Origin of the sequence: Mycobacterium yunnanensis (genome assembly GCF_025823185.1) — a bacterium.
GTDB lineage: Bacteria > Actinomycetota > Actinomycetes > Mycobacteriales > Mycobacteriaceae > Mycobacterium > Mycobacterium yunnanensis.
This window is the reverse complement of record NZ_JACKVK010000009.1, coordinates 113,667-226,095: the sequence shown is the minus strand read 5'-3', so window position 1 is coordinate 226,095 and position 112,429 is coordinate 113,667. Positions and strand designations below refer to the sequence as shown.

General features: G+C 68.8%; 114 protein-coding genes, 2 tRNA genes and 2 pseudogenes (2 of these 118 only partly in view). 67 read left to right on the top strand and 51 right to left on the bottom strand.

Annotation, left to right across the window (positions count from 1 at the left end; genetic code table 11):
• Positions 1-77, top strand: partial view of an SRPBCC family protein gene (locus H7K45_RS18045; protein WP_263997261.1) — the 3' end only. The gene continues 367 nt to the left of window position 1, outside the view; only the last 77 of its 444 coding nucleotides appear in the window; its start codon lies beyond the left edge, outside the window; it ends in the stop codon at positions 75-77.
• Here the strand turns inward: H7K45_RS18045 and H7K45_RS18040 are convergent.
• On the bottom strand, positions 74-835 hold the full coding sequence (locus tag H7K45_RS18040; RefSeq protein ID WP_263997260.1) for an Rv3717 family N-acetylmuramoyl-L-alanine amidase: 762 nt from the start codon (positions 833-835) through the stop codon (positions 74-76). The two genes, H7K45_RS18045 and H7K45_RS18040, sit on opposite strands and share 4 nt — an antisense overlap.
• 124 nt (positions 836-959) lie before the next feature.
• Between H7K45_RS18040 and H7K45_RS18035 the strand changes: the two genes are divergently transcribed.
• The 4 genes from H7K45_RS18035 (at position 960) to H7K45_RS18020 (ending at position 3,311) form a co-directional block, all read left to right on the top strand.
• Complete coding sequence (locus H7K45_RS18035) at positions 960-1,292, top strand: YbaB/EbfC family nucleoid-associated protein (RefSeq protein WP_263997259.1); 333 nt, start codon at positions 960-962, stop codon at positions 1,290-1,292.
• An 11-nt stretch (positions 1,293-1,303) separates the two neighbouring features.
• Entirely contained in the window at positions 1,304-1,915 is a 612-nt protein-coding gene (gene recR, locus H7K45_RS18030; protein WP_263997258.1) for a recombination mediator RecR, read from the top strand.
• 10 nt (positions 1,916-1,925) lie between these two features.
• Entirely contained in the window at positions 1,926-2,324 is a 399-nt protein-coding gene (locus tag H7K45_RS18025; RefSeq protein WP_263997257.1) for a hypothetical protein, read from the top strand.
• Positions 2,325-2,459: 135 nt separating this feature from the next.
• On the top strand, positions 2,460-3,311 hold the full coding sequence (locus H7K45_RS18020) for a DUF559 domain-containing protein (RefSeq protein WP_263997256.1): 852 nt from the start codon (positions 2,460-2,462) through the stop codon (positions 3,309-3,311).
• A gap of 92 nt (positions 3,312-3,403) precedes the next feature.
• On the opposite strand, the gene H7K45_RS18015 is transcribed toward H7K45_RS18020, so the two are convergent.
• Together H7K45_RS18015 and H7K45_RS18010 are read right to left on the bottom strand one after the other, a co-directional pair.
• Positions 3,404-4,120 carry a type 1 glutamine amidotransferase gene (locus H7K45_RS18015; RefSeq protein WP_263997255.1) on the bottom strand — a complete coding sequence of 239 codons (717 nt, stop codon included), beginning with the start codon at positions 4,118-4,120 and terminating at the stop codon, positions 3,404-3,406.
• On the bottom strand, positions 4,113-5,339 hold the full coding sequence (locus tag H7K45_RS18010; protein ID WP_263997254.1) for a Mur ligase family protein: 1,227 nt from the start codon (positions 5,337-5,339) through the stop codon (positions 4,113-4,115). The genes H7K45_RS18015 and H7K45_RS18010 overlap by 8 nt, the downstream gene beginning before the upstream one ends.
• An 87-nt stretch (positions 5,340-5,426) precedes the next feature.
• On the opposite strand from H7K45_RS18010, the gene H7K45_RS18005 reads away from it, so the two are divergent.
• Positions 5,427-6,416: a DEDDh family exonuclease gene (locus H7K45_RS18005; protein ID WP_263997252.1), complete on the top strand. Its 990-nt coding sequence runs from the start codon at positions 5,427-5,429 to the stop codon at positions 6,414-6,416.
• 9 nt (positions 6,417-6,425) lie between these two features.
• On the opposite strand, the gene leuA is transcribed toward H7K45_RS18005, so the two are convergent.
• Both leuA and H7K45_RS17995 read right to left on the bottom strand, forming a co-directional pair.
• Positions 6,426-8,261, bottom strand: coding sequence for a 2-isopropylmalate synthase (gene leuA / locus H7K45_RS18000; protein WP_372512575.1), 1,836 nt, complete (start codon positions 8,259-8,261; stop codon positions 6,426-6,428).
• A gap of 254 nt (positions 8,262-8,515) precedes the next feature.
• Positions 8,516-9,778: an ammonium transporter gene (locus tag H7K45_RS17995; RefSeq protein ID WP_263997250.1), complete on the bottom strand. Its 1,263-nt coding sequence runs from the start codon at positions 9,776-9,778 to the stop codon at positions 8,516-8,518.
• A 137-nt stretch (positions 9,779-9,915) separates the two neighbouring features.
• Here H7K45_RS17995 and H7K45_RS17990 point away from each other — a divergent pair, with 137 nt between their 5' ends.
• Positions 9,916-10,383, top strand: a complete 468-nt coding sequence (locus H7K45_RS17990; protein ID WP_263997248.1) for a hypothetical protein — start codon at positions 9,916-9,918, stop codon at positions 10,381-10,383.
• On the opposite strand, the gene H7K45_RS17985 is transcribed toward H7K45_RS17990, so the two are convergent.
• A complete protein-coding gene (locus tag H7K45_RS17985) occupies positions 10,352-10,963 on the bottom strand; it encodes a nitroreductase family protein (protein ID WP_263997247.1) in 612 nt (203 codons plus the stop codon). The genes H7K45_RS17990 and H7K45_RS17985 overlap by 32 nt on opposite strands.
• Positions 10,964-11,068: 105 nt before the next feature.
• Here H7K45_RS17985 and H7K45_RS17980 point away from each other — a divergent pair, with 105 nt between their 5' ends.
• The 3 genes from H7K45_RS17980 to H7K45_RS17970 are packed head-to-tail and all read left to right on the top strand — an operon-like array spanning position 11,069 to position 14,483.
• Positions 11,069-12,334 (top strand): aspartate kinase, encoded by a 1,266-nt coding sequence (locus tag H7K45_RS17980; RefSeq protein ID WP_263997246.1) that lies wholly within the window; start codon positions 11,069-11,071, stop codon positions 12,332-12,334.
• A gap of 2 nt (positions 12,335-12,336) precedes the next feature.
• Complete coding sequence (locus H7K45_RS17975; protein ID WP_263997245.1) at positions 12,337-13,371, top strand: aspartate-semialdehyde dehydrogenase; 1,035 nt, start codon at positions 12,337-12,339, stop codon at positions 13,369-13,371.
• A complete protein-coding gene (locus H7K45_RS17970; RefSeq protein ID WP_263997544.1) occupies positions 13,371-14,483 on the top strand; it encodes a DUF4185 domain-containing protein in 1,113 nt (370 codons plus the stop codon). Before H7K45_RS17975 ends, H7K45_RS17970 begins: the two co-directional genes overlap by 1 nt.
• A gap of 5 nt (positions 14,484-14,488) precedes the next feature.
• Here H7K45_RS17970 and H7K45_RS17965 read toward each other — a convergent pair whose 3' ends face one another.
• Positions 14,489-14,644 carry a hypothetical protein gene (locus H7K45_RS17965; RefSeq protein WP_263997244.1) on the bottom strand — a complete coding sequence of 52 codons (156 nt, stop codon included), beginning with the start codon at positions 14,642-14,644 and terminating at the stop codon, positions 14,489-14,491.
• A gap of 113 nt (positions 14,645-14,757) precedes the next feature.
• On the opposite strand from H7K45_RS17965, the gene H7K45_RS17960 reads away from it, so the two are divergent.
• From H7K45_RS17960 to H7K45_RS17880, 17 genes are all read left to right on the top strand, one after another.
• Complete coding sequence (locus tag H7K45_RS17960; protein WP_263997243.1) at positions 14,758-15,228, top strand: hypothetical protein; 471 nt, start codon at positions 14,758-14,760, stop codon at positions 15,226-15,228.
• A gap of 64 nt (positions 15,229-15,292) precedes the next feature.
• Entirely contained in the window at positions 15,293-15,808 is a 516-nt protein-coding gene (locus H7K45_RS17955) for a hypothetical protein (RefSeq protein ID WP_263997242.1), read from the top strand.
• Between the two features lie 117 nt (positions 15,809-15,925).
• On the top strand, positions 15,926-17,374 hold the full coding sequence (locus tag H7K45_RS17950; protein ID WP_263997241.1) for a catalase: 1,449 nt from the start codon (positions 15,926-15,928) through the stop codon (positions 17,372-17,374).
• 182 nt (positions 17,375-17,556) lie between these two features.
• Entirely contained in the window at positions 17,557-18,087 is a 531-nt protein-coding gene (locus tag H7K45_RS17945; RefSeq protein ID WP_263997240.1) for a hypothetical protein, read from the top strand.
• A 42-nt stretch (positions 18,088-18,129) separates the two neighbouring features.
• The gene (locus H7K45_RS17940; protein ID WP_263997239.1) at positions 18,130-18,561 is read left to right on the top strand and encodes an organic hydroperoxide resistance protein; all 432 of its coding nucleotides are present in this window, start codon (positions 18,130-18,132) and stop codon (positions 18,559-18,561) included.
• A gap of 3 nt (positions 18,562-18,564) precedes the next feature.
• Positions 18,565-19,209 carry a sensor domain-containing protein gene (locus H7K45_RS17935; RefSeq protein WP_263997238.1) on the top strand — a complete coding sequence of 215 codons (645 nt, stop codon included), beginning with the start codon at positions 18,565-18,567 and terminating at the stop codon, positions 19,207-19,209.
• Positions 19,210-19,348: 139 nt separating this feature from the next.
• Positions 19,349-20,614 carry an ergothioneine biosynthesis glutamate--cysteine ligase EgtA gene (gene egtA, locus H7K45_RS17930; protein WP_372512574.1) on the top strand — a complete coding sequence of 422 codons (1,266 nt, stop codon included), beginning with the start codon at positions 19,349-19,351 and terminating at the stop codon, positions 20,612-20,614.
• The gene (gene egtB, locus H7K45_RS17925) at positions 20,611-21,918 is read left to right on the top strand and encodes an ergothioneine biosynthesis protein EgtB (RefSeq protein WP_263997237.1); all 1,308 of its coding nucleotides are present in this window, start codon (positions 20,611-20,613) and stop codon (positions 21,916-21,918) included. Before egtA ends, egtB begins: the two co-directional genes overlap by 4 nt.
• A gap of 1 nt (position 21,919) precedes the next feature.
• Positions 21,920-22,606, top strand: a complete 687-nt coding sequence (egtC, locus tag H7K45_RS17920) for an ergothioneine biosynthesis protein EgtC (RefSeq protein ID WP_263997236.1) — start codon at positions 21,920-21,922, stop codon at positions 22,604-22,606.
• Positions 22,607-22,608: 2 nt separating this feature from the next.
• Positions 22,609-23,574 carry an L-histidine N(alpha)-methyltransferase gene (gene egtD, locus H7K45_RS17915; RefSeq protein ID WP_263997235.1) on the top strand — a complete coding sequence of 322 codons (966 nt, stop codon included), beginning with the start codon at positions 22,609-22,611 and terminating at the stop codon, positions 23,572-23,574.
• Positions 23,571-24,653 carry an ergothioneine biosynthesis PLP-dependent enzyme EgtE gene (gene egtE / locus H7K45_RS17910; protein ID WP_263997234.1) on the top strand — a complete coding sequence of 361 codons (1,083 nt, stop codon included), beginning with the start codon at positions 23,571-23,573 and terminating at the stop codon, positions 24,651-24,653. Before egtD ends, egtE begins: the two co-directional genes overlap by 4 nt.
• Positions 24,654-24,816: 163 nt before the next feature.
• Positions 24,817-26,109 (top strand): NDMA-dependent methanol dehydrogenase, encoded by a 1,293-nt coding sequence (gene mdo / locus H7K45_RS17905; RefSeq protein WP_263997233.1) that lies wholly within the window; start codon positions 24,817-24,819, stop codon positions 26,107-26,109.
• Positions 26,109-27,248, top strand: coding sequence for an AAA family ATPase (locus H7K45_RS17900; protein WP_263997232.1), 1,140 nt, complete (start codon positions 26,109-26,111; stop codon positions 27,246-27,248). Before mdo ends, H7K45_RS17900 begins: the two co-directional genes overlap by 1 nt.
• An 8-nt stretch (positions 27,249-27,256) precedes the next feature.
• Positions 27,257-28,780 (top strand): VWA domain-containing protein, encoded by a 1,524-nt coding sequence (locus H7K45_RS17895; protein ID WP_263997231.1) that lies wholly within the window; start codon positions 27,257-27,259, stop codon positions 28,778-28,780.
• A gap of 149 nt (positions 28,781-28,929) precedes the next feature.
• Positions 28,930-30,123, top strand: a complete 1,194-nt coding sequence (locus H7K45_RS17890; RefSeq protein ID WP_263997541.1) for an iron-containing alcohol dehydrogenase — start codon at positions 28,930-28,932, stop codon at positions 30,121-30,123.
• A complete protein-coding gene (locus tag H7K45_RS17885; protein WP_308206417.1) occupies positions 30,120-31,529 on the top strand; it encodes a MadS family sensor histidine kinase in 1,410 nt (469 codons plus the stop codon). Before H7K45_RS17890 ends, H7K45_RS17885 begins: the two co-directional genes overlap by 4 nt.
• The gene (locus H7K45_RS17880) at positions 31,519-32,175 is read left to right on the top strand and encodes a MadR family response regulator transcription factor (RefSeq protein WP_263997230.1); all 657 of its coding nucleotides are present in this window, start codon (positions 31,519-31,521) and stop codon (positions 32,173-32,175) included. The genes H7K45_RS17885 and H7K45_RS17880 overlap by 11 nt, the downstream gene beginning before the upstream one ends.
• Before the next feature lie 4 nt (positions 32,176-32,179).
• Here H7K45_RS17880 and mftM read toward each other — a convergent pair whose 3' ends face one another.
• Positions 32,180-33,001, bottom strand: a complete 822-nt coding sequence (gene mftM / locus H7K45_RS17875; RefSeq protein ID WP_263997229.1) for a mycofactocin oligosaccharide methyltransferase MftM — start codon at positions 32,999-33,001, stop codon at positions 32,180-32,182.
• Positions 33,002-33,202: 201 nt separating this feature from the next.
• Here mftM and mftA point away from each other — a divergent pair, with 201 nt between their 5' ends.
• Genes mftA through mftD form a run of 4 tightly spaced genes read left to right on the top strand, consistent with a single transcriptional unit; the run spans position 33,203 to position 35,930 of the window.
• Positions 33,203-33,307: a mycofactocin precursor MftA gene (mftA, locus tag H7K45_RS17870; RefSeq protein WP_263997539.1), complete on the top strand. Its 105-nt coding sequence runs from the start codon at positions 33,203-33,205 to the stop codon at positions 33,305-33,307.
• 3 nt (positions 33,308-33,310) lie between these two features.
• Complete coding sequence (mftB, locus tag H7K45_RS17865; protein ID WP_263997228.1) at positions 33,311-33,571, top strand: mycofactocin biosynthesis chaperone MftB; 261 nt, start codon at positions 33,311-33,313, stop codon at positions 33,569-33,571.
• The gene (mftC, locus tag H7K45_RS17860) at positions 33,568-34,749 is read left to right on the top strand and encodes a mycofactocin radical SAM maturase (protein ID WP_263997226.1); all 1,182 of its coding nucleotides are present in this window, start codon (positions 33,568-33,570) and stop codon (positions 34,747-34,749) included. Before mftB ends, mftC begins: the two co-directional genes overlap by 4 nt.
• Positions 34,749-35,930: a pre-mycofactocin synthase MftD gene (mftD, locus tag H7K45_RS17855; protein ID WP_263997538.1), complete on the top strand. Its 1,182-nt coding sequence runs from the start codon at positions 34,749-34,751 to the stop codon at positions 35,928-35,930. Before mftC ends, mftD begins: the two co-directional genes overlap by 1 nt.
• A 3-nt stretch (positions 35,931-35,933) precedes the next feature.
• Here the strand turns inward: mftD and H7K45_RS17850 are convergent, their stop codons facing one another.
• The 10 genes from H7K45_RS17850 to H7K45_RS17805 all read right to left on the bottom strand — a co-directional run bounded on the left by H7K45_RS17850 (position 35,934) and on the right by H7K45_RS17805 (position 44,438).
• The gene (locus H7K45_RS17850) at positions 35,934-36,593 is read right to left on the bottom strand and encodes a class I SAM-dependent methyltransferase (protein WP_276070259.1); all 660 of its coding nucleotides are present in this window, start codon (positions 36,591-36,593) and stop codon (positions 35,934-35,936) included.
• Between the two features lie 69 nt (positions 36,594-36,662).
• On the bottom strand, positions 36,663-38,141 hold the full coding sequence (locus tag H7K45_RS17845; protein WP_263997224.1) for a glutamate-cysteine ligase family protein: 1,479 nt from the start codon (positions 38,139-38,141) through the stop codon (positions 36,663-36,665).
• A gap of 69 nt (positions 38,142-38,210) precedes the next feature.
• The gene (locus H7K45_RS31545; RefSeq protein ID WP_263997223.1) at positions 38,211-38,348 is read right to left on the bottom strand and encodes a DUF2256 domain-containing protein; all 138 of its coding nucleotides are present in this window, start codon (positions 38,346-38,348) and stop codon (positions 38,211-38,213) included.
• 10 nt (positions 38,349-38,358) lie between these two features.
• Entirely contained in the window at positions 38,359-39,135 is a 777-nt protein-coding gene (locus H7K45_RS17835) for a class I SAM-dependent methyltransferase (RefSeq protein ID WP_263997222.1), read from the bottom strand.
• Between the two features lie 16 nt (positions 39,136-39,151).
• On the bottom strand, positions 39,152-39,550 hold the full coding sequence (locus H7K45_RS17830; protein WP_263997221.1) for a hypothetical protein: 399 nt from the start codon (positions 39,548-39,550) through the stop codon (positions 39,152-39,154).
• A 56-nt stretch (positions 39,551-39,606) separates the two neighbouring features.
• Positions 39,607-40,461, bottom strand: a complete 855-nt coding sequence (locus H7K45_RS17825) for an oxidoreductase (RefSeq protein WP_263997219.1) — start codon at positions 40,459-40,461, stop codon at positions 39,607-39,609.
• A 64-nt stretch (positions 40,462-40,525) separates the two neighbouring features.
• Positions 40,526-41,266 carry a PadR family transcriptional regulator gene (locus H7K45_RS17820; RefSeq protein ID WP_263997218.1) on the bottom strand — a complete coding sequence of 247 codons (741 nt, stop codon included), beginning with the start codon at positions 41,264-41,266 and terminating at the stop codon, positions 40,526-40,528.
• A gap of 107 nt (positions 41,267-41,373) precedes the next feature.
• Positions 41,374-41,904, bottom strand: a complete 531-nt coding sequence (locus tag H7K45_RS17815; RefSeq protein ID WP_263997217.1) for a PadR family transcriptional regulator — start codon at positions 41,902-41,904, stop codon at positions 41,374-41,376.
• A 127-nt stretch (positions 41,905-42,031) separates the two neighbouring features.
• Positions 42,032-43,603 carry an NCS1 family nucleobase:cation symporter-1 gene (locus H7K45_RS17810; RefSeq protein ID WP_263997216.1) on the bottom strand — a complete coding sequence of 524 codons (1,572 nt, stop codon included), beginning with the start codon at positions 43,601-43,603 and terminating at the stop codon, positions 42,032-42,034.
• Positions 43,604-43,727: 124 nt separating this feature from the next.
• A complete protein-coding gene (locus H7K45_RS17805; protein WP_263997215.1) occupies positions 43,728-44,438 on the bottom strand; it encodes a GntR family transcriptional regulator in 711 nt (236 codons plus the stop codon).
• Between the two features lie 119 nt (positions 44,439-44,557).
• Here H7K45_RS17805 and H7K45_RS17800 point away from each other — a divergent pair, with 119 nt between their 5' ends.
• A complete protein-coding gene (locus tag H7K45_RS17800; protein WP_263997214.1) occupies positions 44,558-45,883 on the top strand; it encodes a carotenoid oxygenase family protein in 1,326 nt (441 codons plus the stop codon).
• Here the strand turns inward: H7K45_RS17800 and H7K45_RS31540 are convergent, their stop codons facing one another.
• Positions 45,884-46,300, bottom strand: coding sequence for an SEC-C metal-binding domain-containing protein (locus tag H7K45_RS31540; protein WP_263997213.1), 417 nt, complete (start codon positions 46,298-46,300; stop codon positions 45,884-45,886).
• 154 nt (positions 46,301-46,454) lie between these two features.
• On the opposite strand from H7K45_RS31540, the gene H7K45_RS17790 reads away from it, so the two are divergent.
• Both H7K45_RS17790 and H7K45_RS17785 read left to right on the top strand, forming a co-directional pair.
• The gene (locus tag H7K45_RS17790) at positions 46,455-46,832 is read left to right on the top strand and encodes a hypothetical protein (protein WP_263997212.1); all 378 of its coding nucleotides are present in this window, start codon (positions 46,455-46,457) and stop codon (positions 46,830-46,832) included.
• 57 nt (positions 46,833-46,889) lie between these two features.
• Positions 46,890-47,993 (top strand): cation:proton antiporter, encoded by a 1,104-nt coding sequence (locus H7K45_RS17785; protein ID WP_263997537.1) that lies wholly within the window; start codon positions 46,890-46,892, stop codon positions 47,991-47,993.
• Here H7K45_RS17785 and H7K45_RS17780 read toward each other — a convergent pair.
• On the bottom strand, positions 47,969-48,904 hold the full coding sequence (locus H7K45_RS17780; protein WP_263997211.1) for an AraC family transcriptional regulator: 936 nt from the start codon (positions 48,902-48,904) through the stop codon (positions 47,969-47,971). The genes H7K45_RS17785 and H7K45_RS17780 overlap by 25 nt on opposite strands.
• A gap of 24 nt (positions 48,905-48,928) precedes the next feature.
• Here H7K45_RS17780 and H7K45_RS17775 point away from each other — a divergent pair.
• Positions 48,929-49,393 (top strand): annotated as a pseudogene (locus H7K45_RS17775) (anthrone oxygenase family protein); the annotation flags it as partial.
• On the opposite strand, the gene lfrA reads toward H7K45_RS17775, so the two are convergent.
• From lfrA to H7K45_RS17760, 3 genes are read right to left on the bottom strand one after another with little or no spacing between them, the layout of a single operon-like run.
• Complete coding sequence (gene lfrA / locus H7K45_RS17770; protein ID WP_263997210.1) at positions 49,305-50,993, bottom strand: efflux MFS transporter LfrA; 1,689 nt, start codon at positions 50,991-50,993, stop codon at positions 49,305-49,307. The pseudogene H7K45_RS17775 and the gene lfrA sit on opposite strands and share 89 nt — an antisense overlap.
• A gap of 51 nt (positions 50,994-51,044) precedes the next feature.
• Positions 51,045-51,617 carry a TetR/AcrR family transcriptional regulator gene (locus H7K45_RS17765; protein WP_263997209.1) on the bottom strand — a complete coding sequence of 191 codons (573 nt, stop codon included), beginning with the start codon at positions 51,615-51,617 and terminating at the stop codon, positions 51,045-51,047.
• A gap of 48 nt (positions 51,618-51,665) precedes the next feature.
• On the bottom strand, positions 51,666-52,514 hold the full coding sequence (locus tag H7K45_RS17760; RefSeq protein ID WP_263997208.1) for an RDD family protein: 849 nt from the start codon (positions 52,512-52,514) through the stop codon (positions 51,666-51,668).
• A 28-nt stretch (positions 52,515-52,542) separates the two neighbouring features.
• Here H7K45_RS17760 and H7K45_RS17755 point away from each other — a divergent pair, with 28 nt between their 5' ends.
• Complete coding sequence (locus tag H7K45_RS17755; protein WP_263997207.1) at positions 52,543-53,535, top strand: stage II sporulation protein M; 993 nt, start codon at positions 52,543-52,545, stop codon at positions 53,533-53,535.
• 83 nt (positions 53,536-53,618) lie between these two features.
• Here H7K45_RS17755 and H7K45_RS17750 read toward each other — a convergent pair whose 3' ends face one another.
• The 5 genes and pseudogenes from H7K45_RS17750 to H7K45_RS17730 form a co-directional block, all read right to left on the bottom strand.
• Positions 53,619-54,941, bottom strand: a complete 1,323-nt coding sequence (locus H7K45_RS17750; protein WP_263997206.1) for a DUF58 domain-containing protein — start codon at positions 54,939-54,941, stop codon at positions 53,619-53,621.
• Positions 54,941-55,915: an AAA family ATPase gene (locus H7K45_RS17745; protein ID WP_263997205.1), complete on the bottom strand. Its 975-nt coding sequence runs from the start codon at positions 55,913-55,915 to the stop codon at positions 54,941-54,943. The genes H7K45_RS17750 and H7K45_RS17745 overlap by 1 nt, the downstream gene beginning before the upstream one ends.
• A complete protein-coding gene (locus H7K45_RS17740) occupies positions 55,912-57,057 on the bottom strand; it encodes a DUF4350 domain-containing protein (protein ID WP_263997204.1) in 1,146 nt (381 codons plus the stop codon). Before H7K45_RS17740 ends, H7K45_RS17745 begins: the two co-directional genes overlap by 4 nt.
• A complete protein-coding gene (locus H7K45_RS17735) occupies positions 57,054-57,707 on the bottom strand; it encodes a DUF4129 domain-containing protein (protein WP_263997203.1) in 654 nt (217 codons plus the stop codon). The genes H7K45_RS17740 and H7K45_RS17735 overlap by 4 nt, the downstream gene beginning before the upstream one ends.
• 1 nt (position 57,708) lies before the next feature.
• A pseudogene (locus tag H7K45_RS17730) lies at positions 57,709-58,956 on the bottom strand (DUF7847 domain-containing protein).
• 70 nt (positions 58,957-59,026) lie between these two features.
• Here H7K45_RS17730 and H7K45_RS17725 point away from each other — a divergent pair.
• From H7K45_RS17725 to H7K45_RS17710, 4 genes are all read left to right on the top strand, one after another.
• A complete protein-coding gene (locus H7K45_RS17725) occupies positions 59,027-59,491 on the top strand; it encodes a GatB/YqeY domain-containing protein (protein ID WP_263997536.1) in 465 nt (154 codons plus the stop codon).
• A gap of 36 nt (positions 59,492-59,527) precedes the next feature.
• Positions 59,528-60,514 (top strand): LLM class F420-dependent oxidoreductase, encoded by a 987-nt coding sequence (locus H7K45_RS17720; protein WP_263997202.1) that lies wholly within the window; start codon positions 59,528-59,530, stop codon positions 60,512-60,514.
• Positions 60,515-60,582: 68 nt separating this feature from the next.
• Entirely contained in the window at positions 60,583-60,828 is a 246-nt protein-coding gene (locus tag H7K45_RS17715; RefSeq protein WP_263997201.1) for a hypothetical protein, read from the top strand.
• Positions 60,829-60,934: 106 nt separating this feature from the next.
• Positions 60,935-61,480, top strand: coding sequence for a CHAP domain-containing protein (locus H7K45_RS17710; RefSeq protein ID WP_263997200.1), 546 nt, complete (start codon positions 60,935-60,937; stop codon positions 61,478-61,480).
• A gap of 67 nt (positions 61,481-61,547) precedes the next feature.
• On the opposite strand, the gene H7K45_RS17705 is transcribed toward H7K45_RS17710, so the two are convergent.
• The 4 genes from H7K45_RS17705 to ponA2 form a co-directional block, all read right to left on the bottom strand.
• Positions 61,548-61,621, bottom strand: a tRNA-Pro gene (locus H7K45_RS17705).
• Positions 61,622-61,905: 284 nt separating this feature from the next.
• Positions 61,906-63,009, bottom strand: coding sequence for an L-cysteine desulfhydrase Cds1 (gene cds1 / locus H7K45_RS17700; protein ID WP_263997199.1), 1,104 nt, complete (start codon positions 63,007-63,009; stop codon positions 61,906-61,908).
• Entirely contained in the window at positions 63,006-63,977 is a 972-nt protein-coding gene (locus tag H7K45_RS17695) for a metallophosphoesterase (protein ID WP_263997198.1), read from the bottom strand. Before H7K45_RS17695 ends, cds1 begins: the two co-directional genes overlap by 4 nt.
• A 70-nt stretch (positions 63,978-64,047) precedes the next feature.
• Positions 64,048-66,516, bottom strand: a complete 2,469-nt coding sequence (gene ponA2 / locus H7K45_RS17690) for a transglycosylase/D,D-transpeptidase PonA2 (protein ID WP_263997197.1) — start codon at positions 66,514-66,516, stop codon at positions 64,048-64,050.
• A gap of 291 nt (positions 66,517-66,807) precedes the next feature.
• On the opposite strand from ponA2, the gene H7K45_RS17685 reads away from it, so the two are divergent.
• A complete protein-coding gene (locus H7K45_RS17685; protein ID WP_263997535.1) occupies positions 66,808-67,167 on the top strand; it encodes a WhiB family transcriptional regulator in 360 nt (119 codons plus the stop codon).
• A gap of 12 nt (positions 67,168-67,179) precedes the next feature.
• Here the strand turns inward: H7K45_RS17685 and bagB are convergent, their stop codons facing one another.
• Both bagB and bagA read right to left on the bottom strand, forming a co-directional pair.
• Entirely contained in the window at positions 67,180-68,301 is a 1,122-nt protein-coding gene (gene bagB, locus H7K45_RS17680) for an ATPase BagB (protein ID WP_263997196.1), read from the bottom strand.
• 118 nt (positions 68,302-68,419) lie between these two features.
• Positions 68,420-69,463, bottom strand: a complete 1,044-nt coding sequence (gene bagA / locus H7K45_RS17675; protein ID WP_263997195.1) for an ATPase BagA — start codon at positions 69,461-69,463, stop codon at positions 68,420-68,422.
• A gap of 48 nt (positions 69,464-69,511) precedes the next feature.
• Here bagA and sp36 point away from each other — a divergent pair, with 48 nt between their 5' ends.
• Genes sp36 through H7K45_RS17660 form a run of 3 tightly spaced genes read left to right on the top strand, consistent with a single transcriptional unit; the run spans position 69,512 to position 70,953 of the window.
• The gene (gene sp36, locus H7K45_RS17670; RefSeq protein ID WP_263997194.1) at positions 69,512-69,673 is read left to right on the top strand and encodes a Sp36 family protein; all 162 of its coding nucleotides are present in this window, start codon (positions 69,512-69,514) and stop codon (positions 69,671-69,673) included.
• Positions 69,670-70,125, top strand: a complete 456-nt coding sequence (locus H7K45_RS17665; RefSeq protein ID WP_263997193.1) for a RidA family protein — start codon at positions 69,670-69,672, stop codon at positions 70,123-70,125. Before sp36 ends, H7K45_RS17665 begins: the two co-directional genes overlap by 4 nt.
• Positions 70,126-70,173: 48 nt before the next feature.
• Positions 70,174-70,953, top strand: a complete 780-nt coding sequence (locus H7K45_RS17660) for an MBL fold metallo-hydrolase (protein ID WP_263997192.1) — start codon at positions 70,174-70,176, stop codon at positions 70,951-70,953.
• Positions 70,954-71,010: 57 nt separating this feature from the next.
• On the opposite strand, the gene crp is transcribed toward H7K45_RS17660, so the two are convergent.
• A complete protein-coding gene (crp, locus tag H7K45_RS17655) occupies positions 71,011-71,685 on the bottom strand; it encodes a cAMP-activated global transcriptional regulator CRP (protein WP_263997190.1) in 675 nt (224 codons plus the stop codon).
• Between the two features lie 99 nt (positions 71,686-71,784).
• Complete coding sequence (locus H7K45_RS17650) at positions 71,785-72,108, bottom strand: hypothetical protein (RefSeq protein WP_263997189.1); 324 nt, start codon at positions 72,106-72,108, stop codon at positions 71,785-71,787.
• A 100-nt stretch (positions 72,109-72,208) separates the two neighbouring features.
• Here H7K45_RS17650 and nth point away from each other — a divergent pair, with 100 nt between their 5' ends.
• Genes nth through marP form a run of 4 tightly spaced genes read left to right on the top strand, consistent with a single transcriptional unit; the run spans position 72,209 to position 75,613 of the window.
• On the top strand, positions 72,209-72,967 hold the full coding sequence (gene nth / locus H7K45_RS17645) for an endonuclease III (protein ID WP_263997534.1): 759 nt from the start codon (positions 72,209-72,211) through the stop codon (positions 72,965-72,967).
• A 14-nt stretch (positions 72,968-72,981) separates the two neighbouring features.
• On the top strand, positions 72,982-73,641 hold the full coding sequence (locus H7K45_RS17640; protein WP_263997188.1) for a TlpA family protein disulfide reductase: 660 nt from the start codon (positions 72,982-72,984) through the stop codon (positions 73,639-73,641).
• Entirely contained in the window at positions 73,641-74,429 is a 789-nt protein-coding gene (locus tag H7K45_RS17635; RefSeq protein ID WP_372512584.1) for an NUDIX hydrolase, read from the top strand. The genes H7K45_RS17640 and H7K45_RS17635 overlap by 1 nt, the downstream gene beginning before the upstream one ends.
• Complete coding sequence (gene marP / locus H7K45_RS17630) at positions 74,426-75,613, top strand: acid resistance serine protease MarP (RefSeq protein WP_263997186.1); 1,188 nt, start codon at positions 74,426-74,428, stop codon at positions 75,611-75,613. Before H7K45_RS17635 ends, marP begins: the two co-directional genes overlap by 4 nt.
• A gap of 2 nt (positions 75,614-75,615) precedes the next feature.
• Here the strand turns inward: marP and H7K45_RS17625 are convergent, their stop codons facing one another.
• Positions 75,616-76,500: an alpha/beta fold hydrolase gene (locus tag H7K45_RS17625; protein ID WP_263997533.1), complete on the bottom strand. Its 885-nt coding sequence runs from the start codon at positions 76,498-76,500 to the stop codon at positions 75,616-75,618.
• A gap of 59 nt (positions 76,501-76,559) precedes the next feature.
• Positions 76,560-77,060: a phage holin family protein gene (locus H7K45_RS17620; RefSeq protein ID WP_263997184.1), complete on the bottom strand. Its 501-nt coding sequence runs from the start codon at positions 77,058-77,060 to the stop codon at positions 76,560-76,562.
• Between the two features lie 205 nt (positions 77,061-77,265).
• On the opposite strand from H7K45_RS17620, the gene H7K45_RS17615 reads away from it, so the two are divergent.
• A complete protein-coding gene (locus H7K45_RS17615) occupies positions 77,266-77,931 on the top strand; it encodes a chymotrypsin family serine protease (protein WP_263997532.1) in 666 nt (221 codons plus the stop codon).
• On the opposite strand, the gene H7K45_RS17610 is transcribed toward H7K45_RS17615, so the two are convergent.
• Entirely contained in the window at positions 77,932-79,767 is a 1,836-nt protein-coding gene (locus tag H7K45_RS17610; protein WP_263997183.1) for an NAD(P)/FAD-dependent oxidoreductase, read from the bottom strand.
• 129 nt (positions 79,768-79,896) lie between these two features.
• On the opposite strand from H7K45_RS17610, the gene H7K45_RS17605 reads away from it, so the two are divergent.
• The 3 genes from H7K45_RS17605 to H7K45_RS17595 are packed head-to-tail and all read left to right on the top strand — an operon-like array spanning position 79,897 to position 83,061.
• Positions 79,897-80,958, top strand: a complete 1,062-nt coding sequence (locus H7K45_RS17605) for a 2,3-butanediol dehydrogenase (protein WP_263997182.1) — start codon at positions 79,897-79,899, stop codon at positions 80,956-80,958.
• Positions 80,955-81,740: an acetoin reductase gene (locus tag H7K45_RS17600; RefSeq protein WP_263997181.1), complete on the top strand. Its 786-nt coding sequence runs from the start codon at positions 80,955-80,957 to the stop codon at positions 81,738-81,740. Before H7K45_RS17605 ends, H7K45_RS17600 begins: the two co-directional genes overlap by 4 nt.
• Positions 81,741-81,777: 37 nt before the next feature.
• Positions 81,778-83,061: a GAF domain-containing protein gene (locus H7K45_RS17595; RefSeq protein WP_263997180.1), complete on the top strand. Its 1,284-nt coding sequence runs from the start codon at positions 81,778-81,780 to the stop codon at positions 83,059-83,061.
• Between the two features lie 55 nt (positions 83,062-83,116).
• On the opposite strand, the gene adh is transcribed toward H7K45_RS17595, so the two are convergent.
• The 3 genes from adh to acs form a co-directional block, all read right to left on the bottom strand.
• Positions 83,117-84,640: an aldehyde dehydrogenase gene (adh, locus tag H7K45_RS17590; protein ID WP_263997179.1), complete on the bottom strand. Its 1,524-nt coding sequence runs from the start codon at positions 84,638-84,640 to the stop codon at positions 83,117-83,119.
• 107 nt (positions 84,641-84,747) lie between these two features.
• Positions 84,748-86,022: a sigma-54-dependent transcriptional regulator family protein gene (locus H7K45_RS17585; protein ID WP_263997178.1), complete on the bottom strand. Its 1,275-nt coding sequence runs from the start codon at positions 86,020-86,022 to the stop codon at positions 84,748-84,750.
• A 78-nt stretch (positions 86,023-86,100) separates the two neighbouring features.
• The gene (acs, locus tag H7K45_RS17580; protein ID WP_263997177.1) at positions 86,101-88,068 is read right to left on the bottom strand and encodes an acetate--CoA ligase; all 1,968 of its coding nucleotides are present in this window, start codon (positions 88,066-88,068) and stop codon (positions 86,101-86,103) included.
• 155 nt (positions 88,069-88,223) lie between these two features.
• On the opposite strand from acs, the gene H7K45_RS17575 reads away from it, so the two are divergent.
• A complete protein-coding gene (locus tag H7K45_RS17575; protein ID WP_263997176.1) occupies positions 88,224-88,970 on the top strand; it encodes an oxidoreductase in 747 nt (248 codons plus the stop codon).
• A 420-nt stretch (positions 88,971-89,390) separates the two neighbouring features.
• Here the strand turns inward: H7K45_RS17575 and H7K45_RS17570 are convergent, their stop codons facing one another.
• On the bottom strand, positions 89,391-90,203 hold the full coding sequence (locus H7K45_RS17570) for an HAD-IB family hydrolase (RefSeq protein ID WP_372512583.1): 813 nt from the start codon (positions 90,201-90,203) through the stop codon (positions 89,391-89,393).
• Between the two features lie 492 nt (positions 90,204-90,695).
• On the opposite strand from H7K45_RS17570, the gene ssd reads away from it, so the two are divergent.
• From ssd to H7K45_RS17525, 9 genes are read left to right on the top strand one after another with little or no spacing between them, the layout of a single operon-like run.
• Positions 90,696-91,772, top strand: a complete 1,077-nt coding sequence (gene ssd, locus H7K45_RS17565) for a septum site-determining protein Ssd (protein WP_276070206.1) — start codon at positions 90,696-90,698, stop codon at positions 91,770-91,772.
• Positions 91,769-92,932, top strand: a complete 1,164-nt coding sequence (locus H7K45_RS17560) for a TadA family conjugal transfer-associated ATPase (RefSeq protein ID WP_263997175.1) — start codon at positions 91,769-91,771, stop codon at positions 92,930-92,932. The genes ssd and H7K45_RS17560 overlap by 4 nt, the downstream gene beginning before the upstream one ends.
• Positions 92,929-93,711: a type II secretion system F family protein gene (locus tag H7K45_RS17555; RefSeq protein ID WP_263997174.1), complete on the top strand. Its 783-nt coding sequence runs from the start codon at positions 92,929-92,931 to the stop codon at positions 93,709-93,711. The genes H7K45_RS17560 and H7K45_RS17555 overlap by 4 nt, the downstream gene beginning before the upstream one ends.
• The gene (locus H7K45_RS17550; protein ID WP_263997173.1) at positions 93,708-94,277 is read left to right on the top strand and encodes a type II secretion system F family protein; all 570 of its coding nucleotides are present in this window, start codon (positions 93,708-93,710) and stop codon (positions 94,275-94,277) included. Before H7K45_RS17555 ends, H7K45_RS17550 begins: the two co-directional genes overlap by 4 nt.
• 45 nt (positions 94,278-94,322) lie before the next feature.
• A complete protein-coding gene (locus H7K45_RS17545) occupies positions 94,323-94,541 on the top strand; it encodes a DUF4244 domain-containing protein (RefSeq protein ID WP_263997172.1) in 219 nt (72 codons plus the stop codon).
• Between the two features lie 53 nt (positions 94,542-94,594).
• A complete protein-coding gene (locus H7K45_RS17540; RefSeq protein ID WP_308206421.1) occupies positions 94,595-94,867 on the top strand; it encodes a TadE family type IV pilus minor pilin in 273 nt (90 codons plus the stop codon).
• Between the two features lie 19 nt (positions 94,868-94,886).
• Entirely contained in the window at positions 94,887-95,198 is a 312-nt protein-coding gene (locus tag H7K45_RS17535) for an Rv3654c family TadE-like protein (RefSeq protein ID WP_372512573.1), read from the top strand.
• 55 nt (positions 95,199-95,253) lie between these two features.
• On the top strand, positions 95,254-95,694 hold the full coding sequence (locus H7K45_RS17530; protein WP_263997169.1) for a MarR family winged helix-turn-helix transcriptional regulator: 441 nt from the start codon (positions 95,254-95,256) through the stop codon (positions 95,692-95,694).
• A 33-nt stretch (positions 95,695-95,727) separates the two neighbouring features.
• Entirely contained in the window at positions 95,728-96,189 is a 462-nt protein-coding gene (locus tag H7K45_RS17525) for a hypothetical protein (RefSeq protein ID WP_263997167.1), read from the top strand.
• A gap of 83 nt (positions 96,190-96,272) precedes the next feature.
• On the opposite strand, the gene H7K45_RS17520 is transcribed toward H7K45_RS17525, so the two are convergent.
• Complete coding sequence (locus H7K45_RS17520; protein WP_263997166.1) at positions 96,273-97,328, bottom strand: PAS domain-containing protein; 1,056 nt, start codon at positions 97,326-97,328, stop codon at positions 96,273-96,275.
• Positions 97,329-97,380: 52 nt separating this feature from the next.
• Positions 97,381-99,708 (bottom strand): DEAD/DEAH box helicase, encoded by a 2,328-nt coding sequence (sftH, locus tag H7K45_RS17515; protein WP_372512582.1) that lies wholly within the window; start codon positions 99,706-99,708, stop codon positions 97,381-97,383.
• Positions 99,709-99,818: 110 nt separating this feature from the next.
• On the opposite strand from sftH, the gene H7K45_RS17510 reads away from it, so the two are divergent.
• On the top strand, positions 99,819-100,412 hold the full coding sequence (locus H7K45_RS17510; protein WP_263997163.1) for a hypothetical protein: 594 nt from the start codon (positions 99,819-99,821) through the stop codon (positions 100,410-100,412).
• 129 nt (positions 100,413-100,541) lie between these two features.
• Complete coding sequence (topA, locus tag H7K45_RS17505; RefSeq protein WP_263997162.1) at positions 100,542-103,358, top strand: type I DNA topoisomerase; 2,817 nt, start codon at positions 100,542-100,544, stop codon at positions 103,356-103,358.
• On the opposite strand, the gene H7K45_RS17500 is transcribed toward topA, so the two are convergent.
• Entirely contained in the window at positions 103,355-104,944 is a 1,590-nt protein-coding gene (locus H7K45_RS17500; protein ID WP_263997161.1) for an adenylate/guanylate cyclase domain-containing protein, read from the bottom strand. The genes topA and H7K45_RS17500 overlap by 4 nt on opposite strands.
• A gap of 93 nt (positions 104,945-105,037) precedes the next feature.
• On the opposite strand from H7K45_RS17500, the gene H7K45_RS17495 reads away from it, so the two are divergent.
• Both H7K45_RS17495 and H7K45_RS17490 read left to right on the top strand, forming a co-directional pair.
• The gene (locus H7K45_RS17495) at positions 105,038-106,258 is read left to right on the top strand and encodes a DNA polymerase III subunit delta' (protein WP_263997160.1); all 1,221 of its coding nucleotides are present in this window, start codon (positions 105,038-105,040) and stop codon (positions 106,256-106,258) included.
• Between the two features lie 68 nt (positions 106,259-106,326).
• Positions 106,327-106,402 (top strand) — tRNA-Thr (locus H7K45_RS17490).
• Positions 106,403-106,416: 14 nt separating this feature from the next.
• On the opposite strand, the gene H7K45_RS17485 is transcribed toward H7K45_RS17490, so the two are convergent.
• Positions 106,417-108,249, bottom strand: a complete 1,833-nt coding sequence (locus H7K45_RS17485) for a hypothetical protein (protein WP_443677451.1) — start codon at positions 108,247-108,249, stop codon at positions 106,417-106,419.
• 23 nt (positions 108,250-108,272) lie between these two features.
• On the opposite strand from H7K45_RS17485, the gene H7K45_RS17480 reads away from it, so the two are divergent.
• Complete coding sequence (locus tag H7K45_RS17480) at positions 108,273-109,214, top strand: NAD-dependent epimerase/dehydratase family protein (protein WP_263997159.1); 942 nt, start codon at positions 108,273-108,275, stop codon at positions 109,212-109,214.
• Here the strand turns inward: H7K45_RS17480 and H7K45_RS17475 are convergent.
• The 4 genes in view from H7K45_RS17475 to H7K45_RS17460 are tightly spaced (at most 21 nt apart) and all read right to left on the bottom strand, a layout consistent with a single transcriptional unit that may run on beyond the window.
• On the bottom strand, positions 109,211-109,552 hold the full coding sequence (locus H7K45_RS17475; protein WP_263997158.1) for a DUF2304 domain-containing protein: 342 nt from the start codon (positions 109,550-109,552) through the stop codon (positions 109,211-109,213). The genes H7K45_RS17480 and H7K45_RS17475 overlap by 4 nt on opposite strands.
• A complete protein-coding gene (gene ppgS, locus H7K45_RS17470) occupies positions 109,549-110,247 on the bottom strand; it encodes a polyprenyl-phospho-N-acetylgalactosaminyl synthase PpgS (protein ID WP_263997157.1) in 699 nt (232 codons plus the stop codon). The genes H7K45_RS17475 and ppgS overlap by 4 nt, the downstream gene beginning before the upstream one ends.
• A 21-nt stretch (positions 110,248-110,268) precedes the next feature.
• Entirely contained in the window at positions 110,269-111,519 is a 1,251-nt protein-coding gene (locus H7K45_RS17465) for a hypothetical protein (RefSeq protein ID WP_263997156.1), read from the bottom strand.
• Positions 111,516-112,429, bottom strand: partial view of a M1 family metallopeptidase gene (locus H7K45_RS17460; RefSeq protein ID WP_263997155.1) — the 3' portion only. The gene runs 418 nt beyond the window's last position; the window shows 914 of its 1,332 coding nt (coding positions 419-1,332); the start codon falls outside the window, past its right edge — the gene reads right to left on this strand; the stop codon is at positions 111,516-111,518. The genes H7K45_RS17465 and H7K45_RS17460 overlap by 4 nt, the downstream gene beginning before the upstream one ends.

Below are 112,429 nucleotides of genomic sequence, written 5' to 3'. Positions count from 1 at the left end.
TCGCGCCGCTGGGCCTGCGCAAGATTCAGGCCGAGGTGCTGGACAACCTCAAGAAGCAGGTCGAGTCGGGCAGCTAGGCCACGGCCCGCGCCGGGCGCGTCCCCAAGAAGCTGACGATGCCGCGCACCACGGCGTCGGCGTACTTCTGCCGCCCGTCGGGGCTCTCGATCAGCGCGCAGTCGGCGGGGTTCTTCATGTTGCCCATCTCCACGAGGATCGACGGGTACTGAGCCAAGTTCAGACCGGTGAGATCGGATCGCCCATAGAGTCCGCCCTGGCCGATGTAGTTGGCGGGCATCAGCCCGGACGCCTGAAGCTGCGCGTTCATCACCTGTGCGAACTGGACCGACGGGCCCGCCTGCACCTGGTTGAGCGGCGGCGACGAGTAGTTGACGTGGTACCCCCGCCCCGTGGGTGGTCCTCCGTCGGCGTGGATCGACACGATGGCGTCCGGCTTGAGGGCATTGGCCATGGCGGCCCGCTCGTCGACGCAGGGTGCGACGCTGGAGTCGTCGCCGCGGGACATCGCGGTCCGCACGCCGAGCTGCGTCAACAGCGCCCGGATGCGCAGCACCGTCTCCCAGTTGAAGGTGTGCTCGGGGTAGCCGTCGTCGGTCGTCGTCCCGCTGGTCTGGCAGTCCTTCGTGCCGCCGCGGCCCGTCGGGACCTGCTTGGTCAGCGACGCGTCGTTGGCACCGTTGTGACCGGGGTCGAGGAAGACGATCATCCCCGCGACGCTGGACGGAGCGGCCGCCGCGGAGGGAGAGGTCAGCGACGCAACGAGGAGGCCGACGACGAGGGCTGCGCCGACACGCAGGCAGACAGGTACGTGCACGTCGGCCAAGGTAGTTCGCGGGACGACTAGTCTTGGGGGACGAATCGCCACCCGAGGACGATGGCAATCAAGTCGAGACCCAACTGCTACCCACTCGATTCCCGACACGAAGGGGTCCCACCGAATGCAACCCGGCCAACCGCCTGACATGTCGGCGCTGCTCGCGCAGGCCCAGCAGATGCAGCAGCAGTTGATGCAGGCTCAGGAGGCCCTCGCCGTCGCCGAGGTGCACGGTCAGGCCGGTGGCGGTCTGGTGCAGGTGACGATGAAGGGCAGCGGTGAGGTGACCGGCGTGGCGATCGACCCGAAGGTCGTCGACCCCGAGGACGTCGAGACGCTGCAGGACCTGGTCGTCGGGGCCATCAGGGATGCTGCCCAGCAGGTGTCGATGATGGCGCAGAGCAAGCTCGGACCGCTCGCCGGTGGACTCGGCGGTCTAGAACTGCCTGGTTTCTGACTTGTATCCCCATGTTTGAGGGCCCGGTCCAGGACCTGATCGACGAGCTGGGCAAGCTGCCCGGCATCGGGCCCAAGAGTGCGCAGCGCATCGCCTTTCACCTGCTGTCGGTCGAGCCCCCCGACATCGACCGGTTGACCGCCGTGCTGGCGAAAGTGCGTGACGGCGTGCAGTTCTGCTCGGTGTGCGGGAACGTCTCCGACGCCGAGCGCTGCCGCATCTGCGCGGATTCGCGGCGGGACGCCTCGCTGGTGTGCGTGGTCGAAGAACCCAAGGACGTCGCGGCCGTCGAACGCACCCGCGAGTTTCGTGGGCGCTACCACGTGCTGGGCGGTGCGCTCGATCCGCTGTCGGGCATTGGCCCGGAGCAATTGCGAATTCGAGAGCTGCTCAACAGGATTGGCGAGCGAGTCGACGGCGTGGACGTCGCCGAGGTGATCATCGCGACCGACCCCAACACCGAGGGCGAGGCCACGGCGACCTACCTGGTGCGCATGCTGCGCGACATCCCCGGGCTCACGGTCACCCGCATCGCCTCCGGGCTGCCGATGGGTGGCGACCTAGAATTCGCCGATGAGCTCACCCTGGGACGCGCTCTGACCGGCCGCCGGGCGATGGCTTAAGTTGACGAGCATGCCTGAGGATGAGTTCAAGGTCGAGGTCGAGCTCGGCGACGAGGCCCACCACCTGTCGTTCTGGGATCGGCTGCGGTCCCTCGACGTGGACGACGTGGCCCGCCAACGGCTGGGCAGCCGGGTGACGGTGACGCGCGACGGCAACCGCATTCAGCTGTACACGCACAGCTTGCAGGACGCCAGGGAGGCCGAACGCACCACCCGCGAACTCGTCCGGGCCGACGACATCACCGCCGAGTACACGGTGACGCGCTGGGACGCCGACACGCAGGAGTGGGTTGACCCGGGTGACGGGCATGCGGTGTCCGACGACGCGCCGGACGTGCCCGTGCCCGACCCGAGCTACGTGATCCTCGAGGCGTACAAGCCGGAGTTCCTGCGCGACTTGGGGTTGTAGGGGTTGTAGGGCTTGTTGGGGCTTCCCGCGGTCGCCTGCCCCGGCGAGACATCATCGTCGGCGACGACACGCCGGTGCAGGCCGCCATGGTTGATGCCTCGCGAAGGTGTCGGTGGGCGCTGCCAAGGTTCGCCAATGACGGCGATCTTCTCGGGAAGTCGGGCGATGGTCAGCGGACAACTGACCCGCCACCAGCTCAGGACCCGATTCGAAGCAGTTCACCCCGACGTCTACGTTGCGGAGTTCGCGGAGCTGACGCTCGCGGATCGGGCGCGGGCCGCGCAGCTGTGGTCGAAGGGCCGCGGCGTGGTGGCGGGCGTGGCGGCATCGGCGCTGCACGGCGCACGCTGGGTCGACGACGACACCCCCGTCGAGCTGATCTGGCGTAACCAGCACGCGCCCCGCGGGGTGATCACCCGAAACGAACGCATCCGTGACGACGAGGTGACGACGGTCGACGGTGTCACCCTCACGACGACGGCTCGCACCGCGTTGGATCTCGGCACGCATCTCGACCGCGACGACGCGGTGACCCGCCTCGACGCCCTCGCCCACGCGACCGGGATTTCGGCGGCCGATGTCGAGCCGCTCCTGGTTCGCCACCGTGGCGCCCGCGGGGTGCGGCGGGCACGCGACGCGATCGCCCTGATGGACGCCGGCGGCACGTCGCCGAAGGAGACCTGGTTGCGGCTCTTGGTGTTGGACGCCGGACTTCCGATTCCACGACCGCAGTTGATGGTCCACAACGGCGACCATTACCCGCTTGCCTACCTCGATCTTGGTTGGGAGAGATATCGGGTGGCCGCGGAGTACGACGGCGACCAGCACCGTAAGGACCGCAAGCAGTATCTGAAGGACATCAGCCGCCTGCGGATGCTCGAACGACTGGGCTGGACGGTGGTCAGAGTGGTCGCCGAAGACCACCCGCTCGACGTCCTCGGACGCATTCGGACGGCGCTAACCGATCGCGGCTACCGCGAGGCATAAGCCGTGGCGGCGACACGCCGGGCCCGGGCGCCGACGTTTATGTCTCGCGCAGAAGGGGTCTTGTCGGGCGAGCTCTCTCGGGTGTGGCGGCCCTAGGCGCGGCGGGGGGCGGCGAGGCGTTCGCGGCGCAGCTGCTCGACCTCGGCGAGGTGAATCGGCGCCAAGTCGCCCACCACCTTCGACAGCAGGTGATCGGCCAGTTGCGGGTTGCGCGCCAGGCACGGCCCATGCAGATAGGTCGCAACGATGCTGCCCTGCGTGACGCCGTCGAACCCGTCGCCGTCCCGATTGCCCGCCCCGCTGATCACCTTGGCCAGCGGTGTGGCATCGCGGCCCAACACCGTTCCGCCGCGGTGGTTCTCGAAGCCCGTCAAGCGTTGGTCCAGTCCGGCCACCAGTGGTTGTGACACCACTTCGCCGATGGTCCTGGCGGGCTGCGGGGACGTGGTCACGTCGAGCACGCCGACACCGTCGACCCGCTCACCGGAGGAGGTCTCGTACCAGTGCCCGAGGACCTGGATCGCCGCGCAGATCGCCAGGACCGGCGCGCCGCGTTCGACCGCCCGCTGCAGCCCGGGGTACTGGATCAGGTGCTTGGTGGCCAGGCGCTGCGCGTAGTCCTCCGCCCCGCCGAGGGTATAGAGGTCGAGGGATTCCGGCACCGGGTCTGCGAGCGTGATCTCGACGACTTCGGCGTCGAACCCCCTGTGCCGCAATCTTTCTCGCAGCACGACGGCATTGCCACCGTCGCCGTAGGTGCCCATCACGTCGGGCAGCACCAGCCCGATCCGAACGGTGGATTCACTCACGAGGCAACCGCCGGTTGAGTTGAAGGAACGCGGTGTAGTTGGCGACCACCTCGACATGCCCGGGTGGGCACGACGCGATGGCCGCCACGGTGTCGTGAACCAGCGTGTGCTCGACGCCCGCGTACCCGAGGCGAACGGCGAGATCGGTGCCGCGCTCACCGGCCGCCACGACCGTGGTCTGATCGAAGTGCTCGAACCGCACGTCCCACAGCCACGACAGGTCCTCGCCGTCGGGGACCTGGCCGTTGACCGCGATGACCACACCGGCCCCGCGGTCGTCGACCATCGACAGCGCTTCCTGCCAGCCCGCCGGGTTCTTCGCGAGCAACACGCGCACCGTGTGTTCGCCCAGCCGAACGGTGCGGTAGCGACCGGCGACCTCGTCGACCGACGACACCGCCGCGACGGCCTTGGCGGGATCGGCGCCGAGGGCGACGGCGGCCGCGATTGCCTGCGTGGCGTTGCCTCGGTTGACCGCGCCGGGCAGCGCCAGCGTCATCGGCAACACCAGGCCGTCCGGCCCGTAGACGTTCTCGTCGTCGTACCACCACTGCGGTGTGGGTCGCGCGAAGTCGCACCCCGTGGAGTACCAGTGCGATTCCTCACGCACGATGACCTCGCCGCTGCGGGGGCAACTCACCGAATCGTTGGCCCACGTTCCGCCCGCGGCCACCCACACCACGTTGGGGCTGTCGTAGGCCGCCGAGGACATCAGCACGTCGTCGCAATTGGCCACGACGACGGCGTCGGGGTGCCGCGCCAGGCCGCCCCGCAGCGTCCGCTCGATGTGGTTGATCTCACCGACGCGGTCGAGCTGGTCGCGCGACAAATTGAGCAGGACCACCACCGCGGCGGGCACCGCGTCCATCACGTGCGGCACGTGCATCTCGTCGACCTCGAGCGCGGCGAGCGTCGCGGTGCGGTCGGCGGCCAGGGCCGCGATCAGTCCGGCGTCCATGTTGGCGCCTTCGGCGTTGGTGGCGACGGGGCCCATCGTGGCGAGGGCGGCGGCGGTCATCCTGGTGGTGGTGGACTTGCCGTTCGTGCCGGTCACGACGACGGCGCTGCGGCCAGCGCCGAGCTGGCCGAGGATCGACTTGTCCAGGGCCATCGACACCAGGCCGCCGATCATGGCCCCGGCGCCACGCCCCGTCACCCGCGACGCCCAGCGGGCGGCCGACCCGGCACCGAGCGCGATACGACCCCGAGTGGTGACCATCCCCGGCAGTCTAAGAGGGCCAAAGTCGGCTGGCGACACGCGGCGTCTCGAGGTGTCCTTGTCGGGGTCGCGTGCCATCCTCGAAACGTGAGCCACCAGTTCGGCCGACCGGCCTGCGAGCCCGGAGCGGGCTGGGCCGTGGTCGACGTCGAGACGACGGGTTTTCATCCGCGTCAGGCGCGCGTCGTCAGCGTGGCCGCGCTGGCGGTCGGGGACGACGGGAACGTCGAGGGCAGTTTCGCGAGCCTGCTCAACCCGGGGGTGGATCCGGGGCCCACGCACGTCCACGGGCTGACCACCGAGATGCTGCAGGGCCAGCCGACCTTCGCCGAGGTCGTCGGCCGGCTCAACGACGTGCTCGAGGGTCGCACGCTCGTGGCGCACAACGTCGGGTTCGACTACTCGTTCCTGGCCAACGAGGCCGAACTCGCCGGCGCCGTGCTGCCGGTCGACACCGTGATGTGCACCGTCGAACTTGCCCGCAGGCTGAAGCTCGGCGTCGACAACCTGCGGCTGGAGACCCTGGCCGCGCACTGGGGCGTCACCCAGATGCGCCCTCACGACGCGCTCGACGACGCCACCGTGCTCGCCCAGATCCTCAAGCCCTCGCTCGCGGGTGCCCGCGACCGCAACGCGTGGCTGCCGATCCGGCCGGTGGCGCGCCGCACCTGGCCGAACGGCCAGACCACCCACGACGAGCTGCTGCCGCTGCGCACCCTGGCCGCGCGTCTGCCTGGCGACTTCCAGAACCCCGGCCGGTTCGTGGCGGGCCGGCCGCTGGTGCAGGGCATGCGGGTGGCGCTGTCGGCCGAGGTAACGCACACCTATGAGGAACTCATCGAGCGCATGCTGCATGTCGGGCTGTCCTACGCCGACATCGTCGACCAGCAGACGTCGCTGGTGGTCTGCGACGACGCCGATCCCGACCAGGGCCGCGGCTATCAGGCCCGGGAGATGGGCGTCCCGCTGGTCGACGACGCCACGTTCAGCGCGCTGCTGGAACGCGTCGTCGGGGGCACCGCCGTCGAGCAGTTCACCGACACCACGTTGCGTGGCGACCAGTTCGCGCTGTTCTGAGTCGACCGCTCAGTCCCGCGAGGCCCGGTTCACCGCCGAGACGACCGCACGCAACGAGGCCGTCGTGATCGACGTGGCAATACCGACCCCCCACACCGTCTTGCCGCCGACTGACGCCTCCACGTACGCCGCAGCCTGGGCTTCCTCTCCGGCCGACAGTGCGTGCTCGGAGTAGTCGAGCACGCTGACGTCGAACCCGACGGCGCAGATCGCGTCGACGAACGCGGCCAGCGGTCCGTTGCCTGCGCCGACGATCTCGCGCTCCTCGCCGTGCACCTTCACCGTCGCGGTGATGGTGTCGGTGCCGCCGTCTTCCTCGGCCGCGTCGACCTTCTGCCGGATGCGCTCCAGCGGCCTGATCGGCGCCAGGTACTCCTCGGCGAAGACGTCCCACATCTCCTTGGGTGACACTTCGCCGCCCTCGCCGTCGGTGATCTTCTGGATCGCCTGGCTGAACTCGATCTGCAGTCGGCGCGGCAGGGCCAGACCGTGGTCGGCCTTCATGATGTAGGCGACGCCGCCCTTGCCGGACTGTGAGTTGACGCGGATGACGGCCTCGTAGGTACGTCCGACGTCCTTGGGGTCGATGGGCAGATACGGCACCTGCCAGAGGATCTCGGAAACATCTGAGTCGACGTCGTCCGCTTGTTTCTTCATCGCGTCCAGGCCCTTGTTGATGGCGTCCTGGTGGCTGCCCGAGAAAGCCGTGTAGACCAGGTCGCCGCCGTAGGGATGCCGCTCGTGCACCGGCAGCTGGTTGCAGTACTCGACGGTGCGGCGGATCTCGTCGATGTTGGAGAAGTCGATCTGCGGGTCGACGCCGCGGCTGAACATGTTCAGCCCGAGGGTTACCAGGCAGACGTTGCCGGTGCGTTCACCGTTGCCGAACAGGCAGCCCTCGATGCGGTCGGCGCCGGCCTGGTAGCCCAATTCGGCTGCGGCGACGGCGGTTCCGCGATCGTTGTGCGGGTGCAGGGACAGGATGATCGAGTCCCGGCGAGCCAGGTTGCGGCTCATCCACTCGATCGAGTCGGCGTAGACGTTCGGGGTCGCCATCTCGACGGTGGCGGGCAGGTTGACGATCAGCGGAGCGTCGGGGGTGGCACCGACGATCTCGGAGACCGCGTCGCAGACGTCCTTGGCGTACTCCAGTTCCGTGCCCGTGTACGACTCGGGGGAGTACTCGAAACGCCATTGTGTACCAGGGTGTTTCGCCGCCTCGGCGACGCACATCTTGGCGCCGTCGGTGGCGATCTTCTTGACGGCCTCGCGGTCGGCGCGGAACACCACGCGGCGCTGCAGGATCGACGTCGAGTTGTAGAAGTGCACGATTGCCCTGGGGGCGCCCGCGCAGGCCTCGAACGTCCGCTCGATCAGTTCGGCCCGGCACTGCGTCAGCACCTGAATGGTGACGTCGTCGGGAATGGCACCGTCGGTGATGATTTCGCGGACGAAGTCGTAGTCGGTCTGGCTGGCCGACGGGAAGCCGACCTCGATCTCCTTGTAGCCCATGCGGACCAGCAGGTCGAACATGCGCCGCTTGCGTTCCGGGCTCATCGGGTCGATCAGGGCCTGGTTGCCGTCACGCAGGTCGACGGCGCACCACATGGGCGCGACGTCGACGACCTTGTCGGGCCACGTGCGGTCGAAGGGAACGCCCACTGTGCCCGGTCCCGGGCTCCCGCCCGGGACCTCATCGGCGAACGGCCGGTACCGGTTCACCGGCATGGACGTGCGGCGCTGGGTGTTCCACGCGGGCTGGCCGGGATTTCGGTCGCCGGCGGGGGTGGTGATCGTGCGCGCAGAGGTGTAGGCGTCGATCGAATGGGGGTTGGGGTTGTTCACGGTTCTCGCTCCGGTTGGTGTCTGGAAAGGATTCAGACCGGCGCATCGAGACGACCCGCGACGGGAAGCCAGTCTGGATCAGACCCCGCCGCGGCGTCCGAGAAGGAGCGACCGCTGCACGTGGGACACCCTACTCCGCGGGTGCCCATCTCCAAAACAGTGGCGTGAACCTGGGAGGCCGGCTCGGCAGCTCGACCAGGTCGAAGTGGGTCCCGACCGGCGCGGGGCGAATCGCGCCGGTCGGGACCGGTCTTCTAGAGGGTTTGCAGCTCGTAGGCCGCGTCGCGGTGCAGCTTCGCGTCGATGCCACTCTCTTCGTCCTCGGGCGAGATGCGGATGCCCATCGTCTTCTTGATCGCGTACGCGATGACGAAGGCGACCACGAAGGAGTAGGCCATGACGGCACCCGCGGCGATGCACTGCTTCCAGAGCTGGCTCAGACCGCCGCCGTAGAAGAGGCCGTTGGTGGCGTTGGGCATGCTGTCGCTGGCGAACAGGCCGATCAGCACGGTGCCGATGACGCCGCCGACGAGGTGCACGCCGACCACGTCGAGCGAGTCGTCGTAGCCGAATCGCTCCTTGAGGCCGACGGCGTACACGCAGACGGCGCCGGCGATCGCACCAACCGCGATGGCGCCGACGGGAGTGACCGCACCGCAGGCGGGGGTGATGGCGACCAGGCCGGTGATGGCGCCGGACGCCGCGCCGACGCCGGTGACGTGCCCGTCCTTGATCTTCTCCACGGCCAGCCACGCCAGGGTGGCGGCGCACGTCGCGACGAACGTGGTGACCATGACGATGGCGGCCGAGTTGCCGGCGGCCAGTGCCGAACCGCCGTTGAACGCATACCAGCCGGCCCACAGCAGGCCCGCGCCGAGCAGCGTCAACGGGACGTTGTGCGGCTTGCGTAGCTGACCGAACATGGCGGACTTGCCGAGCACGATCGCCACCGCGAGCGCGGCGGCGCCGGCGTTGATGTGCACGGCCGTACCGCCGGCGAAGTCGATTGCCTTGAGGCTGTTGGCGATCCAGCCGCCGACGGAGTCCTTGGTGACCACGCCGTCGAAGGCGAACACCCAGTGCGCGACGGGGAAGTACACCAGCACCGCCCAGAACACGGCGAACACCATCCATGCGCCGAACTTCATCCGGTCGGCGACCGCACCGGAGATCAGGGCGACGGTGATGGCGGCGAACAGCGCCTGAAAGAGCGCGAACAAGCTCACCTGCAAACCGGAGATGGTGGTCTGCGACTCCAGTAGGTCCTTCATCCCGGCGAATTCGGTGAAGCTGCCGACGAAGCCGCCGTAGCTGGTGCCGAAGACCATGGAGAACCCGAACAGCACCCAGAGGACACCGACGACGGCCACGGCACCGAAGGTCATCATCATCATGTTTGTCGAGCTCTTCACCGAGACCATGCCGCCGTAGAACAGCGCCAGTCCGGGAATCATCAGCGTCAGGCCGATGATGCAACACAGCATGAATGCCGTGGTGCCGGTGTCAACTACGTCCATCGGTACCGTCTCCATCAGTGCTGGGGCCTCCTCGAGGCCGATCACTGGCAGTGAACGATGTTTCTGTTACGTGGACTTACCTGTGAGGTTTCGCGCACGTTAAACGTCCTCGGCGAAACCTGTGCCAGCATCGAGACGTGAAACGCGTGAGGCCGTTGACCACGGTCGTGGTGCTGGTGGCAATCCTCATCGGTACCGGCGTCTGGTGGGTCTTCTTCCGCGGACCGTCCTCCTCGGACTGCGCGCCGGTGCGAGAGCTGCTGTCGTTCAACAAGACTCAGATCGAGCGCCTCAACGCCAAGACCCACGAGCCTGAGCCGGGGTCCTACGGTTCGGAGACCCTACCCAGCGAGCTGGACTACCGGGATTGGACCGACGGGCTGGCCGACCGCGCGTCGAAGGTGTCCAACCCCGACCTGGCGGCGCCGGCGCGCGACATGGCGCAGACCGCGGATCGACTGGTGCGGGCCCGCCTGGACTACGACGCGCAGGCGGCCCGGACGGCGCCGGGGGCGGCCGCACCCGCCTCGGCAATGGTGGTCAAGGCCTTCAACGACCAATTCGAAGGTCAGGTCAGGGGACTGCTGCAGACGTGCCCGCTGTGAACGCGGTGCCCCACCGGCCGGCGAACGCCACCTCCTCCAGCGGCATCCGCCTTCGGGGTGCGGAGTCTCGCTCGACGATCGCCGGATCGGCCGTCGAGTAGTCGCCGAGGGTTCCCACAGCCAGCACCGCAACCGGTCTGACCTCGTCGGGGACGTCGAAGGCGGCGCGTGCCGCGTCGGCGTCGAACCCGGCCATCGGATGGACGACGAGCCCCCGTGCGACGGCCTCCACGCTGGCGTTGGCGATCGCGGCTCCCGCGTCGACGCCGGCGTACAGCGCGGTGTTCTCGTCGGGACCCTCGTCGGCGCACACCAGCAGGAGCGCGCTGGCGGCAGTCGCGTAGGAGTTGCCGCGCTTCAGCGTCCCCACCAGCGCCTCGAACGTCTCGTCCCCACGCACGCCCACCACGAAGCGGACGGGTTGGCGGCCTCCCCAGGTCGCGGCCCAGCGCGCAGCCTCCAGGATCGCCGTCAGCTGTTCCCCGTCCAGCGTCGCCTCGGGGTCGAACGCCCGGGGACTCCAGCGCGCGGCGATCGGCTGGTGGATCGGGACGCGGGTGTCGGCCAGTCTGTCGGTCACGCGTCCGACGGTACCGCCGGGCGGCAGGAGTTGGTCCAACGGGAAAACCGGGTGCGCAGACCCCTTATCATTCATGGGACTCACGCGTGAACGGAAAGGCGAACAGTGGCGCTCGTCGTACAGAAGTACGGCGGATCCTCGGTGTCGGACGCCGACCGGATTCGTCGCGTGGCCGAGCGCATCGTCGAGACCAAGAAGGCGGGCAACGACGTGGTCGTCGTCGTCTCGGCCATGGGCGACACCACTGATGACCTGCTCGACCTGGCCCGGCAGGTCAACCCGGCGCCACCCCCGCGCGAGATGGACATGCTGCTGACCTCCGGTGAGCGCATCTCCAACGCGCTGGTGGCGATGGCGATCTCCTCACTTGGCGCCGAGGCACGATCCTTCACCGGTTCGCAGGCCGGCGTCATCACCACCGGCACGCACGGCAACGCCAAGATCATCGACGTCACGCCCGGGCGGCTGCGCAGTGCGCTCGACGAGGGCCTCATCGTCCTGGTCGCCGGCTTCCAGGGCGTCAGCCAGGACAGCAAGGACGTGACCACGCTCGGCCGGGGCGGGTCCGACACCACCGCGGTCGCGCTGGCCGCCGCCCTGAACGCCGACGTCTGCGAGATCTACACCGACGTGGACGGCATCTTCACCGCCGACCCGCGCATCGTGCCCAACGCGCGGCACCTCGCGAGCGTCAGCTTCGAGGAAATGCTCGAGATGGCCGCCTGCGGGGCGAAGGTGCTCATGCTGCGGTGCGTGGAATACGCCCGACGCTATGACGTTCCGATACACGTCAGGTCGTCGTACTCAGACAAGGCGGGCACGCTCGTCAAAGGATCGATGGAGGACATCCCGATGGAAGACGCCATCCTCACCGGAGTCGCCCACGACCGCGGCGAGGCCAAGGTGACGGTCGTCGGCCTGCCCGACGTACCCGGCTACGCCGCCAAGGTGTTCCGCGCCGTCGCCGACGCCGACGTCAACATCGACATGGTCTTGCAGAACATCAGCAAGATCGAAGACGGCAAGACCGACATCACCTTCACCTGCGCCAGGGACAACGGTCCGGCGGCGGTGGAGAAGTTGACCTCGCTGCAGGGCGAGATCGGTTTCACCTCCGTGCTGTACGACGACCACATCGGCAAGGTGTCCCTCATCGGTGCCGGCATGCGCAGCCATCCGGGCGTCACCGCGACCTTCTGCGAAGCACTCGCCGCCGTCGGGGTGAACATCGACCTCATCTCGACGTCGGAGATTCGAATCTCGGTGCTGGTCAAGGACACCGAGCTCGACAAGGCCGTGATGGCGTTGCACGAGGCGTTCAACCTCGGTGGCGACGAAGAGGCCGTGGTGTACGCGGGAAGTGGGATTTAGAGATGGTGTCCATCGGTGTGGTAGGCGCGACCGGACAGGTCGGCCAGGTGATGCGAAAGCTGCTGGAGGAGCGCGACTTTCCAGCGAGCTCGGTACGGTTCTTCGCGTCGTCGCGCTCGCAGGGCAAGAAGCTGACCTTCCGAGGTCAGGAGATCGAGGTCGAGGACGCCGAGACCGCCGATCCGACGGGACTCGACATCGCGTTGTTCTCCGCCGGCGCCACCATGTCTCGCGTTCAGGCGCCCAGGTTCGCCGCGGCCGGCGCCGTCGTCGTCGACAACTCCTCGGCGTGGCGCAAGGATCCCGAGGTTCCGCTGGTGGTGAGCGAAGTGAACTTCGACCGCGACGCCAACGATCGTCCCAAGGGCATCATCGCCAACCCGAACTGCACCACCATGGCCGCGATGCCGGTGCTCAAGGTGCTGCACGACGAGGCCGGGCTGGTGCGGATGATCACCTCGACCTATCAGGCCGTCTCCGGTAGTGGACTGGCCGGCGTGGAGGAACTCTTCGGACAGGCGAGCGCCGTGGTCGACGACAGCGAGCAGCTGGTCCACGACGGATCGGCGCTGACGTTCCCCGCTCCGAACAAGTACGTCGCACCCATCGCCTTCAACGTGGTGCCGCTGGCCGGCTCCCTCGTCGACGACGGGTCGGGGGAGACCGACGAGGATCAGAAGCTTCGGTTCGAGAGCCGCAAGATCCTTGGCATCCCGGACCTGTTGGTCAGTGGCACGTGCGTGCGCGTGCCGGTCTACACCGGGCACTCGCTGTCGATCAACGCCGAGTTCGCACGGCCGCTGTCACCGGATCGAGCCAGGGAACTGCTGGCGTCCGCGCCGGGCGTGAAGCTGGTCGACGTGCCGACGCCCCTGGCCGCCGCGGGCGCCGACGACTCCTTGGTCGGGCGTATCCGTCAAGATCCGGGTGCCCCCGACGGGCGTGGCCTTGCGCTGTTCGTCTCCGGAGACAACCTCCGAAAGGGTGCCGCGCTCAACACCATTCAGATCGCCGAGCTCCTCGCCGCCTCGCTGTGATCCGGGCGGTGGCCGCGGCGCTGCTATGCGCCGCGCTGCTGCCGCCCCCGCTGGCCGCTGCCGACCCGCCTGCGCCCGCGCCGCGGCCGGTGCTGCCGCCGCTGGCACCCGGTCAGGTCGTGCGCATTGGTGCGGTGGCCGGAACCGGCACGCCGACAAGGGATTACGGGATAGGCGCCACGGATCTCTGCGAGTTCATGGAGTTTCCCAGCGGAGTGCTGCAGGTGTGCGGGGACAGTTTCGCCGGACAGGGCGTGGCGTTCGGGCGGCACTTCTCGCCAATCGCCCTGCACGTCGACCTCGACTCGGTCGACGATCCGACCGGCGTGCGCTACTACGGCGTCACCGGCACTGACACGCCCCTGCTCGCCGACCCCACCCCGCCGGGGTCCTCACAGCTCCCGGCGGGGGTCGTCACGGTCAACCGGGAGAACTACCTGCTGGTGACCACCACGACGAACCTGGTGCCGTCGTCCTCGCGACTTGTCAAAGCCACGCCCTACCAAGGGAATTGGGCCACGGTGCCGGGCTCCGCGCGCCCGGCGACCTACGCTGGCGGCAGGCAGTCGCAAATCAGTGGTTACTACGACCCGATTCCGACGCCGGACTCACCGAGCGGGTGGGTGTACGTCGTCGCCAACGACTTCGACCGCAGCGAGCCCGTCGAGCTCTACCGGGCGACGCCGCAGTCCTTCCCCAACCGGTCCAGCTGGCAGGCGTGGTCCGGTGCGGGGACGTGGGGCAAGACACCCGCGCCGTTGTGGGGCGACCGCGTAGGGGAGATGAGCATCCGCCAGGTCGACGGCAAGGCGGTGCTGTCCTACTTCAACGCCAGCACCGGCAACATGGAGGTACGCGTGGCCAACGATCCGACCGGGCTCGGCAGTGCGCCGGTCACGACGGTCGTCCTCGCCGGCGAGTGGCCCGAGGAAGCCGACGACTTGCCTCCGCCCGAGGACAACCGCTTGGCCCAACCCTATGGCGGCTACCTTTCGCCAGGGTCGACGCTCGACGAGCTGCGCGTGTTCGTCAGCCAATGGAACACGTTGCCGCAGGCCGACAACGCCCCGTATCGCGTGATCCAATACGCGGTGAACCCGCTGAAGTCCTAGGCGGACTACGTCTCGTCGGCCACCTGGTGGCGATCCTGGTGACCCGCCGGGGCCTCGGGATCGATCGTCGGATCGTCGAGTTGGTCCTGCATCTCGCGCTGCTCCTCGGTGGCCTCGGTGGCGTCCACGGGGTTGGCGGGTGCGTCGGATCCTGGTTCCATGCCGTAGGTGGTTGCCCAATCGGCATGGCGCAAACCTGCCGCACAGTGGATTCACGAGGGAACACGGCCGTAGGTGGTGGCGCAGTCCCGGATGCGACGACGATCATTGAGGCATGAGCCAACCACTCGACTATCCCGGTGACGCACCGACCGGCCCGCACACGGCGGTCCTTCCGGACGGCCACTATCAGCAGGCCCCACAGGGCGTTGCCTACCCGTCCTTCGCGCCACCTGGTGCCGGCGTGCAGCAGATGCCTCCGGCCAAGCCCAACCGGCTGAACAAGGTGGCGGCGTGGATCGGCATCGCCGCCGGGTCGCTCGTCATCGTTGCCGTGCTGTTCGGTTCCGGGTTCTACCTTGGTCGCGAGACAGCCCCTCAGGTGCCCGGTGCCGCGTCGGGCGGCGTAGACCAGGGCGGCCCGATGATCGTGCCGATGCCGCGCGGCCAGTTCGAGCGGCCCGAACCCGGGCCTGGGATCGTCATCCCCAACGGGCCGACGTTCCAACTGCCGAACATCTTCCCGCAGTTCCCGATGTCGCCTCAGTCGCCGACGACGCAGGTGCCCGGTCAGCCGCCACGGTGATGCTCATAGCGTCTTCACACGCGTTTCATCGGCAATGCATCATGATCGCGATCACGATCGTCTGATGAGGGAAACAGAGTCGTCATCCGAGGGCGCCACGGGTCCCGTCCAGACCCCGGCCACCGCCGCACCCGTCGTCGTTCGTGACCAGGACGTACACGAGAGAGAGGTTCGCGACCGAGACCTCGACGACCGGCCCCGCCGCAGCAGGCTCACCACCGTTGCCGCGTGGGTCGGCATCGTCGCCGGGACCGTCTTCGTCGTCGCGGTCGTCTTCTTCTCCGGGTTCGTGATCGGGGCGAGCGTCGGCGGTGGCCACGGCCACCACCACGGTGACCACCACAGCCGAATGGACGACCGCGAGGGCGGTGGACCACGACACGGTGAATTCGGCCCCGTCGGCCCCGTCGGCCCCGTCGGCCCCGGCGGTCCCGGCGGTCCCGGTGGCTTTGGCGGTCCCGGTGGCCCCGGCCCTGGCTTCCAAGGCGGACCAGGCTTCCAGGGCGGTCCCGGCGGGCCCGGTGGTGGCGGTCAGGGCCAAGGTCCGGGTTTCGTTCCACCGACGCAGCCCAGTCGATAGCCTCGATCGCGGGCGACGAGTGTGCCCGGCGCGTCGTGGGTATACCAGCGGCGTGGTGCGTGAAGAAGATGCGGCCCAGCCCCGAGTGGCCGCAGCGCCCCGAGGATGGATGGGTACATGACCGAGAAGATCGCAACCACGGACGGCGGCGCGCCGATCCCCAGCGTCGAGCACTCGCTCACGGTTGGGCCCGACGGGCCGATCCTGCTTCAGGATCACTACCTGATCGAGCAGATGGCCAACTTCAACCGCGAGCGCATCCCGGAGCGGCAGCCACATGCCAAGGGCGGCGGCGCATTTGGTCACTTCGAGGTGACCAACGACGTCAGTCAGTTCACCAAGGCGGCGGTCTTTCAGCCCGGCGCGAAGACCGAGACGGTGATGCGGTTCTCCACCGTCGCGGGTGAGCGCGGGAGCCCAGACACCTGGCGTGACCCGCGCGGGTTCTCGTTGAAGCTGTACACGACCGAGGGCAACCTCGACATCGTCGGCAACAACACCCCGGTGTTCTTCATCCGCGACCCCATGAAGTTCCAGAACTTCATTCGCAGCCAGAAGAGGATGGCCGCCAACAATCTTCGCGATCACCACATGCAATGGGACTTCTGGACGCTGTCCCCGGAATCGGCACACCAGGTGACCTGGTTGATGGGCGACCGCGGCATCCCCAAGACCTGGCGGCACATGAACGGGTACTCCAGCCACACCTACAGCTGGGTCAACGCCAACGACGAGCTGTTCTGGGTGAAGTACCACTTCAAGACCGACCAGGGCATCGAATTCCTCACCCAGGACGAGGGCGACCGGCTGGCTGGCGCGGACGGCGACTACCACCAGCGGGATCTGTTCACTTCGATCGAGGCGGGCGACCACCCGAGTTGGACGCTGAAGATGCAGATCATGCCGTTCGAGGACGCCAAGACCTACCGGTACAACCCGTTCGATTTGACCAAGGTGTGGCCGCACTCGGACTACCCCTTGATCGACGTGGGGAAGTTGACGCTGGACCGCAACGTGGTGGACTACCACGCGCAGATCGAGCAGGCGGCGTTCGAGCCGAACAACATCGTGCCGGGGACGGGCTTGTCCCCTGACAAGATGCTGCTGGCCCGGGGGTTCTCGTACTCCGACGCGCACCGCGCGCGACTTGGCGTGAACTACAAGCAGATTCCGGTCAACGAGCCCAAGACCGAGGTCAACGCGTACTCCAAGGACGGCGCCATGCGGATCAAGCTGGCCACCGATCCGGTCTACGCGCCGAACTCCATGGGTGGACCAGTCGCCGATCCCAAGCGGGCGGCCGAGGTGCACTGGGCCTCCGACGGTGACATGGTTCGCACGGCGTACGCGCTACGGCCCGAGGACGACGACTGGGGTCAGGCCGGCACGCTGGTGCGGGAGGTGCTCGACGACGCCGCCCGAGAACGCCTGGTGAGCAACATCGTCGGCCACGTGCTCGACGGGGTGAAGGAGCCCGTTCTGTCGCGGGTCTTCGAGTATTGGACCAACATCGACTCCGAGATCGGCAAGAAGGTCGAGGAGGGCGTGCGCGCCGGCGACGGCTAGATCCTCAATCGACTGTGAATCTGGCGGCACATCACTCAGGTGGTGTGCCGCCAGTGTCACATTCGGGACGCGACACGCCGGTGTGAATCCCAAAGCTGTGATTTACGTGGGGTCTGTGAGACTATTGAGAACTTTGGGGAACGTGTGGCGACAGCTCCCAATTCGTGACAATGTCGCTATCCATGACACGCGGGCGGGTAGTGATAGTCGCGGCGGTCGGTGCGGTGCTCGTGCTCCTGACGGCGGCCTGCTCGACGCCGGCCGCGCCTCCGGAACGCGGGTTGGCGAAGGTGTTCTCCGTCGGCGACTGCGTCGCCATTCCGTCGGACTCTCCCGATGCGCCAACCACCCTGACCGCCGACAAGGCGTCATGCGCCGCGGATCCGAGCTACACCGTCGGCGCCATGGCCGACGAGTCCGGCGTGTGCCCAAGCGCCGAATATCAGCACGTGCCAACGCAATTCGCCGACCCGTCGACCACACGCCTGTGCCTGGTGCCCAATTTGGTCGCCAACCACTGCTACGTAATGGACATGCCGATTGGCATGTTGGAGCTCGCCGATTGCGCTGAACGCGGTCAGAAGGGCCTGTTGGTTCAGGTCACCCAGCGGCTCGACGTTCGCGACCAGCAGGCCTGTCCCGCGGCGGTCGGACACTACGCCTGGCCATACCCGTCGCCGCCTCGCACGTACTGCACGCTGACGATCTTCTGACGGCACGCGTCGTCGGTCGCATCAGCTGGCATGATCGTCCGCATGAGCATCGACGTCGTCTACACCGCAGAATCCACGTCCACCGGTGGGGGGCGCGACGGCCACGTCTCGTCGGCCGACGGCAAGATCGACCTCGACACCCGCCCCCCGAAGGAGATGGGTGGCAGCGGTGAGGGCGTCAACCCCGAGCTGCTCTTCTCGGCCGGGTACTCCGCGTGCTTCCTCGGCGCACTGCGTCTGGTCGCCAAGAACGAGAAGATCGACATCGACGACGCCAGCGGTATCACCGCTCGGATCGGCTTCGGCAAGGACTCCGAGGGCGGCTTCGGTCTGACCGCGCAGCTCATCGGTTACCTGCCCGGGCTCGAGCAGAGCGTGGCCGACGACTTGATGGAGAAGGCCCACGGCGTGTGCCCGTACTCCAAGGCCACCCGCGGCAACATCGAGGTCACGCTGACGGCCAAGGTCGTCTAGCCGATGCGCAGGGGCGCCGGCATGACGATGATCGCCGTCACGACGGCCGTCGTCTTGGCCCCGGTCGCCGGCGCACGACCGTCCGATCCAGGCGTGGTGTCCTACGCCGTCCTCGGCAAGGGTTCGGTGGGCAACGTCGTCGGCGCACCGATGGGGTGGGAATCGACCTTCACAGCTCCCTTCCAGGGCTATTACGTTGACCTGCCCGTCTGTAACAACTGGGCCGACATCGGCCTCCCCGAGGTCTACGGCGATCCCGACCTGGCGTCCTTCAACGGCGCCGTCGCCCAACGCGCACAGGACGACGACACCAACCTGGTCAAGCAGGCCGTTGGCGTCTTCGCGACCACCGACGCCGCCACCAGGGCGTTTCACCGCGTCACCGACAGGACCGTGGGGTGCGCCGGTCAGACGACCGCCATGCACCTCGAGGACTTCACCACCCAGGTCTGGTCATTCTCCGGCGGTGCGCCGACCGATCGCGACGCGGTGTGGGTCAAACAGGAGGCGGGTACTGATCGACGGTGCTTCATTCAGACCAGGTTGCGCGAGAACGTTCTGCTACAAGCGAAAGTCTGCCAACCTGGCAACGGTGGCCCCGCGGTGAACGTGCTGGCTGGGGCGATGCAGAACACTCTGGGTCAGTAGCAAGTCGATGATGTTCGCCCGGATGAGCAGCCAAGGGGCGAATGGATCGACCGGATTTGTCGGTTCCTTCACAGAAGATGGTGCGGACGACTCTTGAGCCGAAGGGGTCGCGTTGACTGCCGCGAACCGAGCCGGAGGGATGGTTGACGTGACCACCACCGAAGACATGTGTCGAGTCGAGCTTGCCGACTCCGAGGACGCGGCTCGTCGGATCGAGGCTGACTGCCTCCGCGACGGACCTGTCGGCCGCGTCGGTCTGGAGATCGAGGCGCACTGCTTCGACCTGGCCGACCCCCTGCGCCGCCCGGGCTGGGACGAGCTGTCCGCGGTCATCGCCCGTGTGCAGCCCATGCCGGGTGGCAGTCCGATCACGGTCGAGCCGGGAGGGGCAGTCGAGCTGTCCGGACCACCCGAGGATTCGGTGGTGGCCGCGATCGCCTCGATGCGAGCTGACCGGACCGTCCTCAACGAGGCATTCTCCGAGCACGGGCTGGGGCTCGTGTTGCTCGGCGCAGATCCGCTGCGGCCGCCGCAACGGGTGAACCCCGGTGACCGGTACCGCGCCATGGAGAAGTTCTTCGCCGCCAGCGGCACGGTCGACGCCGGGGCGGCGATGATGACCTCCACGGCGTCGGTGCAGGTCAACCTCGACGCCGGCCCGCGCAGCGGCTGGGCCGACCGCGTCCGGCTCGCGCACGCCCTCGGCCCGACGATGATCGCGATCTCGGCAAACTCTCCGCTGCTCGACGGTGAGCCGTCCGGCTGGCGCAGCACCCGGCAGCGGGTGTGGAGTCGTCTCGACGCCGCGCGCTGTGGCCCAGTGTTGGGTGCCAGCGGCGGCGACCCGGCCGACGACTGGGTGAGCTACGCCCTCAAGGCGCCGGTCATGCTGGTCCAAGGCGCCGAGACCGTCGCCATGACCGAGGTCGTCCCCTTCGCCGACTGGGCCGACGGTCGGGCCCTCCTCGGGGGGCGGCGCCCGACGGCCGCCGACTTGGACTACCACCTCACGACGCTGTTCCCGCCCGTGCGGCCGCGCGGTTTCCTCGAGATTCGCTATCTCGACAGCACGCCGGACGACGTCTGGCCCGCGGTGGTGTTCACGTTGGCCACCCTGCTCGACGACCCGGGGGCAGCCGAGGTGGCCACGGAGGCCACCGAACCCGTCGCCACCGAGTGGGATCTGGCCGCCCGCGTCGGACTCGCCGACGAGCGTCTGCGTGCGTCGGCGCTGCGCTGCGTGCGCACCGTTGCCGAGCTGGCGCCGCCCGAATTGCGCGCCCCCATGCAACGACTGACGCGCCAGGTGGAGTTGGGCCGCAGCTCGGCCGACGACTTCACCGACCTCGTCGCCGGCAGCGACGTGCCGGCTGCGGTCAGTCGACTGGCGGGTATGACGGCGTGAGCACCAAGGAGGCACTCGCCAGGCAGCTCACCTCGGCCAGGGAACGCACGCTCGCGCTCGTCGAGATCGACGACGCCGAGCTGCTGCGTCAGTACGACCCGCTGATGAGTCCCTTGGCATGGGATCTGGCGCACATCGGTTGGCAGGAGGAGATGTGGCTGTTGCGTGGCAACGACCCGCGCCGGCCGGGCCTGCTGGAACCGGCGGTCGAGCGGCTCTACGACGCGTTCGAGCATTCCCGCGCCAGCCGCGTCAACCTGCCGCTGCTGCCCCCCACCGACGCGCGGTCGTTCGTGCGCACCGTGCGCGGCAAGTCGCTCGACGCGCTGGAGGCGCTGCCGGAGCACGACGGTATCGGCGTCGACCCCGCGTTCGTGTTCGGTCTGGTGATCAGCCACGAGAACCAGCACGACGAAACGATGTTGCAGGCCTTGAGCATTCGCACCGGACCGCCGATCCTCAGCCGGGGTACGCCCCTGCCGCCGGGCCGTCCTGGTGTCGCAGGTACCTCGGTGCTCGTCGAGGGCGGGCCGTTCGTCTTGGGCGTCACCGCCGCCGAGGAACCCATGTCCCTGGACAACGAACGGGACGCCCACGTGGTCGACGTCGGGCCGTTCCGGATCGGGCGGGTTCCGGTGACCAACGGCGAGTGGCTTGATTTCGTCGACGACGGCGGATATCACCAATCGCGATGGTGGTCCGAGGCGGGCTGGAAGCATCGGCAAGCCGCCGGGTTGACGGCACCGAAGTTCTGGAATCTGGAGGCGGGCACGCGAACTCGCTTCGGGTACACCGAGGACGTACCGCTCGACGAACCGGTGCAGCACGTGACCTTCTACGAAGCCGAGGCCTACGCCGCGTGGGCCGGCGCTCGGCTGCCGACCGAGATCGAATGGGAGAAGGCCTGCGCCTGGGATCCCGAGCGTGGGGTACGCCGCCGATTCCCCTGGGGCGCAATCGAACCCGGACCCGCACTGGTCAACATGGGCGGCGAGGCGCTGCGGCCGGCACCCGTGGGGGCCTACCCGGCCGGGGCGTCGGCCTATGGTGCCGAGCAGATGCTCGGCGACGTGTGGGAGTGGACGACGTCCCCACTGCGACCGTGGCCGGGTTTCACCCCGATGCTCTACGAGCAGTATTCGAGCCCCTTCTTCGAGGGAACCGGGTCGGGCGACTACCGGGTGCTGCGTGGTGGCGCGTGGTCGGTGGCCGCCAACATCGTGCGGCCCAGCTTCCGCAACTGGGACCATCCGATCCGCAGACAGATCTTCTCGGGTGTGCGACTCGCATGGGACGTGGGTTGAGGTGTGCCGTCATCTGGGCTGGCTGGGTGAACCGGCATCGGTCGCCAGCCTGATCCTCGACCCGCCGAACGGCCTTCTGGTGCAGTCCTATTCGCCGCGTCGGCAGAAGCACGGCACGATGAACGCCGACGGCTGGGGCACCGGCTTCTTCGACGGGGACGCTCCGCGGCGATGGCGAAGCGCGGCGCCGCTGTGGGGTGACGTCTCGTTCGCCTCGGTCGCACCGGCGCTACGCAGTGAATGCGTCGTCGCCGCGGTCCGCTCGGCCACCGTCGGCATGCCGATCGAACCGTCGGCCTCGGCACCGTTCACCGACGGGCGCTGGCTGCTGTCGCACAACGGCGTCGTCGACCGGTCGGTGCTACCCCTGTCCCCGGCCGCGGAGTCCACCGTCGACAGCGCGCTGCTGGCCGCGTTGATCTTCCAACGTGGTCTGGACTCACTCGGTGAGACCGTCGCCGAGGTCGGCGCGGCAGATCCCAATGCTCGGCTGAACATCATGGCCGGCAACGGGTCTCGGCTGCTGGCGACGACGTGGGGCGACACCCTGGCCATCCTGCGTCGCGACGACGGCGTCGTGGTGGCCAGCGAACCCTATGACGACGACCCCCGCTGGGAGGACGTCCCCGACCGTCACCTCGTGGACGTGTCGCCCGGCTCCGTCGAACTGATTCCACTGAAAGGCTAGTCATGACCGTGTCCCTGTCGAACTACCTCGAAGCCGACGCCGCGGCCCGCGCCCTGCGGCGTGACGTCCGCGACGGGCTGACCGCCTCGCCGAAGACGTTGCCACCCAAGTGGTTCTACGATGCCCGGGGTAGCGACCTCTTCGACCAGATCACCCGGCTGCCGGAGTACTACCCGACGCGGGCGGAAGCGGCGATCCTGCGGGCCCACGCCGCCGACATCGCGGCCGCCTCCGGTGCGGACACCCTGGTGGAGCTGGGCAGCGGCACCTCGGAGAAGACGCGCATCCTGCTCGACGCCATGAACGAGGCGGGATCACTGCGCCGGTTCGTGCCGTTCGACGTCGACGCGACGATCCTGGAGTCGGCGGGCGCCGCCATCTCGGCGGAGTATCCGAGGGTCGAGATCGACGCGGTCTGCGGGGACTTCGAAGAGCACCTCGGCAAGATTCCCCTGGTCGGGCGCCGGTTGGTGGTGTTCCTGGGGTCGACGATCGGCAACCTCACGACCGGACCGCGCGCGGAGTTCCTCGCCGCGCTGGCCGACACACTGCAACCGGGGGACACCCTGCTGCTGGGTACCGACCTGGTCAAGGACACCGGCCGACTGGTCCGCGCCTACGACGACGCGGCCGGGGTGACCGCGGCCTTCAACAAGAACGTGCTGGCCGTCGTGAACCGCGAACTCGGCGCCGACTTCGACGTCGACGCATTCGACCACGTTGCGCTCTGGAACGACGACGAGCTGCGCATCGAGATGCGGCTGCGCGCGAACGCCGCGCAGCGGGTCCGGATCGACGACCTGGACCTGACCGTCGACTTCGCGGCAGGGGAGGAGATGCTCACCGAGGTGTCGTGCAAGTTCCCCCCGGAGGCCGTCGCCGAGGAGCTCGCCGCCGCCGGTTTGCGACGCATCGCGTGGTGGACCGACGACGCCGGGGACTTTGGGCTCTCGCTCGCGGTCAAGTGAGCGACCTCGCCGACCAGTGGCGCGCGGCCCGGCCGCCGACCGCGGGCGTGCACCTCGACAGCGCCGCGTGTTCGCGGCAGTCCTACGCTGCCGTCGCGGCCGCGGCCGCGCACGCCCGTCACGAGGCCGAAGTCGGCGGGTACGTCGCCGCGGAGGCGGCTGCCCCCGCGCTGCAGGCCGGTCGAGCCGCCGCCGCGGCCTTGACGGGTTTCAGCGCCGACGACGTCGTCTTCACCACCGGCGCCACGCACGCACTCCGGATCCTGTTGAGCGACTGGCGGGGTGGCCGGGTGGTCGCGTGTCTACCCGGTGAGTACGGGCCGAACCTCGCCGTCATGCAGCGGCACGGCTTCCAACCCGTCGCGTTGCCTGCCGACGAGGAGGGCCGGCTCGATCCCGACGCCGCCGCCAGGGCGCTGACCGAGGATCCGCCCGCGCTGGTGCACCTAACCATGCTGGGCAGCCATCGCGGCATCGTGCAGCCCGTGGCGGCGATGGCCTCGACGTGCCGGGATATCGGCGTCCCCCTGGTCGTCGACGCCGCCCAGGCGTTTGCGCACGTCGACTGTGCCGACCTCGGCGCCGACGCGGTGTACACGTCCTCCCGCAAGTGGACCGCAGGACCACGCGGGGTCGGGATGTTGATCAGCAGGCCCGGGTTGCTGACCGATCAGGTCACCACCGAGCTGTCCGACGCCGAAGTCAACGTCGCTGCGCAACTTGGCCTTTCGGTTGCACTCGGTGAGCACGTCGCGGCGGGGCCGCCGCTGATCCGGGAACGGCTTGCCGACGTCGGCGCGCGGACGCGCACCGCGCTGGGGGAGGTGCCGGGCTGGCGGGTCGTGGAGCCCGTTGGCGAGCCGAGCGCCATCACGACGCTGACCCCACCCGACGGCGTCGACCCGCTGCAGGTGCGGGCCCGGCTGATCGCCGAACATCGCATCCTGACCACCTGCGCGGGTGTCGTACGTGCGCCCAAGGAGATGACGCGGGCGGCGCTGCGGGTGTCCCCGCACGTCGACGTGACAGACGATGAACTCGAGTTGCTCGCGGCGGCGCTGGTGGCCGTCGGCTCTTAGGGCCGACTGAAGGTCCTACCCGATCGGGCAGGCGGGTACTGCCCGGTCGTCCCGACTCGTGCTGCCCGAGCATTCGGACTTCGCGCCAACGCGTTCCCCGGCTTCGGACCGCCTGCCTACCTTGATGGTCACGCGCAGCGCGTCACGGACGAGAGGATCAGTCATGAAGGTCGAAGACCTACTCAAGCCCTTCCCCATCAAGGAGTTTCACCCCTTTCCCCGCGCCATGATGGGCCCCGGCGCCCACGAGATGGTCGGCCCGGAAGCCCTCAAGATGGGGTTCAAGCGGACGCTGCTGATGAGTTCGGGCCTGCGCGGCACCGACATCGTGCACAACATGGCGGAGTCCTTGAAGTGGCACGGCCTCGAGGTGGTCGTGTACGACCAGGTCGAGTCGAATCCCAAGGACTACAACGTCATGGACTCGGTGAAGCTGTATCAGGAAAACGAGTGTGACAGCTTCATCTCCATCGGCGGCGGCTCCACACACGACGCCTGCAAGGGTGCCCGCATCTCGGTCGCGCACGACGGTCGCAACGTCAACGACTTCGAGGGTTTCAACATGTCCGAGAATCCGAAGAACCCTCCGCACATTGCGATTTCGACCACCGCGGGCACCGGGTCGGAGACGTCCTGGGCCTACGTCATCACCGACACCACGACCGACCCCGACAACCCGCACAAGTACGTGGCCTTCGACGACGCGTCCGTGGCGACGCTGGCCGTCGACGATCCGGTGCTCTACTACAGCTGCCCCGTCGACTACACCGCCCAGTGCGGGTTCGACGTGCTGGCGCACGCGTCGGAGCCCTACGTGTCCCGGCTCAACTTCGAACCCTCACTCGGAAACGCGATCCGGGCCATCAAGCTCACTGCCGAGAACCTGCGCGAGGCCACCTGGAATGGCGAGGACCTGGCTGGCCGCCAGGGCATGATGTACGCGCAATACATTGCGGCACAAGCATTCAACTCCGGTGGTCTGGGGATCATCCACTCGATATCGCACGCGGTCAGCGCCTTCTACGACACCCATCACGGTCTGAACAACGCGATCGCCCTGCCTCGGGTGTGGGCGTTCAACATGCCGGTTGCCTACAAGCGTTTCGCCGACATCGCGCAGGCCATGGGCGTCGACACCTACGGCATGACCGACGTCCAAGCCGCCGACGCCGCCCTGGCCGCTGCGATCCGGCTGTTGCGGGACGTCAACATCATCGAGAAGTTCACCGACGTGAAGCAGGACAGTTACTCCAAGAACCGCTTGGGCCTGGGACCGACCGCCTACTACGAAAACGCGCCGGTGATCAAGGGCGACAAGGCCGACGTCGACCGCATCACCAACCACGTACTCGGTGACGCCTGCACGCCGGGCAACGCCAAGGAGTGCACGTTCGACCTCGTCCGCCCCGTGGTCGAACACTGCATGAACGGTGACCTCGACGATCTTCTGTCCTGATGCTGGATTCCGTAGAGCAGGTTCGCGAGGCGCTCGGCCGCGAGGGCTACATCGCCGACGAGCCCTTGGCCACGACGGTCTTCCTGCAGACCATGCTGCAGAAGCCGCTGTTGATCGAGGGGCCCGCCGGTGTCGGCAAGACCGAATTGGCCAAGGCGCTGGCGGCCGCGACCGGCCGCCGGCTGCTGCGGCTGCAGTGCTACGAGGGGCAGGACGAGACGAAGGCGCTCTACGAGTGGGACTACGGCAAGCAACTGCTGTACACCCAGATTCTGCGGGAGAAGATCGGCCAGCTCGTGGCCGACGCCGCCGACCTCGACGAGGCCGTCGACCGGATCGGGAAGCAGGAGAGCGTGTTCTTCTCCGATCGGTTCCTGGCCCCTCGCCCGCTGCTCGAAGCGGTGCGGTCGGAGGATCCGGTGGTGCTGCTCATCGACGAGATCGACCGTGCAGACGAGTCGCTCGAAGCCGTCTTGCTGGAACTGCTTGGGGAGTACCAGGTGTCGGTACCCGAGATCGGTACCTTCACCGCCAAGCATGCGCCGTACGTGATTCTGACCTCGAACAACACCCGTGATCTGGCGGCCGCCCTCAAGCGTCGCTGCCTGCACTCCTTCCTCGACTACCCCTCGGCCGAGCGCGAATTGGAGATCATTCGCGCCAAGGACACCGGACTGGCCGAGTCGCTGGCGGCGCAACTCGTCGACGTGGTCCGCGGTCTGCGTGATCTCGACCTGCGAAAGTCGCCGAGCATCTCCGAGACCATCGACTGGGCTCGTACCCTGGCGGTGCTCGGCGTCGGCGAGCTCTCGGCGAAGGTGTTGTCGGACACGGTGTCGGTAGTGGTCAAGTACGACAAGGACGTTCGCAAGGCGCTCGACGCACTGCCCAGGCTCGTCGATCCCAATGCGACGGTACCCACCTCGCTCCGCAACGGGCACGACCACGGGCACGGGCACGGGCACGGACACGACCACGCGCACGACCACGGGCCGGGCGGTCACGACCACGCGTCCCCGGACGCCGAACCGGACGGCCCGGCCATCCGGCAGGCCAAGGACCGGCCCGGCCGGTTCGGCGACGGGTACTACGGCACGCCGAAGAAGAACGCCGCACTCGGCCGTCGTCGGCCCTTCTAGGAGAAGGCGTGGAAGCGACCCTGCACCGTTTCGTGCGACTCCTGCGGCTGGCGGGTCTTCGCGTCTCGATCCCCGAGGCGCTCGACGCGATGCGGTGCGCCGGCCAACCGGGCGTGCTGACCTCCCGGACCCTCCTCCGCATCGCGTTGCAGGCGGCGCTGGTGAAGGACCAGCGTGACGAGCCGGTGTTCACCGAGATCTTCGACGCGTTCTTCTCGTTGATCCGCGTGGGTGACGACGAGGGGGCCGGCGGACACGGACACGGCCACGACGAGCTCGTCGACTCCGGTGAACTCGAGTCCTTCACGCTGTCCGACGAGCCAAGCGACACACCCGAGGAAGGGCACGAGCACGGCAAACCAGCCAGCATCCGGGACTACTTCAAACAGGAAGACCTTGCCCAGCGATACAACCTGCACCAGGAGGCCAACAAGATCGACCTGGCCGCGCTGACCGACCAGATCGTGTTCTCCAAGGAGAAGGTCGGCGAAGACGCGAATGCCTACCGCGTGGAGTTGTCCGCCGCCCGACTGCACGGCGCGGGACCGCCGGGAACGCTGGCCTCGGGCGCAGCCACCAGCGTCGACGCCTCCCTGACCATCGCCGAACAGGACGCCCTGCTCGGCTGGCTGAATCAACTCGACGAGGACGAGGGCGGTGACGAGGGGGATGCCGCGGCCCTGCGGCGGCGGTTGACCGGGGTGTTGGAGAACCTCCCCGAGGCGCTCAAACGCCACCTCGAGGCGCTGCTGGCACTGGAGAACGTGATCGTCGAAGCGCGGGCGATGCGGGAGGCGAGCGTCGAGCGCATCGGCGAGGTCGAGCGTGCCGAACTCGAGGAGTCGCTACGGCGGTTGGCCCGAAGCCTGCACGGTGCGCTGACGCCGCGGCGCCGCGACGCTGCGGGCGGCCGGGTCGACTCCGGGAGGACCATGCGGCGCAACATGCGCTTCGACGGCATCCCGTTCGTCCCCGTCACCGTGCGACGGGCCGAAGACCGCCCTCGATTGGTCGTCCTGGCCGACGTCAGCCTGTCGGTCCGGGCCACGTCGCGGTTCACCCTGAACCTCGCGCACGGTCTGCAGGACGCGTTCACCCAGGTGCGGTCGTTCGCGTTCGTCGCGCGGGTCGCCGAGACCACCGAACTGTTCCGCCAGCATCCTGGCGACCGGGCGTTGGGCATGATCTTCGGCGGAGACGTCCTCGACGTCGACGCGAACTCCGACTACGGACGCGTCTTCGGCGACTTCATCGCCGAGCACGCCTCGGCGGTGACGCGGCGCACGACCGTACTGGTGCTTGGCGACGGCAGGAACAATGCCGCCGACCCCAACGTGCACGCGTTCGAAGAGATTGCCCGCCGGGCTCGCGAGACGGTCTGGCTGACACCGGAACCGCGGTACTCCTGGGGTCTCGGCAGCTGCGACCTTCCCCTCTACGCCGAGCACTGCAACCGGGTCAGGGTGGTCAGGGACGTCGGTGGGCTCGAACGCACGGCGTTGGAGTTCGCGGCGGCAGCGGTGCGCCGATGAGCACCGGTCGGCCGCGGTTGGACGAGGCGCGGGCAGGTCGTAGGGTGGATTCGACGTTGTTGCCTGAGTCACACTCGGTGTCTCGGCCGAGTGTCGTGCGAGGCGGAATCGTGGCGAATCTGGAGCGGGTACGTCCCCCGGCGACGCCACTGCGACACCCCGAGCACCGGCACGACTCCGGTGACCTCGCCTCGGGCCGGGTGCTGAAGTTCCACGCACCCGAGATCGTCTTCGGAGTCGACTCGATGGTCGAGGCCGCGCACGCGGCACTGCGGCTGGGTGCGTTGCGTCCGATGCTGGTCACCGACGCCGGGCTCATCGAAGCGGGCTGGGTCGACGAGATGACGGCGCACCTCAGGGAGCAGGGCGTGGAGGCACGGGTGTGGAGTGACCTCACCCCGAATCCGAAGGATCACGAGGTCGCCGCCGGCCACGAGGTGTACCGGTCCAACGGATGCGACGTCCTGGTCGCCGTCGGCGGAGGATCGGTGATCGACGCCGCCAAGGGTGTCGCAATCCTGGCCGCCAACGGCGGAGACATCCTCGACTACGAGGGCGTGGACCGGGCCGTCATGCCCATCCCGCCGCTGGTGGTGGTGCCGTCGACGTCGGGTACGGGCGCCGACGTCTCCCAGTTCTGCATCGTGACCGACACGACCCGCAACACCAAGATCACCATCCTCGGCCGCTCGCTGGTCCCCGACATCACCGTCATCGATCCCCGCTTGCTCACGACCATGCCCGAATGGCTCAACGCGGCAACCGGTTTGGACGCGTTGACGCACGGCATCGAGGCATTCGTGTCGCTCGGTCACAATCAGCTCACCGACCACCACGCGCTACGGGCGGTTCAGATGGTGACCGACAACCTGGTGGCCACCATCGACCGGCCCGAGGACATGTCGGCCCGAGTCTTGATGGCCCAGGCCGCGTTGGAGGCGGGGCTGGCGTTCACCAACGCCATCCTCGGCGCCGCACATGCGATGAGTCATCAGGTTGGCGGACTGCTCGACCTGCCTCATGGCGTCATCAACGGGGTGCTGCTACCCCACGTCATCCGGTTCAACGCCGAGGACGATCCACAGCCCTTCCGCGCCATCGCCACCTACCTCGGGATCGTGGATCCGCGTGCGCCGGCGGCGGAAGCCGCTCTCGCCCTGGCCGATCGCATCGAATGCCTCGCGGTGCGCGTCGGTGTGCCGCGGGGTCTGGCTCAGCTCGGGGTGACCGACGCCGACCTGCCACGGCTGGCGGCGGCCGCCCTTCAGGACGCCTGCATGACCACCAACCCGCGGCAGGCCGACGCGGATCAGATCCAGGCGCTGTTCCGGGCTGCGATGTGACGTCGGAACTCTCGCGCGCGCCCGACCGTCGGCCCGACCTGGAGCGGTTGACCGGGGTACGGTCCGGCAAGGGCACCTTCTATCCGGAACTGCGCATGGCCGCTCAGCGGCTGGACCGGGTCGTGGCGGCCTTCGACATCATCTCCCGCGCCCTGGTGCAGACCACGGAGGGCCCGGAGAACCTGGTGCGGGCCGTCGCCGAGGCGGCCCGCGTCCATCTCGACGCCGAGTGGATCTTGATGGCTTTGGCCGACGGCGCACTACCGGAGGCCAGTCCGCGCCACCTGATCTTGGATTCGGCCGGAGTGGCGTACGCGTTCGAAGGCGTCTCCGGCGCGATGGACCCCGGACCGCACCTACCCGACGCCGTGCTCAACCGGCTCAACGACATCCTGCGCGGACAGCTGGCGCAGTTTCGGCTTCCGGTGATCGAGCGTCGACACGCCCACGTCCCAATCGAGCTCGACGGCAACGTTATCGGCGCATTCTCCGCGTGGACGCCGCACAGTCGCGTGCTCGACGGTTCCGACGAGGTGGTGATGCGAATCCTGTCCAGCCAGACCGCCGTCGCGCTGCAGAACTGTGCCCTGTTCAGCAAGTCGCAGGCGTTGCTCGCCGAATCCGAGGCGCGCAACGCCGAACTGCTGGCCACGCAGCGAGAACTGGGTGCGGCCCAGCGCCACCAGGTGCTCGATTCCGAACGCCACCGCATCGCACGGGAATTGCACGACAGCGTGGCTCAGACGGTGCTCTCGGCTGGGATGCAGATCGAGGTGTGCCGGGGTGAGCTGGAGACCGCAGGGGCCTCGGGCGATCTGATCGAACGGCTCGATCTGGCCAAGGACCTGAGTCGCTCCGCCGTCGAGCAACTCCGGTCGGCGATCTATGCGCTGAACCATCCGGGCGATTCCCGCCGTTCCAGCCTGCCCGAGATGCTCGATCAGCTGGCCACCGTGCACATGCCAGAAGACCTTCGGGTGACGCTCAGGGTCGTCGGCGTGCCGACGGAGATGCCGAGCGACGTGGAGCACGCACTGCTACGGATTGCCGGTGAGGCCCTCTTCAACACCGCAATGCACGGACATGCCAGCCGGGCCATCGTCCGGCTGACCTACTCATCGGCGACGGTGACGCTGTCCATCGCCGACGACGGCACCGGCGAACCCGAGAAGCTGCGAATGATGTTGCGTCTGAGCGATGCCGGAGACGTCGACGGCCATCACCGCGGATTGGCCAACATGCTGGCGCGCGCCCGTGAGCACGGCGGCACCCTGGAGGTGCTGCGGTCACGCATCGGGGGCGTCCGGGTCGTGGCCACGGTGCCCTCACCCACCGTGCCGTCGACCAGCGTGCCGTCGACCAGCGTGCCCTCACCCATCGAGAGGACGGCCGAACATGACGACTGACGTCACCACCGCCACGATCAGGCTCGTGCTGGTCGACGACCATGCGATCCTCCGGGAGGGACTGCGCTCGGTGTTGGAGCGTCAACCGGGTCTGATCGTGGTGGGGGAGGCGTCCTCCGAGGCCGAGGCGATCGCCGTCGTGGGAACGACGAGCCCCGACGTGGTGCTTCTCGATCTCAAGCTGTCGGCAGGCTCGGAATACGAGGGATTGTCGTTGTGCGCCAGGCTGTCCGCCGCGCACCCTGGGATCGGGTTGCTGGTGCTGACCACCTTCCTCGACGAGGATCTGGTGGTGCGCGCGGTCCACGCCGGCGCACGGGGGTACGTCGTCAAGGACGTCGACACGACCGAGTTGGTGCGTGCGATCCGCGCCATCTCGGCCGGGGACAGTGCATTCGACTCGCGAAGCGCTGCCGCCGTGGTGCGCTCGATGTCCGGGCGAGCCGACACCCACGAGCAGCTGACCGACCGCGAGCTCGAAGTGTTGCGGCTGTTGGCCACCGGGTCGTCGAACATCCAGATCGGCGAACAGCTCTACATCTCGGCGACCACCGCGAAGTTCCACGTCAGCAACATCATGCGCAAGCTGGAGGTCAGCAGGCGGGCCGAGGCGGTCTACGCCGCGAGCAAGCGAGGGTTGATCTGAGGGTTCAGCGGTCGAGAACCAGCCACCCGCCGTGATATTCGTGCACCGTGGCCCGGATGCCGGCGGCCCGCCATGCGGCGGCAATCTCCTGGAGCGCGTCGAGGTCGAAGCGTTGCACGTGCCCGTAGCACGCGCGCGGCACGTCCTCGAACGGCACCGCGACCACGACCCGACGACGCGTCAGACGCACGGCCTCGTCAAGGACCGCCGCGGACGCCGTCGGATCGAGGTGCTCGAGGAGATGGAGCACCGTGACGGTGTCGGCCACGCCGGCCGGCAGGGGCACTCGAGCCGCGTCGCAAACCACGGTGCGGATCGGGCGCCCCAGCCGTGTGCTCGTGCGGTCGAGTAGATCCATCGTCGGTGCGCTGAGGTCGGTGGCGGTGACGTCTAGGCCGTCACCGGCCAAGCGGAGCGGGAAGAATCCGAAACACGAACCCAGGTCGACGACGCGGCGGCCCACCACCAGTGCCGCCGCCCGCCGGTGGACGGGGGCGAAGGACGCGCAACCGGACTCCAGGCGGTGCAACGAGTTTCGGTAGAACACCCGCCATGCGCCGTCGGGATCGCCGTCGGTGGCGACGGACTGCACGATGCCGGTGAACACTGATTCGAACTCCGGCTGACCGCGCAGCACGCCGACGTCGTCGAGCTCGGCGGCCAACAGCACGGCCAGCTCGTCGGAGATCTCGTCGGGGGTCAGATCGTGTTCGACGGCCAGCCCTTCACGGGTTCGGCGGGTGCAGAACCGTGGCGTACACAGCGTGGCGATACCCGGATGCGCGACGTGCGGTCCACGGCCGCGGGTCACACGGACGCCGGACATGGTCGGCAGGGTGATCATGGCACCGGCCCCTCGTTAGATGTTGTCGGTCAACGCTATTGAGGTATCCGTCGAGGCGCCCGACCCGAGCGGACCGCATGTGCGACCCGTCCGGATGGGCAGGTGACTGCCCATTCGGCGAGTACCGCCGGTGACGCCGGCTGCCCTAGCGTGATGCTGACCCCGATCGCCGAGGAGACCACGATGGACCACACCGAAGACCCCCAAAACCATTCAGCAGCAGAGACGCTCGTCGACGAGGTACTGGTGGAAGAAGTCTCGATCGACGGCATGTGCGGGGTGTACTGACCCATGTTCGACCTCGACGTCCGCTGGCGGCTGCATCCGCAGGTGGCGGTGCGGCCCGAACCGTTCGGCGCCCTGCTGTATCACTTCGGGACCAGGAAGCTCTCCTTCCTCAAGAACGCCGGCGTGGTGGAGGTGGTGACGCTGCTCGGTCAGCACTCGACCGCGCGAGATGCACTGCGGGCAGCAGGCGTCGAGGGTGAGCCGGCCTACCGGAAGGCCCTTGCCACGCTGGTGGAATCGCGCATGCTGGTGCGTGTTCCGTGACCGCCGTGCAGCCCGTTCCGCGCTTGGTCGAGCAGTTCGAGCGGGGTTTGGATGCCCCGATCTGTTTGACGTGGGAGTTGACCTACGCGTGCAATCTGTCGTGTGTGCATTGCTTGTCGTCCTCGGGCAAACGCGATCCGCGGGAGCTGAGCACGCGGCAGTGCATGGACGTCATCGACGAGTTGCAGCGCATGCAGGTGTTCTACGTCAACATCGGCGGTGGTGAGCCGACGGTGCGATCGGACTTTTGGGAGTTGGTGGACTATGCCACCGCGCATCAGGTGGGGGTGAAGTTCTCCACCAACGGGGTGCGCATCGACGAGAAGGTGGCCGCGAAGTTGGCGGCCAGTGATTACGTCGACGTGCAGATCTCGTTGGACGGGGCGACTGCGGAGGTCAACGACGCGGTGCGTGGTCCGGGGTCGTTCGCGATGGCGATCCGGGCGTTGGAGAATTTGTCGGCGGCGGGTTTCGCCGATGCCAAGATCTCGGTGGTGGTGACCCGCCACAACGTCGGGCAGCTCGACGAGTTCACGGCCCTGGCCGATCGGTACGGTGCGACGTTGCGGATCACCCGGCTGCGTCCGTCGGGTCGGGGTGCCGACGTGTGGGACGAGCTGCATCCGACGGCGGCCCAGCAGGTGCAGCTCTACGACTGGTTGGTGGCCCACGGCGAGGGTGTGTTGACCGGGGATTCGTTCTTCCACCTCTCGGGGCTGGGACAGCCCGGCGCGTTGGCGGGGCTGAACCTCTGCGGTGCGGGGCGGGTGGTGTGCCTGATCGACCCGGTGGGGGACGTCTACGCCTGCCCGTTCGCCATCCACGACCGGTTCCTCGCGGGAAACATTCTGTCCGACAGCGGCTTCCAGAACGTCTGGCAGAACTCGAAGCTGTTCGCCGAGTTGCGTGAGCCGCAGTCGGCGGGGGCGTGTGGCAGTTGCGATCATTACGACGGGTGCCGTGGTGGGTGCATGGCGGCGAAGTTCTTCACCGGTCTGCCGTTGGACGGACCCGACCCCGAATGCGTGCAGGGCTACGGCGAACCCGCCCTGGCCCGCGAACGTCGCATCCCCAAGCCGGCCGTAGACCACTCGCGGGCCATCCCGCTGACCGTGATCACCAAGAAGCCACGACGAATGTGCGACGACAACCCGCTGACGACCGGAGGACTTCGATGATGGGCACGACCGGTTGGTTCGAGACTGTCGCCGAAGCGCAACGGCGGGCCGCCAAACGGCTACCCAAGAGCGTCTACAGCGCGTTGGTCGCGGGTTCGGAGCGAGGCATCTCGGTCGACGACAACACCGCGGCGTTCGCCGAGCTGGGCTTCGCGCCGCACGTCGCCGGACTCTGCGCCAAGCGCGACACCTCGACGACGGTCATGGGACAGTCGATTTCGCTGCCCGTCTTCATCTCACCGACCGGAGTGCAGGCCGTCCACCCGGACGGCGAGGTGGCGGTGGCCAGAGCGGCGGCGGCCCGTGGCACGGCGATGAGCCTGTCGTCCTTCGCCAGCAAGCCGGTCGAGGACGTCGCCGCGGCCAACCCGCAGACCTTCTTCCAGATGTACTGGACGGGTAGCCGCGACGAGCTGGTGGCGCGCATGGAGCGGGCCAGGGCGGCCGGCGCGGTCGGCCTCATCGTCACGACCGACTGGAGCTTCTCCCACGGCCGCGACTGGGGCAGCCCGTCGATCCCGGAACGGATGGACCTGCGCGCGATGATTCGCTTTGCGCCAGAGGGGATCGCGCGGCCTCGATGGCTGTTCGACTTCGCCCGCGCCGCCAAGGTGCCCGACCTGACTGCACCGAACCTGTCCTCGGATGGCGGCCCGGCGCCGACGTTCTTCGGCGCCTATGGCGAATGGATGCAGACGCCGCTGCCGACATGGGAGGACATCGCCTGGCTTCGGGAGCAGTGGGGTGGGCCGTTCATGCTGAAGGGCGTGATGCGGGTCGACGACGCGAAACGTGCCGTCGACGCCGGAGTCTCGGCGATCTCGGTCTCCAACCACGGCGGCAACAACCTCGACGGCACGCCCGCACCGATTCGCGCGTTGCCGGCGATAGCGGACGCGGTCGGCGGTGACGTCGAGGTGGTTCTCGACGGCGGCGTCCGCAGGGGCGGTGACGTGGTCAAGGCGTTGGCGCTAGGAGCCCGAGCGGTGATGCTCGGTCGGGCATACCTCTGGGGGCTGGCCGCCGGCGGCCAGGCCGGCGTGGAGAACGTCCTCGACATCATGCGCAGCGGGATCGACTCGGCGCTCCTGGGCCTTGGCCACTCGTCGATACACGACCTCGGCCCGGCCGACCTGCTGATCCCGAACGGGTTCGGGCGTGATCTGGGAATCGACGCCTGAGTTCTAGCCCGCCTTGTGCGCCGTCAGGAGGAACGCCGGCATCTTGGTTCGGCCCTTGTCGTCGTGGTCGTGGCTCAGCTGGAACGGCGCGTCTGGTCCGGACGGCATGTTGGCGTGGATGAAGGCCGGCCGGATCTCGTCGACCTCCCAGTACGTGCCGACCGCCGCGCGCAGTTCGGCCTCGTCGACCTCGTTGGGCTTCTCCTGCAGCTCGGCCGGGAAGGCACCCTTGGCGAAGACCAGGACGTAGTAGACGGCGCCAGGGGCGGCGGCCCGGTACACCGACTGCTGGTAGCCCTCGCGTCCCTCGACCGGCAGCGAATGGAACAGCGTCGAGTCGAGGATCGTGTCGAACCGGCCGTCGAATCCGGTGAAGGTCGTGATGTCGTCTTGGACGAAGGTGGCGCCGGACAGCCCGCGCTCCGCGGCGGCCTTGGTGGCGGCGGCGACCGCGGTGGGCGTCAACTCGATGCCCACCACCGTGTACCCCTGGGCGGCGAGGGCCAAGGACAGTTCCGCGTGGCCGCAGCCGGCGTCGAGAACCTCGCCGCGCACCTTGCCCGCCGCGATGAGGGCGGCCAGCTCCGGCTGCGGTTCGCCGATGTTCCACGGCGGGGCTCCCTCGAACCCACCGTCACCGCGGTAGGCCTCGTCCCAATCCATGAAGTGCGAGTCGGAGGAATCGGTCACGCACTCCAACGTACTCGCCACCGACGGCGCCTCACCGCTCGTTCAGGACGGCCCGTCCCAGGTGTGAACGGGTTCGTTGCCGTGCATCCGTTCGCAGTACAGGCTCAGCATTTCGGCCAGTGCCCCGGGTCGGTCCAGCCCACGCCGCTGGAGCGCGTGTACCGTCTCGACCTGCCAGAGCGCTCCGTTGCGACCGGACTTGGCGCGCCCCTCGATCACTCCGAGGTAGCGATCGCGCACCTCGGCGGCGACACCCCACCGCTCGAGTCCCTCGTGGGCCAGGGGCAGCAGTTCGCGCAGCACCAGTTCGTCGGGCGTCACCTCGCCCAGGCCTGGCCAGTAGAGCCGCGCCGCCATCCCGCTGCGCGCAGCGGAGGTGAAGTTGCGTTCTGCCGCAGCGAAACTCAGCTGCGTCCAGATGGGGCGGTCGTCGTCGGACAGCGCCCGCAGGGCGCCGTAGTAGAAGGCGGCGTTGGCGAGCATGTCGACCACGGTCGGGCCGGCAGGCAACACCCGGTTCTCGACCCGCAGGTGCGGGCGCCCGTCCACGACGTCGTACACCGGACGGTTCCACCTGTAGATGGTGCCGTTGTGCAGACGCAGTTCCGGAAGCGTCGGTGTGCGCCCGGCGGCCAACTCGGCGACCGGATCCTCGTCGGAGACCTCCGGCAACAGCGACGGGAAGTACCTGACGTTCTCCTCGAACAGGTCGAAGATGGACGTGATCCAGCGCTCGCCGAACCACACTCGCGGTCGCACCCCCTGGGTCTTGAGTTCCTCCGGCCTGGTGTCGGTGGCTTGGGCGAACAACTCGATGCGCGTCTCCGACCACAGCTCGTGGCCGTAGAAGTAGGGGGAGTTGGCGCCCAGAGCCAGCTGCGGTGCGGCCAGCACCTGTGCGGCGTTCCAGTTCTGTGCGAACTCCGCCGGTGACACCTGCAGGTGCAATTGCACACTGGTGCAAGCCGATTCGGGCGCGATCGACGCGGCTTGCAACGACAAGCGCTCCGCCCCGCCGATGTCGATCATGATGTCCTCACCGCGGGCGGTGAAGATCGAGTCGTTGAGCGCCTGATAGCGCGTCGAGTCGCTCATCCAGTCCGCCGCCAAGTGCTCGGGCATCAGCGTCGGCAGGATGCCGATCATCACGATGTGCGAACCGTCGGAGTTGGCCTTGGCCTCCGCGGCATTCAGGCTCGCGCGCACCTCGCGCTCCAGGTCCACGCTCGAACTGCCGCCCAGCGGGCGGGGCGGCACGTTGAATTCGATGTTGTAGGCGCCCAATTCGGTCTGGAACGCCGGGTCGGCGATCGCGGCCAGCACGTCGCGGTTGGTCATCGCGGGTTGATAGGCGGAGTCGACGAGGTTGCACTCGATCTCCATGCCGGTCAGCGGGCGTTCGCACTCGAAGCTGGACTGGGCGAGCATCGTCTCGAACACGTCGAGGCTGAGCTGGACCTTCCGCCGGTATTGCAGCCGGTGTTCTCGGCTGTATTCGGTCTGCGTGACTTCGTCACCCATCAGCGGTACCCACGACGCCGAGCCTATCGGCGCGGTGTGTCATCCACCGCCAGGACGCCCAAGACCGCGTTACTTCTTCGCGCTGCGGCGGCACCGCTCCGAGCAGTGGACGATCTGGTCCCACTGGCCGCGCTGACGCCACTTCTTCCGGTTGGCGAACGGCCGTCCGCACGTGATGCAGGTCTTCACCTCGGCGTCCTTGGCCACGTCACCGAACCTACCCGCGTGGACGGGCGACCACCGCGACCTGCGGGGTGAGCAGTCCGCCGCGCAATTCGACGGTGACGTCCGGACCGGCCTCGGCGGCAAGGGCCCGCAGTGCCGAGGGGCTGTAGCTGCGCAGCGAACTGATGACGCCGTCGTGGACGAAGGGGATGAACGGCGCCAGCGGGAGCATGGTGGCCAGCCTGATCAGGTGCAGCGGCGCGGGCGGTCGGGGTAGGTCGACGATCACCAGCTTGTGGGCGACGCGGGTGCCTTCGGCGATGACGCGGGCCGCGGCGGCCGGCGGCAGGTGGTGGAACGACAGGGCGAAGACCGCCAGGTCGAAACTGCCGTCGGCAGAGTCGATGTCGGTGGCGTCCACGACGGCGACGGTGGCGCGCTCGTCGGAGCCGAGCGGACCGGCCTTGATCGCCGCCACCGACTGCGGCTCGACGTCGGTGACCGTGACGTGTGCGGTGGGGTGCATCTCGAGGAGCTTGGCCGACAGGCCGCCGTGACCGGCACCGAGTTCGAGGATGCGCGGATCCGGCACCTCGGCCACCTCGTCGAGCGCGATGTGCGCGAACTTCTCGTGGTTGCCGAACCAGTCACCGGTCAGCTCGAGTGCTCGGATGACGCTGCGCTTGCGCGAAGCGACCCCGGGATCGCCGGAGTCGCGGTCGAGGTACTCCAAGCGGTCGGTCTCGAGCAGCCGGTCCAGACACGACGCGTCGGGCCCGCCGCGCGGCATGGTGGACACGTCGAGGTTCGGTCGGGCCATGCCCTCCATGATGAACGTGCGCGCGTCAGAACTGCCCGGGGAACGGCATGAGGGGCAAGTGCCCGCCGGGGATCTGCCCCATCAGCTCCGGCATCACCGGGTGCTCGGTGGGCACCCTCGCGCCGTCGCGGTAGACCAGCGTGCCCACGTAGGTGCCGTTGTCGAAGTTGTCGTAGTAGAAGGAACCGGAGACGATGTACTGGCATTGCGTGTGGGTCGTCCCGTCCGGCGAGGTCGGACCCGCGACGAACACGCCGCCGTACTCGGGTGCCTCGCACACCGCCTGCGGATCGGGCGCAGGGGCGGCGGGGTCGGGATCGGCGTTGGCGACCGCACTCAGAAGCAGTGGGCCGGCCGCGCACACGACGGCGAGCGCCGCCGCGCGACAGCCGCGGGTGATCGTGTTGACAAGGATGGCGGGCACCTCTCGGTTGGGGACGACCCCGATCAGGTGACCTTAGCGGTGCCGCCGCTCTCGCGTTAGGGGTTGAAGTCGGCAGGCAGCTCGATGTCGGCGACGGCCAGGTTCTCCTCCAAATGGGCCACCGACGAGGTGCCGGGGATGAGCAGCACGTTGGGGGCCACGTTCAACGTCCACGCCAGCGCAATCTGGGCCGGCGTGCGGCCGAGGTCGGCGGCCGCCTTCGTGACCGCCGGGTTGCCGAGCACCGGATTGTCGTCGTTGAACGCCGAACCCAGCGGGAAGAACGGAACGAACGAGATGCCGCGTTCGGTGCACAGGTCGAGAACGGGTTGGGAGGTTCGGTCGACGAGGTTGTAGGCGTTCTGGACGGTGACGATCTCGGTGCGCTCCAACGCGATTCGCAGATCGTCCACGCTCACGCTCGACAGGCCGATGCCGCCGATCAGCCCCTCGTCGCGGGCGGCGATCATGGCCGTCAGCTGGCGGTCGAACAGCTCGTGGTCGACGACGCCGGGGGTGTTCGGGTCACCGGAGTGGATGCGCAGGTTGACCGCGGCGAGCTGGTCCACGCCCAGCTCGCGCAGGTTGAGTTCGATGTCGGCGCGCAGGTCGTCCGGTTCGGACGCGGGAACCCAGTTGCCCTCGCCGTCGCGGCGGGCGCCGACCTTGCTGACCAGGGCCAGACGGTCGGAATACGGATGCAGGGCCTCGCGGATTAGTTGGTTGGCGACGTCGGGGCCGTAGAACTGTGCGGTGTCGATGTGGTCGACGCCCAGTTCGACGGCCCGTCTGAGCACGGCGATCGCCGCGTCGTGATCCTTCGGCGGACCGAAGACGCCCGGGCCGGGCAGTTGCATGGCGCCGAAGCCGATGCGGTTGACGGTGAACGAGCCCAGAGCAAAGGTATCCATGGATTGATCCAACCCCGAAAGGGGCGCATTCAATCCGAATGCGCCCCAATTCGAGGGAATGTTCCTACTCGGACTCGCCGAGGATGCCGTAGATCTCGCGGCGGGCGTTGTTGACGACGTCGGCGATGCGCTTCTGCTGCTCGGGGTTGGCAGCGAAGAAGGACTGCTTGACGGCGCCCATCAGCTGACCGACGGCACCGCGGAGATGCACGGCACCGGGGTCGGCGCCCTCAGTGATCTCGTCCCACGGCGCGGTCTCGATCTTCTCGGCCGCCTCGCGGCCGGCGTCGGTGAGCTCGAAGAGCTTCTTGCTGCCCTCGCCGGGTGCGCTCTTGATGAGGTCTTCGTCGACCAGCAGCTGCAGGGTCGGGTACACCGAGCCAGGGCTGGGCTTCCAGAGATCCTGGCTGCGTTCGGCGATTTCCTGAATCATTTCGTAGCCGTGCATGGGCCGTTCGACGAGCAGCGTCAGGATGGCGGCACGGACGTCGCCGCGCCTGCCGCGACCGCGCCCGCGGCCACCGCCACGGTGGCCACGACCGAAGCCGGGGCCGCCGCCGAAGCCGGGGCCGCCGAAACCGCGTCCGAAGCCGGGGCCGACGGGACCGAAACCGGGACCGAAGGCGCCGTCGAAGGGGCCGTCATGGCCACCGTCGTGGTTGCGGACGGCGTCGCGGAACTCGTCGCGGAACGCGCGCCGAGCGTGGCGCCGGTGTTCGTGGAGGGCGCGTCCGTCGACGGGACCGAAGCCGAAGCCGGGCTGGCCCGCGAAGGGACCGTTGGGGGGTGTGAATGGGGTGTTCATGTGATTCGTCTCCTTGGCCGGGAAACGCCGAATGCGCTTCCGATACGTTGACGATATATCGGAAACTATCGCGATGCAACCATTTGGTTGCGGTTGATTCGGCGGCGCTACGCCGTGCCCCGCTCGTCGAGGGCCTTGACCTGCGCACGCGCCCATTCAGCCTCCATCGACGCCGCGCGTAGCCCGTAGTCGAGAGCGGCTGCGCCGTAGAACTCGGCGTCGCTGTCGCCCCATGGCGCCAGGCCCTCGCGCAGGGCGCTGAGCCGGTTCGACTCGGAGTCGGCATGGGCGGCGACGCTGAGCAGATACGCACGCGCCTGCTCGCGGGGGATCTCGCCGAGGAGGAACACGCGTAGCAACGATGCGCTGCGCAGGGGCGGATCGTCGCGCGGATTGGTCACCCACCGAAGCAGCTCGGCCCGACCGGCCTCGGTGACGGCGTACTCCTTGCGGCCACGCGGACCGACGTCGGTGACCTCGATCAGCCCGGCAGTGGCGAGTTTGTTGAGCTCGCCGTAGAGCTGGCTCTGGGTGGCGGGCCACACGTTGGCCATCGAATTCTCGAAACGGCGCAGCAGGTCATACCCACTGCCCGGATGCTGGGCCAAGAGGCCGAGAGCGGCGAAGCGAAGACTCACCGGACGAGCGTACGGCCCGACGTTCCAGTTGTGGAATGTCGGGCCGTACGGTGTGTCGGGTCTGTCGAACGTGACGCCACTGCGACATCCGGGCCGAATCTTCGCAGTGGCGTCACGCTCGGCGCGGTCAGGCTGGGGTGTCCTCCGCGTCGACGAGGGTGGCGCCCTCGGGGAGGCGCAGCGCCGTCGAGCGCCACGGGCCCCGCGTCGCGAGCACGTAGTACAGGCCGAAGGCCACGCCGCAGCCGATGAACCAGCTGTACTGAGCGGCACCGGCCATGCCGAAGACGATGCCGCCCAACAACACCGGTGCCATCGCCAGGACCGCACCGACCACGGTGGCGATCACCGCCGACAGGTTGTAACCCTTGGAGTACCAGTAGTTGGCCGCCGGCAACAGGGTGAACAGGTCGTCGACGACGATCTTCTGCTTGCGCACGATGTAGAAGTCGGCGATCAGCACGCCGAACAGCGGTCCGATGAACGCGCCGAGCGTCTCCAGGGTGTAGTGGATGACCTCCGGGTTGTTGTACAGGTTCCACGGCGTCAGCAGCACCGATCCGACGGCGGCGATCATGCCGCCCATGCGCCAGCTGATCTTCTGGGGGCTGACGTTGGAGAAGTCGAACGCCGGCGAGATGAAGTTGGCGACGATGTTGATGCCGATCGTCGCGATGGTGAACGTCAAGGCGCCCAACACGATTGCGGTCACGCTGTCGATTCGTGCCACGGTGGCGACCGGATCGGTGAGCAGCTCGCCGAACACCGGGACCGTCGCCGCCGCCGTGACGACGACGAGCAGGGAGAACACCAGGAAGTTGACCGGCAGGCCGAGGAAGTTGCCCTTCTTGACCGCCGAATAGCTCTTGCCGTAGCGCGCGAAGTCGCCGAAGTTCAGCATCGGGCCGGAGAAGTAGGACACGACGAGCGCAATCGCGCCGAGCATCACGACCAGCGTGTTGCCCTTCTTCTCGCCGCCGAGGTTCAGGCTGACGTGCCACCCCGACTTCCACAGCAGGTAGCCGCACAGAATGAACATCACCACGTAGACGGCCGGTCCGCAGAAGTCGATGAACTTGCGGATGGACTCCATGCCGCGCCAGAAGACCGCGGCCTGCAGGATCCACAGCAGCGTGAAACTGCACCAGCCGAGCAGCGACAGACCGGTGAAGCCGTACTGGTCGACGTCGGCGTAGGGCGCCAGGCCCGGGAACAGCTTGAGCAGCACGACGTCCAGCGCCGCCGACGCCAGATACGTCTGAATGCCGTACCAGGCCACGGCGATCAGCCCGCGGATGATGGCCGGGATGTTGGCGCCGAGCACGCCAAAGGAGCTGCGGCACACCACCGGATACGGCACGCCGGCCTGCTGGCTCGGCTTGGCGACGAGGTTGCACAGGAAGTACACGATGACGATGCCGACCAGCAGCGCGATCAGCACCTGCCAGCTGGCCAGGCCGAGCGCGAACAGGGAGCCCGCGGTGACGTACCCGCCGACGCTGTGCACGTCGGACATCCAGAACGCGAAGATGTTGTAGGACGACCAGCTCTGCTTGCCGAGCGGGGCGAGATCCTCGTTGGTCAGCCGGGGGTCGTAACTGTCCTTGATGACCCCGCTGCCGACCGGATGGCCGGCGGCCTCGACCATGTCGCCGACGGCGATCACCGCGCTGGGCGGTGGTTCCTTGACGTTCGTCATTGCTAGCTCCTGCTCGTGTGCACGGGTGGCGAACCGATGTGGGGAAAAGCTAGCGGTGAGTTGTTGCGGGGCGGTTGCGCCGAAGATATATTCTCGACGCGTTTTCGGGCCACGCCTGGGCCAATCAGGGCTCGTCGGCGACGAGGCCGGTGTCAACCGGCAGGGTCGCGACCACCTCGTTGAGTCTGCGGTGGTGTGCGGCGCTGGTGGCCAACAGCCGGTCGACGTCTCGGGCGAGGAACGCGTCGAGCATCTCGCCGTGGTCTTCGTGAAGGCGGGCCCGCTGGGAGTGCTCGACGTGCACCATCACTTGGACGGGTTCGGTGATGTTCCAAGCGGATTCGAGCATGTGAATCAGTCGGAGCATGCCCGAGGGTCTGGTGAGGCCCATGTGGAAGTGTCGGCTCTGCCGGTGGTAAGCCTGCGGATCGTCTTGTGTCACTGCATCTTCGAGCAGCTGGTTGGCCCGGGTGACGTGGGCCCGCTCGGCGTCGGTGGCGCGGCCGACGGCGGCGGCCAGCGCGGCTGATTCCAGGGTCTCGCGCACGATGTACATCTCGGCGAGCTCGCTGGCGGTCAACCGGGCGACCGCGTAGCCGACGTTGGTCTGATGGTCGACGAGGCCTTCGCCGGTCAACGTCTTGAGGCTTTCGCGGACCGGGATGGCGCTGACGCCGAACAGGTCGGCGATCTCGCTCACCGGGATGGGAGTGCCGGGCGGCACCGCCCCGTCGAGGATCACGCGGCGCAGCTCGTCGACGATGCCTTGTTGGGACGCACCGGACCGGTTCACCACGAGCGGCCGGGCCCAGTTGGAGGGGCGACGGGCCGACATCGGACCATCCTGCACCGCCGAGGCCGCCGCGGCGAGGCCAGTAACATTCCACTATTGACATGTCAGTTCTGGAGTGTCATCGTGGATCAAGCCCACTCCGAGTCCAGGGAGCAGCACAGATGACCGAGACCCAGCAGGCCGAGTTGCTCGGCACCGGAACCTTCTTTCAGCGGGGCAACTACGCCCCGGTCGCCGACGAACTCACCGACTTCGACCTCGAGGTCGACGGCGCGATTCCGCCCGAGCTCGACGGCTGGTATCTGCGCAACGGCCCCAACCCGCGCACACCGACCGGACACTGGTTCAGTGGCGACGGGATGATCCACGGCGTGCGCCTGGAGAAGGGCCGCGCCGCCTGGTATCGCAACCGCTGGGTGCGCACGGACAGCTTCGAGCAGGACTTCCCGCTCTACAACGAGGACGGCACCCGCAACCTGCGGTCGGCGGTGTCCAATACCCACGTCGTCAACCACGCGGGCAGGACGCTCGCGTTGGTGGAGTCGTCGCTGCCGTACGAAGTGACCAACGACCTGGAGACGGTCGGCGCCTACGACTTCGGTGGCCAGCTGGTCGACTCGATGACCGCGCACCCCAAGATCTGCCCGACTACCGGGGAGATGCACTTCTTCGGCTACGGCAACCTCTTCGAGCCCTACGTCACCTACCACCGCGTCGACGCCAACGGGACCTTGACCGTCAACCGGCCGGTCGACGTCCCGGCGCTGACGATGATGCACGACTTCGCGTTGACCGCCGGGCACGTCATCTTCATGGACCTGCCCATCGTGTTCAACGTCGACGCGGCCGTCGCGGGCGACATGCCCTTCCGCTGGGACGACGGATACGGGGCACGCCTCGGAGTGATGCGACGCGACGATCCCTTCGGTCCGATCAGGTGGTTCGACATCGACCCGTGCTACGTGTTCCACGTCGCGAACGCCTACGACGTAGGCAATTCGATCGTGCTGCAGGCGGTTCGGTACCCCGAACTGTGGCGTGGCCACGCCGGTTTCGACCAGGACGCGATGATGAGCACCTGGACGATCGACCTGACCACGGGCAGGGTCGGCGAGCAGCAGCTCGACGACCGCCCGGTGGAGTTCCCCCGCATCGACGACCGGCTCGCGACGCTCGCGGCCCGCTACGCCGTCTCCGTCGGCAAGGACAAGCTCGTCCGGCACGACCTGACGACGGGCAGCGCCGTCGAGCACCGGTTTGGCACCGCAGCCTCACCCGGTGTGCCCGGCGAGGCGGTGTTCGTCCCCGGGGCCGGGCCTGCCGACGAGTCCAACGGCTACTACCTCGGGTACGTCTACGACGCCGCGCGCGACGGCAGCGACCTGGTGATCCTCGACGCCTCGGACTTCGCGGGTGCCCCGGTCGCCACGATCAAGCTTCCCCAGCGGGTGCCGTTCGGCTTCCACGGCAACTGGATTGGGTCCTAGTCAGACGGCGGGTGCGGCGAGCGGCGGTCGCCCGTGGCAGGACCGGAAGCGGCTGCCGCTACCGCAGAAGCACGGGTCGCTGCGGGGGATCGGCAGCATGTAGACGTGGTCTTCGTGAACGCGCGCCATGGCGTCCTGCAACCGGTGGTCCGGCGCGGGCACGTGCCGGTGCGTCTGCCAGGCGATCGCCACGGCGAGAGCGCCGAGCAGCATCACGATCTTGACGGCCTCGCCGGTGTGGCGAAAGCGGAACCAGGCCGCGACGACGTGGTCGTGGCCCTCCAGCACCCGTGCGATCTGCTCGCCGGACGGCATGCCCAACCGAAGCTCTGCGAGCAGGGCATCCTGCAGACGGCTCAGCTCGTCGAGCGTCATGCCGACCAAAGCGGCCTCGACGCGTTCGTCCGTCGACGTCACGTTCTCGATTGCGTACACGATGTCCCCCCGAACACTTCGTCTCCCCAGACGCTCTCATCCTGAACGATAACGAGCCGACGCGCCGGACGAATCGGGGAAAACCCTCACGACAGACTCACGGGGTGTTCACGGCAACCCGGTTTAAGGTGTGCCGATGGCGGTCAAGTGGCTCGACGATCCGGAAGATCACGACTACGACGCGGCCGCGGACTACCTCAGCCTGATCAGCGAAGACAATGCGATCTCCGCCACCGTCGAGGCCCTCAAGTCCGCGGTCGCCACCCAACGCAAGGCCAAGGACATCCTGCGGGCCGCATGCCTGGATCTGCTGCCGGCCACCAACCCCCGCGTCAAGACCGACCTCGCGAAGATCGACGCGGGCAAGAAGCTCTCACCGGTCCTGCTGGTGCGCGGCAAGGTGCTCGACGGCGTGGCCCTGCAGATCGCCGACGGGTATCACCGGGTCTGCGCGAGCTACCTCACCGACGAGAACACGCCCATACCGTGCCGGCTGGTGTCGTGGCAGACGTGACGAGCTGAGGTGTCCGGCTTCGGTTTTCACACCCTGGCACTGCTGGTCGCGGTGGGCATGGCGGGACCGCTGCTGACGGCCGTCCCCGGCCTGCGGATTCCGGTCATCGTCGGCGAACTCCTCGCGGGAATGATCATCGGGAAGACCGGGTTCGGAATCGTCGACTCGGCCAACTCCACCTTCACCCTGTTGGCGGACATCGGTTTCGCGCTGGTGATGTTCGTCGTGGGTACCCACGTCCCGGTGCGCGACACCGCCTTGCGGGCAGGCATTCCCAGAGCGGTAGCGCGAGCCGCGCTCGTCGGCGCCGTCGCCGCGGTGTTCGGCGTCGTCCTGGCCCATGGCTTCGGAACCGGGCACGCGGCGCTCTACGCGGTGCTGATGGCGTCGTCGTCGGCGGCCGTGGCGCTGCCCATCATCGACGAGTTCGCTCTCACCGGCCCACCCGTGCTGTCGGTCAAGGCGCAGATCGCGATCGCCGATGCGGCGTCGATCGTGTTGCTGCCCTTGGTGATCGACCCCTCCCGCGCACCGCGGGCCGCCCTCGGTGCCGTGGCGATCGCCGCGTGCGCCTGCGTACTCTTCGTCGTCCTGCGGCACTTCGAACGCAAGGGCACCCGCAAGCGTGTGCAGAAGTACTCCAAGCAACACGAGCTGGCGATGGAGCTGCGCTTCAGCCTGCTGATGTTGTTCAGCCTGGCCGCGGTGGCCACCTCCACCCACGTGTCGATCATGCTGGCTGGATTCGCACTTGGCCTGGTGGTCAACGGAATTGGGGAACCACACCGCCTGGCACGCCAGCTGCTTGGCATCACCGAGGGATTCTTCGGGCCGCTGTTCTTCGTCTGGCTTGGTGCGTCGCTGCAGGTGCGCGAGCTCGGAGAGCGTCCGGCCTTCATCGCGCTGGGCGTCGCCCTGGGGGTCGGTGCGGTGCTCGTCCACTGTGTCGGAAGGGTGTTCGGACAACCAGTTCCACTCGGCGTCATGGCCGCGGCGCAGCTCGGGGTGCCCGTCGCCGCCGCCACGCTCGGCACACAGCTCGGGCTTCTGAGCGCGGGTGAGCCCTCGGCGCTGATCCTCGGCGCGCTGATCACCATCGTGGCCACGACCGTCGCGGGGGTGGTCCTCAAGCGTCGTCAGACCGAGGCGCCGGCTCGATAGCCGTTGGGGCTGATGCCGTAGGCGCGTTTGAAGGCTCCGCTCAGGGCGAACGGCGTGCCGTAGCCGACCTGGCGTGCGACCGATCCGACGGTCGCCCCGTCGGCACGCAACAGGTCTGCGGCCAGGGCCAGCCGCCAGCCGGTGAGGAACGCGATGGGCGGCTCGCCGACCAGGTCGGCGAATCTGCGGGCGAACAGCGCGCGCGAACAGCCAACGGCGGCAGCCAAGTTGGCCACCGTCCACGGATGCTCCGGATGGTCGTACATGAGCCGCAGCGCGGGCCCGACCACGGAATCGTGCTCGGCGTGCCACCACGTCGGCGCCCGGTCGTCGCGGTCGAACCATGTGCGCACCACGTCCATCAACAGCAGGTCGAGTAGCCGGTCCAGGTACGCCGCCTGGCCGGGTCCGTCACGACCCGCTTCGTCGGCCAGCAACGGCACCAGCGGCGTGTGCCACTCGTCGGCGCGGATCACCAGCACCGTCGGAAGTGCCTGCAGCAGTCGTGAACTCACCTCGCTGCGACCCTCGTAGGCGCAGACGACCGCCCGGTCGGTGCCCGAGGCGGCGTTGCCCCAGGTCCGAACGCCGACCGACATCTCGAAGCGCAAGTCCTCACCGCGCAGCGTCGTGCACCGGTTCCCGGGATGGATCACGACCTGGGGTTCGGTCTCCGCGTGGTCGGTGAACGCGTAGTACTCCACCCCGCGGGCGAGGGCGACGTCACCGGGGCCGAGCTCGTAGCGGCGACCGGAGTCGGCCAGCAGGACCGCGCTGCCGTCGGTGACGCAGATCAGTGTCAACGGCGCGTCGTCCTGGATGCGCATGGACCACGGCGGATCCAGGGACAGCCGCAGCACGAACGCGCCGCGGGCACGCACCCCGTCGAGCAGTCCGCCGAGCGCGTCCACGCCCTCGACTGTAGACGCTGGAGTATGGAATGCGGACTCTCGTCGATGGATCGTCTGGGTGGCCCGCGCTTGACTGACGTCGTGTCCATGAGCCCCTACCTGATCGCCACCACCTCGACGGCCGTGGCCGGCGCCGTCGTCGGCGGCATCTTCTACGCCTTCTCCACCTTCGTGATGACGGGCCTCGACCGCGCCGGGCCGGATGCGGCGATCGCAGCCATGCGCGGCGTCAACGCCGAAGCGCAGGCCAACGCGCCCTTTCTGCTGGTCTTCGTCGGCTCGGCCGTTCTCGCCCTGGGCGTCGGCGTCATCGCGACCGTGCGGCTCGCCCAACCAGGCAGCGGCTACGTGTTGGCCGGCGCGGTGCTCGTCCTGGTGGCGTTCCTGGTCACGGTGATGTTCAACGTTCCGTTGAACGATCACCTTGCCGCGGTGGATCCGACGGGCTCGACCGCAGCGGACGCGACGCGGGAATGGCACGCGTATCTGGGCCCGTGGACCGCGTGGAATCACGTCCGGACCCTCGCTCCGCTGCTGGGGTCGGTCCTGATCCTGGTGGGGTCACGCGGCCGCTGACACCGCGGAACGCGATGGCGACGACACCGGCGGCGATGAGGACGAGGGTCGCGGCGATGGTCGTCGTCGGCGCGATGCCCGCGTCGAAGGCGACGCGCGCCGAATCCATCAGGCGGGTGCTCAGCGCAGGCGGCAGCGTCTGTGCGACCGAGGCGGCACCGCTGATGCTCTCGCGGGCGTCGGCGGTCTGCAGATCGGTGAGCCCGCCAGGCAATTCGACGCTGGCGCGGTAGTACGCCGTGAAGATCGTGCCCAGCGTCGCGGTGCCCACCACGGCGCCGAGCTCGTATGCCGTCTCCGACACCGCGGAGGCCGCACCGGATTTGGCGGGCTCGACCGACGCCACGATGGTGTCATTGGAGATGGTTTGCGACGAGCCGACGCCGATCTCGAGGATGACGAACGAGATCACCACCGCCACCACCGTGAGGTCGTGCCGGAACAGCAGGATGGCCACGAAGCCGGCAGCCACCAGCACCAGACCCACGATCATCAGGGCATGCGGCGCAATGCGTTTCGCGATCGGCACCACCGCGATACCCGCGATCATCGACACCACGGCCCCTGGCAGCGTGACCAGACCCGCGGCCAGCGGACTCAGACCCAGCACCAGCTGCAGGTGCTGGGAGATGAAGAAGATGAAGCCGATGAGCCCGACGATGGACAGGAAGTTCGCCAGGATCGACGACGTGAAGGCGCGGTTGGCGAACAATCCGACGTCGAGCATCGGGTTGGCCGAACGGCGCTGACGGCGGACGAACACCATGCCGGAGCCGACGCCCATCGCGACCGCGGCCACGACGAGGCCGGACACCCCGTCGTGTGCGGCGGACTTAACCGCCCAGACGATCGGCAGCATCGTCGTCAGGGTGAGGGCCACGCTGACGGGGTCCACCGGGCCCGGGTTCGGGTCCCGCGACTCCGGCACCAGTCGCGGTGCCAGCACCAGCAGCGGCAGCAGGATCGGCACGGCGATGAGGAACACCGCACCCCAGTGGAAGTGCTGCAGCAGAACGCCGCCGACGATGGGCCCCAGCGCGGAACCGGCGGTGAAGCAAGACGCCCACAACGCAATGGCCAGCCGCCGGGTCGAGGCGTCCATGAAGATGTTGCGGATCAGCGACAGCGTCGACGGCATCAGCATGGCGCCGAAGACGCCGAGCAGCGCACGCGCCGCGACGAGGTACTCGGCGCTGGGGGCGACGGCCGCCGCAGCCGAGACGACCGCGAAACCGCCGGCACCGATCATCAGCAACCGGCGGCGGCCGATGCGGTCACCGAGGCTGCCCATCGTCACCAGCAGCGCGGCGAGCACCAGGGAGTAGACGTCCACGATCCACAGCTGGGTGGTGGCCGGCGGACGGAAGTCCTGCGCGATGCTGGGCAGCGCGAAGGCGAGCACGGTGTTGTCGACGGCGATGAGCAAGACCGGCAGCATGAGCACCGCAAGCGCGAACCAGGCGCGCCGCGGGGTGGGGATGGACGTCGGGGTGGCGTCCACGTGGATGGACATGTCGATTCTCCTGAGAGCTTCTCTACTGGCGAAGGGCGAGAACCCTTGGCGTCAAGACTGATTCGGGTTGATGGTGCCCTGGGTGAGGCTGGCCATGATGGCGTCGACCACCTGGACGCGGGGCGTGCCCTGGCGGGTGGCGTCGTGTCCGGCGTCCAGGAGCGCCCAGAAGACCAACCGGGGCCACCCCGGCGGTCCGGCGGTGCCCTGGGTGGCCACCCGGTCGAGCACCTCGACGATCGCCTCGTCACCGGTGTCGAGTTCGGCGGTCAACTCCGCGTCCCGGACGATGGAGGAATCGCAGTAGACGAACGACGCGATCGGGCCCAGGTCCAGTTGGCCCTCGACCACCCGGCGCAAACCCTCGACCGGCGGCCCGCAATGCGGTTCGGCGTGTTCGATGGCCGCCTTGCTGAGCTCGTGGACGTGCAGGGCCAGCGCGCGCATCAGGTCCGTGCGCTCGGCGAAGTACCGGTGCAACGTGCTGCGACCCACCCCGGCCGACGCCGCGACGTCGCCGAGGGAGGCGTTCGGATTGGTGCCGAGGACGTTCATGGCGGCGTCGAGAATCGCCTTGCGGGTTCTCGAGCGGGGGCCACCAATGGCCGACAACGACGCAGTCATGTACTCCAAGCTAGCACATGTGGCCCATAGTGGGACAGTGGTGTCCCACTATGACGGGGTCGTAAATCCCCCTGGTGGACCACCCCGGTCGACGGGTGGGGGTGCGTATCCGCTGGGGGCGGGCGTCCACGCCGTCGGTGACGGCACCGGGCGCAGTCGGTCAAGCTCGCGGCGATGACGTTCGGCCAGCACGGCTGCCAGCACCAGAGGCGGGGGCGCCGTCGGCGGTGGTGGTGGTGAGATCTGCCCGACGACGTCGAAGTAGATGCGGTGCGCCATCTGGTCTCGCAGTGCCGGCTCGAGTTGACTGGCCCGCATCAGGAACTGCCGGGCCAACTCCGCTTGCTCGGGCCGAAGGCCCGACAGCTGGAGCGACGACGCCCACCACGCCAGCTCCGGCGGCATCGGCACCGGCGGTGGCATCTTCGGTCCGCGCTCGCTGATCACCATGGTGCCGGCGAACACGTCGCCGACCCGCTTGCCCTTGGGCGAGATCATGCTGCACACCACTGCAGGCGCCCCGGCGAACATCCAGATCTCGACGAACCCGGACAGTCCCCGAAACAGCGCCTGCCGGAAGCGTTCCGGGCCGCCGTCTTCCGAGACCACCCGCAGGCCCAGCGCCATCTTGCCCAGCGACCGACCTCTGGTCGCGACCTCGAAGATCACCGGGTAACCGACGATGCTCAAAACGGTGAAGACGATCAAGATGGCCGCCGACAGCGCGTCGTCGAGATCGGAGATCGTGACCGCCCACAGCAGCACGCCGAGGACGTAGGCCAGGAAGACGACCGTCAGGTCGACCAACGCGGCCAGGGCGCGAACCGGCAGTTGGGCGATCTGAACGTCCAGGACGACGGCGTCACCCGTGACCATCGGCTCGGGCTTGGCCACCATGGCACCCAACGCTACTAGGCTCGCCGACGTGGACGTCGACGCATTCGTCCTGGCCCACCGGCCCGCGTGGGACAGGCTGGACCATCTGGTAAAGCGTCGCCGCACACTGACCGGCGCCGAAGTCGACGAGCTGGTCGACCTCTATCAACGCGTCTCGACCCACCTGTCGATGGTGCGCAGCGCCTCCGCCGATTCGGTGCTCGTCGGCCGTCTTTCGGGCCTGGTGGCCTCGGCACGGTCGGCGGTCACCAGCGCGCATGCCCCCGTGTGGAGCGAATTCACCCGGTTCTGGACGGTGTCGTTCCCCGTCGTGGCCTACCGCGCGTGGCGGTGGTGGCTGGGTTCGGCGGTCGCATCCGTGGTCGTGGCCGTCCTCATGGGCAGCTGGGTGGCGGGCAGCCCCGAGGTGCAAGCCGCCGTCGGAACCCCGTCGGACCTGGCCGAACTGGTGAACCACGACTTCGCCTCCTACTACAGCGACAATCCGGCTGGTTCGTTTGCCCTGCGGGTGTGGGTCAACAACTCGTGGGTGGCAGCGCAGTGCATCGGCTACGCGGTCGTGCTGGGTCTGCCCATTCCGTACGTGCTCTTCCAGAACGCCGCCAACGCCGGGGTCATCGGGGGCTTGATGTTCGACGCGGGCAAGGGCGGCCTGTTCCTCGGTCTGCTGACGCCACACGGGCTGCTCGAGCTGACCGCGGTGTTCCTGGCCGCGGCGGTCGGCATGCGGCTGGGCTGGTCGGTGGTCTCGCCCGGGGACCGGCCGCGCGGCCAGGTGCTTGCCGAGCAGGGGCGGGCGGTCGTCTCGGTGGCCGTCGGGCTGGTCGTCGTGCTGCTGGTGTCGGGCTTGATCGAGGCGTTGGTGACGCCGTCCCCGCTGCCGACGTTCGTGCGCATAACGATCGGCGTCGCCGCCGAGGTCGCGTTCCTGGCCTACGTGGTGCACTTTGGGCGTAAGGCCGCCAGGGCCGGCGAGACGGGTGACGTCGACGACGCCCCCGATTTGCTCCCCACGTCCTGATTCGTCTCCGCGAGCAGTCGCAAAAGCGCGCGACACGCCGGCTGCGAGTGCAGGTTTACGTCTGCTCGCGGGGAGGGGGGCGTTCAGAGCTTGCCGGAGGCCTTCATCGCCAGATAGCGGTCGGCCAACGCAGGCGCCAGGTCTTCGGGAAGGGCATCCACGACGTCGACGCCGTGGCGCCGCAGCCGTGCGGCCACCGCACCGCGGTCGCTGCGGGAACGTTCGGCCGACGCCGCGTCGTACACCTGGGCGGCGTCGGACCGCCCCGCCGCCAGCCGGTCCACCCGCGGATCGCCGACCGCGGCCAGCACCACCTGATGCCGCGCGGACAGCTGCGGCAACACCGCCATCAGACCCTCGTCGAGCGCCGAGGAGTTCAGGTCGGTCAACAACACCACCAGCGCACGCCGACGGATGCGGCGTTGCACCGCAGCCACCATCGCCGAGGCGTCGGACTCGACCAACGCCGGCTGCAGCGGAGCCATCGCCGTGACCAGCGCAGGCAGCAATTCGGTACGTGCGGCGTTGAAGACCCCGGCGCGCGGAAGCCGGTCGTGGGCGACGAAGTCGACGTGGTCACCCGCGCGGGAAGCCAAGGCCGCCAACAGCAGTGCGGCGTCCATCGACCAGTCGAGACGCGGCCAGCCACCGGGGTCCCCCGACGTGGGGTCGACGCCGACGCGACCCGCGGACGTCCGGCCGGTGTCGAGCACGATGACCACCCGGCGATCGCGCTCCGGGCGCCAGGTGCGGACGACGACGTCGGCGCGCCGCGCGGTGGCCCGCCAGTCGATCGACCGCACGTCGTCGCCGACGACGTACTCGCGCAGCGAGTCGAATTCGGTGCCCTGGCCACGAATCAGTACCGGCACCGCGCCGTCGAGTTCGCGCAACTTCGCCAGCCGCGACGGCAAGTGCTTGCGGGACAGGAAGGGCGGCAGGATGCGCACCTGGGCCGGCACCCGGTGCGAGCTCTGTCGACCAGCCAATCCCAGGGGGCCGACGGAGCGCACCGTCACCACCGCCGACCGTTGGTCACCCCGGCGGATCGGGCGCAGCGTGGTCACGACCCGAAATCCTCGACCACCAGGGATCGTCACCCGGTGCGTACGAGGCTCGGCACGCGCCGACGGCGCCCAGGCGTCGCGAACCCAGCCCCGGAGTTCGCGGCGCCCGGGGTTGTCCACGACCAGGGCGGCCTCGACCGGCTCGCCAAGGCGCGCCGACCCGTCCCCGGTTCGGGTGAACCGCAGCCGCCGGGTGTTGGCGGCGAGCACCGCGTCGGCCACGGTCGCCGCCGCCAGCAGGATCAGCAATACCACGAACGTCTCCGCCGGCCACGGCGAAACGGCAACGGGGAGAACGCAGATCAGGGCGATCAGTCCCACCCGGCCGGTGAGCACCACTAGCGTGGCACCGGCACCGCGGACAGGATGCCGTCGAGGACGCCGTCGGGGGTGGCGCCTTCCAGTTCCGCTTCGGGGCGCAGCGCGATCCGGTGCCGCAGCGTCGGCCGTGCCATGGCCTTCACGTCGTCGGGGGCGACGTAGTTGCGACCCGACAACCACGCCCACGTCCGTGACGTCGCGAGCAGAGCCGTCGCGCCGCGGGGTGAGACGCCGAGCTGCAACGACGGGGACGCCCGCGTCGCGCCCGCGACGTCGACGATGTAGCCCATCACCTCGTCGGCCACCAGGACCCGACGCACCGCTTCCCGTCCGGCGGCAAGCTCTGCCGGGCCGGCGACCGGGCGCACACCGGAGAGGTCGCGAGGATCGAAACCCCTTGCGTGCCGTGACAGGATCGCGATCTCCTGGTCGCGCGGCGGCAACGGCACGTTGAGTTTGAGCAGGAAGCGGTCGAGCTGCGCCTCGGGCAACTGGTAGGTGCCCTCGTACTCGATGGGGTTCTGGGTGGCCGCGACGATGAAGGGGTCGGGCAGGGCGCGCGGCTCGCCGTCGACGGTGACCTGACGCTCCTCCATGGCCTCCAGCAGGGCGGCCTGGGTCTTGGGGGGTGTGCGGTTGATCTCGTCGGCCAGAAGGAGATTGGTGAATACCGGCCCGGCGCGGAACTCGAATTCTGCGGTACGGGCGTCGTACACCAGCGACCCGGTGACGTCACCCGGCATCAGGTCGGGGGTGAACTGGACGCGCTTGAAGTCCAGCGCCAGCGCCGAGGCCAACGTGCGCACCAACAACGTCTTGGCGACCCCCGGCACGCCCTCCAACAGCACGTGACCCCGGCACAGCAGCGCGATGACCAGACCGCTGATCACCGCGTCCTGCCCGACGACCGCCTTGGCGATCTCGGAGCGCAGCGCGAGCAACGCCTGTCGAGCGCCGTCGGAGTCCGTCGTCGAAGTCGGTGGTTGGTTCACGAGGTGGCGACCTGCCTTTCGATGTCGTCGAGTAGCCGTGAGAGGGCGACCAATTGGTCGTCGTCGGTGGGGTCGGGCCCGAAGAGTGCGTACTGGACGGCCGACGGCTCGTGCCGAATGCGGCCGGCGACCGTCTCGACGACCGACGCCGGATCGGACTGCGCGCCCAGTCCGAGCCGGGGCAGGATGCGCTGCAGCACCGAGGTGCGAAGCGCCGAGGCGGCGCGGTCGCGGGCCCGTCGTGACCGATACAACCTGCCCCGGCCCTCGACGGTCTCCGAGGCGCGCACCACCACCAGGAGGTTCTCGGCCACCAGCGGACCGATGCGACGGGCCTTCCAGAGCGCGACGACGGCGACGACGAGGCACAGCTGCAGCACGATCCAGCCCACCCGACCGGGGATGAGGTCCATGATCGAGGTGGCGCCGTCGGATTCGCCTTCGATCCGATTGGCCGCGTACCAGATGACCGTCGGCCGCGCGCCGGCCAAGTTCATCGCCAGCGCGGCGTTGCCCTGTTGCAACAGTCCGGAATTCGTCATGAAGTCGGCCGTGCCGACCACGGTGACGGTGCGACCGCGTTGCTCCTGGCGGACCAGAGCGCCGCGGTAGCAGCGGGTCAGGGGAGCGGCCCCGTCGACCGCTTCGAAGGTCGCACTGAGGTTGAGCTGCACGCGGCCCGCACGGGTCGCCTCGGGCAGGTCGCAGTCGGGATCACCGCCGAAACTGGTGGCGTCGGCCGCCTTCACACCAGGAGCCAGCGCCTCCCGCGTCCACGACGACGGCTCGACCAACAGCAGGTCGCCTGGGAGGCCCTCGAGTCGGCGCAGTCCGTCGTCGTCGACCAGATAGGGCGTCGGCGCCACCACGAGCAGGGAGTCCGGTGACGCGGCGCGCTCGACGCCGGCGAGATCGGTCGCCGTCACCACGTCGACTCCGTGATCGCGCAGCAGGGCGACCAGGGCGTGGGCGCCGTCGGGGGAGGTGGCCTCGGGGTCCATTCGGCCGCCCTCTCGCGGCGCGGTCAAGTACGCCGAAGCCGTTGCGACGCCGACGATGAGCACGAGCGCGAGCAGCACCCACCGCACGGTGCGCCACCGCTGCACGACGGTGGCACCGACGGCCGACGAGGTGTCGCTCATCGCACCTCGGCCCAGCCGTCGACGGCGCCGGAGGCACCCGGCCGGGCCGACTTGCCGACGCCCTGGTGCAGGAGGTGCTCGTCGAGGTCGGCGATGACCCGGTAGCCGGTTTCGGTGCCGTGCTGCTCGCCGTAGGTCACGTCGTTGAACACCGTTGCCGCCCGGCGCAATTCGTCGGTGAGACGTGGCACCGCGTGGCCGACGTCGCGGGCGAGTTCGGTGGCGGTGCGCCCGGGCACGGGCTGCACGACCCCGGCCTCCTCGAGGTTGCGGGCCACCGCGCGGAGCCGCTGCTTGATGGCCATCGCCCAATCTCCTTGCGATGCAGCCAGTTCGGCGGCGGCCCTGTGCTCGACCGAGCTCATCTCCGCCGAGCCGAACAGCGTCGCGTGCTGCCTGCGGTTGGTGCGCATGGTGCGTCGCGCCACCCGAAACGCGACGACGGCGGCGACCGCGACCAGGGTCGACAGCACCGCGATGGTGATCCAGCCGCCGGGGACCGACGCGCCGCCGGCCATGACGCGAAACAGCAGATCCTCCAGCAGCCGTGACAATTGGTCGGTCAGGGAGCCGCGGGGATAGATGGGCTTGCTCAGTTCGCGCTGTGCGGCGTCGTGCGCGGCGTCGCGGTCGATGTCGATGATGGACACGTCAGCGTGGCTGGGTGAGCCAGAGATCGTCGGTGGAGTCGACCATTCCGGTCGCACCGGTGCGCAACACCAGGTCGAAGGCCTCCGCCCTGATGCGCCGATCGGCGTAGAGCAACACGACGACGCCGGCGTCGAAGGGTGCGGTGACGATCTGCCCGATGGCGGCTCCGACGGTGATCAGCACCAGCGCGACGACCATCATGGTGGTCGACTCGCCGACGGCGAGCATGACCTGCCCGACCAGGCTGAAGGGCACCGTGACGGCGCCGGCGATCACCCCGGCGATGATTGCCGCCAGGAGGCGGATGCCGAAGACCCGCCAGAAGTCGTTCCTGATGAGCCGGAAGGACCGCCTGATGGCGGCCGTGACACCGATGCGCTCCAAGACGATCAGCGTCGGCGCGAAGCTCAGCATCGTGTACAGGTAGACCAGTGCCGCGATCCCGGTCAGGCCCAGCACCGCGCCCACCACGAACGCCGCTGCAGCGCCGACGAATTCGGCGACGGCCACTGTCACTCCAACGGCCACGCCGATCAGGAGCAGGGCACCGACCGCCTCCAGTGCGGTGATGCCGAGCAACGGAAGTCAACGCCCGCGGACCCGCCGCCACGCCTCGCCGACGCCGATCGGCGCGCCGAACACGGCCCTGCCGACGACCACCGTCAACAGGCCGCTCAGCACGATGCCGGCCAGCACGGTGGTCAAGGCGCCCGCGGCGCTGGACAACACCAGTCCGACGGCCGACGACCCGGTGAACTCACCGCCGTCGGAGGACGGGTCGAACGACGAGGGGGACAACATGCCGCTGGAGGCCAGCGGTCCGATCTCGAACAACAGGGAGACGATCTGGGCGACCACGACGACGATGGTGGTCAGGCCGAGGGTCGCCTTGGGATTGGCCCGGATGTAGGCGACCGCCGCGTTGAGGATGTCGGACAAGCCGAGCGGTCGCAGCGGGATGATGCCCGGCTTGAGCGCCGGTGGCGGACCCATCGGTGGATAGCCGGGCGGTGGGTAGCCGGGCGGGCCCGGCGGCGGGTACTGGTAACCGGATTGCGGAGCGTAACCCGGCGGCGGAGGGTAGCCCGGCGGCGGCGCGTACTGGCCCGGTTGCGGTGGAAAGTAGCCCGGCGGCGGGAATCCCGGCGGGGGCTGGTGCGGCGGCGGAAACTGCCCGTAGCCGTAGCCAGGTGGTGGCGGATACGCGGGCGGCGGTGGGACGACGGGGCCGCCAGCTTCGCTGCTCATGTCCCTCATCCTGTCGATACCGGCGTTCATTCACAACGTGTCCGGGGTGCCCGAGCGTAGCGTCTACGCCATGGCAGAACTCAAGGATCGGTTGCGCGCCGACCTCGTGGTGGCGATGAAGGCACGCGACAAGCTGACGACCGGCACGCTGCGGATGCTGCTGGCGGCGATCCAGGCCGAGGAGGTGTCGGGCGCCAAGGTGCGCGAGCTGTCCGACGACGAGGTGCTCAAGGTGCTGGCCCGCGAGTCGCGCAAGCGGGGCGAAGCCGCGCAGATCTACGTGTCGAACGGACGCGGGGAGCTGGCCGCCAACGAGCGGGCCGAAGCTCAGGTCATCGACGACTACCTGCCCACTCAGCTCAACGACGACGAGCTCGCCAACGTCGTCAACACGGCCATGGCCCAGGTGGCCGAGGAGCTCGGACACCGGCCCGGCGCCAAGCAGATGGGCCAGGTGATGAAGGCGGCCGTGGCGATCGCCGAGGGCAAGGCTGACTCGGCGCGTCTGTCGGCCGCGGTGAAGGATCGGCTCTAGCGGTTATCCACCGCCGAACCGGGGTAGGCGTCTGCCATGACGCGATTCGGCTACACCCTGATGACTGAGCAGAGCGGCCCCAAACAGCTTGTCGAGTACGCAGTTTCGGCCGAGCGACTTGGCTTCGACTTCGAGGTCTCCAGCGACCACTACTCGCCGTGGCTGTCGGCGCAGGGTCACGCCCCCAACGCGTGGACGATGCTTGGCGCGGTCGCGCAGGCCACCGAGCGCGTCGAACTGTTCACCTACGTGACGTGCCCGACGATTCGCTATCACCCGGCGATCGTCGCTCAGCAGGCCGCCACGTTGCAGATCCTCGCCGACGGCAGGTTCACGCTCGGGGTGGGCAGCGGCGAGAATCTCAACGAGCACGTCGTCGGCCAGGGATGGCCGACGGTCAAGCGCCGCCAAGACATGCTGCGCGAGGCCGTGCAGATCATCCGGGAGCTCTTCACCGGCGAGCTGGTGGATTGGAAGGGCGACTACTTCGAAGTCGACTCGGCCCGGCTGTGGGACGTGCTGGACGTGCCCGTGGCCATCGCCGCCGCGGTGTCCGGCGAGCGTTCCATCGAGACGTTCTCGCCGTTGGTCGACCACCTCATCGCCGTCGAACCGGACAAGGATCTGGTCGACGGATGGCACGACGCCCGCAAGGGCACGGGGCTGCCCGGCGATTCGAGGATCGTCGGACAGATCCCCATCTGCTGGGACACCGACGAGGCTGCGGCCGTCGCGAGGGCCCACGAGCAGTTCCGGTGGTTCGCAGGTGGCTGGTCGGTCAACGCCGACCTCCCGACGACCGCGGGCTTCGCGGGTGCCACGCAGTTCGTCCGGAAGGAGGACGTCGCGTCGTCGATCCCGTGCGGGCCGGATCTGGACGCCATCGTCGACGCGGTCCGCGAGTACTGGGAGGCGGGCTTCACCGACATCGCGCTCGTGCAGGTCGGCGACGAGGGGCAGGATCGCTTCCTCGAGCAGGCGGCCGCGCCGCTGCTGGAGAAGCTGCGCGCCGCTGCAGGCTGACCGGTTGGCGGTTTGGGTTCCGCGATACCGGGAAGACGTTTGCTCATGGCAAACGCTAGGGAGGCATCATGCTGACGTCCTTGCTCGTCGGATATGCCGTCGTCGCGGTGGTGGCAGCCGTCGTGGTGTTCGGTGCCAGCGCGCGCCTCGGCGACGAGCGCAGACCGGTCCTTCAGCGGGTCGGACTGAGCCTCGCGGCGGGCGCGGTGTGGCCCGTCATCCTGCTCGGGGTGGCCGAGGTCAGCTCCTTCGCGATGTACGCCAAGGCCCACGAGCACGACGACGAGCCCGAACGGGTGCTCGTCAAGGTCTGACACCCTTTCCGGATGGCGGTCGTCACGATTCGGTACGAAATCGTGACCAAGTTGAGATAAGCTCGCGGGGCGGGTCGGGGAGGGCCATCGCGCGAGAGGTTTTACCATGTCCGATCTTCAGTCGCATGCACACCGCACCACCACGTCGAGGCCGAAGATCTTCGGTGCCGCCGTCCGACGCGGTCTCGCGGCCCTGGCCGTCGCCGCATTCGCCTCGGGCCTGGGTGCCGTCACCGCGGCGCCTGCCTCCGCCGACTCCGTCGACCAGTTCACGGTGCGCAGTGTCGGCCTCACCCAGACGGTCAACCCCGGCACACCCGGCCAGTGCACCTGGGGCGCCGCGCAGAAATGGTTCGAGGCCACCGGCTCGTACCCCGCGATGCGCGGCGACGCCTGGAATTGGGTCAACGCGGCCCAAGCCGCCGGCTACACCGTCGTCGACGCACCCTCGGAACGCTCCATCGTGGTCTTCCAGCCGGGTGCCGCCGGGGCCGGTGGGTACGGCCACGTCGCCTGGGTCGATTCCGTGTCCTCCAGTGGCGGTGCGCAGTGGATCCACGTCACGGAGATGAACGGACTCGCGGGCGAGGGTTTGTGGAACGACCGCGACATCCAGAACGGGCCAGGCATGGCCTACGTGCTGTTGCCCTGACACACCGCGAACATCGGAAGGCCCCAACCGGTGTACCGGTGGGGGCCTTCGATGTGCACGTACGCGGTCGGGGTAGCGGGATTCGAACCCACGACCTCTTCGTCCCGAACGAAGCGCGCTACCAAGCTGCGCCATACCCCGCGTAGAGCGTCGTCAGCTTAACGCACCGAACCAGCCCGACGCGAAACGCCTGGACCGACGGGGTCTGGTGATAGATCGACGCCCGAATGGGTACAAGAAGCGGACACGGAATGTAATTCCGGCCTGGCGACGTTGTAGCCAGCACGTTCGACGAGCCATTCGAGGAGAGGCGTTCACATGACCGGGTTGGGAGCCACGATCTACTTCGGGTTGTTCGCCATCGCCGCACTGTGGTTGTTCGCGACGTCCGAACGCTTTGGCCGCAACGTGTTCGACAGCGGCGATCAGACCCAGGTGCCCGAGCGCTCGAACTCCTGGAGCACCGAGGCCGACCCCGAGGGATCCAGCCCCTGGCTGGTGAGCCACTCCGAGTCGAAGTAGGTGTCGGCGTAGCGTTCCCCCGCGTCGCACAACAGGGTGACCACCGATCCGCTACGACCCGCCGAGATCATCTCGGCCAGCAGCCCGAACGCACCCCAGAGGTTGGTCCCCGTCGACGGCCCGACCTTGCGCCCCAGGACCGCGCTGACGTGATGCGCCGCGGCCACCGACGAAGCGTCGGGCACGACCGTCATGCGGTCGATGACGTCCGGCAGGAACGACGGCTCGACGCGGGGGCGGCCGATGCCCTCGATGCGTGACGACGTCCCCGTGACGTCTCGGCGGCCTTGGGCGTAGGACGGATAGAACGCCGAATTCTCCGGGTCGACGACGCACAACTGGGTGGGGTGGCGCCGATACCGGATGTAGCGGCCGATCGTCGCGCTGGTGCCCCCCGTGCCAGCGCCGACGACGATCCACTCCGGCGCCGGAAACCGTTCCTCGCGCATCTGGTCGAAGATCGACTCGGCGATGTTGTTGTTGCCGCGCCAATCGGTCGCGCGCTCGGCGTTGGTGAACTGGTCGAGGTAGTGCCCGCCCGTCTCCCGTGCCAGTCGTTCCGCCTCGGCGTAGACCTGACCGGATTGGGCGACGAAATGGCAACGGCCGCCCTGTGATTCGATGAGGCGGATCTTGGTGGTGCTGGTCGAGGACGGCATCACGGCGATGAAGGGCAACCCCAGCATCGCGGCGAAGTAGGCCTCCGAGACCGCGGTCGACCCCGACGACGCCTCGATGATCGTGGTGTTCTTCCCAATCCAGCCGTTGCACAGCGCGTAGAGGAACAAGGATCGCGCCAGTCGGTGCTTGAGACTCCCGGTGAGATGGGTCGTCTCGTCCTTCAGGTACAGCTCGACCTGCACGCCGTCGCACCACGCCGACGGCAGCGGATACCGCAGCAGATGGGTGTCGGCGCTACGCCGCGCGTCGGCCTCGATCAGGCGGATCGCGTCATCCACCCACTGACGTGGGTGCCGGCGGACTGCGACGGAGTCGCGGCCGCTCAACGCGCCGAGACGGTCGGGTGCGACACGCTCACCCGGCTGCCCAGGCTGCCCCCGCCGGTCGGCGCGGCCACCAAGGTCAACAGCGTGGCCTCGGGCCGGCAGCAGAAGCGGTACGGCGCATAGGGCGAGGTGCCCAGACCGGCGGAGACGTGCAACTGCATGTGGGCGCCCCACTGCGACGGACCCTTGGCCCGTGACGGATCCAGATCGCAATTGGTCACGACTGCACCCTTGAACGGCAGGCACATCTGGCCGCCGTGGGTGTGCCCCGCCAGCACCAGCTGATAGCCGTCGGCGGCGAAGCGGTCGAGCACGCGGGTGTACGGCGCATGGGTGAGGCCCAGGGTCAGATTCGCCGCCGGACTGGCCGGTCCCGCGATCGTGTCGTAGCGGTCGCGTTTGAGGTGGGGGTCGTCCACACCGGCGGCGGCGACGAGTTGGCCCTTGACCTCGATCTCGCGGCGGGTGTGCGTCATGTCCAGCCAGCCGCGCTCGGTGAACGCCGCGCGCAGGTCCTGCCACGGCAGCGGCTCGCCGGTGATCCGATAGGACGGCTTGAACAGGTAATTGGTGGGGTTCTTCGGCGTCGGGCCGAAGTAGTCGTTGCTGCCGAAGACGAACAAGCCCGGCACCGACAGGAGGTCACCCAGCGCCTGCACCACCGACGGGACGGCCTTGGGGTGCGAGAGGTTGTCACCGGTGTTGATGACGAGGTCGGGCTCCCACGCCGCGAGCTCGCGGATCCACTCCTGCTTGCGTCGCTGCCGCGGCGTCATGTGGAGGTCGCTGAGATGCAGCACCCGCAACGGCGCCGACCCCGGTGTGAGCACCGGCATCGTCGTCTCCCGCACGACGAACGCGTTGCGTTCGATCAGCGTCGCGTAGGCGACGCCCGCGGCCAGCGAGCCCGCGGCCAGCGAGCCGGCCAACGAGGCGGGGTTCTTCAATACCGTCGAACGGGCGAGCATGGGTGCAGCCTACTGCGCGAAGCTGATCGCCACCTCGTCTCCCGAGGGCCAATCGTCGCCCCGCGAACGGTCAGGGCGGTGGAGCAGGTGGCGGCGGGCCCAGCACCGGGACCGTGATGGGCGGCAATCCCGGGATCATCACGACCGTCGAGCCCACCGGCGCGGGGACCGCGTTCGGATCGTTCGGGTCGAGGGGGAGCCCGGGAGGCGGCGGTGGCGGTGCCGGCGCGATGCCGTTGCTGATCTGGATCGTGATGATCGACCCCGGCACGGTTTGACCGTTGGGGGAGGTCCCGACGACCGTGCCCACGGACGAGCCACTGTTGACCGGGGTGGCCTGATCGGCGACCTGGAAGCCGGCGTCCTTCAGACGCTGCCGCGCGAGGTCCTGCGTCATGCCCGCCACGCTGGGCACCTTGGAGCCCGGCGCCCCGTCGACGTAGCGAGGGTCGGTCGGCGGCAGCGCCACGTCGTCCGGGGTGAACTGCTTCATCGCGGTGAACCACGTGCGCGCCGGTTCGTTGCCGCCGTACAGATTGCCAGAACCGCACTGCCGCAGCGGGAACGAGCAGAGGTCCGACGGCGAGGACGAGTCGTCGTAGATGTAGTTGGCCGCGGCGTAGGCGTTGGTGAAGCCCAGGAAGCCCGAGGACCGGTGCGCCTCGGTGGTCCCCGTCTTGCCGGACACCGGCAGGGTCCAGCCGGCCGAACTGGCCGCACTCGCGGCGGTACCGCTCTGGTCGTCCTTGCTCATGGCGTTGGCCAGGGTGTTGGCCAGCCCCTCTGGCACGACCTGCTCGCACGTCTCGGTGGTGACCGAGACGTCCTTGCCGTTGCGGTCGTAGATCTTGTCGATCGGATTCGGCGGGCACCACGTGCCACCCGAGGCGAGCGTGGCCGCCACGTTGGAGAGCTCCAGCGGGTTGACCTCGATGGGCCCCAGGGTGAACGAGCCCAGGTTCTGCCGCTTCACGAAGTCGGCAAGGCTCTCGTTGCTGTCGGGGTCGTACGCGCGGGCCGTTCCCGGCAGCGCGTAGGACCGCAGTCCCAGCTTGACCGCCATGTCGACGGTGCGCTGCACCCCGACCTGGGAGATCAGTTTGGCGAAGGCGGTGTTGGGCGAGGTCGCCAACGCGTCGGTGACGCTAATGGCGCCGCGGTAGCTGCCGTCGTTGAGCACGCACCACGTGGCCGCCGGGCATCCCTTCGCGCCGCCGCTGCCGAGCCCCTTGGCCTCGAAGCGGCCCGGAGCGTCGAGCTGGGCGTTGATGCCCATGCCCATCTCCAGCGCCGCCGAGGTGGTGAACACCTTGAAGATGGATCCTGCGCCGTCACCCACCAGGGAGAAGGGTTGCGGTTGCATGGTCTCGCCGGCGTCGCTGTTGAGCCCGTAGGTGCGGTTGGACGCCATCGCCACGATCGGGTGAGAGTCCTTGCCGGGCTTGATGACACTCATCACGCTGGCGACGCCGTCGATGTCCGGCGCGGCGAAGTTGGTGATCGAGGACTTCACCGAATTCTGGATGTCGGGGTCCAGCGTGGTCTTGATGAGGTAGCCGCCCTTGGCGACCTGTTCCTTGCTGATGCCGGCGCGGGCCAGGTAGTCCAGCACGTAGTCGCAGAAGAAGGCGCGGTCGCCCGCGGCGATGCATCCGCGAGGCAGTTCGTTGGGTTGGGGGAGCACGCCGAGTGGCTCCTGCTTCGCCGCCCGTAACGCGTCGGCCTCCTGCGGCACGTTGTCGATCATGGTGTCCAGCACCACGTTGCGACGTTCCAGGGCGCCCTCGGGGTTGGTGTAGGGATTCAGGGCGCTGGTCGACTGCACCATGCCGGCCAGCAGCGCGGCCTGCTGCCAGTTCAACTGCGAGGCATCGACGCCGAAGTAGGTCTGCGCGGCGTCCTGCACGCCGAAGGCGCCGTTGCCGAACGACACCAGGTTCAGGTACCGCGTCAGGATCTCCGACTTGGTGAAGGTCTTGTCCAACGTCAACGCCATGCGGATCTCGCGCAGCTTGCGAGCGGGCGTGGTCTCGATCGCGGCGCGCTTCTCGGCGTCGGTCTGCGCGATCACCAGCAGCTGGTAGTTCTTGACGTACTGCTGTTCCAGCGTCGAACCGCCGCGGGTGTCGGCGGCGCCGGTCACGTAGCCCGACAGACCGGTGAGCGTGCCCTTCCAGTCGACGCCGTTGTGCTCGGCGAAGCGCTTGTCCTCGATGGAGACGATCGCCAACTTCATCGCGTTGGCGATCTGGTCGCTGCGCACCTCGAACCGGCGCTGGTTGTACAGCCACGCGAGCGGGTTGCCCTTGGCGTCGACCATCGTCGACACCGCGGGGACCTCGCCCTCCACCAGCTGGGCCGAACCGTTGGCGACGACGTCGGACGCGCGGTTCGACATCAGGCCAAAGCCGCCGACGAGCGGGAACATCAGGCCCGCGGCGACGACGCTGGCCAGCAATACGCACCAGGCGAGCTTGATCAGCGTGACCGCTGCGGGCGCGCGCCGAGGGGACGGCGTCGCCTGCGATCGGTCGGACATGGCTACAGAGTAGCCACGCAGACGGGATGGATCCTTACCAGCACCGCAGTGGTACCGCAGACCCCTCGGGCACGCACTGCGCAACCGCAAATCCTGGACGAAGATGTATCACGGCACGGTCGTCCCAAAAATTCGTGATTTAGCTGTTGCGCAAAACCCCCCTGACCACCTAGCTTTGACTGACAGTGCGATCTAGGTAACACTCCCAATCGCAATGTGGCGTAGATCGCAATGGCGAACTACACCGAAGACTGCGCCGCCGCAGGGGGCGGCTGGACGAAGGGATCGCTGGTGTCAGGAATACGGCCCGCGGCGCGCAGGACAGTCACGAGTTCCCCAGTCAACGGTGTGGTGGTTCAAAGCGCCGAAGCAGAAGCACGCATCGCCTGGGTCTCCCAGGCCCGTTGCCGCCAGGCCGATCCCGACGAGTTGTTCGTCCGCGGGGCCGCGCAGCGCAAGGCCGCCGTGATCTGCCGGCACTGCCCGGTGATCTCCGAATGCGGCGCCGACGCCCTGGACAACCGCGTCGAGTTCGGCGTGTGGGGTGGCATGACCGAACGTCAGCGCCGGGCGTTGCTCAAGCAGCACCCCGAGGTCGTGTCCTGGGCCGACTTCTTCGCCGCTCAGCGCAAGCACCGCAGCGCCGTCTGAGGACCGCCCGGCTCACTCCGCCAGGCTGCCGGTGATCTGATCGGCGATCGCGCGGAGCGCCTCGAGGTCCGAGACGTCGAACGGCAGTGACGGCACCCCGACGATGGCCACCTGCGGGTTGGCCCCGGTGAACCGCGACAGCAGTCGTACCTCGCGCTTGGCGGTCTGAGCCCGATCGGCGTGAATTCGCAGCACTGCCGCGGCCAACGCGTCGTCGTCGGTCAGCTGATCCGCCGACTCCCTGGCCTTGTCGATCTGCAGATCGCACAGCGTCGGATGCGTGCGGTTCAGGATGAGCCCGGCAAGCGGCATCTTCTCCGAGGACAACCGGTCGACGAAGAAGGACGCCTCCCGCAGCGCGTCGGGCTCGGCGGCAGAGACGACGACGAACTGGGTGCCCCGGCGCTTCAACAATTCGTAGGTGCGGTCCGCCTTCTCTCGGAACCCGCTGAACGTCGAGTCCAGCGCCTGCACGAAACCTGCGGCGTCGGACAGCATTTGCGAACCCAACACCGTCGAGAGCGCCTTCATCGCCAACCCCACCGCACCGGTCACCAGCTTGCCGATGCCTCGCCCCGGCGCCAGCAGCAGGCGCCACAGCCGGCTGTCCATGAAGCTGCCGAGCCGTTTCGGAGCGTCCAGGAAGTCCAACGCGTTGCGCGACGGGGGAGTGTCCACCACGACCAGGTCCCACTTGTCCTCGCCGAGGAGCTGGCCCAGTTTCTCCATCGCCATGTACTCCTGCGTGCCCGCCAGAGACGTTGCGACGGTTTGGTAGAACTGGTTCTCCAAGATCGCGTCGGCGCGGTCGCCGCCGGAGTACTGGATGACCATCTCGTCGAACGTGCGACGCATGTCGAGCATCATCGCGTGCAGTTCACCGGACACCTCGGGGGCCAGCGGCACGCGCTGTGGCGTGTTGCCGAGGTCCTTGATGCCCAACGCCTGAGCCAGCCGCTTGGCCGGGTCGATGGTCAACACGACCACGGTGCGGCCGTACTCCGCGGCCCGCAGCGCCATCGCCGCGGCGGTCGTGGTCTTCCCGACACCGCCTGCGCCGCAACACACCACGACGCGATTGGACCGATCGGTGAGAATCGACTGAAGGTCGAGTGGGGTGGGTGCGGGGCTCATCTCAACCTCATTCTCTTCGCGCAAGCGCTCATCGGCCTCATTCTCTGTGCGCGAGCGCTCATCGGCCTCATTCTCTGTGCGCGAGCGCTCATCGGCCTCATTCTCTGTGCGCGAGCGCTCATCGGACGCCTTGCTGGGAAAGCGCTTCGGCCAGTTCGTACAGGCTGCCAAGGTCGACGCCGTCGGAGATGGCGGGCAGTTCCAGGCGCGGAACGTCGACCTCGTCGAGAAGGGCCGCGCTCTCGGCGCGCGCGCTGATCCGCGTCGCGTGCTGAATGGTCTCGGTGAGCAGACCGGCGAAATCCGTGTCGCTCAACGTGATTCCCACCTTGGCCAAGCCCGCACGCACCGCGTCCGCGTCGACGTCACCCTCGGCGGCCTTCACCAGGTCGTCGGCATCGAGATAGGCGGGGATGTTGCGGTTGACGATCACGCTGCCGATCGGCAACCCGAGATCCCTGAGCTCGTCGACGGCCTCGAGGGTCTCCTGAATGGGCAGGGCCTCCAGCAGCGTGACGAGATGGATGGCCGTGAGCTCGGAGTGCAGCAGCTTGACCACGCCGTCGGCCTGGGAGTGCACGGGACCGCCCTTGGCCAGGTCCGAGACCGCCTTGGTGACGTCGAGGAAGCGGGCGATGCGGCCGGTCGGCGGCGAGTCGACCACGACGGCGTCGTATGCGGTCGGCTTGCCCTTGCCCTTGCCGGCGTCCTTCTGAGACCGCACCACGATCTCCTTGACCTTGCCGGTGAGCAGCACGTCGCGCAGGCCCGGAGCGATCGTCGTCGCGAATTCGACGGCGCCGATGCGGCGCATCGCCCGGCCCGCGATGCCGAGGTTGTAGAACATGTCGAGGTATTCGAGGAACGCCGCCTCGGTGTCGATGGCCAGCGCGTTGACCTGACCGCCGCGCTCGGCGGTCGCGATCTTGACCTCCTCGTACGGCAACGGCGGCACGTCGAAGAGTTGGGCGATGCCTTGGCGGCCCTCGACTTCGACGAGCAGCACCTTGCGCCCGCCTGCGGCAAGCGCCAGAGCCAGCGACGCGGCGATCGTCGACTTTCCCGTCCCGCCCTTGCCGGTCACGAAGTGCAGTCGCGCCTTGTTCAACCGGGAGGGCCAGCCAATGGAACGACTGCTGGAATCGGGAACGTCGTTGCTCACTCCTGCATGCTAGCCATCGGATGCACGCACACCGATAAGCTCGGCTCCATGAGCGAACCGACCCGGTGGGAATACGTGACAGTGGCACTACTGACCCACGCGACCAAGCAGATCCTCGATCAATGGGGTGAGGACGGGTGGGAGCTGGTCTCCGTGGTTCCCGGGCCCACCGGCGAGCAGCTCGTCGCCTACATGAAGCGGCCCAAGTGACGATCTCGGAACGTTTGACGGAGCTGGGCCTCGAGCTGCCCGCGGTCGTCGCGCCCCTGGCCGCCTACGTGCCCGCCGTACGGACGGGCAACCTGGTGTACACCTCCGGGCAGCTGCCGATGGTCGACGGCGAACTGCCGAAGGCGGGCAAGGTCGGCGCCGAGGTCACCGCCGAGGAGGCGAAGGAGTTGGCGCGCACGTGTGCGCTCAACGCGCTGGCCGCCGTGCACGCCCTCGTCGGCGTCGATTCGGTGGTTCGGGTGGTCAAGGTGGTCGGATTCGTCGCGTCCGCACCAGGTTTCAACGGTCAGCCCGGCGTGGTCAACGGTGCGTCGCAACTGCTCGGTGACGTCTTCGGCGACGCCGGAGTGCATGCTCGCTCGGCGGTCGGGGTGTCGGAGTTGCCGCTGAACGCGCCGGTGGAAGTGGAGCTGATCGTAGAGGTCGCGTGAGCGACAGTGGGGCGGAGGTCGCGTGAGCGACAGTGGGGCGGAGGTCGCGTGAGCGGGCCTGCCCACCCCGCGTACGGGACGCTGCGCCGCGTCACCGACACGGCGTCGGTGCTGTTGTGCGACAACCCCGGTCTGATGACGCTCGAAGGCACCAACACCTGGGTGCTGCGTGGGCCGGGTAGCGACGAGATGGTGGTCGTAGACCCGGGCCCGGCCGACGACGCGCACATCGAGCGGATCGCGGCGCTTGGCAAGATCCCGCTGGTCTTGATCAGTCACAAGCACGGCGACCACACCGACGGGATCGACAAACTCGTCGACCGAACCGGCGCCGTCGTCCGGGCCGTGGGCAGTGGATTCCTGCGCGGGCTGGGCGGTCCGTTGACCGACGGCGAGGTGATCGACGCCGCCGGGGTGCGCATCACGGTCATGGCCACGCCGGGGCACACCGCGGACTCGCTGTCGTTCGTGGTCGACGATGCCGTCTTCACCGCGGACACGGTGCTGGGCCGTGGCACCACCGTCATCGACAACGAGGACGGCAGCCTGCGCGACTACCTGGAGTCGTTGCGGCGGCTCCGCGGACTGGGCAACCTGGCCGTACTCCCGGGCCACGGACCGGATCTCGGTGATCTCGAGGCGGTGACGGGGGCCTATCTCGCCCATCGTGAGGACCGGTTGAACCAGGTGCGTGAGGCACTCCGGGTGCTCGGGGACGACGCGACCGCCCGTCAGATCGTCGAGCACGTGTACACCGACGTCGACGAGAAGCTGTGGGAGCACGCCCAGTGGAGCGTGCAGGCCCAACTGGACTACCTCAGAGCGTGACTCGTGCACGTTCACCCGCGGTCACCGCGGGTCCGGGTGCACGAATCGCACGGAGGGCTACCTGGCGCGGCGGGCCAGTCGCTCGGAATCGCTGATCAACACGCTCTTGCCCTCCAGCCGAATCCAGCCACGATGGGCGAAGTCGGCCAGGGCCTTGTTGACCGTCTCGCGGGAGGCGCCGACCAGCTGGGCGATCTCCTCCTGGGTCAGGTCGTGGGTGACGCGCAGCGCGCCGCCCTCCTGGGTGCCGAAGCGCTGGGCGAGTTGCAGCAGCTGCTTGGCGACGCGGCCGGGGACGTCGGTGAAGATGAGGTCGGCGAGGTTGTTGTTGGTGCGGCGCAGGCGACGGGCCAGCACGCGCAGCAACTGCTCGGCGATCTCGGGGCGGTCGGCGATCCACGCGCGCAGCGCTTCCCGGTCCATCGACACCGCGCGAACCTCGGTGATGGTGGTGGCACTGGAGGTGCGGGGGCCGGGATCGAAGATCGACAGCTCGCCGAACATGTCCGACGGACCCATGATCGTCAGCAGATTCTCCCGGCCGTCCGGTGAGCGGCGGCCGATCTTCACCTTGCCGGAGATGATGATGTAGAGCCGATCTCCCGGCTCGCCTTCGGCGAACACGGTGTGGCCACGCGGAAAGTCGACGGGCTGCAATTGCTTGGTCAGCGCGGAGACCGCAGTCGGTTCCACTCCCTGGAAGATTCCGGCCCTGGCCAGGATCTCGTCCACGTTGCCCCTTAACACCGTCGGAAATATGTCACGCGAAGACCACCCCGGGCGGGATGGCGAATTCAGTCTAAGCGCTGAGGTCTTCGCGACGTGCCAACGCTACACACGAAAGGCGTGGCGGGTCGGCCGAAATTCCGTATTCGATTCGTGCGGAATGATCATGCGCGTCGGCACGTCGCGGGATGCCCGTGCGAACACGCTCGTCCGGCAGACGTCGTCATATCCGTCGTCGAGCAATTCGTAGGACTCGACGGCCCTCGTCCGGGCGGCGGGCTTGGCGCAGACCGCCTTGGCCCGTTCGACCGACGCGGTGACGTCGGCGGGAGACACGGTGTCGTCGTCGAGTCCGGCCTCCAAACGGCTCAGCCCGAAGGTCGCCAACATCAGCAACCCAGGGATGAAGACGACCAGCAACCAGGACACATGGCGAAGTAAACACGCCGAAGGTCTCAGGGCGATCACGAAATGCCACCGGTCCGCGCTTACACTCGTCGGTTGGCTCAGTAGGCTGGCTGGCGTGGCAATGCGCGCAGTGACGGCCCCCAAATCCGCCAAGTACGACACCGAAACGCCCACCGGCTTGGTTCGTCGCGCACGACGAATGAATCGGACGCTGTCCCAAGCCTTTCCGCACGTCTACTGCGAACTGGACTTCACGAATCCGCTGGAGCTGGCGGTTGCCACCATCCTGTCGGCTCAAAGCACCGACAAGGGCGTCAACCTCGCGACCCCGGCGTTGTTCGCCAAGTACCGCACAGCCGCGGACTACGCCGGCGCCGATCGCGAGGAGTTGGAGGCGCTGGTTCGCACCACCGGCTTCTACCGGAACAAGGCCAATTCGCTGATGCGGCTTGGCCAGGAGTTGGTCGAGCGGTTCGACGGAGAGGTGCCACGGACTCTCGAGGAACTGGTGACGCTGCCGGGCATCGGCCGCAAGACCGCCAACGTCATTCTCGGCAATGCCTTCGACATCCCGGGCATCACCGTCGACACCCACTTCGGCAGGCTGGTGCGCCGCTGGCGGTGGACCGAACTCGAGGATCCAGTCAAGGTGGAGTTCGCGATCGGCGAGCTGATCCCCCGCAAGGAGTGGACCCTGCTGAGCCACCGGGTGATCTTCCACGGTCGCCGGGTGTGTCACGCCAAGAAGCCGGCGTGCGGCGTGTGCGTGCTGGCCAAGGACTGCCCGTCATTCGGCCTCGGCCCGACGGATCCGCTGGCCGCCGCGGCGTTGGTGAAGGGCCCCGAGACCGAACACCTGCTGTCGCTGGCCGGGCTGTAGAGCACGTCGGAGTCATGCGCGCCTCCACCCGGTGGACCCTGGCGGGTCTGGTCGTCATCGTCGCGCTGGTCGTCGCGCTGTGGCGGGAAATCGGCGCCGACGACCCGGCGGGGGTGACCGGTGCCGGCTCGAGCGCCGGAGTGGCCAGGGAACACCGCGACGCCGACACCGCGGAGGCGTTGTCGGGCCCGCGTGCGCGGGCCGGGCTGCCGCCCTGCCCCGCGCCGGCGACATCGCACGGGGGCCCGGCGGCTTTGGCCGGGGTCACCGTCGAGTGCGCCGCCGACGGCAGCCGCGCCGACGTCGGAGCCATGGTCGAGGGCCGCAACGTGGTGCTCAACCTGTGGGCCTACTGGTGCGGACCCTGCGCCGACGAACTGCCCGCGATGGCGCAGTACCAGCAGCGGACCGGGCCGGCGGTCACGGTGCTGACGGTGCACCAGGACGAGAACGAGACCGCCGCCCTGCTGCGGCTCGCAGAACTCGGCGTCAAGCTGCCCACCCTGCAGGACGGCCGACGGCTCGTCGCCGCGGCGCTGAAGGTGCCCAATGTCATGCCCGCCACCGTCGTGCTGCGTTCGGACGGTACGGTGGCCAAAATCCTGCCGCGTGCATTCACCAGCGCCGATGACATCGCCGCGGCAGTGAACCCGGTGATCGGAGTGCGCGGTTGATCTCGAACGGTGACGGGGGATCGACGGTCGCCCTCGATGCCGCGGCCGCCCCGTCCTGGCTCACCCCGCTACTCGACAACGTCGGCGACGTGCCCCGCGCCTACCGCGAGCGCGTGCCCGCTGACGTGCTGGCCGCCATCACCAACGCCAACGCCACGGCCACGCGCACCGGAGCCAAGCGCGACGCCGCGGTGCTGGTGCTGTTCTCCGGGCCGTCGGACTCACCGTCGGGCGGGCTGCCCCCCGACGCCGATCTGCTGCTCACCGTGCGCGCCTCGACCCTGCGCCAGCACGCCGGGCAGGCCGCCTTTCCGGGCGGCGCGGCCGACCCCGGTGACGACGGTCCGGTCGGCACCGCGCTGCGGGAGGCCAACGAGGAGACCGGCGTCGACGTGACGAGGTTACGACCGCTGACCACGCTCGACCGGATGTTCATCCCGCCGTCGGGCTTTCACGTCGTGCCGGTCCTGGCCTATTCGCCCGATCCGGGGCCGGTCGGCGTCGTCGACCACGCCGAGACCGCGATCGTGGCCCGCGTCCCGGTGCGCGCCTTCGTCAATCCCGAGAACCGGCTGATGGTGTACCGCAAGGAGAACACCACCCGTTTCGCAGGCCCCGCCTTCATGCTGAATCAGATGCTCGTGTGGGGTTTCACCGGTCAGGTCATCTCGGCAATTCTCGACGTCGCGGGCTGGGCGCAGCCGTGGGACACCGACGACGTGCGCGAACTCGACGTGGCGATGGCGCTCGTCGGCGGCGGTAGCGATTACCGTGAGGGCCCACAATGACTTCGTCGCAGTGGCTTGATCTGGCCGTCCTCGCCATCGCCTTCGTCGCGGCCATCTCCGGATGGCGCTCCGGGGCACTTGGCTCGCTGCTGTCCTTCGTCGGGGTGATCCTCGGTGCGGTGGCCGGCGTGCTGCTCGCACCGCACGTCGTCGGTCACGTCGACGGACCCCGCACCAAGCTGTTCGTCGCGCTGTTCCTGATCCTCGGGCTCGTCGTGATCGGCGAGATCGCCGGCGTGGTGCTGGGCCGCGCGGTGCGGGGCGCGATCCGCAACGGGGGTCTGCGCACCGTCGACTCCATCGTCGGAGTCGGGTTGCAACTCGTCGCGGTGTTGGTGGCGGCCTGGCTCCTGGCCACCCCGCTGACCTCCTCGGACCAACCCAATCTTGCCGCGGCCGTGCGTGGTTCGCGCGTGCTTTCGACGGTCGACGAGGCCGCCCCGGCATGGTTGAAGCGGGTCCCGACCCGGTTGTCGTCGCTGCTGGACACCTCCGGGCTGCCCGACGTGCTGCAACCGTTCGGCCGCACCCCGATCGTGAACGTCGACGCGCCGGATGCCGCACTGGCCACCGATCCCGTGGTCGCGGCGACCCGGCCGAGCGTGCTCAAGATTCGCGGCGTGGCCACCAGCTGCCAAAAGGTGCTCGAGGGCAGCGGTTTCGTCGTCGCACCCAACCGCGTGATGTCCAATGCCCACGTGGTCGCCGGGTCCGAGAGCGTGACCGTGGAGTCCGACGGCAAGACTTACGACGCGACGGTCGTCTCCTACGACCCGAACGCCGACATCTCCATCCTCGACGTCCCCGATTTGCCAGCCAAGCCGCTGCAATTCGACATGCAGGAGGCGGCCAGCGGCACCGACGCGTTGGTGATGGGCTATCCCGGTGGCGGCGAATTCACCGCTACCCCGGGCCGCATCCGCGAGATCATCCAGCTCAACGGACCCGACATCTACCACACGTCGACGGTGACCCGTGAGGTGTACACCATCAGAGGCACTGTCCGGCAGGGCAATTCGGGTGGCCCGTTGATCGACAAGGACGGCAAGGTGCTCGGCGTCGTGTTCGGCGCGGCCGTCGACGACGCCGACACCGGCTTCGTGCTCACCTCCACCGAGGTGGAGAAGCAGATGGCCAAGGTCGGCAACACCCAGCGGGTGTCGACCGACACCTGCATCTCCTGACCTCAGCTGCCCGCGAGGAACCTCGCGAGTTGCTCGTTGACGAGGTTCGGATTCTCCTCGTGGGCGAAGTGCCCCGCGTCGGCGACGGAGACGTACCGCCCGTGGGGCACGAGTTTCTGCGTCCGTCGTACCGGGTCGGCGAGCACGTAGGGGTCGGCGTCGCCGCGCACGTGCAGCACGGGCACCGACACCGGGCGCTTCATCGACCGCATGAAGCGACGACCCTCGCTGCGAAGTTGACTGCGCACCGCCCACCGCTGGTACTCCAGCGCCGAGTGCGCCGCCGACGGGATTCGAATGGCCTGCCGCAGATGGGCCATCGACTCGGAGAAGTCCTCGCAGGCTTGCCAATTGGCCCCGGCCCTACTGCGGACGAGGGTCTCGAGTTCGGCCGCGTCATCCCGAGTGAGCGATCGTTCCGGCCACGCGGGCAGCTGGTAGCGCAGCAAGGACGGCAACAGCGCCATGCCCTGGTCCCGCCGCGTCAGCGCCGAGGCGCGAAGGGCGACCGGATGCGGCGAGCTGACCACCGCGATGGAGCGCACCACGCGAGGATGGAGCACCGAGGTGGCCCAGCAGACCAGACCACCGTCGGCGTGCCCGACCAGCGTCGCGGTCTCGTGCCCGAGCGCGCGGACCAGGCCGGCGGTGTCACCGGCCAGCGTCCACCCGTCGTAGCCGCGGGGCGGCTTGTCGCTGCCGCCGTACCCCCGCAGGTCCACCGCCACGACCCGCGCACCCCGCAACCCGCGGAGCTGGTGTCGCCAGGACCACCAGAACGAGCCGAAGCCGTGCAAGAGGATCACCAGCGGTTGATCGCCGGAGGCGTCGTCGGAGGGGTTCGCCTCGACGACGTGGAAGCGAATCCCGTTGGCGTGCACGTCCATGTGCCGCCACGGACCCGCGATGCGGGTGACCGACGGGTCGGGTGGCGGGGAGCCCGCCACTACCAGCCGGAGGGATCAGCCGTCGGCGCGGCCGGCTTCGCCGGGGTCTTGTCGCCGCCGGGCACCAACGCGACCCGTGCCTCCTTGACCGAGGCGATGGTCTTCTGTGGGCCGCGGATCTTGCGCACCTTGCGGTAGCCCAAGAACGCCAGCAGACCGGTGACCAGCAGCATCAGGCCGAAGACGATCAGGTCGGCCGCCCACTTCTGCAGCCACAGGTCCAGCAGATCGGCGACGAAGAAGAAGAAGAAGAACGTGGAGTAGAACAGGACGACGAGGGCGAGCACGAAGTAGACGCTGCCCGTGAGCCCCTTCTTGACGTCGCGGGTGATCTCGGCGCGCGCTAGTTCGACTTCCGCACGCACCAGGGTGGACATCTGCGCCGTCGCGTCCTTGACCAAATCGCCCACTGATGGATCGGGCTTCGGTGCGTGCGGATCCACCAAGGGAATCGAGGTCACCGTCGTCGGAACGCCGCTCTTGCGGTCGCCATCACTCACGGACACGTCCTCCACGCTCGAAGTAACTCTCCCGCATGTCTTGGGGGTCGGCGCCCATGTTGCCATGTCGAGGGCCACGCAACGATTCCGGCCGACGTTAGACTGGCCGGGCTTGGCCGTCGGCCGGGGCAGTGCCGGAGGAGGGTCGTTGCAGTTCGTGCGAAGTCATCGGAGCCAGTTCGTCCTGTCCGCGCTCTTCGTCGTCCTGGTCGCCGCCCTGACCTCACCACAGCTGGCGGTGTCCCACGCCGAGGACAAGGTGGTCCTCGGCGGCGGATCGGGGATCGTCATCGACGGCGACACGTTCTGCACGCTGACCACCATCGGCAACGACTCCAAGGGCAACCTGATCGGCTTCACCTCCGCGCACTGCGGCGGCCCCGGCGCCCAGGTGGCCTCCGAACGCGCCCCCTCCAGCGGCGTCGTCGGCACGATGGTCGCCGGCAACGACGGTCTCGACTACGCGGTGATCCAGTTCGACCCGGCCAAGGTTCAGCCGGTCAATTCGATCGACGGCTTCGAGATCGACGGCCTCGGCCCCGATCCGGCGTTTGGCGAGAACGCATGCAAGCTCGGCCGCACCACGGGCCAGTCGTGCGGCGTCACGTGGGGGCCGGGCGACAAACCCGGCACGATCCTCAACCAGGTGTGCGGGCAGCCCGGCGACTCCGGCGCGCCGGTGACTGTGAACAACCTGCTGGTCGGCATGATCCACGGTGCCTTCAGCGAGGACCTGCCGACCTGCGTGGTCAAGTTCATTCCGCTGCACACCCCGGCGGTCACCATGTCGATGACGTCGATCTTGGCCGACATCGACGCGAAGAACAGACCGGGCTCGGGTTTCGTCCCGGTCGGCGCTCCTGCTGCCTGATTAGCTCAGGTGATGTACCTCCTGTAGCCCGTAGACGGGCGTCGGCAGCCCTTCGTAGCGCGCCTTGAGTTGCAGGGCGAGATACAGCGAATAGTGCCGGGACTGATGCAGATTCCCGCCGTGGAACCACAGATTCTCCTGCTGCGTCGGCTTCCACATGTTGCGCTGCTCGCCCTCCCACGGACCTGGATCCTTCGTCGTGCCGCTGCCCAGCCCCCAGACCTTGCCGACCTCGTCGGCGACGTCCTGGCCGATGAGGTCGGCCGCCCAGCCATTCATCGAGCCGTAGCCGGTCGCGTAGACGACGACGTCGGCGGGCAGCACCGTGCCGTCGGTGAGCACCACCGCATCCTCGGTGAGCTTCTCGACCTGACCTTGGGCCAGCTTGATGGTGCCGTCGGCGACGAGGTCGCACGCGCCGACGTCGATGTAGTAGCCGGAACCGCGGCGCAGGTACTTCATGAAGAGCCCGGAGTCGTCGTCGCCGAAGTCCAAGTCGAAACCGGCGGCGGTCAGCCGGTCGTAGAACTCCTTGTCGCGCTCCCGGATGGCGTCGTAGATCGGGATCTGGAACTCGTGCATGATCTTGTACGGCAGCGACGCGAACGTCAGGTCGGCCTTCTCGGTCGTCATGCCGGACGCCACGGCCCGCTCGGAGTACAGGTCGCCGAGGCCGATCTCCATCAGGGAGTCCGACTTCACGATGTGCGTCGACGAGCGCTGCACCATCGTGGTGTCCACGCCGTTCTCGACGAGTGCCTTGCAGATGTCGTGGGCGGAGTTGTTGGAGCCGATCACCACCGCGCGCTTGCCGACGTAGCGGTCCGGGCCGGGATGTGCGCTGGAGTGGTGTTGCTCGCCGCGGAAGACGTCCTGGCCGGGCAGCGTCGGAATGCTCGGTTTGCCGGACATGCCGGTGGCCAGCACCAGCTGCGTGGGGTGCAGCGTCAGGCGTTCCCCGTCGCGGTCGACCTCGACGGTCCACTGCTTCTCGGTCTCGTCGAACGAGGCGGACAGGCAGGTGGTCTTCGACCAGTAGGGCACCTCCATGACGCGGGTGTAGAACTCCAGCCAGTCGCCGATCTTGTCCTTCGGTGCGAACACCGGCCAGTTCTGCGGGAAGGGCATGTACGGCAGGTGGTCGTACCAGACCGGATCGTGCAGGCACAGCGACTTGTAGCGCTTGCGCCACTGGTCGCCCGGACGGTCGTGCTTGTCGACCACGATCGCGGGGACGCCCATTTGGCGCAGTCGCGCACCGAGCGCGATGCCGCCCTGACCGCCGCCGACCACGAGTGCATACGGCTGCGTGGTGTAGCCGAGTGCCGCCTCCTCGTCGGCCCGTTTCTCTGCCCACGACCTGGTGTCGGCGTCGGACCCGTGCACCGCACCCAGCACCCGGGTGACGCCCTTGCGCTCCTCGTGGCCCTTGAGCTCCTGCATGGCGGTGAGAAGCGTCCACGCTACGTCGTTTCCTTCTGGGTCGCCCTTGAGGCGAAGGTGCCCGGTGCCGCGGCCGACGGCGGTCTCGAACTCGATGAAGGCGCTGGTGACGTCACCGTCTTCGGTCGGCTCCTCCCTGGTGCGAAAACCCGACGGGCTGGTCTCGGCGAGCCGGGCGGTGAGCATGTCGGTCACGCCGTCGCGACCCTCCACCGTCTTGATGTTCCAGGTGAAGGACACCAGATCGCGCCAGAAGCAGTCGACGGCAAACATGCCGGCCGCGCGTGCGACGTCCCGCTCGGCCAGCGCCGTCTCGAAGTCGGCGAGCCACGCGTCGATACGGGCCGAGGGCGTGAGGACGGTCCCGGCTGGCTTTTCAATCGTGTCAGTCATGTGACTCAGAGCACACCACCATTGGCGGACCGCGCAAGGGTTGCAGCGGGTTGCACGTGCGTCGACGGCCCGGGATGCAACGGGGTGCAACTCTTTCGAACGTGGCCGCCGTCACATAGAAATGGCCACATGAGAGCAGCTGTGTACTACGGACCCCACAAACTCGAGGTCGCCGACGTCCCCGAACCGACGCCCACACCGGGCACGGTCAAGGTGAAGGTCGGGTTCAACGGCATCTGCGGCACCGACCTGCACGAGTACTACGCGGGCCCGATCTTCATCCCCACCTCACCGCACCCGCTGACCGGGCAGCAGCTGCCGCTGACCATGGGGCACGAGTTCTCCGGGGTGATCACCGAGGTGGGCGACGGCGTCACCGATTACGCGGCGGGCGATCGGGTGGCGGTCATGCCGCTCTACCGGTGCGGGCACTGCGGGCCGTGCCGGGCAGGCAACTACAACATCTGCCAGCAGATCGGCTTCCACGGGTTGATGTCCGACGGCGGCATGGCCGAGTACACCGTCGTGCCGACCGACATGTTGCACCGTTTGCCCGACCACGTGTCGTTGGAGCTGGGTGCGCTCGTCGAGCCGATGTCGGTGGCCTACCACGCGGCCACGCTTGGCGAGCCGACCGCCGACGGTACCTCGATGGTGTTCGGCGCCGGGCCCATCGGTATCGGACTGTGGTTTGCATTGCGCGGCAAGGGAGTCGAGGACGTCTTCGTCGTCGAGCCGTCGGCGACGAGGCGGGAGTCGATCGAGGCCCTCGGTGCGCGCACCCTGGACCCGACCGCCGTCGACGTGCCCGCCTTCATCGCCGACCACACCAACGGTGCGGGAGCCGACGCGGTGTTCGACGCCGCCGGCGTGACGCCCGCGGTCGAGACCGCGCTGGCCTGCGTGGGAGCGCGACGGCCGATGGTCAGCGTCGCCATCTACGAAAAGCCCTTGACGACACCACTTCTCAACCTGGTGATGAACGAGTCCCGCATTCAGGGATCGCTCTGCTACACCGCCGAGGACTTCGCCGCCGTCATCGACCTCATGGCCAAGGGCGCCTACGACACCACCGGTTGGGTGACGTCGATCCCGCTCGACGACGTCGTCGACGAGGGGTTCGAAGCGCTGCACGCTGGCACCAAGATGAAGGTCCTCGTCGACCCCGCCGGTACGGGGGCGGTCTCGTGACCGGCGCTCTGACCGGCAAGGTCGCCCTGGTCACCGGCGCGGGACGCGGCATCGGCCGTGGCATCGCGCTGCGGTTGGCCCGCGACGGCGCCGACGTCGCGCTGGTCGACATCGGCCCTGACGGCATCGCGCAGGTCGCCGACGAGATCGCCGACATCGGTTCGAAGGCAACGACGTTCGTCGCCGACGTCAGCGACCGTGATCAGGTGTTCGCCGCCGTCGAGCACGCGGCGTCCGCGCTGGGCGGGTTCGACATCATGGTCAACAACGCCGGCATCGCGCTCGTCGCGCCCCTGCTCGACACGACGCCCGCCGACGTCGCCAAGATCTGGGCCGTCAACGTCGACGGGGTGCTGTGGGGCATCCAGGCCGCGGTGACCAAGTTCAAGGAATTGGGCCGCCGCGGCAAGGTCGTCAACGCGTCCTCCATCGCCGGCCACGACGGGTTCGCGATGCTTGGCGTGTACAGCGCCACCAAGTTCGCCGTGCGCGCGCTGACGCAGGCCGCGGCCAAGGAGCACGCCGCCGACGGCATCACCGTCAACGCCTACTGTCCCGGCGTCGTCGGCACCGACATGTGGGTCGAGATCGACAAGCGTTTCGCCGAGCTGACCGGCGCCGCCGAAGGCGAGACCTACGACAAGTTCGTCGGCGGCATCGCGCTGGGCCGGGCGGAGACCCCCGACGACGTCGCCGGCTTCGTGTCGTACCTGGCCGGTCCGGACGCGGACTACATGACGGGGCAGGCGGGGCTGATCGACGGCGGCCTGGTGTTCCGCTAGTGGCATTCCAGTGTGACCGGGAGCACAATCGTTGGTGATGCACGATACGTCCACTCCCGAACCGGCCGTCGCGGTCGGCGAGGACCCGCGAGACTTCGCCCGGCTCATGTCGGCGGTCTACGACGCGACCATGTCGGGTGAGCGTGCTCCCGCCCGCCCCCGGTCGGTGATCGAGGATTCCTGGCATCGGATGATGGCCAACGGCCTTGCGCCCGACCGGTTGTCCTCACCCGTCGTCGAACTGGCCGGCCTGGAGATGCTGAGGAAGTCCTCGGGCTTGCTCGGCGTGCTCGACGAGGTGTCCCGCAACCTGGAGACGCTGATCGCCGACGGCGACAACATCCTCGTCGTCGCCGACGCGCTGGGCCGGGTGTTGTGGCGAAGCGGGTCGGCGTCGGTGCTCAACCACGCCGACCGGCTGGGGTTCATCGAAGGCGCGCACTGGGGCGAGAACGCCGTCGGCACCAACGCCATCGGCACCGCGCTGGCGTCGAACCGCGCGGTGCAGGTGTTCTCCGCCGAGCACTACCAGCGCAGCCACCATCCGTGGACGTGTGCTGGCGCACCCATCAAGGATCCTCGGACCGGTCAGGTGATCGGGGTGGTCGACGTGTCCGGCCCCGCCGCGACGGTGCACCCGACCACGGTCGCCCTCGTCGACGTCGTCGCGCGCCTCGCCGAATCCCGGCTGCGCGAACAACACGACCGCACGCTGAACCGGTTGCGGGCGGTGGCGGCGCCAATTCTGGCGCGCATCGGCGCACCCGCCCTCGCCGTCGACCACGACGGGTGGGTGGCCGCGGTGGATTCGGTGCCGCTGCACAATCGCATCCTGTTGCCGGCGGAGACCGGGCCGGGTCGAGCGTGGGTGCCGCCGCTGGGGATGTGCGAGATCGAACTGCTGCCTGGCGGATGGTTGGTGCGCCCCACCGACGAGGACGCCACCCCCGGCATCTCAAGGGTCACCCTGGACGTCCGCGACTCGGGGGCGCCGACCCTGGAGATGGTCGGTCAATTCGGCTGCTGGCGTCACGACATCTCGCCGCGGCACGCCGAGATCCTGCTCGTCCTGGCCACCCATCGCGACGGACGGTCGGCTCCGGACCTCGCCGAAGACCTCTACGGTGACCGGTCCCGCGTGGTGACGGTGCGGGCCGAGATGTCGCGTCTGCGTGGTCGACTCGCCGGTCTGGTGCACGGCCGCCCGTATCGGTTCCCGTCGGCGGCCGTCGTCGACGTCTGCTACCCGGCGGACCGGGCCACGCTGCTGGCCGCCTCGACGGCACCGGCGATCCGCGCGATGCGCGTGGCTCGAACGTGAAGAAGTGCGCGAGGATTCGTGCATTCCTCGCGCACTTCTTCACGTTCGGCAGGGGTTAGAAGAAGCCCTGCGCCTTGTTGCCGTAGGACACCAGCAGGTTCTTGGTCTGCTGGTAGTGGTCGAGCATCATCTTGTGGTTCTCGCGGCCGATGCCGGACTGCTTGTAGCCACCGAACGCGGCGTGCGCGGGGTAGGCGTGATAGCAGTTGGTCCACACGCGGCCGGCCTTGATGTCACGCCCGGCCCGGTAGGCGGTGTTGCCGTCGCGGCTCCACACGCCGGCGCCCAGACCGTAGAGGGTGTCGTTGGCGATCGAGATCGCGTCGTCGTAGTCGGTGAACGAGGTGACCGCGACGACGGGACCGAAGATCTCCTCCTGGAACACCCGCATCTTGTTGTTGCCCTCGAAGATGGTGGGCTGCACGTAGTAGCCGCCGTTCAGTTCGCCACCGAGTTCGGCGCGCTCGCCGCCGGTGATCACCTTGGCGCCCTCATCCTTGCCAATCTCGATGTAGGACAAGATCTTCTCGAGCTGGTCGTTGGACGCCTGAGCGCCGATCATCGTCTCGGTGTCGAGCGGGTCGCCCTGGCGCACGGCCTTGGTGCGGATGGCGGCCTGGGTCATGAACTCGTCGTAGATGTCGGCCTGCACCAGGGAACGCGACGGGCAGGTGCACACCTCGCCCTGGTTGAGGGCGAACATCGTGAAGCCCTCCAGCGCCTTGTCCTGGAAGTCGTCGACCTGGGACATGACGTCGGAGAAGAAGATGTTGGGGCTCTTGCCGCCCAGCTCGAGGGTGACCGGAATCAAGTTCTGCGAGGCGTACTGCATGATCAGCCGACCGGTGGTGGTCTCACCGGTGAACGCGATCTTGGCGATCCGGTTGCTCGACGCCAGCGGCTTGCCCGTCTCGACGCCAAATCCGTTGACCACGTTGACCACACCGGCGGGCAGCAGGTCACCGATGATCGACATCAGGTACAGGATCGACGCCGGGGTCTGCTCGGCGGGCTTGAGGACGACGGCGTTGCCCGCGGCCAGCGCGGGAGCCAGCTTCCACACCGCCATCAGGATGGGGAAGTTCCACGGGATGATCTGCCCGACGACGCCGAGCGGCTCGTGGAAGTGGTAGGCGACGGTGTCCTCGTCGATCTGGGACAGCGAACCCTCTTGCGCGCGAAGGGCTCCCGCGAAGTAGCGGAAGTGGTCGACGGCCAACGGAATGTCGGCGTTGAGCGTCTCGCGCACGGGCTTGCCGTTGTCCCACGCCTCGGCGACGGCGATCGACTCCAGGTTCTCTTCGATGCGGTCGGCGATCTTGTTGAGGATGTTGGCCCGCTCGGCGGGCGAGGTCTTGCCCCAGGCGGGGGCGGCGGCGTGGGCTGCGTCGAGCGCCTTGTCGACGTCGGACTCGTCGGACCGGGCCACCTCGCAAAAGGTCTTGCCGGTGATCGGTGACGGGTTCTCGAAGTACCGGCCCGCGGTGGGCGCTACCCACTCGCCGCCGATCCAGTTGTCGTAGCGGGACTCGAAGCTCATCACGGAGCCTTCGGTGCCTGGCCGCGCGTAAACAGTCATGGGTTCCTCTCCAGCGAACGGGGCGACGCATCGAGAATGTGTCGGTCGTCACTCAAGATAGACCGCGAGGGGTTGCATCACGGTTGCACGGTCGCACCGGGCTGACGTCAGCCAAATTCGAGATCGAGACCGGCCAGATGCCCACCGGCCCTGGCGCGATCCAGCGCCCCGGCGCGTGCGTCGTCGTGCAGCAGGCGCCAGCCCTCTCGGTCGTCGGATCCCTCCGGCAATCGAAGCCAGCGGCGCAGCAGCCCCAGGTCACCGGTCGCGACGACCGCGCCGCGCAGGCTGGTGCTCACCTCGGTGCGCAGCCGTCCGACGGCGGGGGAGACCGACTTGTCCAGCAGCGGTCCGCCGTACGCGTCGAGGGCCGCCGACACGTCCCCGCGGGCCAGCGCGTCGAAGACCTCGGCGAGGTCGCTGGAGACGGGTGCGGTCAGACGGTAGGGCCGTGACGCCAGCAATTCGGGCCCGACGACGCGGCGCAGTCGCGACATCTCCGCGCGCACGGTCACGACGTCGAGGTGTCCGTCGTCCAGCAGCGTGGCCAGGTGGTCGGCGCTGAGCCCCTCGGGGTGTCTGCTGAGCAGCACCAGGATGTCGGCGTGCCTGCCGGTGAGCACGGCGCGCGTGCGTCGACCGCTCTGGTCGACGCTCTCCCATCGGGGACGATCGGGCCCCAGCACGTGCAAATGTCTGGTGCCGCAAGGGTTTTGGCTGCGCTGCGGCTCGGTCAACCGGAGCAGGGCCAGGTGGTTCTCCACCGCGACCACGGTGGCGCGCACCAGGGCCAGGGTCTGGGCCGAGGACACCTCGTCGCCGCCGGTGAGGTCGATGGCACCGATCGACGCGCCCGTGACCGGGTCGTGCACGGGCACCGCGGTGCAACTCCACGGCTGCACGACGCGGGAGAAGTGCTCGGTGCGCCGGATCTGCACCTCGGCGTCGAGCGCCAACGCCGTTCCCGGGGCGTTGGTGCCCGCGCCGCGCTCACTCCAGTCCGCGCCGGGGACGAAGTTCATCGCCTCGGCCCGACGGCACGCCGAGGGGTCGCCCTCGACCCAGAGCAAGGTGCCGTCCGCCGCGCTGATCGCGACCATGACCCCGCTGGACCGGGCGTCGTCGACCAGCAGTCGCCGGATGACCGGCAGCGCCGACGCCAGGGGGTGCTCGGCCCGCATGCGGGCCACGCCGACCGCCACCTCCGAGGACTGCGCGCCCCCGAGGTCGGGGTCGACGCCCCGGGCCAGGCTGCGCTGCCAGCTCTCGACGACGACGCGGCGCAGGGGAGTGGTCGCCAGATAGGAACCGTCCACCTCGCCGGCGACGAAGAGCTCGTGGACGGCGCGCACGCTGGCGTCGGACACCCTCGCTGAACTCACCGGTGATCACGCTCCTGGCGGGGCGCGCCGGGGCCCCGCATGCGTGCCACGATAGTCCGGTCGACGTCTCCCGCGGTGCTACTTGCCTGCGCGGATGGCCTCGAAGACGCTGGGGTCGACCAGGGTGGAGGTGTCGCCGAGTTCGCGTCCCTCGGCGACGTCGCGCAGCAGGCGTCGCATGATCTTGCCGCTGCGGGTCTTGGGCAGCTCGGGCACGACGTGGATCTCGCGGGGTTTGGCGATCGGGGAGATCTCCTTGGCCACCTCGGCGCGCAGCTCCTCGACCATGTTCTCTGCGCCACCCTGAGCCGAGGCCTTGAGGATCACGAACGCGCAGATTGCCTGCCCGGTCTGCTCGTCGGTGGCGCCGACGACGGCGGCCTCGGCCACCCCGGAGTGCCCGACCAGGGCGGATTCGACCTCGGCGGTGGAGATTCGGTGCCCGGAGATGTTCATGACGTCGTCGATGCGGCCGAGCACCCAGATCTCGCCGTCGCTGCCGTAGCGGGCGCCGTCACCGGCGAAGTACCACCCCTGCTCGGCGAAGCGTGACCAGTAGGTCTCCTTGAAGCGCTCGGGGTCGCCCCAGATGCCGCGAAGCATCGACGGCCACGGCTTGTCGAGCACCAGGTAGCCGCTGACCTGCTCACCGTGGTCGGTGCCCGGCTCGAGGCGGTTGCCGTCGTCGTCGACGATGACCGCCGAGATGCCGGGCAGCGGGGTCATCGCCGAGCCGGGCTTGGTGGCGGTGACGCCGGGCAGCGGCGAGATCATGATGGAACCGGTCTCGGTCTGCCACCACGTGTCGACGATCGGGGTCTGGTCGGCGCCGAAGACGGTGCGATACCAGCGCCACGCCTCCGGGTTGATGGGTTCGCCGACCGAACCGAGCAGGCGCAGGCTCGACAGGTCGTGCTCGGCGGCGATCTGACGGCCCAGCTTCATGAACGTCCGCACCAGCGTCGGCGCGGTGTAGTAGATGGTGACGCCGTACTTCTCGATGATCTCGAAGTGGCGGTGCTCGGTGGGCGAGGTGGGGGTGCCCTCGTAGACGACCTGCGTGACGCCGTTGGAGAGCGGGCCGTAGACGATGTAGGTGTGTCCGGTGACCCAGCCGATGTCGGCGGTGCACCAGTAGACGTCGGTCTCGGGCTTGACGTCGAAGACGTTGAAATGGGTGTAGCTGCTCTGCGTCAGGTAGCCGCCGGTGGTGTGCATGATGCCCTTGGGCTTGCCCGTGGTGCCCGAGGTGTACAGCAGGAACAGTGGGTGCTCGGCGTCGAACGCTTTGGGGGTGTGCTCGGTCGACGCGGCGTCGACCACGTCGTGCCACCACAGGTCGCGGCCCTTGGTCCAGCCGACGTCGATCCCGGTGCGCTTGACGACGAGGACGTGCTGAATGGACTGCCCGCCATCTCCTTCCACGGCCTCGTCCACCGCGTCCTTCAGTGAGGCCGCCTTGCCGCGGCGGTACTGCCCGTCGGTGGTGATGACGAGCTTTGCCTCGGCGTCGGCGATGCGCGCCTTCAAAGCGCTGGCGGAGAACCCGGCGAACACCACCGAGTGCAAGACGCCCAGTCGGGCGCAGGCCAACATCGCCACGATCGCCTCGGGCACCATCGGCATGTAGATGGCTACCCGGTCACCCGCGACCAATCCGAGGTCGGTCAAGGCATTGGCGGCCTTGGAGACCTCGTCCTTGAGTTCGGCGTAGGTGATGGTGCGGTGGTGGTCGACGGGCTCGCCGACCCAGTGGATGGCGACGCGGTCGCCGTTGCCTGCCTCGACGTGGCGGTCGACGCAGTTGTAGGCGACGTTGAGCTTGCCGTCGGCGAACCACTTGGCCACCGGGGCTTCCGACCAGTCCAGTACCTCGGTGAACGGCGTCTCCCAGGCCAGCCTGTTGGCCTGCTCGGCCCAGAACGCGAGCCGGTCCGCCTCGGCCTCGTCGTAGAGCGCGGCGGTCGCGTTGGCCTGTTCGGCGAAAGCGGTCGACGGCGCATAGGAGGTCTGGGTGGACGGCGCCGCGGTGTCGTTCTGTGCCATGAACGTGAGCGTAGTCACCACCCATGTGGCGGAGGGAGACAACTCACGTCGACGGCTGCGGACGGTGGCCCACGCGCGCCGAACGCGCACGTGGGCGAGCCCAGCGGTCGTCGACCCCACGACGGGACCCCGTACCGGGGCACTAGCGTGTCCTCGTGGCCGCTCCCGATCCCCTTGCCCCACTGGCGGAATTGCCAGGGGTCGCCGACGCCGCCGAGGAGGCCCGAGAGGCGCTCGCCCTGGCACATCGACACAAGGCGAACCGTCGGGGTTGGCCCGCAACGGCAGCCGAAGCCGCGATGCGGGCGGCGCGGGCGTCGTCGGTCCTCGACGGGGGATCGCTGGTGCTCACCCCCGGTGAGGGACCCGACCCCGTGTTGGCGGGTGCGTTGCGTGTCGCCGAGGCGCTCGAAGGTGGCGGATCGTCGCTGATCGGGGTGTGGCAGCGCGCCCCGTTGCAGGCGATCGCGCGGCTGCATGCCTTGGCGGCCGCCGACCTGACCGACGACGACCGCCTCGGTCGGCCGCGCACCGACGACGGCGTCGGACGGCGCCTCGAGATGCTGGCCGACGTCGTGACGAGCACCCGCGTCCCCGCCCCGATACTCGCGTCGGTGGTGCACGGTGAGTTGTTGGTGCTGGCCCCCTTTGGCGTCGCCGACGGCGTGGTGGCCCGTGGCGTGTCGCGACTGGCCGCCGTCGCCAGCGGTCTGGACACCCGCGGGCTGGGGATCCCCGAGCAGTTCTGGATGCAGAAGCCCGGTGACTACCGAGCGGCGGCGCGCGGGTTCGAGTCCGGAACCCGGGAGGGTCTGACCGCGTGGCTGCTCAACAGTTGCCACGCCATGAGGGCAGGCGCGCGCGAGGCGTTGACGATCGCCGAGGCGTCGACCAGGAAGTGACCCCAGCAACATGAAGCGGGCGGCGCTCCGAATGACTCGGCTCGCCGCCCGCTAGCACGGAACTCCGGATACCATGCGTGCTTCGTGGGCTGCGTGGGTGGCCTCGGCGTCATTGCGATGCGCTACGGCTGCCGACCTCACCCAAGAGGTCCTCGCTTGGCGTCCGCTCTTCGCAATTACGCAGGCCCGCAACACTTTTGCCATTATCGCGGCATGTGCTCCGCGTGGGTTCGCAGGTTCCGTGCTGGGAAGCCTCTGTCGGGAGTGCGAACCTTCTCTTCCGGTTCGAACTTGGCCTCTATCGGCTTCCGTGACTCCTTTGTACTCCGTGACCGCTATCACATCAAGGGTCAATTCACGCGAGTCGCCGGATCGTTACGCGCACACCCCAGCAACCGCGGTGACGGCGCCTTTGCGCGTCTAGAAGGCGAACCGTCGCAGCAACGAGTAGGTCAGTGCGCCGGCCGCCAAGGCGCTGACGCCGACCGCTACCGAGGTGGCGACGGCCGCCCCGGAGGGGGCGCCGATGCGTTCCCTCAGGGACACGGCCCGGGAGAACGTCAGCACCGGCCAGTCCCTGCCGAGCGCCTCCCGGCGCAACGCACGGTCGGGGTTGACGACGAATGCATGGCCGACCGACTCGAGCATCGGCAGATCGGTGATCGAATCGGAGTAGGCGTAGCAGTGGTCGAGCGCGTACCCCTCGCGGGCCGCGAGTTCCTTGATCGCCTCGACCTTGCCCTCGCCGTAACAGTAAAACGCCACCTCGCCGGTGTACTTGCCGTCCTCGACGACCATCCGGGTCGCCATCGCATGGGTTGCGCCGAGGGCCTTGGCGATTGGGGCGACGATCTCCTCACCAGAGGCCGAGACCACGACGACGTCGCGACCGCACAGCTTGTGGTCGGCGATCAGGTCGGCGGCCTCGACGAAGACGAGGGGATCCACGATGTCGTGCATCGTCTCGCCGACGATCGACTTCACCTGCTCGACGTTCCACCCCGCGCACATCGTGGTGATGTAGGAGCGCATCCGGTCCATCTGCTCGTGGTCGGCACCGGACATGTGGAACAGGAACTGCGCATAAGTCGACTTCAAGACTGCTTGTCGGTTAATTAGACCCTGATCGAAGAAGGGTTTGCTGAAGGCCAGCGTGCTCGACTTCGCGATCACCGTCTTGTCGAGGTCGAAGAACGCCGCGGTGCGAATGGGTGGGTCCCCGACGGGCGCCAGATGCGGCTCTGACTCCTCCGCCGAAGCGGCGCCGGAAGCGGTCACGAAGCCAGCATAGGCGGCCGGCGTATCGGGCGCGGTGCCCGCCGCAGCGAAGTGACAGTCCCCGCCACGTGTCCCCCCAGGTAACTTTCCAGGTCACCGTGGGATTTCATTGGAGATTCATAGGGTGCCGATGACTTGCGCTCGCCCATGTCGGCGTGTGTATAGTGAGCATTACTCGGCTTATGCCGAGTGTGCATCAGCCCGACCCCCCGGGGCTGATACACGACGACCTCCGCCTCCTCCCCCCTGGCGGGGGTCGTCCCTTTTTCAGGGGTAGTTCGCCGCAGTGGCCTTCCGGGTGTCCCGACGAAATTGACGTCTCCGTAGTCGAGTTTGCGCGGCGCCGCACCGGCACCGGTTCTCCACAGACGCGGTTTCATCCACATGTCGGGCACGTTTCGGCGGTCGTGGGCTCTGGAGGGTCCGTCGTAGCCACACAGTGGAGGCATGAGTTCGAGCAACGGCATCCTCGCGATGGTCGCCGACGCCTCCCTCCGGCATGACGTCGACCGCGTGGCGGCGGCGGCCGGCGTCCGCGCCGTGCACGTCGACGAGCCGTCCAGCCGCAAGGTCTGGTCTGCGGCGTCTGCTGTCATCCTCGATCTCGACGGTGCCCGCCGCTGCGCCGAGCTGGGACTGCCGCGCCGCGACGGGATCCTGGTCGTCGGCACCACCACGCCGAGTCCGGATCAGTGGCACGTCGTCGTAGCCGTCGGTGCGCAACGGGTGTTGTCGCTGCCCACCGACGAGGTGGCCCTGGTCTCTGCGCTGGTCGACGCGGCCGACCGATCGGCCGATGAGCACCGACGCGGCGCCGTAGTGGCCGTCGTCGGCGGATGCGGCGGAGCGGGTGCCACGGTCTTCGCCACCGCACTCGCGCACGTCGCGCCCAAGGCGCTGCTGGTCGACGTCGACCCGTGGAGTGGCGGCATCGACCTGACCCTCGGAAGCGAGCGCGATCCCGGTCTGCGGTGGCCCGACCTCGACCTCGGTGGCGGCCGAGTCGGCCACCACGCGCTGACGGGGGCGCTGCCGTCGCGACACGGCGTCACCGTGCTCTCGGCCGGTCGGCCCGGTGACGAAGTCGACCCCGGAGCACTCACTGCCGTCATCGACGGCGGCTGTCGCGCGGGTGCCACCACGATCTGCGATCTGCCCCGCCGGGCGACTCCCGCGGTGGGTGTGGCCCTGGACGCCGCGGACCTCGTCGTCCTCGTCGTGCCCGCCGACGTCCGGTCGTGCGCCGCAGCCAGTGCCGTGGCGCAGTGGCTGACCGACGCCAACCCCAACGTCGGACTGGTGGTCCGCGGTCCCGCCCCCGGCGGGCTCCGCTCAGTCGACGTGTCCCGCATCGTCGAGCGGCCGTTGTTGGCGGCCATGCGACCGCAACCCGGCCTGGCCGCCGAGTTGGAGCGCGGTGGGTTGCGGCCGCGGCGACGCTCGCCCTTGGCCGGGGCAGCGCGGCGGGTGCTGGACGTGCTGCACCGCCAGCCCAGCGCGACCGACGAACAGTTGGTCGCGTGAGCGCGTCGCTGATCGAGCGAGTCAGAGAGCGGCTGGCAACCGAGTCGGGACCGCTGTTGCCGACGGTCGTCGCCGAGGCGATTCGCGCGGAGTCGGGCGGTCTGCTTGGCGAGAGCGACGTCCTGAGCAACCTGCGACTGCTCCAAACCGAGTTGACCGGCGCCGGGATCCTCGATCCCCTGCTGCGTGCGGAGGGCACGACCGACGTCCTGGTGGCGGCCCCCGATGCGGTGTGGGTCGACGACGGCCACGGGCTTCGCCGGACCGCAGTGCGTTTCGACGACGAGGCGGCCGTGCGGCGGCTGGCGCAACGGTTGGCACTGGCGGCCGGGCGCCGTCTCGACGAGGCGCAGCCCTGGGTGGACGGGCAGCTCCCCGGCCTTGGCGCCTGCGGATTCACCGTGCGGCTGCACGCCGTGCTTCCGCCCATCGCGCCCGCAGGCACCTGTCTGTCGCTGCGCGTGCTGCGACCTGCCACCCAGGATCTGGCGGCGCTGACACGTGCCGGGGCGATCGCACCCGACGCCGTCGCCCTCGTCGACGACGTGATCGCCGCTCGCCTGGCGTTCCTGGTCTCCGGCGGCACCGGCGCCGGGAAGACGACGCTGCTGTCGGCGGCCCTGGGGGCCGTCCCCGCCACCGAACGCATCGTGTGCGTGGAGGACGCGCCGGAACTCGCGCCGCGTCACCCGCATCTGGTCAATCTCGTCGCCCGCTACGCCAACGTCGAGGGCGTCGGCGAGGTGACCGTGCGTGACCTCGTTCGGCAGGCGCTCCGCATGCGACCCGACCGCATCGTCGTCGGCGAGGTGCGCGGCGGCGAGGTCGTCGACCTACTCGCCGCCCTGAACACCGGTCACGACGGCGGTGCCGGGACGGTGCACGCCAACAGCCCCGCCGAGGTGCCGGCTCGTCTGGAGGCGCTCGCGGCGGTCGGTGGGCTGGATCGGGCGGCGCTGCACAGTCAACTCGCCGCGGCCGTGCGGGTGGTGCTGCACGTCGGCCGCGACGGCGCAGGTTCCCGCCGGCTCGAGGAGATCGCCGTGCTACGCCGGGGCGGGGACGGGTTCGTCGCCGCGGTCACCGCGTGGCACGCCGACCGCGGATTCGGCGAGGGCGCGGACTCCTTGGCCGACCTCGTGTCGGCGCGCGGCTCATGACGGCCGCGGCGCTTATCTTGGCGGCCGCGCTGGTCGTGGCCCCGGGTCAGCCGCGTCGTCGGCTGGGTCTCCCGACGGCTCCGACCCGGCCTCGCCGCGGCGTGCTCGTGGTGCTCTGTGCGCTGGCGATGGCGACGACCGCGGTGTTCGTCTCGGTGGCGGCGTCCGCCGCCCTGGCAGCGGTGCTGGCGTCGGTGGCCTTGCGGCGTAATGGAAATCGAGCGCGCCGCCGCCGGGTCGAGGAGGCGGCCGCCCTCCAGGGTGCACTCGGCGTACTGGTGGGCGAGCTCAGGGTGGGGGCGCATCCCGTCGTGGCGTTCGAGAGCGCAGCGGCCGAGGTGGACGGGCCGGTCGCGGATTCCCTGCGGGCGGTGGCGGCCCGCGCGAGGCTCGGGGCCGACGTCGTCGCCGGATTGCGTTCGGTCGCCGGACAGTCGACGGTGCCTCGACATTGGGAGCGGTTGTCGGCGGCGTGGCAGTTGGCCCAGGATCACGGACTGTCGATCGTCGCGCTGGTGCGTGCGGCCGAACGCGACATCGTGGAGCGTGAACGCTTCGCCTCCGGGGTGTCGGCGGGCATGGCGGGTGCGCGGGCCACCGCGTCGATCCTGGCGGGGCTGCCCCTTCTCGGGGTCGGATTGGGTCACGCCATCGGCGCCGACCCCGTGCCGTTCCTGCTGTCCGGCGGGGTCGGTGGGTGGTGTCTGGTGATCGGCGTGACGCTCGCCTGTGCAGGCTTGGCGTGGTCGGATCGCATCACCGGTCGGGTACTCGGATGAGCCTGGCCGCAGTACTTCTCGCGTTGGCGGCGCTACTCGCCGGCGGGCGGGTGCGTGCCGCCAACCCGATCGCCGACGTCGCGCCGGCAGCAACCGACGCCGGTGAGGACGATGATCCTCTCGCGGCCGCGTCGGCACTGGACGTGTTCGCGGCATGCCTGTCCTCGGGTATGGCCGTGGCGGCCGCAGCGAAGGCGACCGCGCCGTATGCGCCGCATGGACTCGCCGACGTGCTCGAGCGGGCCGCGGACCTGCTGGCCGTGGGTGCCGACGCGTTCACCGTCTGGTCGACGGTGGACGTCTCTGGTCAGCCGCGGGTCGAGGCGTTGTGTCGGCTCGCCCGCCGCTCCGCGGCCTCGGGAAGCGCGCTGGCGCAAGCAGTGTCAGATCTGGCCGACCAGTCGCGGCGCGATGCCGCCGATTCGGCACGAGCGGCCGCCGAGCGGGCGTCGGTGTTGATCGCCGGCCCGCTCGGCGTGTGTTACCTGCCGGCGTTCGTGTGCCTGGGGATCGTGCCGGTGGTGGTCGGCCTGGCCGGGGACGTGTTGCAGTCGGGGGTGTGGTGAGCCGAATCGTGGCGCGCGGAGACACCGCGGGCAGTTGGACGACGAATGGAGAGAGAAGTGTTGGAGCGCAGGATAATACAACGGTTGCAGGCGCGGTTCGTGCTGCTGGCCGTGGACGAGGACGGCATGTCCACCGTGGAATACGCCATCGGCACCATCGCGGCGGCGGCCTTTGGGGCGATCCTCTACACGGTGGTGACGGGCGACTCGATCGTCAATGCCCTGAGCAACATCATCACCAGGGCCCTGAACACCAACGTCTAGGTGGCGACGCGGGTGGCGTCACCGTCGAGGCGGCCTTTGCGGTCGCGGCATTGGTGGTGGTCCTGGTGTTCTGTGTCGGCGGCCTGGCCGCGGTGGGGATGCAGGTGCGGTGCGTGGACTCCTCGCGCGAGGCCGCCCGGCTGGCCGCCCGCGGTGACCAGGGCGCTGCTGCGGACGTGGTACGCCGAGGTGGTCCGTCCGGGGCTTCGCTGGTCCTGCGCCGAGACGGCGGTTTCGTGGTGGCACGGGTCAGCTCTGGCTCGATCCTGTTGCCGGGCATCACTATCAGTGCCGAGGCGGTGGCGATGGTCGAGCCTGGCGTCTGACCGCGGTGCGGCCAGTGTGGTGGCCGCGGCGATGATGTCGGTGCTGATGGCGCTGACCGTCGGCGGGGCGCTGGTGGGTTCGGCGGTGATCGCCCGCCACCGCGCTCAGGCGGCGGCCGATCTGGCCGCGTTGGCCGCGGCGGGCCGGCTGGTGTCCGGTCCGCAGGTGGCGTGCGCGTCGGCGCAGTCGCTGGCCGCGGTGATGTCGGCGACGGTGGCGGCGTGCGCGGTCGAGGAACTCGACGTCGTCGTGACGACGGAGGTGGCCGTGCGGCTGGGTCGGTGGGGGGTGCACGTGGCGCGCGCGAGCGCCCGCGCCGGACCGGTGTGAAGGGGTTCGGCCGATAGCATGAGCGCTGGTCCGCCCAGCCAAGGAGCCCTCTCCGGTGACAGATCCGCCTCCGTTCAGCGCGATGTTGGCCTTGCTGGCGGTCTCGCACGCCTGGGAGGCCGACCTGGCGGCCGAGCTTCGGGAGCTGGGGTTGACCCCGCGCAAGTACGCCCTGCTGGGGCACATCAAGGCCACGCCCGACATCTCGTTCAGCGAGCTTGCCCGCAGGTCGCGGATCTCGGTGCAATCCGTCCACGTTGCGGTGAAGGCGTTGTCCGCCAGCGGATTCGTCGACGACGGCACCGCACACGCAGGTGCGGCATCGACGCTGAGGGTGTCCGACGAGGGGCGGGAGGCATTGCGGCACGCCCACCGGCGACGCGAGGCCCTCGACGACCGCATGCGTGACACGGCGCCGGAACTGGTCACCGGACTCGAGGCGGCGGTGCGCGCGCTGATGACCGGTGCCGCCACGCCCCAGCCCGAGGAGCAGTAGCCGCAGCGGCGTACCTTCAACTATATTGAAGCTATGCAGGCGCTACTTCTGTCGGTCCACGTCGTGTTCGCGATCCTCTTCGTGGGCCCGCCCGCGGTGGCGGTCAGCATCTTCCCGCGATTCGTCCCCGCCGCGGCGGGTGTCGGGTCCCGGCCGGAACGCGCCGGGGAGCGCAATCTCGCGGTGGCGCGAGTGCTGCATCGCCTCACCCGCGTCTACGGTCTGCTAGCGCTTGCGGTACCGGTGCTAGGCATCGCGCTCGCGATTGTCCAGCACCGGATGACCGAGGTGTGGGTCCTCGTCGCCATGGTGTTGACCGCCGCGGCCGGTGCGCTGTTGGCGCTGCGCATCGTGCCCGCGCAGCGCCACGTGTTGGCGCGCAACGCCACTCGGGCCGAACTGAGCCGCATGGGCATGCTCGGTGGAATCTTCAACCTGCTGTGGGTCGTCGTCGTGGTGTTGATGATCGTGCGTCCCGGGGCGATGACCCCGTAACCGCGCATCGAGTGTGCTGACAGATCGCGAACGCCCGCGTTCGAGCGATCTCCCAGCACACTCGATGAGGGAGGGGCGAGCGACTACGCCCGGGCGCGGCGTGACGCCAACTTGCCGGCCCGCGAGGTCTTCCGCCTGGGGGCAAGCTCGTCGTCGGTCGGCAGCCTCATCGACAGCAGACCGGCGTAGGTGTCCGAGGCGATCTCCACCCGGTGCGCCGTGACGTGCACCGGCGTCCACCCGTCGTCGACGGACCGCAACCGGAGCACGCGAGAGACCGGGTCGCCGTCGAATTCGGTGGACAGCGCGACCATCTCGTCCCGGTCGTCGGGGTGGACGACGGACTCGCCAGCCTCCTTGGCGTGCCAGTCGAAGAACGGACACGGCTCGTCGAGCCACTTGAGCAGCTTCCACGTCGACGGGTCGACCAGCGCGCGGTGCACGCCGGGCCGGGCCAGGCCGTCGAGGATCCGCTGACCGAGGTCTCCGGAGCGCCGCGACGGCGTCTCGGTGACCGCCCGCCAGTTCATCGCCCGGCAGACCAACCGCTCCTGGCCGGCGTCGTCGACCTCGGCGAGCACCCTGGCCGCGAACCCGACGGTGATCGGCTTGCCCTTGTAGTCCGTGACCTCCCAGGTGCTGCAGAACGTGCGCCCCGCCTCGGGCCGGATCGCCACCGCGAGCACCCTCGCCTCGTCGGGGTTGAGGTTCCTGGCGGGCAGGTCCTCGGCGAACGCCCGGCCCTGCGTGGCCTCCGTGGTGGGGTCGAGCCCGCTGTTCATCAGCGATTCGGGCGTGTCGGTGGCGACGCCGTCGCTCAGATCCCACTTCAACGGACCGGGCATGACGCGGTCGGGCGGATCGCGATCCAGCGGCCCGATCCACACGTGCACGCCGTGAATGCGGCCGTCGGACATCTGCACCACCTCGGTGCGGATCACGCGGTCGCTCTTGGGCGTCAAACTGCTCAGGGGCTTGCCGCCCTGCACCGTCTCGTTGATGGCCGTCTGGATGGCCATCAGATGTGGGCTGCGTCGCAGGAACGCGCTGACCGGGACGAGGTTCTTGGTGTGCTGGCCTTCGGCGACGACGGCCGGTTCGGCGCCGAGTGTCTCCACCAGCAGCCAGTCGTCGGTCATGCCGCCATCCTAGGCGTTCGGGGACCTGCGGCTTAGCCTTGGCGGCACTCGCTCACAGCGGGGATTTGGCCAACTCGTCGAGTACGAGCCGAAGTACCGCCACCGCGCCTGCCTTGTCGAGCGGGTCGTTGCCGTTGCCACATTTCGGCGATTGCACGCAGGACGGGCACCCCGACGGGCACTCGCACGCTTCGATCGCCGAGGCCGTGGCCTCCCACCACGTGCCGAGCTGTCGGTAGCCGCGGTCGGCGAAGCCCGCGCCACCTGGATGACCGTCGTAGACGAAGATCGTCGGCTCGCCGGTCTCCGGTCCCACCGCCGTCGAGACGCCGCCGATGTCGCCCCGGTCGCAGCTCGCCACCAGCGGCAGCAGCCCGATCGCCGCGTGTTCGGCGGCGTGCAGCGAACCCGGCACTCGGATGTCGTCGATTCCGTTGCCCGCCAACGTCTCCGGCTCTATCGTGCACATGACCGCCATGGTGTCCAGCGTCTGGGTGGGCATGTCGAGGTCGACGAAGTCGATCACCTCGCCGTTCATCCGCCGCCGCAGGAACCCGATCACGGTGTGGCTGACCGACACCGGCACGATCCCGATCGTGATCGGCCCCACCGTGCGTCGCTCGCCCGGGCCGGTCACCGCGACGTCGGTCAACTCCCGCGCCGAGGTCGAATACCCCGGATCGTCGGCGCGGACGAAGGCAATGCCGTCCTCGAAGTCCAGCGAGTCGACGACGTAGGTTTCGCCCTGGTGCAGGTACACCGCCCCGGGATGGATCGACGACGGCGCCTGACCCGCACCGGTGCTGCCCAGCATCCGGCCAGTGCCAGTCTCGACGATGGCGATCTGGCCGCCGGTGGACCCGCGGATGTCCACGGCGGGATGAGGGTCGAGGCCCGGCGCCGGGAAGTAGCCGGCCGGGCGCCGCCGCAGGAGACCGTCGTCGACGAGAGTGTCGGCGACGGCCTCGGCGTTCCAGGTCCGCACCTCGGCCTCCGTCAGCGGCAATTCGGTTGCGGCGCAGAGCAACTGAGGACCGAGGACGTAGGGGTTGGTCGGGTCGATCACCACGCGTTCGATGGGTTTGTCCAGCAGCGCCGCCGGATGGTGCACCAGGAAGGTGTCCAGCGGGTCGTCCCTGGCGATCAGCACGATCAGTGCGCTCTGCCCGCGTCGCCCCGCCCGCCCGGCCTGCTGCCAGAACGACGCCACCGTGCCGGGGAAGCCGGCCAGCACCACCGCGTCGAGACCGGCGATGTCGACGCCCAACTCGAGGGCGTTGGTGGTGGCCAATCCCCGCAGCTCGCCCTCGGACAGGGCCCGCTCCAGGGCGCGGCGGTCCTCGGACAGGTACCCGGCCCGATACGACGCCACCAGGTGGGCGAGGTCGGGTGCGACGTCCCCCAGCCGGGCCCGCGCACCCAATGCCGTCAGCTCGGCGCCACGTCGTGACCGGACGAAGGTCAGGGTGCGCGCGCCCTCGGCGATCAGGTCGGCCATCACCCGCGAGGCCTCCGAGCCGGCGGAGCGCCGCACCGGGGCGCCGTTCTCCCCGGTGACGTCGTCGCGCAGCGCGGGTTCCCACAGCGCGACGGTGCGGCCGCCCTGCGGGGACCCGTCGTCGGTCACCTCGGCCACGGTGTGACCCAGCAACTCCGACGCGGTCGCGGCGGGAGCGGAGGTGGTGGCGCTGGCGAAGACGACGGTCGGCCCACCGTCGTCGGCGGCGTAGCGCTCGCACAGACGCACCAGGCGGCGCAGCACCATCGCCACGTTGGACCCGAAGATGCCACGGTAGTAATGGCATTCGTCGACGACCACGTACTTCAGGTTGCGCAGGAACACCGCCCAGCGGGCGTGGTTGCGCAGCAGCGAGAGGTGGATCATGTCCGGGTTGGAGAAGATCCATCGCGATCGCTCTCTGGCCAGCCGGCGCGCGTCGTTCGAGCTGTCGCCGTCGTAGGGACTGGGTGCGACGTCGCGCAACCGCGGCACCGCGTCGGTCAACGACTGCGCGGCCCGCAGCTGATCGTGGCCGAGGGCCTTGGTCGGAGAGAGATATAGCGCCCGCGCCCGGGGATCGGCCGCGAGGGTGGTGAGGATCGGCAATTGGTAGGCCAGCGACTTGCCCGACGCGGTGCCGGTGCTGAGCACCACGTGGCGACCGGAGTGGGCGAGGTCGGCCGCGGCGGCCTGGTGGCTCCACGGCTGGGTGACGCCACGTTCGACGAACGCCGAGACGACGTCCGGGTCGGACCACTGCGGCCAGGGTTGGGTGCGGGCCCGCCGCGGCGCCAGGTCGGCCACGTGCCGCAGCGGATGTTCGTCGACGTCGGTGCCCTCCACGGCGCGGGCGAGCAGCTCGCGACCGAAGTCGGACACGCCCTCAGACACGCTGCACCCCCTCGACGTCGTCGACCACTCCATGATCGTCCACGTTGACGCGGCACGGTGTCGCGGCGGGAAGCGCGCGCTGGCCTAATGTCGCATTGGTGAGCCAGCTGTCCTTCTTCTCGGCAGAGGCGGTGCCCCCAGCGGTCGCCGACCTCACCGGCATCTTGGCCGGGCCGGGACAGGTGGTGGTCGTCGGCCAGGGCAAGGATCGGGCTGCTCGCCTCTCGGTCGTGGTCGACGCGCAGTGGCGTGCGGAGGCGCTGGCCGCCATGATCGCCGACGCGGGTCTAGTCGCCGAGATCGGCCGGACCGACGAGAACACCCCGCTGGTGCGGACCGCGCCCGACCCGCTGTTGTCGGCGATTGCGACGAGCTGGACGCGCGGCGCGGTGAAGACCGTCCCGCCGCAGTGGCTGCCCGGCCCGCGGGAACTACGGGCGTGGACGCTGGCCGCCGGCATGCCCGAGGCCGACCGGTACCTGCTCGGACTGGATCCGCACGCGCCGGACACGCACACCGCTCTCGCAGCCGCGATGATGAGGGTGGGAATTGCACCGACCTTGATCGGCACCCGCGGGACGCACCCGGCATTGCGGATCAGTGGCCGCCGACGCCTATCGCGCCTGGTAGAGAACGTGGGGGAACCGCCAGGGGAGCCTGAGGCGTTTCACAACTGGCCGCACTCCGGCTAAGCCCCGCGGGCGAGGCCAGTTTGCGTAGGCTCGTCGGTAGTGCCAAATTGTCAGTTGCCGCGGGCTGGTGGGACTGCTGAATCAGTGGTACCGCGCCTTCGGCGACATAGAAGTGGAGCGTAAACACAGTTGGCTGACTCCGGCGGCGTTAGCGGCAACGGCACGACTCGGCGACTCGTCATCGTCGAGTCGCCCACCAAGGCGCGCAAGATCGCGGGCTACCTGGGGTCGAACTACGTCGTCGAATCGTCGCGTGGACACATCCGCGACCTGCCCCGCGCCGCGGCCGACGTGCCCGCGAAGTACAAGACGGAGCCCTGGGCCCGCCTGGGGGTCAACGTCGACGCCGACTTCGAACCGCTCTACATCATCAGCCCGGAGAAGAAGGCCACCGTCGCCGAGCTCAAGTCCTTGCTCAAGGACGTCGACGAGCTCTACCTCGCCACGGACGGTGACCGCGAGGGCGAGGCGATCGCCTGGCATCTGCTCGAAACGCTCAAACCGCGCATCCCCGTCAAGCGGATGGTGTTCCACGAGATCACTGAGTCGGCCATCCGGGCCGCCGCCGACGACCCCCGCGACCTCGACATCGACCTCGTCGACGCCCAGGAGACCCGCCGCATCCTAGACCGTCTGTACGGCTACGAGGTCAGCCCCGTGCTGTGGAAGAAGGTGGCGCCGAAGCTGTCGGCCGGCCGGGTGCAGTCGGTGGCGACGCGCATCATCGTGCAGCGCGAACGCGAGCGCATGGCGTTCAGGAGCGCCGGATACTGGGACGTCACCGCCGAGCTGGACGCGTCGGTGTCCGACCCCGAGGCCTCGCCGCCCAAGTTCACCGCCAAGCTCAACACCGTTGACGGCAAGCGCGTGGCCAGCGGTCGCGACTTCGACTCCCTGGGCGGGGTGAAACGCCCCGAAGAAGTGCTGGTGCTCACCGAGCAGGCGGCCTCCGCGCTGGCCGGCGGGCTGCGGGGCGCCCAGCTCAGCGTCGCCTCGGTCGAGCAGAAGCCCTACACCCGGCGTCCCTACGCGCCGTTCATGACCTCGACCCTGCAGCAGGAGGCGGGCCGCAAGCTGCGGTTCTCCTCCGAGCGCACGATGAGCATCGCGCAGCGGCTGTACGAGAACGGCTACATCACCTACATGCGTACCGACTCCACGACATTGTCGGAGACGGCGATCAACGCGGCACGCAACCAGGCCAGGCAGCTCTACGGCGACGAGTACGTCCATCCGACGGCCCGCCAGTACACCCGCAAGGTCAAGAACGCCCAGGAGGCCCACGAGGCCATCAGGCCGTCGGGCGACGTCTTCCAGACCCCGGGCCAGCTGCACTCCGCGCTCGACAACGACGAGTTCCGGCTCTACGAGCTGATCTGGCAGCGCACCGTGGCCTCGCAGATGGCCGACGCGCGGGGGACGACGCTGAGCCTGCGCATCGCGGGCCAAGCCCGTTCCGGCGAGCAGGTCGTCTTCAACGCCAGCGGCCGCACCATCACCTTCGCAGGCTTCCTCAAGGCCTATGTCGAGAGCCTCGACGAGCAGGCCGGCGGCGAGGCCGACGACGCCGAGAGCCGGCTGCCGAACCTGACCCAGGGGCAGCGGGTCGACGCGTCCGACCTGACCGCCGACGGACACACCACCAGCCCGCCCGCCCGCTACACCGAGGCGTCGCTGATCAAGTCGCTCGAAGAGCTCGGCATCGGCCGTCCCTCGACGTACTCCTCGATCATCAAGACCATCCAGGACCGCGGGTACGTCCACAAGAAGGGCAGCGCGCTGGTCCCGTCGTGGGTGGCGTTCGCCGTGATCGGCTTGCTGGAGCAGCACTTCGGGCGTCTGGTGGACTACGACTTCACCGCGGCCATGGAGGACGAGCTCGACCAGATCGCCTCGGGCAACGAGCGACGGACCAACTGGCTCAACAACTTCTACTTCGGCGGCGAACACGGCGTCGACGGTTCGATCGCGCGCGCCGGTGGGCTCAAGCAATTGGTCGGCGGCAACCTGGAGGAGATCGACGCGCGAGTCGTCAACTCCATCAAGCTGTTCGACGACGAGAACGGCACTCCGATCAACGTCCGCGTCGGCCGCAACGGGCCGTACCTGGAGCGGATGATTCCGGATCCGGACAATCCAGGGGAGCTCAAGCCGCAGCGGGCCAACCTCAAGGACGAGCTGACCCCCGACGAGCTGACCCTCGAGCTCGCCGAGAAGCTGTTCTCCACGCCGCAGGAGGGCCGCTCGCTGGGCGTCGACCCGGAGTCCGGCCACGAAATCGTCGCCAAGGACGGCCGTTACGGTCCGTACGTGACCGAGGTGCTGCCAGCTCCGCCGGACGAGCCTGAGGACGGGGCGCCCGCGAAGAAGGGCAAGAAGCCGCCGACCGGACCCAAGCCGCGCACCGGCTCGCTGCTGCAGTCGATGGATCTCGAGACCATCACCCTCGACGACGCGCTCAGGCTGCTCTCGCTGCCACGGGTGGTCGGCGTCGACCCGGCGACCAATGAGGAGATCACGGCGCAGAACGGCCGCTACGGCCCATACCTCAAGCGCGGCACGGATTCTCGCTCGTTGGCCAACGAGGAGCAGATGTTCACCGTCACCCTCGACGAGGCGCTGAAGATCTACTCCGAGCCCAAGCGGCGCGGCAGGCAGGGCGCCGCGACGCCTCCGCTGCGCGAATTGGGCACCGACCCGGTCTCGGAGAAGCCGATGGTGATCAAGGACGGTCGCTTCGGTCCGTACGTCACCGACGGCGAGACCAACGCCAGCCTGCGCAAGGGTGACGACGTCATGTCGATCACCGACGGTCGGGCGTCGGAGCTGCTGGCCGACCGCCGTGCGCGCGGCCCCGTCAAGAAGAAGGCGCCCGCCAAGAAGGCCGTCAAGAAGACCGCCGCCAAGAAGGCGCCCGCCAAGAAGGCCGCGGCGAAGAAGGGCTAGTTCTGCGCCTGGCTCGACACGCGCCGGGAGGCGGCGAGGTTGAGCGGCCGGGCCAACTGGGTCGGTGCGCTGCGGCCGCGCAGTTCGACGATCTCGCCGACGTCCCAGCACAGCGCCTCGGCGTCCAGCGCGCCGCTGACCGCGATGGCCGAGGCCAGCACGTGTCCGTCCTCGAGCTTCGCGAGCTCGGTGAGCCGGGCGGCCTCGTTGACCGGGTCGCCGATCACGGTGTACTCGAAGCGGGCTTGGGCGCCGATGTGACCGGCGATGGCCCGGCCCGCCGACACCCCGATGCCGAAGTCGGTCTGGCCGAGGACCTCGATCAGCTCGTCGTGCAGTTCCCGTGAGGCGGCCAGGGCCGCACCGGAGGCGTCGGGGTGCTCGATGGGGGCGCCGAAGATGGCCAGCGCGGCGTCGCCCTGGAACTTGTTGACGAACCCGCCGTGCCGGTTGACGCTGTCGACGATGACACGGAAGAACTCGTTGAGGAGGCTGACCACCTCGGCGGCGGGCCGGGTCGACGCCAGCTGGGTGGACCCGACCAGGTCGACGAAGAGCACGGCGACGTCGCGTTCCTGGCCGCCCAATTCGGTGCCGCGCTCCAGCGCCCGGCGGGCGACGTCCTCGCCGACGTAGCGGCCGAAGAGGTCCCGCAGACGCTGTCGTTCGGCGAGGTCGCGGACCATGTCGTTGAAGCCGGCCTGCAGCAGGCCCAACTCGCTGGCGTCGTAGATCTGCATGTGGGCGTTGTAGTTGCCGCGCTGCACCTCGCCCAGTGCCCAGCGCAGTTGCCGCAGGGGGTCGGCGATCGACATCGCCACCAGCACGGTGCCTGCCAGCCCGATGACCAGCGCGGCGATCGCCAGCAGCAGGATCGGGGTGTTGAGGCGCTCGGCGGGGGCGGTCAGGATCTCGAACCGGCTGGCCACCAGCGCCAGCACGATGGCAAGGATGGGCACGCCGGTGGACAGCACCCAGGTGAGCACCTGCCGCTGGATGACGCCGGGTGCCTGGAACTTCTCGGGGATGCCGCCGCGGAGCGCGGCGACGGCGACCGGTCGTAGCACCCGTTCGGACTGCAGGTAGCCGATGATCGCGGTCGCGGTGGCGCCCAACGCGGCGGCGACGGCGACGACGGGCGCCGACCGGCTGGCGACGGGCCAGCTGGCGACGATGAACACGATCGACCCCAGGAACCAGTTCGAGACGTTGATGACCGCGCGGTAGAAGGGCATCCTGAGAGCCCGCACGCGGGCCAGGTCGGTCACCGCGGGGTCACCGTCGCCGAGCAGGCTGTCGCGACGCTGCCAGCGGATCACCGGAATCAGCAGCCGCAGCGTCAGCCACGACAGGATCGTGAACGACACGAAGAGGTAGCCGAGGAACACCGCGAGGTTCAGCGTCGGGAGGTCCTGCAGCTGGACCCGGTCCTCGGCGGGCAGTCCGAACCGCAGGAAGCCCAGCACGAACAACGCGCCGATGATGTCGGCCTGGAGCATGCCGAGGGTGAACACCGGCCATGGCGTGCGCGCGACCCACCGCACGAAGGCGGTGACTCGCCCCATGGGTGGTGTCGGACCGGTCATCCGACAACCGTATCGGTCCACGGGCCGTGGCACGGGCGCTGTCGCCGACGTCGTCTGCACGGGTGTCGGCCGCGGCCACTAGGGTGGCGCCTGATGAGCGGTGTTTTCTCGCGTCTGGTGGGTCAGGACGCCGTCGAAGCGGAGCTGGTCGCCGCCGCCCGCGCGGCGCGCGGTGATTCGGCTCACAACCCGATGGGCACCGGCGCCACGGGCGGCCGGATGACCCATGCGTGGCTGATCACGGGGCCGCCGGGGTCGGGCCGGTCGATCGCGGCCGTCTGCTTCGCTGCCGCCCTGCAGTGCACCTCCGACGGCACCCCGGGGTGCGGGGAATGCCGGGCCTGCACCACCACGATGGCAGGCACCCACGCCGACGTGCGCCGGATCATTCCCGAGGGGTTGTCGATCGGCGTCCGCGAGATGCGGGACATCGTGCAGATCGCGTCGCGGCGGCCGGGCACCGGTCGGTGGCAGGTCGTGGTGGTCGAGGACGCCGACCGGCTGACCGAGGGCGCGGCGAACGCCCTGCTCAAGGTGGTGGAGGAGCCGCCCGCGTCGACGGTGTTCCTGCTGTGCGCCCCGTCGGTCGACCCGGAGGACATCGCGATCACCCTGCGGTCGCGGTGCAGGCACGTCGCGCTGGTGACCCCGCGGCTGGACGCGATCGCCAAGGTGTTGGTCGACGTGGACGGAATGGCCGAGAAGGACGCCATCTGGGCGGCCTCGGTCAGCGGCGGGCACGTCGGGCGGGCGCGCCGGCTGGCCACCGACGAGCAGGCCAGGGGGCGCAGGGAACGCGCCCTCGGACTGGCGAGGGACGCGGCGACGCCGGCGCGGGCCTACGCGGCGGCCGAGGAGCTGGTGGCCACGGCCGACGACGAGGCCAAGGCGCTGACGGGCGACCGCAACGAGGCCGAGACAGAGGAGCTGCGCACGGCGCTCGGCGGCGGTGGCACCGGAAAGGGCGCCGCGGGGGCGCTGCGGGGTGCGGCCGGAGCGCTCAAGGATCTCGAGAAGCGCCAGAAGTCGCGGCAGACGCGCGCCTCGCGTGACGCGCTGGACCGGGCGCTCATCGATCTGGCCACCTACTTTCGTGACGCCATGCTGGTGTCCGCGGGAGCGACCGCGGTGGCGGCCAACCATCCCGACATGTCCGACAAGGTCTCGGCGATGGCCGCGCACGTCCCGCCCGATCGGCTGCTGCGCTGCATCGAGGCCGTGCTCGAGTGCCGGGACGCCCTGGCGGTCAACGTCAAACCCAAGTTCGCCGTCGACGCCCTGGTGGCCACCGTCGGTCAGGCGCTGCGGGGGTGAGGCTCGAACCGTTTTGGGTTGGCGACGGTGGCTGCCGTAGACTCGTCCCGCCTGGCTGATCAGGCGTCGCCGCCTTAGCTCAGTCGGTAGAGCATCTCACTCGTAATGAGAAGGTCTGGGGTTCGATTCCCCAAGGCGGCCCCACTTGCGCATTGCCGCTACGGAGGTGCCACGTACCCCACCGGGCCCGAGGCCAGGCACACCGACAGCGCCGAGGTGTTGGCCGCGGCGAGAATGGCGTTCCCCGCCCCGGACAGCCGCACGAAGACCCGGTTCAGGCCGGGGTGCACCGGCACGCGGGTGGGGTCGCCGTCGGACAGTGCGAAGGTCATCGACCCGTCGCTGTTGGCCAGGTAGTTGATCTCGGCGGTCCACTCCGTCGGCAGCATCGGGCCGTCCAGCGGCATCGTGACCGGCGCATCGGGCTGAACGAGGTAGCCGCACTGCGGTTTTGGGCCGGCGAGGGTGTGCCGCACCCAGGTGACCTGTGCGTCGACCAATCGGCCCTTACGGTCGAACGTACGCAGATCGGTTGTGCTGGTGCTGAATTCGGGCCGGTCGCGCACCAGGGCGAAGACGTGCCCGAAGAGGTTGTCCGGCCACGCGAAGCGCTGCAGGATCAGCGGGTCGACTTCCTGCTCCAGCAACGGTGCGGTGGTGTCGGCATGGGCTGCCGACAGACTGGTCAACACGTTGGCGACGTAGGCCCGCGTCGGGTTGTCGCGCCACCGTGCGGTGAAGGTCGCAGTCGTGTACCCGCAGCTGACCACGAACGACGCGGCTGCCACCACCACGGCGATCGTGCGGACGCGCGAGGAGTCGAGCCGCGCGGAGGTCGCCCGGTTCGGCGCGAGGAATCCGACGGCGGCCAGCAGGGTCAGCATGACCGCCAGGTCGGGCAGATAGCGCAGGGTCTGTGCCAATTCGATGGCGGTGAAACGCGAGGACCGCATCAGGTAGATCGGCAGCTGGCAGACGATGACGTAGGCCGCGGCGGCGAACCACAGAACCCGCGCGTGTTCCTTGCGGGCCACCGACAGCGCGACGACCGCCGCCAGCACCAGCCACCCCACCAGCATGACCGACCACTGCGGCAGCGCCCACGGCGACGACGGCGCCCAGCGATCCCACCGCCAGGGGCCGCCGATCAGAGCGGGGACGATGCCGTGGGTCACCGACCGCACCAGCAGGTCCCCGGTCATGGGGAAGTCCAGCGTCCACCGCCGCTGGTCGACGATCAGCAGGTAGATGCCCACCCACGCCACCGTGGTCGCGCCCGTGGCGATCCACAGCGACCGCCCGCCGCGCCACACCGTCTTCCAGGCCGTCCGGTCGCCCAGCACGTAGGCGAGCAGCGCCGCGACGGCAAAGGCCGCAAACGGGATGATCGCCGACTTCTCGAAGAACGTCAGCCCCAGCAGGAACACCAGCGTGCCGGTCACGGCGTACCGGCGATTGCCCGTGCGCACCAACAGGATCGCGTCGGCGCACACCCAGGCCATGGCGGCCGTCATCGGCAGCGCGTTGAGCGCGGCCGCCCACCACGCGAAGGCGGGCAGCGACAGGGGCGTGAACAACGCGAACGTCAGAGGAATCAGCAGCAGCGGCCGCCACCCGAGGATCACGTGCAACGCCCGCAGGATCGCCAACGAGGCCACCAGTTGCAGCAGTATGATACTGACGGCGGGTACCACCCAGTCGAACGGCGCGAGCTTGGCGATCGCGCCCGCCAGCAGGAACGCCGCGGGCATGACGTGACCGTCGTGGTCGTCGAACAGGTACGCCGGCGACCACAGCGCGTGGGTGCCGGCCCGGGCGATCAGGATCAGGTCGTCCCAGTAGAAGTAGCCCTGGAATGCGAGCACCCCGCGCGTCGCCAGTTGCGCCAGGATCAACGAAACGGCGACCCAGACCACCCAGTGGTCGCGGGGCCGCCGAAGTACTGCTACCCGCACAGACCAATTCACCGCTGCCGACTGTACGGACCGCATGGTGGCGTCGGTATGGTGACCCGGTGCGGACACTCGTCACCGGAGCGGCTGGCTTCATCGGATCAACGCTGGTAGATCGACTGTTGGCCGACGGTCACACCGTCGTCGGCGTCGACGACCTGAGCTCGGGCAATCCCGTCAACATCGTCGACGCCGAGCGGCACGACGCCTACGAGTTCGCCAAGGCCGACATCGTCGACGCCGATCTGGTGAGCCTGGTCGACGAGGTGCGACCCGAGGTGATCTTTCACCTGGCCGCACAGATTTCGGTGAGCCGTTCGGTCGACGACGCCCAGTTCGACTCCAGCGTGAACGTCGTCGGCACCGTGCGGCTCGCGGAGGCGGCGCGCAAGGGTGGCGTGCGCAAGATCGTTCACACCTCCTCCGGCGGGTCCATCTACGGCAAGAATCCGCCCGGCTACCCGACCAGCGAGGACATGCCGGTCGACCCGTCGTCGCCGTACGCGGCCAGCAAGGTCTGCGGCGAGGTGTACCTCAACATGTTCCGCAACCTCTACGACCTGGACTGCTCCCACATCGCGCCGGCCAACGTCTACGGCCCGCGGCAGGACCCGCACGGCGAGGCCGGCGTGGTCGCGATCTTCGCCAGGGCACTGCTGGCTGGCCGGCCCACCAAGATCTTCGGCGACGGGTCCGACACCCGCGACTACGTGTTCGTCGACGACGTGGTCGACGCCTTCGTCCGGGCCGGAGGGTCGGCGGGCAGCGGTCTGCGGTTCAACGCCGGCACCGGAGTCGAGACCTCGACGCGGGCGTTGCACACCGCCGTGGCCACGGCCGCGGGCACGCCCGACGAGCCCGAGATGCACCCCCCGCGGCTCGGCGACCTCCGCCGGTCGAGTCTGGACATCGGCCGGGCCACCGAGGTGCTCGGCTGGAGCCCGAAGGTCCACCTGGCCGAGGGCATCGACCGCACGGTCGCGTTCTTCCGCGACCAGGCCTAGCGGGGTTCGGGGGTTCGGGCGCCCTCCAGGGCGACCGCCCGCGCGAGCTGGGCGTAGCGCAGCTCCAGATCCTTGAACCGCATGTAGGTGCTCAGGGTGGTGAACAGGAACGCGACGATCAGCGCGTACTCCAGCAGATCGGCGCCACGGGCGACGCCCAGCCAGTTCGCCACCACGGTGGTGTCGTCCGGGCGCACGATCGCATACACCGCGGCCAACACGAACAGCACGTAGCCGATCTTCACCCACGCCTTGGCCTGCGCGCTGCGGCGCGACCGCAGCAGGTAGACCAGCAGCGTCAGCACGGCCGCGATCAGCAGAACCTGAATCCAGTTCATCGGCGCATCCTCTTTCGCAGCAACCCGTCGAAGACGATGTTGACCCCGTTGACCAACGGCTGACCCTTCGACATGGAGTAGTCGGTGTACAGAATCTCCACGGGCTCTTCGGCCACCCGCCAGTCGTTCTCGACGATCAGCGCGACGATCTCACTGGCGTGGGCCATGCCGCTCATCGTGAGGTTGAGCCCGTCGGCGACGGCCTTGTCGAACACCCGCAACCCGTTGTGCGCGTCGGTCAGCCGCAGCTTGCGGCTGGTGGGGCTCAGCTTGGCGATCAGCGGGAACACCAGGCGGCGCAGCGTGGGCATGTTGTTGGGGGTGCCCTCGGCGAAGCGCGTCCCCACCACGATGTCGAGCTTCTCGTCGCGGAGGCGCCCGATCATCCGGATGACGTCGGCGATGCGGTGCTGGCCGTCGGCGTCGAACGTCGCGAACACCGCGGCACCCGGTCGGCTGCGCGCGTATTCGACGCCGGTTTGGATGGCGGCGCCCTGCCCGAGGTTCACGGGATGGCGCACGACGTGGGCCCCGGCCCGCCAGGCCTGTTCGGCGGTGTCGTCGCGGCTGCCGTCGTCGACGCAGACCACGTTGTCGAAGACGGCGCGGACGTCGGCGACGACGTCGGAGATCACGGTCGCCTCGTTGAAGGCGGGGATGACGATCCACGTGTCGTCGTAGCGGTTGCCGTGCATGTCAGAGGTCAAATTACACGCTCACGGCGACGGAACCCTGGCAAGCGCGATCACGTGCACCGCGATCCCGGCCAGCGGCCCGCACAGCAGCGCGACCACGGTGCGGGTCTCAAGCGGCCACGGCGCCAGCAGCAGCAGCGTCGACGCCACCGTCGCGCTGATCCACCCGACGGCGTAGGCGCGGTGTAGCGCGGCCGCGACCGTCGCGGCACCAGTCAGCGTGAGGGCGGCGATCATCACCGCCGCGGCGGTGAACCACGCCAGCAGCGCGCCGCCCAGCTGGTAGTCGGGTCCGAACGCGGTGCGCAGCAGCCAGGGTCCGATCAGTCCGGCGGCCAGGACCGCCGCACCGCCGAGGACGGCGAGTGCCGCCATCGGAGCGACCAGCGACCGCAGGCGTCGAGCCCGCTGGTCGACGAAGTGGGCGATCAGGTTTCCCTGCATCGCGGTCAGCGGCACCAGCAGCGGTGCCCGGGTCAGGGTCACCGCGAGGATGACGACGCCGCCCGCCGCGCCGAGGTCCGCCGAGGTGGCCTTCAGCAGGACGGGGAAACCCATGATCAGGATCGCGCTGGCGCCGGCCGCCGCGATGGAGTGCGAGGCGCCGCGCAGGAACACCGCCGTGGTGCCGGGGGTGAGCAGTCGGGCGGCGGCGCGGGACGAGGGCGAGGCTAGCAGCAGTACGGCCCACGCGACGGCGCCCGCCACCGTCGCCCAGAGGTAGCCGACCAGACCCCAGCCGACGAGGAACGTGACGGCCGCGACCGTCACGCGCATGGCGGCGTCGCCGACGATGAGCGCGCCGTACTGCGACCACCGGTCCACCCCGGCCAGCATGCCCAGCAGCGTGGCGTGCACGCAGAAACCGGCCACGCCCGCGGCCAGCAGTGCGACGCTCAACACCTGCGACTCGGTGAAGACGTGCCAGGACCACAGCGGCGACGTGCCCGCGATGGCCACTGCCGAGGCCACCCCGACGACGGCCGCCACGCGCATGGGGCTCGACCGCGGCTCCGGCACCCGGGCCAGCGTCCTGGCCTGGCGTACCTCGCGGGTCGATTCCTGCAGCAACCCGTTGGCCGCGCCGGCGAAGAGTCCGAACGCTCCCCAGAACACGGCGAACACCGAGAAGCCGGCCGGCTCGAGATTGCGGGCCGCGAGGTAGAGCACCGCGTACCCGCACAACGCGCTGACGACGGTGGCCGCGCCGACCCGGACGACGCTGCTCCTGGTGACGGGTCCTTGGGTCGGGACGGCCGCGCCGTCGGTCACAGGTCGGGGACGTCCGTCGAGTACAGCCACGCCTGCCACAGCGGCCGCAGCGAGTCGTCGGAGTAGTTGGCGGCCAGACCGGTGAAGTCGTCGGTGACGGCGGTGCCGTGGCGATGCCGAGTCGTCCAGTCCCGCAACAGGTCGAAGAAGCTCTCGTCGCCGATCGTGCCGCGCAGCGCGTGCAGCGTCAGCGCGCCGCGCTTGTAGACCCGGTCGTCGAACATGTCGCGCGGTCCGGGGTCGGACAGCAGCAAGTCCTGGGGCAAGGAGCGGAGCCGGGCGTGGTAGTAGCGGGCCAGTTGGTCGGCGCTGCGCCCGCCCGAATCCTGCGACCACAGCCATTCGGCGTAGCAGGCGAATCCCTCGTGCAGCCAAATGTCGCGCCAGCGTCGCGCGGTGACGGAGTTGCCGAACCATTGGTGCGCGAGTTCGTGCGCGATCAGCCGCTCTGCTCGACGCGTACCACTGCAATGGTTGGCGCCGAAGATCGAGATGCCCTGAGCCTCCAGGGGTATCTCGAGATCGTCGTCGGTGACGACGACGGTGTACCCGTTCGACAGCGGATATGGCCCGAACAGCTTGACGAACAACTTCATCATCTGCGGCTGCCGGCCGAAGTCGTGCTCGAAGTTCTTGCGCAACCGTTGCGGCAGAACGGCATTCATGGGTACCGGCTGCTTGGTCAGTCGGTGCATCTCGTACTGGCCGATCTGCAACGTGACGAGGTAGGTCGACGTGGGTTCGGGTTGCTCGTAGGTCCACGTCGTCATCGCGGCCCGCGTCTTGCGCGACACCAGCTTTCCGTTGGCCACCGCGTAGTACGGGTTCTCGCAGGCGATCGCGATGCGGTAGCTCGCCTTGCTGCTCGGGTGGTCGTCACACGGGAACCAGGACGCCGCGCCGTTGGGCT

What these genes read in the sequence shown, in the direction of transcription:
- H7K45_RS17715 (WP_263997201.1), top strand. Translation starts at nt 60,583, where the DNA reads ATGCTGACGTCCTTGCTCGTCGGATATGCCGTCGTCGCGGTGGTGGCA.
- H7K45_RS17725 (WP_263997536.1), top strand. Translation starts at nt 59,027, where the DNA reads ATGGCAGAACTCAAGGATCGGTTGCGCGCCGACCTCGTGGTGGCGATG.
- H7K45_RS17525 (WP_263997167.1), top strand. Translation starts at nt 95,728, where the DNA reads ATGCAGGCGCTACTTCTGTCGGTCCACGTCGTGTTCGCGATCCTCTTC.
- ponA2 (WP_263997197.1), bottom strand. Translation starts at nt 66,516, where the DNA reads ATGTCCGACCGATCGCAGGCGACGCCGTCCCCTCGGCGCGCGCCCGCA.
- H7K45_RS17800 (WP_263997214.1), top strand. Translation starts at nt 44,558, where the DNA reads ATGACCGAGACCCAGCAGGCCGAGTTGCTCGGCACCGGAACCTTCTTT.
- bagB (WP_263997196.1), bottom strand. Translation starts at nt 68,301, where the DNA reads ATGAGCCCCGCACCCACCCCACTCGACCTTCAGTCGATTCTCACCGAT.
- acs (WP_263997177.1), bottom strand. Translation starts at nt 88,068, where the DNA reads ATGGCACAGAACGACACCGCGGCGCCGTCCACCCAGACCTCCTATGCG.
- H7K45_RS17900 (WP_263997232.1), top strand. Translation starts at nt 26,109, where the DNA reads ATGCTGGATTCCGTAGAGCAGGTTCGCGAGGCGCTCGGCCGCGAGGGC.
- H7K45_RS17835 (WP_263997222.1), bottom strand. Translation starts at nt 39,135, where the DNA reads ATGGAGGGCATGGCCCGACCGAACCTCGACGTGTCCACCATGCCGCGC.
- H7K45_RS17545 (WP_263997172.1), top strand. Translation starts at nt 94,323, where the DNA reads ATGGAGAGAGAAGTGTTGGAGCGCAGGATAATACAACGGTTGCAGGCG.
- H7K45_RS17495 (WP_263997160.1), top strand. Translation starts at nt 105,038, where the DNA reads ATGAGCGGTGTTTTCTCGCGTCTGGTGGGTCAGGACGCCGTCGAAGCG.
- H7K45_RS17520 (WP_263997166.1), bottom strand. Translation starts at nt 97,328, where the DNA reads ATGACCGACGACTGGCTGCTGGTGGAGACACTCGGCGCCGAACCGGCC.
- H7K45_RS17640 (WP_263997188.1), top strand. Translation starts at nt 72,982, where the DNA reads ATGCGCGCCTCCACCCGGTGGACCCTGGCGGGTCTGGTCGTCATCGTC.
- H7K45_RS17950 (WP_263997241.1), top strand. Translation starts at nt 15,926, where the DNA reads ATGACCGAGAAGATCGCAACCACGGACGGCGGCGCGCCGATCCCCAGC.
- H7K45_RS17760 (WP_263997208.1), bottom strand. Translation starts at nt 52,514, where the DNA reads ATGGTGGCCAAGCCCGAGCCGATGGTCACGGGTGACGCCGTCGTCCTG.
- mftD (WP_263997538.1), top strand. Translation starts at nt 34,749, where the DNA reads ATGGGCACGACCGGTTGGTTCGAGACTGTCGCCGAAGCGCAACGGCGG.
- H7K45_RS17810 (WP_263997216.1), bottom strand. Translation starts at nt 43,603, where the DNA reads ATGACGAACGTCAAGGAACCACCGCCCAGCGCGGTGATCGCCGTCGGC.
- ssd (WP_276070206.1), top strand. Translation starts at nt 90,696, where the DNA reads ATGAGTTCGAGCAACGGCATCCTCGCGATGGTCGCCGACGCCTCCCTC.
- lfrA (WP_263997210.1), bottom strand. Translation starts at nt 50,993, where the DNA reads ATGTCCATCCACGTGGACGCCACCCCGACGTCCATCCCCACCCCGCGG.
- H7K45_RS17805 (WP_263997215.1), bottom strand. Translation starts at nt 44,438, where the DNA reads ATGTCGGCCCGTCGCCCCTCCAACTGGGCCCGGCCGCTCGTGGTGAAC.
- H7K45_RS18010 (WP_263997254.1), bottom strand. Translation starts at nt 5,339, where the DNA reads ATGGTCACCACTCGGGGTCGTATCGCGCTCGGTGCCGGGTCGGCCGCC.
- H7K45_RS17790 (WP_263997212.1), top strand. Translation starts at nt 46,455, where the DNA reads ATGGCGGTCAAGTGGCTCGACGATCCGGAAGATCACGACTACGACGCG.
- mdo (WP_263997233.1), top strand. Translation starts at nt 24,817, where the DNA reads ATGAAGGTCGAAGACCTACTCAAGCCCTTCCCCATCAAGGAGTTTCAC.
- H7K45_RS17595 (WP_263997180.1), top strand. Translation starts at nt 81,778, where the DNA reads ATGCACGATACGTCCACTCCCGAACCGGCCGTCGCGGTCGGCGAGGAC.
- H7K45_RS17960 (WP_263997243.1), top strand. Translation starts at nt 14,758, where the DNA reads ATGAGCCAACCACTCGACTATCCCGGTGACGCACCGACCGGCCCGCAC.
- marP (WP_263997186.1), top strand. Translation starts at nt 74,426, where the DNA reads ATGACTTCGTCGCAGTGGCTTGATCTGGCCGTCCTCGCCATCGCCTTC.
- H7K45_RS17825 (WP_263997219.1), bottom strand. Translation starts at nt 40,461, where the DNA reads ATGGATACCTTTGCTCTGGGCTCGTTCACCGTCAACCGCATCGGCTTC.
- H7K45_RS17550 (WP_263997173.1), top strand. Translation starts at nt 93,708, where the DNA reads ATGAGCCTGGCCGCAGTACTTCTCGCGTTGGCGGCGCTACTCGCCGGC.
- H7K45_RS17500 (WP_263997161.1), bottom strand. Translation starts at nt 104,944, where the DNA reads ATGACCGGTCCGACACCACCCATGGGGCGAGTCACCGCCTTCGTGCGG.
- H7K45_RS18035 (WP_263997259.1), top strand. Translation starts at nt 960, where the DNA reads ATGCAACCCGGCCAACCGCCTGACATGTCGGCGCTGCTCGCGCAGGCC.
- H7K45_RS17965 (WP_263997244.1), bottom strand. Translation starts at nt 14,644, where the DNA reads ATGGAACCAGGATCCGACGCACCCGCCAACCCCGTGGACGCCACCGAG.
- H7K45_RS17940 (WP_263997239.1), top strand. Translation starts at nt 18,130, where the DNA reads ATGAGCATCGACGTCGTCTACACCGCAGAATCCACGTCCACCGGTGGG.
- mftM (WP_263997229.1), bottom strand. Translation starts at nt 33,001, where the DNA reads ATGTCCGGCGTCCGTGTGACCCGCGGCCGTGGACCGCACGTCGCGCAT.
- H7K45_RS17955 (WP_263997242.1), top strand. Translation starts at nt 15,293, where the DNA reads ATGAGGGAAACAGAGTCGTCATCCGAGGGCGCCACGGGTCCCGTCCAG.
- H7K45_RS18020 (WP_263997256.1), top strand. Translation starts at nt 2,460, where the DNA reads ATGACGGCGATCTTCTCGGGAAGTCGGGCGATGGTCAGCGGACAACTG.
- H7K45_RS17975 (WP_263997245.1), top strand. Translation starts at nt 12,337, where the DNA reads ATGGTGTCCATCGGTGTGGTAGGCGCGACCGGACAGGTCGGCCAGGTG.
- H7K45_RS17625 (WP_263997533.1), bottom strand. Translation starts at nt 76,500, where the DNA reads ATGGACGTGCACGCCAACGGGATTCGCTTCCACGTCGTCGAGGCGAAC.
- H7K45_RS17610 (WP_263997183.1), bottom strand. Translation starts at nt 79,767, where the DNA reads ATGACTGACACGATTGAAAAGCCAGCCGGGACCGTCCTCACGCCCTCG.
- H7K45_RS17475 (WP_263997158.1), bottom strand. Translation starts at nt 109,552, where the DNA reads ATGAACTGGATTCAGGTTCTGCTGATCGCGGCCGTGCTGACGCTGCTG.
- nth (WP_263997534.1), top strand. Translation starts at nt 72,209, where the DNA reads ATGCGCGCAGTGACGGCCCCCAAATCCGCCAAGTACGACACCGAAACG.
- H7K45_RS17740 (WP_263997204.1), bottom strand. Translation starts at nt 57,057, where the DNA reads ATGAGCGACACCTCGTCGGCCGTCGGTGCCACCGTCGTGCAGCGGTGG.
- H7K45_RS17995 (WP_263997250.1), bottom strand. Translation starts at nt 9,778, where the DNA reads ATGGACGTAGTTGACACCGGCACCACGGCATTCATGCTGTGTTGCATC.
- adh (WP_263997179.1), bottom strand. Translation starts at nt 84,640, where the DNA reads ATGACTGTTTACGCGCGGCCAGGCACCGAAGGCTCCGTGATGAGCTTC.
- mftB (WP_263997228.1), top strand. Translation starts at nt 33,311, where the DNA reads ATGTTCGACCTCGACGTCCGCTGGCGGCTGCATCCGCAGGTGGCGGTG.
- H7K45_RS17555 (WP_263997174.1), top strand. Translation starts at nt 92,929, where the DNA reads ATGACGGCCGCGGCGCTTATCTTGGCGGCCGCGCTGGTCGTGGCCCCG.
- egtD (WP_263997235.1), top strand. Translation starts at nt 22,609, where the DNA reads ATGACCGTGTCCCTGTCGAACTACCTCGAAGCCGACGCCGCGGCCCGC.
- H7K45_RS17850 (WP_276070259.1), bottom strand. Translation starts at nt 36,593, where the DNA reads ATGGATTGGGACGAGGCCTACCGCGGTGACGGTGGGTTCGAGGGAGCC.
- egtA (WP_372512574.1), top strand. Translation starts at nt 19,349, where the DNA reads ATGGTTGACGTGACCACCACCGAAGACATGTGTCGAGTCGAGCTTGCC.
- ppgS (WP_263997157.1), bottom strand. Translation starts at nt 110,247, where the DNA reads ATGCACGGCAACCGCTACGACGACACGTGGATCGTCATCCCCGCCTTC.
- H7K45_RS17785 (WP_263997537.1), top strand. Translation starts at nt 46,890, where the DNA reads ATGGCGGGACCGCTGCTGACGGCCGTCCCCGGCCTGCGGATTCCGGTC.
- H7K45_RS17605 (WP_263997182.1), top strand. Translation starts at nt 79,897, where the DNA reads ATGAGAGCAGCTGTGTACTACGGACCCCACAAACTCGAGGTCGCCGAC.
- H7K45_RS18025 (WP_263997257.1), top strand. Translation starts at nt 1,926, where the DNA reads ATGCCTGAGGATGAGTTCAAGGTCGAGGTCGAGCTCGGCGACGAGGCC.
- sp36 (WP_263997194.1), top strand. Translation starts at nt 69,512, where the DNA reads ATGAGCGAACCGACCCGGTGGGAATACGTGACAGTGGCACTACTGACC.
- H7K45_RS17845 (WP_263997224.1), bottom strand. Translation starts at nt 38,141, where the DNA reads ATGGGTGACGAAGTCACGCAGACCGAATACAGCCGAGAACACCGGCTG.
- mftA (WP_263997539.1), top strand. Translation starts at nt 33,203, where the DNA reads ATGGACCACACCGAAGACCCCCAAAACCATTCAGCAGCAGAGACGCTC.
- H7K45_RS17935 (WP_263997238.1), top strand. Translation starts at nt 18,565, where the DNA reads ATGCGCAGGGGCGCCGGCATGACGATGATCGCCGTCACGACGGCCGTC.
- H7K45_RS17710 (WP_263997200.1), top strand. Translation starts at nt 60,935, where the DNA reads ATGTCCGATCTTCAGTCGCATGCACACCGCACCACCACGTCGAGGCCG.
- H7K45_RS17695 (WP_263997198.1), bottom strand. Translation starts at nt 63,977, where the DNA reads ATGCTCGCCCGTTCGACGGTATTGAAGAACCCCGCCTCGTTGGCCGGC.
- H7K45_RS17820 (WP_263997218.1), bottom strand. Translation starts at nt 41,266, where the DNA reads ATGAACACCCCATTCACACCCCCCAACGGTCCCTTCGCGGGCCAGCCC.
- recR (WP_263997258.1), top strand. Translation starts at nt 1,304, where the DNA reads ATGTTTGAGGGCCCGGTCCAGGACCTGATCGACGAGCTGGGCAAGCTG.
- H7K45_RS17765 (WP_263997209.1), bottom strand. Translation starts at nt 51,617, where the DNA reads ATGACTGCGTCGTTGTCGGCCATTGGTGGCCCCCGCTCGAGAACCCGC.
- H7K45_RS17485 (WP_443677451.1), bottom strand. Translation starts at nt 108,249, where the DNA reads ATGCGGTCCGTACAGTCGGCAGCGGTGAATTGGTCTGTGCGGGTAGCA.
- H7K45_RS17945 (WP_263997240.1), top strand. Translation starts at nt 17,557, where the DNA reads ATGACACGCGGGCGGGTAGTGATAGTCGCGGCGGTCGGTGCGGTGCTC.
- H7K45_RS17880 (WP_263997230.1), top strand. Translation starts at nt 31,519, where the DNA reads ATGACGACTGACGTCACCACCGCCACGATCAGGCTCGTGCTGGTCGAC.
- H7K45_RS17720 (WP_263997202.1), top strand. Translation starts at nt 59,528, where the DNA reads ATGACGCGATTCGGCTACACCCTGATGACTGAGCAGAGCGGCCCCAAA.